Source organism: Leucobacter sp. Psy1, assembly GCF_020096995.1.
Taxonomy (GTDB): Bacteria; Actinomycetota; Actinomycetes; order Actinomycetales; family Microbacteriaceae; genus Leucobacter.
Genome location: NZ_CP083692.1, coordinates 1,256,176 through 1,370,855, shown reverse-complemented (window position 1 = coordinate 1,370,855; position 114,680 = coordinate 1,256,176). Strand labels below are relative to the sequence as shown.

Here is a 114,680-nt window from a genome sequence, read left to right as displayed (position 1 = left end):
TCCGGGCACGCTGGACGCCGCGGACGCTCCGATCCCGCCGTGGCTCCTGCTCCCGGCGTTCGACGAGCACCTGCTCGGGTACACGGGGCGCGACGCGCAACTCGATCCCGCGCACTTCGCCCGCATCCTGCCTGGCAAGAACGGGATGTTCCTCGCCACGGTGGTCCGCGATGGCCGAGTCGTCGGCACGTGGAAACGCGGCACAGGCGCTTCCTCACCGATCGAGGCCGTCCCCCTGCCCGGAAAACGCTTGAGTCAACGCGGACTGGCGGCGCCGACGGCTGCGTGGCAGGCATTCGCCGCACCGGGCGGAGGTGCCTAGACTTTGAGCATGGAGATCGGGCTCGTCGCTGTCGTCGGAATTGTCCTGGTCGTCGCGATCGCGATCGTGTCGAGCAGGATCGGCGTCGCCGCACCCCTCCTCCTGGTCGTCGCCGGCATCGGCATCGGCTACCTCCCCTTCGTGCCGCTCGTGGAGATCGATCCCGAGATCATCCTGCTCGGAGTGCTGCCCCCGCTGCTCTACGCGGCAGCGGTCAACGTGCCGTTCGTCGACTTCCGCCGCAACTTCAAACCCGTCATCGGACTGTCGGTCGTCCTCGTCATCATCTCCGCCGTCGTCGTCGGCGTCCTCCTGCACCTCCTCATTCCCGCGATCCCCCTTCCTGTCGGCATCGCTCTCGGCGCCGTCGTGAGCCCGACCGACGCCGTCGCGGCCACTTCGATCGGCAAGAAGCTCGGCATGCCGACGCGGCTGGTCTCGATTCTGGAGGGCGAGAGCCTCGTGAACGACGCGACCTCGCTCGTGCTCCTCAAGACCGCCGTCGCGGCTGGGAGCTTCGTCTTCTGGGACGCGGTCGGCAACTTCTCGTTCGCGGTAGCGGCCGCGGTGCTGATCGGGTTCCTCATGGGCATCATCACCGTCTGGCTCCGCTCTCACCTGCGCAACCCGGTCTACGACACCGTCATCTCGTTCACGGTGCCGTTCGTCGCGTTCATTCCCGCCGAGTACGTGGGCGCGTCAGGCGTGCTCGCCGTCGTAGTCACCGGCCTCTACACCGGCCACCACTCCGCCAAGCGTTTCAGCGCGACCGCCAGGGTGAACGAGCGGCTCAACTGGCGCACCCTGCAGTTCGTCGTCGAGAACGGTGTCTTCCTCGTCATGGGCTTGCAACTGCACTCCCTGGTCGAGCAGGTGAGCGACAGCCCGTGGAAGTTCCAGCACCTCAGCCTGATCGGGCTCGGGGTCGTGCTGGTGCTCATCATCTGCCGCGCGCTCTTCCTCGTCCCGATGCTGTGGAGCATGCGGGGCGACGCGGATCGACTCGAACAGCGCAGTCGCACGATCGGTCTCTTCGCCGCTCGAGCACGGAAGAGCGATCGCGTCGACGAGTCGCGAATGAAGCGGGTCGAGCGCATGCGCCAGCGTTCCGAGGCCGATCTCGCCCACGAGCAGGAGCAAGCACTCGGGTGGCGCGACGGTGCCGTCCTGTCGTGGAGCGGGATGCGCGGCGTCGTGACGCTCGCTGCAGCGCAGACGATCCCCACCGAGGTCCCCTACCGCGCGCAGGTGGTCCTCATCGCCTTCATCGTCGCGATCGTGACCCTGCTGCTCCACGGGCTCACGCTCCCTCCGCTCATCCGCAAACTCTGGCCCGATCAGCACGCCAAGTCGGACACGGCTCGGGAGCTCTCGGCGCTCAAGAAGGACCTTCTGGAGGCCGGCGACACGGCGCTCGAGGACGAACTCTCGGGCGACGACGCCGAGGATCCGGACGGCGAGATCGACCCCGCCATCATCGACCGGGTGCGGCAGACCAGCAAGGCCGCCCTCGCGCCCCTCGCGATGTCGGCCTCGATCGCCTCCACAGCCGACGGTACAGAGTCGGAGACCCCCGCTCAGACCTACCTGCGCCTCGCCCGCACCGTGCTTCAGGCGCAGCGCGAGACCCTCATCGAGGAACAGGCCATCGGTCGCTACAGCTCGCACACGCTGCGAGCAGCCGAAGTCGCGCTCGACGCGCAGGAGACGCGTCTCATGCCCCCGCAGGAGCACTGAGCGTACCCTGCCCGGGACTGCGCGAACGCCCCTCGGCGGTTCCTAGGCCAGGTCGACGCCGGCCGCGGCGAGCTCCTTCAGTGCCGCCACGGTCGTCTCGGGGGCCACCCCTGCGACGAGGTCCGTGCGCAGCCGCACGGCGAGCCCCGCGGCGACGGCGTCGAGCGCCGAAGCACGCACGCAGTAGTCGGTCGCCAGACCGACCACGTCGACGGCATCGATCCCTGCCCCCGCCAGCACGTCGCGGAGCGCTGCATCGTCGGTGCTCACCCCTTCGAAGGCGGAGTAAGCCGGCTCTCCCGTGCCCTTTCTGATGTGCACGTCGACGCGATCGATGTCGAGGTCCGGGTGGTAGTCGGCACCCGTGGTGCCCCGCACGCAGTGCACCGGCCAGGTCGTGGAGAAATCGGGATCGTCCCCCAGGGCGGCGAAGTGCCCGCCGTTGTCGCCATCCTCCTCGTGCCAGTCGCGGGATGCCACGACCAGCCGGTACTCCTCGGGTCCGCGCAGCAGCTCGGTGATCCTCCGCGCCACCGACCCACCCCCGTCTACCCCGAGTGCCCCGCCCTCGGTGAAATCGTTCTGCACATCCACGATCAGCAATGCCCGCGCCATGTCGTCGAGTCTAAAGCGGACGCACCGGGTTCTGATAGTGGTGGAAGACGATGCTCGTACGGGTCGAGGACACGGCGGGGTGAGCCGACAGGTGCTCGACGACGAAGTCGCGCACGTGATCCGCATCGCGCGCGGCGAGATGGACGATGAAGTCCTCGACGCCGCCGAGGAAGTAGAGCTCCATGACCTCCGGGAGCGCGCGCAGCTCATCCGACAGCGCCATGATGCCCTGCCGCGCGCCCGAGCGGACCGTCACGCTGATGAGCACCTGCAGCCCGATCCCCAGAGCGCGCGGGTCGACCGTCGCGGTGAACCCTGTGATGATCTTTCGGCTCACCAGGCTGCGGACGCGGGCGATGCACGTGGACGCCGCGACACCGACGCGTTCGGCGAGTTCCGCGTTCGTCACCCGCCCGTTCGCCTGCAGCTCGGCGATAATGTTGCGGTCGATTTCGTCGAGATCGACCTGTCCCTGCAGATTCTTCGAGTTCTCCACCGAATTCCCCCTCCGTGCGATGCGATGAGCCCCAGTCTACGGTCTCAGACCGCACAGAATTCACAGTTCGTGCATGCTGGCCGAATATGCTGCACAATCGGAAGGTACGAAATCGCGTCGACTATGTTTCAAAGGAGCACGCATGCGCGTCGGAATCCCCACCGAGATCAAGAACAACGAGAACCGCGTCGCGATCACGCAGGCGGGGGTCTTCGAACTCGCCCGACGCGGTCACGAGGTCCTCATCCAGGCCGGTGCCGGCCTGGGATCCGCTATCACCGACGAGGAGTACGTCGCGGCCGGCGCCGAGATCGTCGACGGTGCCGATGAGGTGTGGTCGCAGGCGGAGATGATCCTGAAGGTCAAGGAGCCGATCGCCGCCGAGTACGACCAGATGCGCAAGGATCAGGTGCTCTTCACCTACCTGCACCTGGCTGCCTCGCGCGACTGCACCGACGCCGTGCTGAAGTCGGGAACCACCGCCATCGCCTACGAGACGGTACAGCTGCCCAACCGCGGCCTGCCGCTCCTCGCACCGATGTCGGAGGTCGCCGGCCGTCTCTCCGCACAGGTCGGCGCTCACAGCCTCATGAAGGCCAACGGCGGGCGCGGCGTGCTGCTCGGCGGCGTCACCGCGACCCGTCGCGGCAAGGTCGTCGTCATCGGCGGCGGCGCTGCCGGTGAGCAGGCCGCCCGCATCGCCTTCGGCATGGGAGCCGAGGTCACGGTGATCGACATCTCCATCCCGCGCCTCAAGCAGCTGGAGGACGCCTTCTCGGGCCGCATCCAGACCCGCACCTCGAACGCCCACAACATCACCCAGGCGCTCAAGGAGGCCGACCTGGTCATCGGCTCGGTGCTGATCCCCGGCGAAAAGGCGCCCAAGCTCGTCACCGACGAGATGGTCGCGCAGATGAAGCCCGGCTCGGTGCTGGTCGACATCGCGATCGACCAGGGAGGCTGCTTCGAGCACTCGCGCCCGACCACTCACGATGACCCCACCTTCCCGGTGCACAACTCGATCTACTACTGCGTCGCCAACATGCCCGGCGCCGTGCCGGAGACCTCGACCGCTGCACTCACGAACGCGACGCTCCCCTACGTCGTCGCGGTCGCCGAGAAGGGCTGGGTCAAGGCGCTGCAGGACGACGCATCGCTCGCGAAGGGCCTCAACGCCCACGACGGCGTACTTACGTTCCGCGGTGTCGCCGACGCCTTCCCCGAGCTCGCCTACGCACCCGTCGACGAGGTACTCGCCGCGAACGCGTAACCCGCACCGTCTCGCACTCACACGAGCCCGTCCCGCCGATCGTCTTCGGCAGGGCGGGCTCGTGCCGTCTCTCGACGGGCGTAGGCTGGATGCCATGGATCTGAAGTTCACCTTCAACGGCGGCCCGAACGACGGGGACGCGCACGACCACGGACGCGAGTCGGCTGCAGCGCCAGCCCAGGGCATCCCGCTCCCGTTCACGACCGCCCCGTCATCCACGAGCAGCGTGCTGGAGATCCAAGTCAGACGCGAAGCCGACGACATCATCGCCGAAGCGGTGTCGGGTGACGGCGTCACGTATGCGCGCGCCCAGGTTCCCGAGGCGGGAACCGCGCTGGCAGCCCCCGTACGGTCGGCCATATCGCGGGCCGTCGCCGAGCTCGAAGGACCGCTGAGCGAAGCGGTGACCGGCATCACGATCACCGTCGGCGCGGAGGGGCCCGACGTGATCGCGACCCTCTTCCCGACCGCGCGGGAGGCGGAGAACGGCGCCGTCGCGTTCGTCACGGATGACGCCTTCCAGCGGCGCACCGGCATCTCGGCCGGCACGCCGGTCAGCCTCGGCTGAACAGCCCGAGTTCTGCCCGGTCGGTTCCGGTCACCCTGATCAACCGCGCTGGAAGCGGATGATCCGCTCCAGGGCTTCGACGACGGCCGCCTCGCCCGCAGCGTACGACAGTCGCACGGCGCGATCTCCCGCCACCGGGTCAAAGTCGAGTCCGGGGACGACGGCGACATCGGCGCGCTCGAGCAGCGCCGCCGCATACGCCGTCGCCGTGCCGAAGCGCTCCAACTGCGGCCCCAGATCGGAGTAGTAGTAGTAGAAGGCTCCGTCCGCCGGAGCGGCGATGCCCCAGGCGAGGTCGGGCTCGGCTTCGAGGATGAGCTGCCTGGCACGTCCAAAACCCGCGACGATCGCATCCCGCTCGGCATACGTCTCGGGAGTGAACGCCGTCAGCGCCATCTCCTGAGCGGGAGCCGGCGGCGAGAGCGCGAAGTTCGAGGCGAGCGCCTCCATCGGAGCGATGAGATCTTCGGGGAGGATCGCCCAGCCGAGCCGCCATCCGGTCATGCCCCAGTACTTCGAGAACGAGTTGATGACGATTGCGCCTGGGTCGAGCGAGCGAGCGCTCACACCCCGGAAGTCGGGGTCCGTCGGGTCTCCGAAGGTGATGCCGTGGTAGATCTCGTCGCTGATGAGTCTGACGCCCCGCGCCCGGCACCAGGAGACGAGTTCCGCCAGCTCGGCACGCCCGAGCATGGTGCCGGTCGGGTTGGCGGGCGACGCAATCACGAGACCCGCCAGTGCCCCGAACTCGGCCTCGGCCGCGTCGAGCAGTGCGGGGGTGGGCTGATATCGGGTGTCCGGCCCGGTCGGCAACTCGATGACGTGCACGCCGAGCGCCGTCAAGATGTTGCGATAGGCCGGGTACCCCGGACTCGCGAGGGCGACGCGGTCGCCGGGGTTGAACGCCGCGAGGAACACCAACTGGAACGCGCCGGAGGAACCGGTGGTGACCGCGACCGACGCGGGATCCACCTCGACGTCGTACCAGTCTCGGGAGTGCCCAGCGATCGCTTCACGCAGCGGTGCCGTACCGAGGGGCCCCGTGTACCCGGCGGGCTTCAGCGAACCGGGTACGGGGCGCGCGCTCGGCTCCCCCGCGCAGAGCGAGACGACGTCGTGCCCGGCAGCGCGTCGACGTGCGATGGCGTCGGTGATCCGCATGACCTGGAACGGTGGAATGCGCGACCGTTCCGAGGGCACGGGCGCGGGTCCTGAGGCTGGGGCATGGTGCGGCGTCGGCATCGAATCCATGGCACCACGCTACCGGCTCACCCGGCTTCCGTCAGGCGGAGGAATCCGGAGAGCGCCGCGACGCCCTCTGCGGTCGACGGGAGGCCGTCGCCGAGGTGCGCTGACCCGACGAGATGGGTCGCCCACTGGGCCCGGCTGATGGCGACGTTGAGCCGGTTGCGCATGAGCAGGAAGTCGAGTCCGCGCGGAGCGTCCTGCGCACTCGACGCTGCGAGACTCACGATCGCGATGACCGCCTCCTGCCCTTGGAACCGGTCGACCGTGCCAACAGGGATCTCGGGAAGCCCAGCCTCGGAGAGCGCCTCGACCAGGCACTCGACCTGTGCGTTGTACGCCGCGACCACGATGAGGTCGCCTGGCGCGACGGTGCGGCTCGAGAGGACGTCCCTGGCGATGCGCACGACCTCAGCGGCTTCCTCGACGGAGAATGTCGCGTTGCCCCAGTGTGACACGGGGTGCCAGGTGAGGCCCGCCGGGCCGATGCCGACGAACTCGCGGCGCGCGGCTGCGGGGTGCGCGAACAGTCGCCCCTCATAGGCGAGATCGGAGACCACCTGCGCCAGCTCGGGCCGCATGCGACGCGTTTCGGCGAGGAAGTAGCCGAGGTGCTGCGGCATGGTGTCGTGCTCATCGAGCAGCCAGCCGAGCGCCGACGTGTCGACCGGCTCGGGGTGACTCCCCTGGGAGACCTGCGGCAACTGCTGCGGGTCACCGAGCAGCAGCAGCCGCTCCGCCGATACTGCGGCCGCGATCGTCGGCGCGAGGGAGAACTGGCCAGCCTCGTCGATGACGAGCAGATCGAGACTCTGCCGCGCGAACCGGGTTTCGTTACTGAAGTCCCACGCCGTCCCCCCGACGACGCACCCGCGACCGGCGTTTCCGTGCGCCGCGGTGAACGAGGCATGGCCGGCGCGCCGGATTGCGGTGAACGGCAGTTCGTCGGGATCCTCCGGCGTGGTCTGCGGCACCTTGCCGATCTGTCCCTTCGGGAGTCCAGCAGCGGCGACCGCCCCCAGCACATGCTCGACGACCTTGTGCGACTGTGCGACGACGCCGACGCGCCACCCGTACTCGGAGACGAGTCTCGTGATCACGTGCGCCGCGAGGTAGGTCTTGCCCGTGCCCGGTGGCCCCTGGACGGCGAGCGCGGAGCGGTCGAGCCGACGGACGCTCTCCGTCACCGCTGCGACTGTGCGGGCCTCCTCATCGCCCCCGGCGAGACGGAGCGCCTCCTCAGAGTGAGGATCGACGAGCGGGAGGCCGTCCGTGAGGCGCGGCGGCGTGCGACGGAGCAGATCGACGACCGGATCCCGCGATGCCCCTCCGGCCGCGTCGAGGTCGAGCGCGGCGGAGTAGGCGCTCCCCCACTCCTCGATCGCGCCCTTCTGGGCTCCGGCTGGCGGCGGGGTGCCCGGAGTGAGGGCGACGGGGAGCCGCGAGTAGGGATCGGTGTCGGGCGGCAGCGTCTCCATGACGGTCACGCCGTCTTCGTGACGCTCGAGAATGGTCACCTCCCGTGCAACCCGAGCTCCGGGTGCGGCGCCCCGTTGCCGATAGGGCCCCGGATGCTCGTAGACCAGGAAGCCCCGTCCGCCTGCCTTCACCGTGCTACCCGGGCCGAACTCTCCACCGAGGCGCAGGTGCCGTCGCTCGCTCCGCGCGCGCGGCGGAACGTGCCACTCCTCGACGACACGGCTCCGATCCGGGTCGACGACGAGGACGTCGCGTGTCTCGGCCCAGTCATCGATCGGATCCACGAGGCGTGCGAAGTGTGACCACCAGAACGACTTCTGCTCGCGCTGGTGGTAGTCGATCGCGCTCGCGGCGAGCGCAGCCGCCTGCCGATCTCGCGGGTCACTCACCGTCTCGGACTGCGCGGTGAGCCTGGCACCCACGCGGCTGAGCACGAGTTCGGGTCCCTCGTCCTGGGACTCCTCCGCCGGGTACGGTGCGACGCCGTGCTCGGCGGCGATGCCGCGGAGCCAGTCGCGGAGCCGCAGTGTGGAGACGCAGTCGTATCGGTTGTAGTCGGCGATGCCGTTGAGCCGGCGGTGGCCCTCCTCCTGCTCCTCCGCGCTCGGCGACGCGAGGAGGGCGGTGGCGTCGGCGTACTCGCTCACCGACTGCGCGCCGCTGGTCACGCCCGTTTCGTCGCGGAGTTCGTCGCCCATGTACAGGGGTTCGAGCTTCTTGATCGAGTAGGAGCGCGATCCGACGCACAGCGCTCGTCGCACGATCGGATAGAGGTCGACGAGCACGTGGTCGCGGAGGAGCTGGTCGACGGCCGCCTCCCCGACGCCGTGCCGCGCCGCGATGCTCAGGAGGTGTGTCCGCTCGTAGGCGGCGTAGTGGTAGATATGCATGCCGGGGTGCAGGCGGCGGCGTTCGGCGACGAGCGCCAGGAACCGCTCGAGGGCGAGACGTTCCTCGGCGAGGTCGTGCGCCCAGAGCGGTGTGAAGCGTTCGGCGGTGTCAATCATGCCGAACAGGTAGTCGATGCCCCATGTGCCGTTCGAAGCCCGGTAGAGCGGGTCCCCCTCGAAGTCGAAGAATAGGTCGCCCGGGTCGGGAGTGGGGATCGCAGCCAGCGCTGCCGGGTCGTGGGGTTCGAAGACGAGTACTCCTGCATCATCGCTCCGCGCCTGGGCCGCAGCCTGCGCGGCGAGTCGCGCGACTGCACCCTGCGGCATGCCGTCGACCGGAGCACCGTTCCAGGACGCAACGTCGTCGATCGTGGCGTACCCGGCGGCGACGAGGCGATCGCGCTGTGCGGCGCGAATGCCCGCGATGAGGAGCGGGTCTCGCGTGCGCTCGATCTCCGGCTCGCACACCTCGCAGCGCCCGCACCGCACCACTCCCGGGTCGTCCCAGGAGACGGGCTCGTTCGCCGCCACGCGCGCGAGCAGAAGCTCGTGCAGTCGTGCTCGGCGAGCTCGGAACACGGGGGCGATGTCGGCGATGCGGTGTTCGGAGCGCGAACCGTCGCCGAGGATCAGTGTGGCGCGGGGCGACACCGGAACCCCGACACGCTCGAGCTGCTCGGCGTACGCGGCGAGCTGCATGAGGGCCGTGACTTTTGCACGGCGGGCGAGCTTGGCGTCCTGCACCTCGAATGCACCGGTACCGGTGCGGAGCAGGAAGTCGGCGAAACCCACGAAGGCGATATCTGGCTCTTCGGGGTGGCGAGCCTGGCGCTGCGCCGGATCGAAGAACGTCGCCTGGAAGACCACTCCGGCTCCGGAGCGCAGCGCGTCGACTGTCTGAGCGGCGACGTCGTGCAGGTCGGTTGCACTCATCGACGCGGGGCGTGGAATCTCGACCACGTCGCCAGGGTGCGACGCTCGATACTCGGCGAGCACCCGGTTCTCGTGCGCATCACCGAGGCGCGCCGCCCTGGCGAGCATCGGATCATCGTCAGGAGGCACTGCGACGTCGCGGCCGAGTTTCGCATCCACGCGACGAAGGAAGGCGAACTCGCACGCGCTGGCTGACGTGAGGTCGCTGGCGCTCGTGACGAGTCGTTCCTGCTGTATGAACAATCGAGGGTCCTCTCTCGGGGCGTCACCCCGACGCTACCCGGCACCTCCGACACCGACGCTGGGTGTGTCGGCAGCGCAGCGATCAGAGTCGCGCGAGCGTCTCGATGTCTTCCAGGAACGCCCGCTGCTCGCTCTCCGACACCGTGGCGCGCGTGTGGCCGAGAGCCGACAGGTAATCCTCCGTCGCGAGTCCCGTGGCGTCGTCCCTCCCTGTGGCACCCGATTCCAGGGCGCGGGCGAGCGCCTCCTGCGAAGCGCGTCTCGCGGCGTACTCGATATCAGCTGGCGTCAACCCATCGCTCGCGCCGACGAGCACGTCGAAGTCGATCGCGCCCGCGAGATCGTGCGGAACGTAGCGTCCCCAGATCGCGCGTCGCGCTTCGGCATCCGGCAGGCCGATGGGTAGGACGTAGTCGAAGCGGCCGTGCCGGAGGAACGCGGCGTCCAGCGCCCGGACGAAGTTCGTCGCGCAGACGAGCAGCAGCCCCTCCCGGTCGCGGAACTCGGCCACCAGTTTGAGGAGCTCGTTCGTGACCCCCTGCGTCGGCGAGGGCGGATCCCCGCGCCGCTGCGACGCGATCTCCTCGACCTCGTCGATGAAGACGACGGCGTTCTCGAGCTGACTGATCCGCGCGAAGATGCTTCTGAGCGCTGCGGCCATGCCGGCCGGACCATCACCGAGCCGCGAGGGGAAGACTTCAACGAACGGCCAGTCGAGTCGTGAGGCGACGGCCTTCGCGAACGTCGTCTTCCCGGTGCCCGGAGGCCCGAACAGCATCACGGCTCGCGGGGGCACCACGCCGTACCGGTCGGCGAGTTCGCGCTGTGCGAGCGGGGCGACGAGTCGTTCTTCGAGGAGCCGCTTCTCGCGTTGCATCCCGGCAACGGTGCCCCAGAGGTGGCGGGGCAGGATCCTGCCGCCGACGTCGCCGAGCAGGTCGAGCTCGCGCCGCTGAACCGGCATCTGCCGTTCCAGATAGCGGAGCCGGTGCCTGAGCTGGAAACCGTTGGTCGTGAGCGCGTCGAGGTTGCGGCCGTCCTCGTGCAGCAGGACCGAGAGCGTGCTGAGCCCGAGTGGCGCCATCTTCCGCTCGAGGGCATCGAGCAGTCCTGGCGCCGCTCCGTCGCCGCGCCCGTCTCCGACCACACCGAAGAACACGATCCACCCCTGTGCGTGCGCGGCCCGCCCGACGGCCGCACCGACGATCTCCTCGCCGAGCACCGCGACGACCGCGTGGTCCTCGCGGCATGAAGCCGTCACCTCGGCGAGGGAGTACACCGGCTGATCACCGGTTTCTCCTGCTTCGAGCCACAGCCGCACGACGGCGTCGAGGTCGTCGTCGTGGAACTCGCGTATGTGTATGCGCCCCATGGAGCGATCATGCCAGAATTCCCGCGAAATGACCCCTACATCTCCGGATCGAGCGAAGTCCCGTCCACATAGACCCACTGTCCGCCCGATCGCGCGAATCGGCTCCGCTCGCGCTGCACGAACCGCGATCCGTCGACACGCGCGATGGCGGTGAAGGTTACGGTGCCCTCCCCGTCGAACGGACCCCCGGCCTCGCAGCGCTCCACGAGGAGCCGCTTCCACTCGGTCCCCTCGTCGAGTTCGAGCGATGCGGGACGAGTCGCTGGATGCCAGGAACGCCGCAGATACTCGGCGTCACCGACGGCGAACGCGGTGTACCTCGAACGCATCAGCCGTTCGGCGGTGGCCGCCACGGACTCGCCGGCGAGCAGCGGCTCGCAGCACGTCGCATACGGTTCGCCCCGACCGCAGGGGCACCGGGTTTCACTCATCTTCGGAGCCTATCGCGCCCCGACCTGTAGGATGGAGCACGGCGGCCCCCAGCGTCCGCCATCGCGTCGCGAATCTCCGGCAGCCGCAACCCGCGTGCGCCACCAGGTTTTCTGCGGCGAATTGGTGCGCAGCACAGCGCGCCCGCCGAACCACTGCGACGGCCCCGCACCGCTCTTGAGCGTGTGCCGCGCCCGTTCGCGCCCGATCCGAAAGCATCACACGTGACTGACACCACCCCCACCTTCGCCGATCTCGGCGTCCCCGCACCCCTCGCCGACGCGCTGGCCAAGAACGGCAAGACCGAGGCATTCCCCATCCAGCGCGACACGTTGCCCGACACCCTGCAGGGACGCGACGTGCTCGGCCGCGGCCGCACCGGTTCGGGCAAGACGATCGCCTTCGCGATCCCGCTCGTGGCAAATCTGACCGAGGACGCCGACGCGAAGCGCCGGCCGAACCGCCCGCGCGCCATCGTGCTCGCCCCGACCCGCGAGCTCGTCACCCAGATCGCCGAGACCGTGAAGCTCCTCGCCGATCCCGTGAAGATCCGCGTCACCACCATCTTCGGCGGCGTCTCCCAGCGTCGCCAGGAGGAAGTCCTCGAGCGCGGGGTCGACATCGTCGTCGCCGCGCCCGGCCGCCTCGATGACCTCATGAAGCAGGGCCTCGTCGACCTCGGCGGCGTCGAGATCACGGTACTCGACGAAGCCGATCACATGGCCGACATGGGCTTCCTGCCCGTCGTGACGCGCATCCTGAACAAGACCCCGAAGGTCGGCCAGCGCCTGCTCTTCAGCGCGACCCTCGACAACGGGGTCGACAACATCGTCAAGAAGTACCTGCACGATCCGATCCTGCACTCAGTCGATTCCGCCGAGTCGCCCGTGCCGCAGCTCACCCACCACGTCTTCGAGGTCTCCGACAAGGACGACAAGGACGCCCTCATCGAGGCCCTCGCCTCGGGAACCGGTCGCCGCATCATGTTCACCCGCATGAAGCACCAGGCGAAGCGTCTCGCGAAGAAACTCACCGCCGCAGGTATCCCCGCAGTCGAGCTGCAGGGCAACCTCTCGCAGAATGCGCGCGACCGGAACCTCGCCGAGTTCGTGAACGGCGACGCGCGCGTGCTCGTCGCAACCGACGTCGCCGCCCGCGGCGTGCACGTCGACGGCGTCGAACTCGTCGTGCACATCGATCCGCCGGTAGAGCACAAGGCGTACCTGCACCGTTCCGGCCGTACCGCACGCGCCGGGGCCGAGGGCGACGTCGTCACTCTCGTGCTCCCCGAGCAGCGTGGCGAGATGAAGCAGCTCATGCGCGCCGCGAAGATCCGGGTGACCCCCCGCAAGGTCAACCCGAACGCGCGCGAGGTCGACACCGAGGTGCTCGAGCTCATCGGAGAGGTCGCGCCCCGCGTCGACCCCCGCGTGACGGAGCATCGCCGCGCTGAGGCGCAGACCGCGCAGCAGCGAGCCGCAGGCGGTAACGCCAGCGCGCCTGGCCAGGGCAAGTCCCAGGGTGCCAATGCGAAGCGCAAGCGCTCCCGCGGCGGTCGCGGACGCGGGCAGGGCGGCGAAGGCCAGAGCGAGGGCGGTGGCCAGCAGCGCCAGGGTCGCAGCCAGGGCGGCCGGGGCCGCGGTGGCAACGGCGAGTCACGCGGCCAGGGTCAGAGCGGCCAGGGTCAGAGCGGCCAGGGTCAAGGCGGCCAGCGCCAGGGTCAGGGCCGCAGCCAGGGCCAGGGTCAGGGCCAGTCGAGCCGCGGTGGCCAGGGTGGACAGGGCGGCCAGCGTCGCTCGGGCCGCCGCGCGCAGAGCTCGGGTGGCACCGTCTACTCGACGAGCTCGTCCGGCGCGTAACCCGCACGCCTCGTCGAGATTGCAGTTCCTCCGGTTTCAGGACACGTGAACCCCGACAAACTGCAATCTCGAGGGGCGAGGGCGGGCTCGAAGCGCGCCGAAGGCGAGGCGAGGGCGGGCGCACGAGGGGCGCGGGCGCGGGCGAGCCCTGACCCGAGGCCTCAGCACGGCCCCTAGGATGAACCCATGGCTCTTCCCCTTCCTGGAACCCTGACCGGCAGGCTCGTCACGCTCGAGCCGCTCAGCCACGAGCATCACGACGGTCTCGTCGCAGCGGCCCGTGACGGCGAACTGTGGAACCTCTGGTACACCCACGTGCCTACTCCGGAGGGGATGGACGCCGAGATCGATCGGCGCCTCGGTCTACAGGAGGCGGGATCGATGATCCCATTCACGACCCTCCGGAACGACACCGGCGAGATCATCGGCATGACGACGTTCATGAACATCGACGCTCGCGTGCCGCGCGTCGAGATCGGGTCGACCTGGAACGCCGTGAGCGCGCAGGGGTCTGGCACGAACCCGGATGCGAAGCTGCTCATGCTCGGCCATGCGTTCGAAACGTGGGGGTGCCCCGCTGTGGAGTTCCGCACCGACTTCCACAACCAGCAGTCCCGGGCCGCCATCGCGCGGCTCGGGGCCAGACAGGACGGGATCCTGCGGGCGCACATGCGTATGCCGGGTTACCTGCGCGACACCGTGGTGTTCTCGATCACCGAGTCGGAGTGGGCCGGGGTGCGGGTCGGCCTCGAACGGCGCATCTTGCGACACCTCGAGCGCCGGTTGGCGCAGACCACCCCGGAGACGGCAGAATAGACTGAGCACACATGGGTCGCCCCGCGCGACCCCGAACCACCCGCGAGGAGAACCCGACGTGAAGACCCGCACCCGCATCGCCACCGCAGTGACGACCGCTCTGCTCTCGCTGTTCGTCGCAGCGCCGGCGTTCGCGGCCGAGGGCGGACACGGCGGCAGCGACCTCGACAGCATGTTCTCGCGCGCGAACGATTCGTTCCAGTACGGCGCCATCTTCGCGGTGATCATCATCCTCGCTGTGATCGTGCTCGCCACCTCGATCCTCGTCGGGCGTCTCTTCGACAAGAAGGACTAGTCCCCTCGATACGCAGCAGAGCGCGGCGACCCGAACAGTGGGTCGCCGCGCTCTGCTGTATGCGGCGGTACGCGCGGTCCGCGCTCAGGCGCGCGAGACGATGGCTGGTTCGTGCGTCGCGAGCAGGTCGGCGTAGGTCTCTCGCCGAGCGATGAGCCGGGACGCACCGTCGCCGACGAAGACGATCGCGGGCTTCAGCGCACCGTTGTAGTTGTTCGCGAGGGTGTACCCGTACGCGCCGGTGGTCGCGAGGACGACGAGGTCCCCGACCTCCGCCGGCGGCATCGGTGCGCCGTCGACGAGCAGGTCGCCCGACTCGCACTGACGCCCGACGAGTTGCACACTCTCGCTCCAGGGGGCGTCGAGCCGGTTGGCGAGCACCGCTTCGAAACGCTGACCGGTGAGTGCCGCATCCATCTGGTCGGCGAGACCGCCGTCGACGGCGACGAAGGTCCGCCCCGTGCGCTTGACCGACGTAACGCGGTACAGCGTGACACCCGCGCGCGCGACGATCGACCGACCCGGCTCGATGAGCAGGCGCGCATCGGCCGGCAGGTGCTCGCGCGCCGCCGCGACGACGGCGTCGAGGTAGGCGTCGACGGCCGGCGCGTCGTCGGCGTAGGTGTACTTCACCCCGAGGCCGCCACCCACGTCGTAGGTGCGGAACGGAGTGCCGCCGGAGATGTCCGAGGTGACGCCCGAGAGCTTCGAGACCGCCTCGGCGAACTGCTCCACGTCGAGGATCTGCGATCCGATGTGCAGGTGCACGCCGGCGAAGTCCATGAGGGGGTGCGCGCGCATCCGCTCGATCGCAGCGGCCGCCTGACCGAGGGGCAGCCCGAACTTCGACTCGTCTCCGCCGGTCGCCTGCGAGGCGTGCGTCTTCGCGGCGACGCCGGGAATCACGCGCAGGAGGAGCTGCTGCGGCGTCGCGGCGCGATCGCCGGAGCGCGCAGGCAGCAGCCGCTCCAGCCGGTCCAGCTCGTCCGCGTTGTCGACGATGATGGTGTCGATGCCCGCGTCGAGCGCCATCGCGAGTTCCGCGTCGGTCTTCGCATTGCCGTGCATGTGGATGCGGGCGGGATCGACTCCGGCGGCCAAGGCCATCTGGAGTTCCCCACCCCCGGCGACGTCGATCGAGAGGCCTTCTTCCTGCGCGAGCCGGTACATGCCGACGGCGGGGAACGACTTCGATGCGAACAGCACCTCAGAGTTCGGCCATCGCTCTCGAAGACCCTCGGTGAACCGGCGGATCTGGCGCCGCAGTCCGGTCTCGTCGTACACGTACAGGGGCGTTCCGTACCGCTCGGCGAGCTCCGTGACCGGGACGCCGCCGATGCTGAGCACCTCAGGCGTCGCGGCGTCGGCCGACGCTTCTTCCGGGAGGATCGACCACAGCTCGTCGAGCGATGGGACGGGTACCTGATTCACATGACCTCCGAAGTGGCGTGGGTGGGGATGGTGGGTGCTGCGCTCTACTCGGTGCGCATGGTCACTGCGCGCCGGCTCGTGCCGCGTAGGCCTCTGCGGCTCGCCTCGGCACGAGGACCACGGGCACTGGCGAGTGCCGCACGATCTTCATGGCGTGCGAGCCGAGCGAGATGCGCGCGAGCGGACCGAGACTGCTCGAGCCGACGAGCAGCACCTCTGCCGAACGCCATCCGATGGCGCTGATCGCATCGGCCCAGGTGTCGCCCGCACCGACCACGATGTCCACGGACCTCGGGCGCTCGGAGAACTCGGCGATGTCTGCGAGGATCTCCTCGGTGTGCGCGCGGATCACTTCTGCCCACTCGTCGATGACGTCGTCCTCGACGGTGAAGCCGATCGCAGCCTCGGTGACGGCCTGTGGCCGGGTCGCGAACGACGCGACGCGGAAGTCGGCGCCCGCGTCCGCTGCGACGGCCGCCGCCCCGAGCACAAGCTCCGCAGACGTCTCCGAGCCGCTATAGGCCGCGGTGACGCGCTCGAGGCGATCCTCGGCTCCGGCCGTGAAGCCGTGGGGCGCGATCGCGACGGGTACGTCAGCGCTCTGGAGCAGGCCGGTCGACACGGATCCCACCGCGATGACGCCCTCGGCCGCGTCGCCAGCCGCTCCGACGACGAGGCGGACCGCGCCGTGCTCGCCGGCGGCCTCGAGAAGTCCACGCCGCGCCGATGACGCCGTGCGCACCTCGAACGCGGCCGTCAGATCACCGGGAACGAGCGCGCGAGCCTCAGCGAGCACCGATTCGGCACCGGCGACGAGCGCCTCTTGGTAGGCCGCTTCTCGACGACCGATGCGTGGCGGCCAGGTCGAGGCGCAGACCGACACCACGACGAGGTCTTGACGATACGAGCGCGCGAGCAGGATCCCGAGCTGCACCGGGGCGCTCGCGCTGTGGCCAGGGGCCACTCCGACGACGATACTCACAGCGTGTCCTCCGTCCGTGCGTCGACGGGGCGGTGAGCCAGCGCCGAGTTCTTGCGTCCCGTGAAGAAGTACCAGACCAGCACAACGGCGGTCCAGAGCACGAAGACGACGATGGTGATCGGGCGCAGGTCCTTGATGATCCAGAGGCATCCGATGATGGAGAGGATCGGGATCACGGGGTACAGCGGTACGCGGAACGAGCGCTCGAGGTTCGGCTCTCGGCGGCGCAGAACGATGACGGCGATCGATACAACGAGGAACGCGGCGAGGGTGCCGATGCTCGTCATCTCGGCGAGGAAGTTGATCGGCAGCACGCCGGCGAGCACCGAGACCACGGCTGCGACGATGATGGTGTTGGCGATGGGGGTCTTCGTGCGCGGGTTCACCCGCTGGAAGATCTTCGGCATCATGCCGTCGCGCGACATGGCGAAGAGGATGCGGGTTTGCCCGTAGAGCACGACCAGGGTGACGCTGAAGATGGAGATGACCGCGCCGGCGGCGACGACCGTTCCCGGCCAGCTGGCACCGACGATGTTCTCGAGGATCGCCGAAAGACCGGCCGACTGGCCGTCGAACTTCTCCGTCTCCTGCGCGCCGAGACCGGCGAGCGCGACCAGCACGTAGACGGTGGTGACGATGACGAGCGCGGAGATCAGCGCGATCGGGAGGTTGCGACGCGGATTCTTGGCCTCGTCGCCCGCTGTCGCGACAGCGTCGAGCCCGACGAACGAGAAGAAGATCAGTCCCGCACCGGTCATCACGCCGGCGAACCCGAACGGTGCGAAGTCGGCGAAGTGGTCGGTGTTCCACCCGGTCATGCCGACGGCGATGAAGAAGATGAGGACGGCGATCTTGATCACGACCATGATCGTGTTGGTGATCGCGGAGTGCGAGGTGCCCCGGATCAGGATGAAGGCGCACATCGCAATGAGCAGGATGGCCGGCAGATTCACGATGCCGCCCTCCTCAGGGGCGTACGAGAGCGCGTGCGGCAACTGCACGCCGAAGAGGTTGTTCAGCAGCTGGTTGACGTACTGCGACCAGCCCACGGCGACCGCCGCCGTGGAGACGCCGTACTCGAGCAGCAGACAGGCCGCGACACCCATGGCCGGCAGCTCTCCGAGGGTCGTGTAGGCGTACGAGTACGAGGATCCGGACACCGGCACGGCGCCGGCGAGCTCCGCGTAGCAGAGCACCGAGAGGCCGGCCACCACGCCCGCGATCACGAACGACCAGATGACCGCTGGGCCGGCGATCGGTACCGCCTCGGACAAGATGAAGAAGATACCGGTGCCGATGGTGCCGCCGACGCCGATCATCGTGAGCTGGAACAGCCCGATGGTGCGCTTCAGCTCGCTGCCGTCAGCTCCGGCCTTCGGAACGGGTTTCACCCGGAACAGCTGCTGGCGCAGCGGCACACTGGGGCTCGATGTACTCATGTGGGCGACTTCCTTGTCTGGTGGGGCCGGAAAACGGCAGGAGTCGTTGTCGTCGCCGGATGGCGACGACAACATCGTAGTGCGTCAGGCGCGGTCGTTCTTCACGACGCGGAAGCGCGAAACGGTGCCGTCCGCGGCACCGCGGACGTAGCCGGTGGGCGAGGCTGCGACAGCCTGGAGGAACGCAACGGTTTCCGCCGTGATCTCCTCACCGGGGATCACGTTGGGAATACCTGGCGGGTAGGCCGCGAGCGTGTCCGAGGAGACCCGTCCGACGGCTTCGGCAGCGGGAACGAGCTCGGTCTCCCCCAGGAACCCCTCGCTCGGGAGCATGCGCAGCTCCCCCGGAGCAGGCAGCGCAGGAAAGGCATCGTCTTCGGCGTTCGCTGCGCGCTCGAAGACCGCGGCCTCAGACTCGACGGCCTCGACCAACGCACGGTAGACCCGGTCGTAGTCGGGCACCTTGCCCGCGCCAATGACGGCGACGACCGAGGTTGCGGTGGCCATCTCGAAGTAGATGTCGTGCTCGGCGACCATCTGACGGCGCATCCAGTGCCCCGTAACGCCGCTCGCCGAGACGTCGATCGGCACCCGCAGCAGATCGGTGTCGACGATGTCGTCGAACTGACCGAAGACGTCACTCACCACACCGAAGCGCGGATCCTCGCGCAAACGCTGACGGAACTCCCTGGCTGCATCGATCGAGCGACCGATCTCCTCCTCACCCGTGGCGAGGGCGTGCCGCGCAATGTCGAGGGAGCCGCTGAGGAGCGCGCTCGTCGACGTCGACGCCGTCATGGTGAAAGCCCGCTCGATGAGCGGCTCGAGACGATCGGCGAACGGCCCGTCGCCGAGGTGGAGCATGGCCGACTGCGTCAACGAGCCGCCGAGCTTGTGCGTGCTCGAGATGACGAGGTCGGCACCCAGCCGGGCCGGCGACTCGGGAAGATCGGGGTGGAAGCCGAAATGCGGGCCCCAGGCGCCGTCGACCACCAGGGGCGCGCCGTGCGCATGGGCGATGTCGGCGAGCCCGCGGACATCCGAGACCGACCCGAAGTAGCTCGGCGAGATCACGTAGACGGCGGCTGCCGGACGCCCCTGCTCCTCCGCCTCGCGCAGCGCCGTCTCGAGGCTCTCGGGCGAGACGCCGTGCGCCATGCCGTGGACATGGTCGACCGAGGGCTGCACGAACGACGGGATCAGCCCGGAGACGAGCACGCCGTCGCTGAAGCTCGAGTGGGCACTCCGCTGCGAGAGCACGTTCCGGCCGAGCCCGCGGATCGCGAGGGCCGCCGTGCGATTCGCCTGCGACGCCCCGTTGGTGAGGAACCAGGTGCGCCTGGCACCCCAGGCTTCGGCTGCGAGCTGCAGGGAGCGTGTCAGCGGCGGATCCTCACCGAGGTCGATGCCCTCGATGAGCATCGGGACGTCGAGCTGCAGCGTCCGCTCGCCCATGAAGTCGGCGAGCTTGCGGCTGAGCCCGTCGGCATCGCCGCCGTGCCCCGGCACCATCAGGTGGACCGGCCGCTGATCGACGAACGCCTGCAGGGCGTCGGCGTATGGCGTTTCCTCCTGAGACAACGCAGGAGTATCGGCCGTCACTCGTGCTTCGCGCGTATCGGCGAGCGTGTGGGCAGCATCGGGGACGTCGGCTTCGAGCATGGGTCAATGTTCCCGCAGGCGCGGACCGCACGGAACCCCGAGCTTTCTCCCGGCCACCATATACTCTCTGTAGCTGCCGGAAACATCGTGGTCCGGGCAACAGAGACAGGAGGATGCCGTGATCGATCTGCGTCAGCTCGAGGCGCTCCGCGCCGTGGACGCCGCCGGCTCCGTGGCCGGCGCTGCACGCGCACTCTCCTGGAGCCAGCCGACTGTGGACTACCACCTCGCGAATCTCGAGCGGCTCGTTGGCGCACCGCTGCTGTCACGAACGTCACGAGGGAGCACGCTCACGCCGCTCGGCGGATTCGTCCTCGAGCGCGTGCTCGAGATCCTCGCCCTCTCGGAGCGCGCGCTCGAGGACGCGCGCAGCTACGCCGTCTCGGGGCACGCGAGACTCCGGTTCGGCACCTTCCCCACCGCAGCGGCGCGCCTCCTCCCCGACGTCGTGCACGCGCTCGGGGATCGCGGGCTCTCGCTCGACGTCACGCTGGCCGAGGTGGCACCGCTCGTCGCACACCTCAACCAGAGCGAGCTCGATGCCGCCCTGCTCTATTCGGTGCCCGGCTACGAACTCCCCCTCAGACAGGGGGTGGAGACGATCGAGCTCTGGCAGGATCCCCTCTACCTCGCGCTTCCCGACCAGCACCGGCTCGCCGGCCGCGACGCGATCGATCGAACCGAGCTCGTGAGCCTCGCCGATGAGCGCTGGCTGCTCGGCGCAACCCGGCAGGATCCCATGGACACCGTGATCGTCGACGCGTTCGCCGAGGCCGGACGCACCATCGACGTCTCGATGCGCACCGACGACTTCTCGGTCATGCTCGGTATGATCGCCGCCGGCATGGTCATCGGTCTCGTCTCCAGGCTCGCGCGAGAATCCGAGGCGCCTGGCGTCTCGCTCGTGCCGATCGACGATCCCGTCTTCACGCGCACCCTGCTCCTCGCGACGCCGCGCGAGGCGAACCCCCGGCTCCCCCCGACGGCCATGCGGCACGTGACCGACGCGGTGCAGGAAGCGCTCGGGCGCCTCGCCGCATCGGAGCGCTGAACTCCGGTGCGACGAGGCACGACGCACGGTCAGGCGATGCGGCGGGGTTCCTCGCGAATGAACACCGCGAGCGCGATCGACGCCGTCGCAGCGATCCCGCCGACCATGAACGCGGCGCGCGTTCCCGCCGCCAGGTCATGCGGATTGACAGCTTCAGGAGACCCGGCCGCCGCCGTGGAGACGAGCGTCATGATCGTTACGAACAGGGCCGTTCCAGCGGCACCGCCCACCTGCTGCACCGTCGAGATCGTGGCGCTGCCATATGACGCGAGGTGCGGGGGCAGCGAACCGAGGGCGACCGAGAACAGCGGCGTGAAGGTTCCGGCCAGCCCGACGCTCAGCAGGAGGTGGGTCGCGAGCACCTGCCAGATCGACGTCTCGTCACCCAGCAGCGTCATCGCCCAGAGCGCGAGCGCCGTGAGCACGGTGCCTGGCAGCAGCATCGAGCGAGCACCGCGGGCGTCCACGGCACGGCCGACCACCGGGCCGAGCAGACCCATGAGCAATCCGCCGGGGAGCAGCATGAGCCCGGTCTCGAGCGTTGCATACCCGAGCACGTTCTGCATGTAGATCGGAAGCAGGATCAGCGTGCCGAACAGGGCGATCGAGCAGAACGCGAAGAGGATCGTCGACAGGGCGAAGGGGCGCGTGCGGAACGTGCGGAGGTCGAGCAGCGCCCGATCCTCGCGCTGCAGACGCAGCTGACGCCAGATGAACAGCGCGAGGGCGACCGCTCCCGCGACCACCGGAACCCACGGCGGCACGAGCTCATCGGCGCTGGCGGCCTCGCCGACGAGGCTGAGCCCGTACACCAGGCCACCGAAGGCGACCACCGAGAGCACGACCGACAGCGCATCGATGCGAGCGCGACGCTGCGTACCCACGTTGGGCATCCGCACCATGCCGGCGACGAGCGCGAACACGGCGATCGGCAGCACGAGGATGAACATCCAGCGCCACGTCAGCCACTGCAGGATGAGTCCCGAAATGGTCGGTCCGAGCGCAGGGGCGACTGAGATGACGATCGCGATCCGCCCCATGAGCTGTCCGCGCTGACGCTCGGGCACGAGCGTCACCACCGTGGTCATCAGCAACGGCATCATGATCGCCGTTCCACTCGCCTGCACCGCTCGGGCCACGACGAGCACGCCGAAGCCCGGCGCGACCGCGGCAACGAGCGTGCCGAGCGTGAACAGCGACATCGCAGCGATGAAGAGGGTGCGGGTCCGGTAGCGCTGGATGAGCATGCCCGTGATGGGGATCACCACGCTCATCGTCAGCAGGAACACCGTCGTCAGCCACTGCGCCGCGGCCGCCGTGATGTCGAGGTCCGTCATGAGATGCGGCAGCGCCACGCCCATGATCGTCTCGTTCAGGATCACGACGAACGCGGATCCGAGCAGCAGCCAGATCGCCAACTTCTCGGCAGCGCCGAACTGCGGCGCGTCCGTCGACTCGGGGAGGTCGACGGGACCGGTGGAGGGCTGCGCGTTGGCGGGGGCAGACATGGTGGGGTCCTCTCGAGCAAAGATTTCAGTCTATCCCGGCTTCCGCTCCATCGCTAGGCTGACGGCATGAGCGAAGACATCGAGTTCATGCACGAGCCGGATCGGCACCGCTTCACGGCAGTGCGTGCGAGCGACGGGGAACGCGTCGGCGAAGCGCACTACCGGCTGCTCGGCGACGACGGGATCGATTTCGATCATACCCTGGTGCCGACCGCGTTGCGCGGACAGGGCATAGCATCGCGTCTCGTCCACGCGGCGGTGACGAGCGACCTCGCGCGCGAGCGCAGGATCGCGGCGTCGTGCCCATTCGTCGCCACCTACCTCAGGGAGCACCCCGACCTGGCGTGACGCTCCCGCTCACTCTGACTCGCGCTTCTTACCCCACTTGCGCGGCGACTTGCCGTTCTTCGGACTCTGCTGCTGCACAAGGGCGGTGAGGTCTCGCTCGATGAGCTGCTGGATCCGGTCATCTCGTGCGGCCTGGTACTCCGGGCTCGCTCCGCCGGCGTAATAGGGGTGCGAGGCGCGCTCTTTCAGCGAGTCACTGATCTCCGACCAGGCCGCCTCGCTCGCTCGCTCCACGATCTGCGCCACATAGGCGTCGTCTGCCGCCCGCTCCCGCAGCGCACTCGCGATCGTCTCGTAGACCTCGCGCCGGTGGCGGAGGGTCCGGTTGTCGTCGTTGCCGTACTCGGAGTCGCTCGACGCGCTCGAGCCGGTGTCGCGGATCTCACCGAGCATGCGGCCGATATGCTGCGCATCCTGATCCCGCTCGTCCGCGAGATCGGTGAGCGTGGTGCGGACCATGCCCGCGATCTGCTGCTCGTCGTAGTCGACGCCGCGCTTCAGCGCATTCATGATGACGGCGTTCTTGACGTTCATGCGAACGGCAACGTCATCGACCAGCAGTCCCTGCTCCACGATCTCCTCGACCGGAGCGAGTACTCGACGAGGCAAGCGACGTGGCGCACGACGTTTGCGGTCGCGCTTGAAGAACCTGCTGAACACTGCGCTCCCTCCGTCGTGACCTCTCCTCAGTCGATTATCCCCTACCGGACGCCGGCAGCGCACGTCCAGGTGTGAGAGACTGTCAGCAGTCCCGCGAAGGCGGGGCGCGGACGAGGGAGCAGTACCCGCCCAGCGACAAGACTGCCACGGGAGGTGGATCGTGTCGCTCGCATGGGTGATTCTCATCGCCAGCGGAATGCTCGAGGCCGTTTGGGCCACCGCGCTCGGCGCGTCGCAGGGCTTCCGGCGGCTCTGGCCGAGTGTGGTCTTCGTCATCTCGCTCGCGCTCAGCATGGCCGGACTCGCGGTGGCGATGCTCGAGATTCCCGTCGGAACGGCGTACGCCGTCTGGGTCGGTATCGGGGCGGTCCTCACTGCGGCGTGGGCGCTCGTCACGCGGAGGGAGCGCGCGACCGTCGTCAAGGTGTGCCTGCTCGTCGGCCTCATAGCCTGCGTCGTCGGCCTGAAGGCGGTGAGTTGAGCGTGGCGGGCACCCGGCACTGGATAGTCCTGCTCGCCAGCGCGTTCCTCGAGGCGACCTGGGCGATCGCGCTCGACGAGTCCCGCGGGTTCACGGTGCTCGGCCCGGCGATCGTCTTCGGGATCGCCCTGCCGCTCAGCATGCTCGGTCTGGGATACGCCATGCGCGCGATTCCGGTCAGCGTTGCCTACGCCATTTGGACCGGCCTCGGTGCTGCGCTCACCGTCGCCGTCTCGATGGCGCTCGGCACCGAACCCGTCTCGGCGCTCAAGATCCTGTTCCTCGCCGGCATCGTCGGGTGCGTGCTCGGGCTCAAGTTCGCGGGCGATGCGCCTCGGAAGTCGACGGATTCCGTGGCTGAAATCGCCTAGCTACACCGTGTCCCGCTCAGCGATGGGTGCGACCCAGATCGCTGCTGCCGCCGACGCCCCGAGGGTGACGGGCTCGGACCCTGCAGAGGGTCCGGCTCCCTGGCCGCTCGCATCCGCAACGGTGACCTCGACCGTCTCGGAGTACGGTGCGCTCTCGCCGATGTCCAATACCGCATCGACGACGAGCCCGCGGGTGGCGAAGTACTGGAGCATCTCGTTGTCGGCGTCGGAGATCCGCTCGATCCGCACCCGGCGGGGCGCAGGGACCTCGCCCAGCGGCACGGCGTCGGGTCGTCGCACCTCTCCGTCTCGCGTCGGGATGGGGTCGCCGTGCGGGTCGCGCGTGGGGTATCCGAGCGCGTGGTCGATGCGGTCCACCAGCTCGTCGGAGACGGCGTGCTCGAGCCGGTCGGCCTCGTCGTGCACTTCGTCCCACTGGTATCCGAGGTGGCGCACGAGGTAGGTCTCGAGCAGCCGGTGCCTGCGGGTCATGGAGATCGCGTACTCGCGCCCCTCGGCGGTGAGCGACACGTCGCCGTAGCGGGCGTGCCCGACCAGCCCCTGTTCCGCGAGCTTGCGCAGCGCGTCGGAGACGGTCGACAGCCGGACGCCGGCGCTCTCCGCGATCGCGGAGTTCGAGACGGGGGCGTCGTTCCACTCCTGCAGTCCCCAGATCACCTTGAGGTAGTTCTGCATGCTCGGGGTCAGGGTGTCAACGCTCACGAGTCCAGGCTACGGGACTCGGCGACGAGCATGGCCCGAAGCTCGGCGATCGACGCCCGGAACTCCCCCTCGTCAGGTCCGCCGGTCCCGAGCACGAGCCCCGCGCCCGCCGCGCCCCGGTGGTGCTGCCAGTAGTCACCGAGCGCCGCCACCCCGAGACCGGTCGGGAACTGCGACGTCGGTGCGGACGCGCGCGCGACGATCCTCCGCTCGGCATCGGCATCCGGGGCGCCGGTGAACTCGAGCACCGCGTTCAGTCCACCGCTCATCGGCCGCACACGGACGCCGGCGATCCCCGCGAGCGTGTCCGAGAGCTCGTCGCGTCGCGCACTCGTGCGGCGTCGCACGCGAGTGATGTTGCGGCGCAGCTCACCCGCCGCGAGGTACTCGGCGAGGGCGACCTGCACGACGCTCGAGACCGGAGCACCGAGATCCGCGCGGATCGGCTCGAGCAGCCCGCGCAGATTCGCAGGCGCGAGGAGGAACCCAGCCGACAGCGCGGGGCTCACGGTGCTCGAGAACGTGCCGAGTGTGACCACGGAGCCCGAGAGCGGATCGTCGAGCGCCGCGAGGGCGGGCAGCGGGCTCCCCGAGTACCTGAGTTCCGAGTCGTAATCGTCCTCGACGACCACGACGCCGGTGCGGCCGGCCCACTCGAGCAGCTCACGCCGGCGCTGGAGCGGCAGCGACCCGCCCGCCGGATACTGGTGACTCGGCGTGACGATCACCGCATCGAGCAGACCGGATGGCAGGTCCGCCGTGCGCAATCCGTCGCGGTCGACGGCGAGCGGCACGATCCGGGCCCCGTGCCGAGCGGCTACGCCGCGGAGCGACGGGTACCCGGGGTTTTCCACCCCGACGACGAGCCCGTGCCCCCTGGTCGTGCCGAGCGCGGTGAGCAGCAGCCCCAACCCCTCGCGGGCTCCCGCGGTGATGAGCACGTCATCCGCCGATCGCGCCGTTCCGCGCATGAGCCTCAGGTGCTCCGCGATCTCGTATCTGAGTCTCGGGTCGCCTGCGGGCGGCGATCCGGCCAGCGGGCGGCGCGCGGCTTCGCGCCAGGCAGCGCGCCAGGCAGGCCGGGTCGTCGCGTCGGAGAGCGGTGCGCCTGGCGCCAGGGGTGGTCGACGGCGAGTCGGTTCCGGATCCCGGAGCTCGCTCCCCCCGGCGACGCGTCGCGGGCCCGCCGAGCGCCCGAGATCCGGGTTCACGATGGTGCCGCGCCCGTGGCCGGCGCGGAGGTAACCCTCTGCGATGAGCTGCTCGTACGCGGCGACGACGACGCCGCGGGCGACCCCCGCGCGACGGGCGAGTTCCCGCGTCGGCGGCACGCTCTCGCCACCGCGAAGCGTGTCGCGGTCGATGGCGTCGCGGAGGCCGGCCGCGAGTTGCACGGGGAGCGTCGCCTCGGCCGTCCGATCGAGGTGGAGCGGAATCTCGCTCGGCCCGCTCGGCCCGGTTCTGCGCACAGGAGCATTCTGCCATGCGTCTCGCTTTTGGTCCACCTCACTCTGCAGTTCTTGGATCTTGATATGGACCAATGCGCTCCGCCAGGCTGATCCATATGACCTCAGCAACCGCTCACCACACCTCCGCAACCGGCTCCCCTCTCGTCAAGCGCGGTCTCGCCGACATGCTCAAGGGAGGCGTCATCATGGACGTCGTCACCCCCGAGCAAGCACGGATCGCCGAAGACGCGGGCGCCGTCGCCGTCATGGCGCTCGAGCGCGTCCCCGCAGACATCCGGGCGCAGGGCGGCGTGGCCCGCATGAGCGACCCCGACCTCATCGACGGCATCAAGGCCGCCGTCTCGATCCCCGTCATGGCGAAGGCCCGCATCGGGCACTTCGTCGAGGCGCAGGTGCTGGAAGCCCTCGAGGTGGACTACATCGACGAGTCCGAGGTCCTCTCCCCCGCTGACTACGTGAACCACATCGACAAGCAGGGTTTCACCGTCCCATTCGTGTGCGGGGCGACGAACCTCGGCGAAGCGCTCAGGCGCATCACGGAGGGCGCGGCGATGATCCGCTCCAAGGGCGAAGCCGGCACCGGAGACGTGTCGGAGGCGACGAAGCACATCCGCACCATCCGCGGTGAGATCAACCGTCTGCGCACGCTCACGGCAGACGAGCTCTACGTCGCCGCGAAGGAGCTGCAGGCCCCCGTCGATCTCGTGCGCGAGGTCGCCGAGACCGGCACCCTGCCCGTCGTGCTCTTCACCGCCGGCGGCGTGGCCACCCCGGCCGACGCCGCGATGATGATGCAGCTCGGCGCCGACGGCGTCTTCGTCGGCTCGGGCATCTTCAAGTCCGGCGCGCCGGAGAAGCGGGCCGCGGCGATCGTCGCCGCGACGGCGCAGTACGACGACCCCCGGGCGATCGCCGACGCTTCGCGCGGTCTCGGCGAGGCCATGGTCGGAATCAACGTGGCCGACCTCCCGGCACCGCACCGCCTCGCCGAGCGCGGCTGGTGAGGCTCGCCGGCGCCCCGACCGTCGGCGTACTCGCCCTCCAAGGTGGTGTCTCCGAGCACGCGAGCGTGCTCGAGGGGCTCGGCGCCAGGGTCGTGCTCGTACGCCGACCCGAGCACGCGGCGGGGCCCGACGGACCGCGCGTCGACGCGCTCGTGCTCCCTGGAGGCGAGTCCGGCGTGATCGACCGACTCTCACGCAGGCTCGGGATCGCCGACTCGCTGCGCGACCTCATCCTGGCCGGGATCCCGACCCTCGGCACCTGCGCCGGACTCATCCTCCTCGCCGAACGGGTCGCGGACCCCGCCCCCGGCCAGCAGTCCCTCCGGGTGCTCGACGTCACGGTGCGACGCAACGCCTTCGGCGCCCAGGTCGCGTCGCGGGAGGCAGAGTTTGTGCTCGCGCCCGGGACCGCCGACGCGGGATCCCAAACCGGAACCGAGCCCGGTACGACGGTGAGGGGAGCCCTCATCCGCGCCCCCGAGATCACGGCCGTGGGCGGGGCCGCCCGACCGATCGCGTACGTCGACGGCAGAGTCGTCGGCGCCGCCTCGACGACACTGCCCGTCACCGGTGTCGCCTTCCACCCCGAGGTGAGCCGCGACCCCGTGCTGCACCGCATGCTCCTCGATCAGATCGACGGCAGCGCCGCGGTCACGGCACGAATCGCACCCCGCGTCCATCGAACCGCTGACGCATGACCTCGACCGCTTCGGCGTTGTCGTCGACGAGCACCGAACGCCGCCCGAGATCGAGCGCCGCCGCACCGGCGGTCCCGCTGCCCGCGAAGGGATCGATCACGGCATCGCCGGGACGCGACGAGGCCTGGATCATTCGCCGCACAATGCCGACCGGTTTCTGCGTCGGGTAGCCCGTCCGCTCGGCCCCCGTCGGCGACACGATCGTGTGCCACCACGTGTCGGTCGGCAGCTTACCGCGCGCCGCCTTCTCTGGCGTTACGAGACCCGGCGCCATGTACGGCTCGCGATCGACCGCGTCGGCATCGAAGTAGTACCGCTCGGGGTCTTTGACGTAGACCAGGATGTTCTCGTGCTTCGTGGGCCAGCGATTCCGCGCGCGAGCGCCGTAGTCGTACGCCCAGATGATCTCGTTCAAGAAGCACTCCGGCCCGAAGAGTGCGTCCAGCAGCACCTTGGCGTAGTGGACCTCTCGATAGTCGAGGTGCAGGTAGAGCGTGCCGTCTGGCGCGAGCAGGCGCCATGTTTCGGCGAGCCTGGGCTCCAGGAAGTCCCAGTACGCGCCGAAGCGGTCGTCGTACGCGAGGGTCATCTGGCGCGTCACACGGTACCCGAGGCCGCGGAACCCGAGCCGGTTGCCGCCCTCGCTGAGCGGCACTCCGCGCACCCGCTCGGCCTGACGCAGGCGACCCGTGTTGAACGGCGGGTCCAGGTACGCGACCGTGAACGCGGCGCTCGGCATCGACCGCAGAATCGGCAAGTTATCGCCGAGGTAGACGGTCGCGGCCGCGTCGGGATCCCAGGGCGCTGTCACCCCTCGATCGTAGCGGCGTCTACGTGCGCGTCGCCCCGACGACCTCGACGTCGGACGGGGTGAGATCCTCGATCCGCGTCGGCTGCCAGCGCGGGCGGCGATCCTTGTCGATGACCTGAGCCCTGACGCCCTCGGCGAAGTTCGGGTGCGTCGCCAGCGCGGAGAGGACGCGAAGATCCTCGTCGAGCACGCGCCGCAGCACCGTACGCGACGGGTCGTCGCCGGTGCCCGTCTCGGCGTCGAGCGACCGCGTCTCGGCGATCCTCGCGATCGCGACCGCCACCGAGACCGGGCACATCGCCCGCACCGTCGCCGCGGTCTCGCCGGCTCGCGCATCATCCGACGACTCCAGTGCTTCGATGAGCGCTCCCGCGGCGGCGGCCGACTCGGCGGCCGCATCACCACCGGCGAGGGCGGCGTCCGCAATCGGGTCGAACCACTCGCGAGCCTCGAGCAGACCCGACTCCGGCGGCGCTTCTGCGAAGCGTCGCACCGTCTCTTGAACGGCATCGCGGGCATCGCCCTCTGCGGGAAGACTCTCGAGCGCCTCATACAGTTCGGGCAGGCGCTCCGATCGCACGAAGTGATCGGCGAACCCGAGTGCGAGCGCGTCGCCTGCGTCCATGGTGCCCGCCGTAATCGCGAGCAGTTCGCCGATGCGACCAGGTGCGCGCGCGAAAAGCACGTTGCCCCCGACATCCGGCACGATGCCGATGCGCACCTCGGGCATCGCCAGCACGCTCCGCTCCGTCACGATGCGCACGGCGGCGTGCGCAGTGAGCCCGAGGCCGCCGCCCATCGTGACGCCGTCCATGATGCCGACGACCGGAACGGGCGACGTGGCGATGCGGTGATCGACGTCGTACTCGGTCGACAGGATCTCGTGCGCGTCGCGAGCACCATCCGCCGACATCGCCTTGATGTCCCCGCCCCCGCAGAACCCGCGCTCGCCGGCCCCGTCGAGCAGAATGAGCCGCGACCCACCATCCACAGCCTCGGTCAGCGCCTGGTCGAGGAGCTGGAACATCTCCAGCGTGAGCGCGTTGATCGCGCGCGGCCGGTTGAGCGTCACGTGCAGGGCGGCTCCCGACCGGCGCGAGAGCACGGTCGGCTCGGGTGCGGCTGATGCGGCGGCGGTCTCGGTCACAGGGGCTCCTTCGGCTCGGTGAGAACGGCCCCGACCCCGGTTCCGTCGCGCTCGGCGCTCACGGGACCGGCGCGGCCGCGTCGTACTGCTGGAACCCACGGTACACGCGGAACATCACCGTCATGAGCGCGACGATGAGGAGGCCGCCGATGAGCGCGGGCGCCCAGAGCGCCAGCGCCGCGGCGAGCGCGCCGGCGAAGAGGTCTCCGACGCGCGGGCCTCCGGCGACGACGACGTAGAAGAGTCCTTGCATGCGACCCCGGACGTCGTCGGGAGCCGCGGCTTGGAGAATGGTGGTGCGGAAGACGGCGCTGACGTTGTCGCTCGCCCCGGCGCCCGCGAGGGTCGCGCAGGCGAGGATCAGCGCGGGCCAGACGACATCGCGCGGGTCGTCAGGGGTGGCGGTGCCGGTCTGAACGGCTCCCGTAATGAGGAGCACGAGGCCGAACGCGGCGATGCAGAGGCCGTAGGCGAGGATCGCGCCGGTGACGGCGCGTCCCTGTCGTCGCACGCGTCCGAGCGGTCCTGAGACGAGTCCGCTGAGCAGTGCACCGGCCGCGAAGGAGGCGGTGAGAGCCCCGACCGTGACGGCGTCGCCGCCGAGGATCAGCGCGCCTGCTGCGGGGAAGACGACTCGGGGCTGCCCGAACGTCATGGCGATGAGGTCGAAGATGAACGTGGCTCGCACGTTTGGGGCGTGCTTCAGAAAGCGCAGGCTCGCGGTCACCGCCGAGAATCCGAGCCCGCGCGACGTGTGGGCGCCGCGATCCGGGGCGACGGGCGGCAGACTCAGAATCCCGACGAACGCGGCCGTGAACAGCACGGCGTCGACGAGGTAGGTCCACGCGAAACCGAACGAGGCGACGAAGACGCCGGCGAGGGCTGGCCCGACCGTGACGGCGGTCCCCATCATGATGCCGTTGAGCGCGGCGGCTGCGGGGAGAAGCTGGGTGGGGACGATGCGCGGCACGATCGCGCCGCGGGCGGTGCCCATCATGGTGGCCGAGGCGGCGTTCACGGCCGCGAGCGCGTAGTACGGCCAGGTGGCGGTGACGTCGAGGAATGCGATGGTGGTCATGGCGCCGATCGCGATCCACGCCACGACCGAGGTGCCGAGGGCGACGAGCCGACGGTCGAAGGTGTCGGCGAGCGAACCGCCGAGGAAGCCGGCGAGAATCATGGGGCCGAGCGCCCACAGCGCGACGAGTGCGACGGCGAGGGTCGAGTGGGTGAGCTCGTACACGTGGAGCGCGACGGCGACCACCGTGAGCTGCGCGCCGATCTGCGCCACGGAGGTGCCGATCCAGAGTCGCGCGAAGGCGGGGCTCTGCCGGAGGGGGCTGATGTCGACGAGGAGGCCGCGGAGGCGTCCGGGGGTCCGGGATCCGCGCTGCGCGTCCGGCGGGTCCTCTGTGGTCACCCGAGCACCGTACCACCGCGCTCGCGGTAGGCTCGTCTCCATGCACGATCCCCGCTACGACCGCGATGTGCTGGCCGACATGAAACCGCAGCGCGGGCCGCAGCAGCGCACCCCGGTGACGCTGAAGCGCGGCCTGATCGTGGAGCACTCCGAGACGGAGTGGTGCGGCGCCGTGGTCGGGGTCAGGCAGGGGCTCGTGGAGCTCGAGAACGGGCGGGGCAAGGTGCGCGCCTTCTCCCTGCGCGACGGTTTCATGATCGAGGGGAAGCCGGTCACGCTCCAGATGCCTCAGGCGGCGCCGAAGGGCCCTCGGCGCACCGCGTCGGGGTCGGTCGCGGTCGCGGATCAGCGGGCGAAGGTCGCGATGCCGAGCCGCATCTTCGTGGAGGGCAAGCACGACGCCGAACTCGTCGAGCAGATCTGGGGCGACGACCTCCGCGTCGAGGGCGTCGTCGTAGAGCTCCTGGAGGGTGCGGACAACCTCGAAGCCGTACTCGCCGAGTTCGGTCCTGGTCCGGACCGCAGGGCCGGTGTGCTGCTCGACCACCTCGTGCGGGGCAGCAAGGAGAGCCGCATAGCGGCGGCGATCGAGCAAGGTCCATGGAGGGACAATGTGCTCATCGTCGGGCACCCCTTCGTCGATATCTGGCAGGCCGTGAAACCGGCTCGCGTCGGCCTCGAGCGGTGGCCGGAGATTCCGCGCAGCATCGAGTGGAAGACCGGCATCTGCCGGGCGCTCGGCTGGCCGGGCGACGAACCGGCCGATATCGCTGAGGCGTGGTCGCGGATCCGCGGCCGGGTGCGCAATGTGCGCGATCTGGAACCGGCGCTCATCGGCCGCGTGGAGCACCTCATCGACTTCGTCACCGTCCCGTAGTCACAGCTGAAAACCGCGAGCGGCGAGCGTACGATGTGGGTATGTCGAAGCCGGTCTACCTCTGGATGCCCCAGTGGCAGGGTTCGCCCTCGTCGCGGGCGATGCAGCTCATCGACGGCGCGCACGCGCTCAGCGAGGATCTTCCGAGCCGGGCGCGCCACGACATCGCGGTGCCCGACAAGGCGGGTGACGCGCTCGGCACGCCCGTCGCGAGACTGAGCAGTGTTCTCGCGGCGCGCGACGCGGCACTGGAGGTGCTCGGCTCCGTGGCGGAGCCGGCGATCACCCTCGGCGGCGACACCGCAACCAGCCTCGCCGGCCTCGACGCCGCGGTCCGCGCTCACGGGGACGGGCTCGCGGTGCTCTGGTGCGATGCCGACGCTGGACTGGAGCACCCGAGCACCTCTGCGACAGGCGCCGCCGCCTGCATGACCCTGCGGCACGCGCTCGGCGACGGTGTCGCCGATCTGACGTTCTCCCACCCGATCTCCCCCGCGGCCGTGACCCTCGTCGGGGCCCGCGATCTCGACATCGACGAGCTTGCCGAGATCGAGCGGCGCGGTCTGACGACCATCGACGTCGGCCCGGACGGCGTCGACGGTCCGGACGCGCTCGCGGAACGCATCCGCACGCGATTGGCGGAGACCGGCGCCACTCACCTCTACGTGCACGTCGGTCTGGGGATCCTCGATCCCGCCGAATTCTCGTCGGTGCACTCGCAGCTGCCGTTCGGGGTGACGGTGGCCGAACTGACGGCCGCGATTCGCGCCGCCGTCGGCGCACTGCCGCTCTCCGGGGCCGACATCACGGAGTTCGCGCCGTCGAGCGAGTCCGCTGCTGCTGAAGACCTGCCGACGGTCCTCCGGATCCTCGCTGCGCTGACGTCCGCGGCCGCCTGAGCGGCGCATAACAAGACCGCAACAAACACGCGATCCGCGCCCGCGCACCCTGCCACGGGGCGTAATGTCGGCTACCGACGATCGTGCACCGGCGCGCGTGAACCATCACTCGAATCATTTTCGCGCGCCCGAACGAGCTCGCGCACGTACCCCGGACAGGAGCCCCCACCGTGTCGGAGTCACCCACCGCCGCCGCAGCGGAGCCGTCGCCCGCGTCGCGCCGCCGGCCGGGACGTCGAGCGACGCTCGCCATCGCCGCGGCGCTCGCGCTCGCACTCGTCGCGTCGGCGGTGTGGGCGTTCGTGGTGAGAACCGCCGGCGACCGCATCGCGATCGGCCTCATCGCAGAACCGCAGAATCTCGATATCCGCAGCACTCCCGGTGCGCCGCTCGATCAGATCCTCATCGACAACGTGTACCAGGGGCTCATCGGCCTCGAGGTGGGATCCATCGATGCCTACCGGCCCGTGCTCGCCACAGCGCTCCCCGAGATCAGCGACGACGGACGCAAGTACGAGTTCGAGCTGCGCGATGACGTCCGCTTCGCCTCGGGGTCCGCGCTGACCGCGGACGACGTCGTCGAATCCCTCGAAACCACCCTGAACAGCGGTACGCTCGGCGACGACAACTGGGCCGAGGTCACCGCTTCGGGTCGCACCGTGACGATCACCCTCGACGAGCCGAACAACAACCTCCTCTGGTACCTCGCCGGCCGAGAAGGACTCATCTTCGAGAGCGGCGACCACACCGACCTCACCAGGGACACGAACGGCACGGGACCCTTCCGCTTCGACGACTGGGAACGCGGCGAGCAGCTCACCCTGACCCGCGTCGACGACTACTGGGGAACCGAACCGGAGATCGATCGCGCCACCTTCCGGTTCCTGGTCGACGGTCGCGACGCCGTGAACGCGCTCCACGACGGTGACGTCGACGTGCACACGGCGCTGCTGCCCTCGCTGCGCCCGGAATTCGAGGAGGACACCTCCTTCCGCATGGTGCGCGCCGAAGGCAGCGACGTCTTCACCCTCGCCTTCAACAGCGACCGGCCCCCGCTCGACGACCCGCGCGTGCGCGAGGCGCTGAGCCGCGCCATCGACCCCGACGCCATCATCGACTCGCAGAACGGCGACGGCAAGCCGCTGGGCGGCCCGATCCCCGAACCGGAGCCCGGTTACGAGGACCTCACCTCGATCAACGCGTACGACCCCACGGCGGCGCGCTCGTTGCTCGCGGAGGCTGGCCAGACGAACCTCAGTCTCACCCTCACCGCCCCCGAGTTCTACGACGCCGCACCGCTCGACCTCATCACGACGCAGCTCGCCGAGGTCGGCGTCAGCGTGCGCGTGAAGCGCGTTCCGTTCTCGGCCTGGATCGACGAGGTCTACACGAACCGGGACTTCCAGCTGAGCTACGTCGACCACGCCGACGCGCGCGACATCAAGCGCTACGCCGACCCCCGGTCCTACCTCGGGTACGACAGCGAGCGGGTGCAGGGGCTCTACGCCGACGCCATCGCGTCTGACGACATCCCGGAGACCGAGCGACTGCTCGCCGATGCCGCCAGACAGGTCGCCGAGGACGCGCCGGCGAAGTGGCTCTACAACTACACGCCGACGAACGTCATCGCCGAGGGCGTTTCAGGGTTCCCCGAGTGCAACACCAACTCCCGGATCCCCCTCGAGGGGATCAGCGTCGCCCGTTAGGCGCGGTGCAGGTCGCGCAGACCGATCCGGATCGCCTCCCGCAGCGACTGCGGGGCCGACTCGGCACAGGCCCGCTTCACCGCCTCGGTCAGCCGATGACACACCTGCTCCTCCGAGCGGCAGTCATCGCACTCCTCGAGATGCCGCATCAGGGCCTCGCGCTGCCCGGCGCACTGCTCGCCCCGGATGAGCTCCTCGATGTTCGCACGCGCCTGCGCGCACTCGTTCTCGGTCATTCCGCTCCTCCTTCGCTGTCGGCGCTGTCGCTTTCGCTGTCGGCGCTGTCGCTGCCCGTTCTCTGTCGCACGGCTTTCGTGCCGGCTCGGCCCCGCTGATCGACGGCGACGCCCTGCTCCAACGCGTACTCGCGGAGCGCCGTGCGCAGACGTCCGCGACCGCGGTGCAGGCGGCTCATCACGGTGCCAATCGGCACTCCGACGATGTCCGCGATCTCCTGATAGCTGAACCCCTCGACGTCGGCGAGGTAGACCGCCATCCTGAAATCCTCCGGCAGGGCGTTGAGCGCCCGCGTCACCACCGAGTCGGGGGCGCGATCGATCGCCTCGGCCTCGGCCGAGCGCGACGACATCGCCGTCGTCGACTCCGCTCCGCCCATCTGCCAGTCCTCGAGATCGTCCACGGCGCCCAGGAACGGTTCGCGCTGCCTCTTCCGGTACCCGTTGATGTACGAGTTCGTCATGATCCGGTACAGCCACGCCTTGAGGTTCGTGCCCTCCGCGAAACTGTCGAACGCGGCGTACGCCTTCAGATACGTCTCCTGAACCAGATCCTGCGCGTCCTGCGGATTCCGCGTCATCTTCATCGCCGCACCGTACAGCTGGTCCAGCAGAGGCAGCGCGTCTCGCTCGAAGCGCGCGCTCGACGCCATCGGGGTCTCATCGGGTCCGCTCACACTCCCCGATCCTAGGCGCTCCACGAGATCCAGTGCTGGCACGGCCACCTCCGCGATCTGTGCCGGTCCGCCCGCCGGACCCGCTCCCCGAGTGCAACTCGTCGGGTGACCGCACTATTCCCCCGCTACACTCGAACACGATGCTGGTTGGAAAGATGAACCCCGGAAAAGACGGCGACGAAGTGCGCGGCGGTGAGACCGCAGACGACGCCCCGCCGCCCTGGGAGGCGCCCGTCGCGCCGGCCAGACTCGACGCCCGCGTGGCCCTGCCCGGATCGAAATCCCTCACCGGACGCGAGCTCGTGCTCTCCGCCCTCGCCGACGGCGTCGGCCGCCTGAGGGCGCCGCTCCACTCCCGCGACACCGCGCTCATGATCGATGCGCTGCGGAACCTGGGAACGGACATTACCGAGATCGCCGGCGACCAGCCGTTCGGCGCAGACCTCAGCATCCGGCCGGCGGACGAGCTGACCGGATCGACGAGCATCGCCTGCGGGCTCGCCGGCACGGTCATGCGCTTCGTCCCCGCCGTCGCTGCTCTTGCGCTCGGGCCCACGGCGTTCGACGGTGACCCCTACGCCCGCAAGCGCCCCATGCGCACCATTCTCGAGGCGCTGCGCGAGCTCGGTGCCGATATCTCCGACGAGGGGCGCGGCGCGCTGCCGTTCACGGTGCACGGTGCCGGGCGCCTGCGCGGCGGCCGCGTCGAGATCGACGCCTCTCTCTCGAGCCAGTTCGTCTCGGGTCTCCTCCTTTCGGCGCCCAGATTCGACGAGGGCGTGCATATCGTCCACACCGGTGAGCGGGTGCCGAGCCTCCCCCACATTGAGATGACGCTCGAGGCGCTGCGGGAGCGAGGCGTCGATGCCGACTCGCCCGCACCGAACGAGTGGCGCGTCGCCCCCGGCCCGATTGGCGCCCGCGACCTCGGCATCGAGCCCGACCTGTCGAACGCCGCTCCCTTCCTCGCGGCTGCCCTCGCCGTCGGCGGCCGCGTCAGCGTGCCCCACTGGCCGTCGAGCACGACTCAGGTGGGCGACCAACTCCGCACGCTGCTTCCCGAGTTCGGTGCGGAGGCCTCGCTTGATGGCGACGTCCTCACCGTGACCGGCACCGGCACCGTCCGCGGCGTCCGGTTGCACGTGCCGGAGGCCGGAGAACTCGCGCCGACACTCGTCGGACTCGCCGCACTCGCCGACGGCCCCAGCGAGATCACCGGTATCGGCCACATCCGTCACCACGAGACGGATCGCATCGCTGCGCTCGTCGCGGAGATCAATCGCCTCGGTGGCCGGGCCCGAGAGCTCGACGACGGCATCGCCATCGAGCCGGCGGAGCTCCACGGCGACCTCTGGCGCAGTTACGCCGACCACCGTATGGCCACCACCGGCGCCCTCATCGGACTCCGCGTCGCGAACGTCACCGTCGAAGACATCGAGAGCACGAGCAAGACCCTGCCGCAGTTCTCGGAGCTGTGGCACCGCATGCTCGGCGTCGACGACCCCGGGCGCAGCGAAGAGGAGTCCTCGACCGCCGATCCTTTCGGGTCCCCGTTCTCATCGCTCGGGCTCTGACGGCGCCGGATCGACATGAGCTGGCTGAACTTCGACGACGATGACGCCGACGAGCCCTACGGTGAGTACGCGGACCACACCGTCCGCGCACGGCCCAACCCGAAGGCCAACCGCCCGCGCACGAAGCGCCGCCCGGAGCACGCCGACGCCGTCGGCGGCATGGTCACCGGCGTCGACCGCGGCAGGTACGCGGTGCTCGTCGCGGCGGGCGCCGATCCTGAAGACGCCCGCGAGCGCACCGTCGTCGCCAGCCGCGCACGCGAATTGCGTCGCGAGGCCATCGTCACCGGCGACCGCGTGCAGCTCGTCGGCGATGTCAGCGGCGAGGAGGGCTCCCTCGCCCGGATCGTGAGCGTCGGCGACCGGCGTACGCTGCTCCGGCGCAGCGCCGACGACAGCGATCGCGTCGAGCGGGTGATCGTCGCCAATGCCGATCAGATGTTCATCGTGATCGCCGCAGCGAACCCCGAGCCGCGGGTGCGCCTCGTCGACCGATACCTGGCCGCAGCATACGACGCAGGGATCACCCCCCTGCTCTGCATCACGAAGACCGACCTCGCCGACCCCGAACCCTTTCTCGAGACCTTCGCCTCACTCGAGATCCCGGTGTTCCGCTCGCAGGTGGGCGCCGAACCCCTCGCAGAGATCCACGAAGCGCTCGCCGGCCGCACCACCGTCTTCGTCGGCCACTCGGGTGTCGGCAAGTCCACGCTCATCAACGCACTCGTGCCCGACGCGGACCGGGCCACCGGGCACGTCAACGAGGTCACCGGCCGCGGCCGTCACACCTCATCGTCGTCGATCGCGCTGCGCACCGACCCGTCCCTCGTGGGCCTCGACGCGGTTCCCGGCTGGGTTGTCGACACCCCGGGCGTGCGCTCGTTCGGTCTCGGCCACGTGGATGCCGAGTCGATCCTCCGCAGCTTCCACGACCTCGCGCCGCTCATCGACCAGTGCCCCAGGGGGTGCACCCACCTCGCCGACGCTCCCGATTGCGAGCTCGACGCCGCGATCGCCGACGGCAGACTCGACGCCGTCGGTGCCGAACGCGTGGAATCGCTCAGGCGACTCCTGCACGACCGGTCAGCCGACAGGTCCGCCGAACGCTGAAGCCCTCGTGCGCTCCCCGGCAACGCCCCGCTGTCGGTAGGCTGGTGGCATGACTGATCGTGTGATCCTCGAACCCGGCGCCCCCGCACCCGACTTCGCCCTCAGCGACCAGGACGGCAACACCGTATCGCTCGACGACTTCCGCGGTCAGCGAGTCGTCGTGTTCTTCTACCCGCAGGCAATGACCCCCGGCTGCACGACCGAGGCTTGCGACTTCAGGGACGCCGTCGAGCCTCTGCTCGCGGCGGGAATCCAGGTGCTCGGCATCTCCCACGACGATCCCGTGAAGCAGAAGCGGTTCGCCGAGCGCGACGAGCTCCCCTACCCACTGCTGAGCGACACCGATTACGCCGTTCACCACGCCTACGGCGCGTACGGCGAGAAGAAGCTCTACGGGAAGGTCGTGAACGGCGTCATCCGCTCGACGTTCGTCATCGATGCGGACGGCAAAATCGAGCACGCACTGTACAACGTGAAGGCGACCGGGCACGTCGCACGCGTCCGGAAGCTCCTCGGCGCGTAGGCGGCCACCGCTGAGCGGGGCTAGCGAACCTCGGGCACCGCGGATCCTGCCGCGCCATCCACCACGGTCGGGCGAGCGAGCAGCGCGGAGAAGAACCCCAGGAACGCCAGGATCACGAGCAGCCAGCCGAGCAGCGGCGTTCCGAGAATCCCCTGCAGCACTCCGGTGCCCGCGGCGAACATGAGCACGTGAATGGTGATCGCCGAACCGCGCGCCCACGGCGCGCGCTTCACGACCGCACCGGCCAGAGTCACGCACACCCACGCCCAGGCGAGCACGACGGCCAGAAGCACGCTCACGCGCGCACCGAGCGTATCGTGCGTCGGCGCGAACACCGCTTGCACGACCGGCCACATCAGGGCGACGCCTCCGATAGCCTCCACGATCAGCACCGCGACGAGCACCCGCCACGCCGCACGTGATCGCGCCTCGACCCCGTCGTGACTCCCCTGCCCCTGCTGCATGTACGTTTCCTCCCCGGGTCACCCGCGCGGCGCACCCACAGCATGGTCTCACATTTCAGAAATTCACTATTGATTTGACTGGAGTTCCGTGAAACCATATATGCAGTCGAGTTTCGCGCACGCCGACGTGAGCATACTCAGCCACGTTGAACAGTTACGGCGCGAGATCAGGCTACCCAGCCACTGGTATCTTCGCGTGCGTGCGATGCACATGAGGAGGACACAGTATGGATTGGCGCGAGCAGGCAGCTTGCCTCACGGTTGACCCGGAGCTCTTTTTCCCGGTCGGCAACACCGGACCCGCGGTGGATCAGATCGAGCGCGCGAAGTCGGTGTGCGCACGCTGCACCGTCACCGAGATGTGCTTGCAGTACGCCATGGACACGGGCCAGGATTCCGGCGTGTGGGGCGGGCTCAGCGAGGATGAGCGTCGGGCGCTGAAGCGTCGCGCCGCTCGCGCGCGTCGCGCTTCCTGAGTCGCACGTCGCACTCAGCACGCGAAAGGCCCCGGGGAATCCCCGGGGCCTTTCGCGTGCCTACGGTCCGTTGCGGCGCTAGTCGGTGCCGGTGTCGAACGCGGCGGAAAGGCCGAGCGCGTCGCCCTCTTCGTCGATGCCCGAGACGGCCTCGGCGATCTGCTCGGCGCCGCCCGCTTCGAGTTCGCCGACGAGTTCAGCGGTCGCGCCGCCGACCAGGCCGAGCTGCGCGTACTGCTCGAGTCGCTGACGCGAGTCCGCGATGTCGAGGTTGCGCATCGTCAGCTGTCCGATCCGGTCCTCGGGGCCGAACGCCGCACCCACCGTGCGCTCCATGGACAGCTTCTCGGGGTGGTAGCTGAGGTTCGATCCCGTCGTGTTCAGGATCGTGTAGTCGTCGCCGCGGCGCAGGCGGAGGGTGACCTCGCCGGTGATCGCCGAACCGACCCAGCGCTGCAGCGCCTCGCGGAGCATGAGTGACTCGGGGTCGAGCCATCGCCCCTCGTACATGAGGCGACCCAGTTTGCGTCCGTCGGTGTGGTACGACGCAAGCGTGTTCTCGTTGTGGATCGCGTTGACGAGCCGCTCGTAGGCGATGTGCAGCAGCGCCATGCCCGGCGCCTCGTAGATGCCGCGCGACTTCGCCTCGATGATGCGATTCTCGATCTGGTCGGAAACGCCGAGACCGTGACGGCCGCCGATGGCGTTCGCTTCGAATACGAGGGCGACCGGGTCGCTGTACTCGACGCCGTTGATCGCGACGGGCCTGCCGGCCTCGAATCGCACCGACACCTCCTCGGTCTCGACCGCGACGTCCTCGCGCCAGGCGGCCACACCCATGATCGGCTCGACGATGTCGAGACCGGCATCGAGGAATTCGAGCTTCTTCGCCTCGTGGGTCGCTCCCCAGATGTTCGCGTCGGTCGAGTACGCCTTCTCCGTCGCGTCGCGGTAGGGGAAGCCGTGGGCGACGAGCCACTCGCTCATCTCGTGACGGCCGCCGAGCTCGCTGACGAAGTCGGCGTCGAGCCACGGCTTGTAGATGCGGAGCGCGGGGTTCGCCATGAGCCCGTAGCGGTAGAAGCGCTCGATGTCGTTGCCCTTGTAGGTGGAGCCGTCGCCCCAGATGTCGACGCCGTCCTCCTTCATGGCGCGGACGAGCAGCGTCCCCGTAACCGCGCGCCCGAGGGGCGTCGTGTTGAAGTAGGTCTTGCCGCCGGAGCGGACGTTGAACGCGCCGCACTGGAGGGCGACGAAGCCCTCTTCGACGAGGGGGCGCTTGGCATCGACGTGGCGCGCGATCTCGGCGCCGTACTCCTTGGCACGATCCGCGACACCGTCGATGTCGGGCTCATCGTACTGACCGATATCTGCGGTGTACGTGCAGGGCACCGCGCCCTTCTCGCGCATCCACGCGACCGCGCACGAGGTGTCGAGACCGCCGGAGAAGGCGATGCCGACGCGCTCGCCCACGGGAAGAGATGAAAGAACCTTGGACATGCTCTCTATCCTAGGGGTGACGCGGGGGCGCGGATGTCCACCCGCCCCTGCCTCAGTCGATCAGACCGAGCTCCCGGACGGCGTCGCGTTCCGAGACCAGCTCGGCCACCGACGCGTCGATCCGCTCGCGCGAGAACGCGTCGACGTCGAGCCCCTCCACGACCTCCCACGCGCCGCCCACTGAACGGACGGGGAACGACGAGATGAGTCCCTCGGGCACCCCGTACTCGCCCCGCGAGACCACCGCGGCGCTCATGCGGCGCTCCCCCGTGCCGTGCACCCAGTCGCGCACGTGCTCGATGGCGGCGTTCGCCGCCGAACCGACCGACGAACCGCCGCGAACCTCGATGATCTCCGCTCCGCGCTTCGCCACGCGGTCGATGTATGCACCGCGCGCCCAGTCGGGGTCGACGACCTCGAGCGCGGGTCGCCCTCCGACCGTCGCACTGCTGAGATCGGGGTACTGCGTCGCCGAGTGATTGCCCCAGATCGTCACGCCATCGATGTCCGCGACGGGGGCGCCAGCCTCAGCCGCGAGCAGGCCGACCGCGCGATTGTGGTCGAGTCGGGTGAGCGCCGTGAATCGCTCAGCGGGAACTCCCTCGGCGTGCTGCTGGGCGATGAGCGCGTTGGTGTTCGCCGGATTACCCACGACGATGACGCGGACATCGTCTGCCGCCCGCTCCCCGATCGCGCGCCCCTGCGGTCCGAAGATCGCACCGTTGGCCTCGAGCAGGTCACCGCGCTCCATGCCGGCGGTGCGGGGACGCGAACCGATGAGCATGGCGATGTTCGCGCCATCGAATCCGACGGCGGGGTCGTCGCTGAGCTCCACTCCCGCGAGCAGCGGGAAGGCGCAGTCCGCGAGTTCCATCGCTGTCCCTTCAGCCGAGCGCATGCCCTGCGGAATCTCGAGCAGACGCAGCCTGACCGGCTGGTCGGGTCCGAGCATGTCGCCCGCGGCGATCCGGAACAGTGCCGCGTAACCGATCTGCCCTCCGGCTCCCGTGAGGGTGATCGTGACGGGGGTGCGCGTCGTCTCAGTCATCGGGGATCCTCTCAGCGCAGGTCGAACGTGCGCGGGTCCGCGCCGAAGCCGCGACCCGTCTCGTAGGCGTCGATGGCCGCCATCTCGGCGTCGGTCAGCGCGAAATCGAAAACGTCGGCGTTCTCGATCATGCGCTCGCGCTTCGACGTCTTCGGGAAGACGATGGTCCCGTGCTGCACGTGCCAGCGGATGACCACCTGGGCCGGCGTCTTTCCGTGCGCGGCGGCGGTCTCGACGATGGCGTCGCGCTCGAGCAGGTCCGACTTGCCCTGCGAGAGCGGGCCCCACGCCTCCACTGCGATGTCGTGGTCACGGCAGAACTGCACGAGCTCGCGCCGCTGGTGCATCGGGTGCAGCTCGATCTGGTTGACCGCTGGAACGACCCCCGTCTCCTCCAGCAGCTGCTGCAGGTGCTCGATCTCGAAGTTCGAGACCCCGATCGAGCTCGCCCGACCGGAACCGACGATCTCGATGAGCGATCGCCACGCGCCGAGAGCTTCGCCGTACATCGGCTGCGGCCAGTGGATGAGGTAGAGATCCACCGAGTCGAGCCCTAGGCGCTCGAGACTCTCGTCGAAGGCCTCGTGCGCTCGCGTCTGATCGGTGTTCCAGAGCTTCGTCGTCACGGTGATCTCGTCGCGCGGGATCCCCGACGCGGCGATCGCCCGGCCGACCTCTGCCTCGTTCCCGTAGAAGGAGGCGGTGTCGATGTGCCGGTATCCGACCTCGAGCGCGTCGCTCGTGACCCGCTCGGCCTCGCCGGCCTCGACCTTGAAGACGCCCAGGCCCAGCTGGGGGATGCTCTGGCCGTCGTTCAGCTGGATGCGGGGTGCTGGTATCGCTGTCATGGTCTTCGCTGATCCCTCCGATTCGGTGGCGGTCGGCGGCCGCGGCGATCGCGGGCACGCTGGGGCCAGTGTACGCGGAGCACCACCCGAAACCGCGCATTGGGGTGCAGCGGGCGGACGTTGGATAATGGGTGATCATGAGCATCGAGTTCCCGGAGGAGCTGCCCGTCAGCCAGATGCGGGAGGAGATCGCGGCTGCGATCTCGGAGCACCAGGTCGTGATCGTCGCCGGCGAGACCGGGTCGGGCAAGACCACCCAGTTGCCGAAGATCGCACTGGATCTCGGGCGCGAGCGCATCGCGCACACCCAGCCCCGCCGCATCGCCGCCCGCACGATCGCCGAGCGCGTCGCAGAGGAGCTGGGATCCGAGCTCGGCGGTCTCGTCGGCTACCAGGTGCGCTTCACCGACCGTGTCTCAGAAGAGACGCGGATCAGGCTCATGACGGACGGGATCCTGCTGAATGCGATCCATCGGGATCGGGACCTCTCCGCCTACGACACCATCATCATCGACGAGGCGCACGAGCGCAGCCTCAACATCGACTTCCTCCTCGGCTATCTCAGAACGCTGCTGCCGCGCCGCCCCGACCTCAAGGTGATCATCACGTCAGCGACGATCGACCCCGAGTCGTTCGCCCGCCACTTCGCCGACCCGACGACCGGTGAACCGGCACCTGTCATCGAGGTCTCCGGGCGCACCTACCCGGTGGAGATCCGGTACCGGCCGCTCACCCGCGAGCGCGAGGTGCAGCGGAAGAACGGCACCGCCGAGACGATCACGGAGGAGCGCGACCTGTTCGAGGGCATCGGCGACGCCGTCGCCGAACTGACGCGTGAGGAGCCGGGCGACATCCTCGTCTTCCTCTCGGGCGAGGCGGAGATCCGCGACGCCGCCGACGCGCTCGGCGGGCGCCTCCGCGGCACCCGCACCGAGATCCTCCCCCTCTACGGTCGCCTCTCGGCAGCCGAGCAGCACCGGGTCTTCGAGCCGGGGAAGCCCGGTCATCGCAGGGTCGTACTCGCCACGAACGTCGCGGAGACATCGCTGACGGTGCCGGGGATCCGGTACGTCGTCGACGCCGGCACCGCACGCATTTCCCGCTACAGCTCGCGATCCAAAGTGCAGCGCCTCCCGATCGAGGCGATCTCCCAGGCGAGCGCGAATCAGCGCTCCGGCCGGTCGGGTCGCACGAGTCCGGGCATCGCGATCCGGCTCTACGGAGAAGACGACTACCTGACCAGGCCGGAGTTCACCGACCCCGAGATCACCCGCACCGGCCTCGCCTCGGTGATCCTGCAGATGCTCTCCCTCGATCTCGGAGAGGTCGCGGACTTCCCGTTCCTCACCCCACCCGACCCGCGCGGCGTCGCCGACGGCCTCGGCCTCCTCACCGAGCTCGGCGCAGTTGCACCGGCCGGCACGGGCGACGGCGGTCGCGATGGCGGTCGCGGGAAGGCTCGGCGCCGCGGATCCGGCACGAAACCCGCGCGCCACCGCATCACGAAGATCGGGCGCGAGCTCTCGCGTCTCCCCATCGAGCCGAGGTTCGCGCGCATGGTCGTCGAGGCGCGCCGGCACGGCGTCGTCCCCGAAGTCCTCGCGATCGTCGCGGGTCTGACAGTGCAGGACGTGCGCGAGCGCCCCGCCGAGGTGCGGGGCCGCGCCGATGAACTGCACGCCCGCTTCGCCGACCCCCAAGGCGACCTGATGACGCTGCTGAACCTGTGGAACTACCTCCAGGAGCAGCAGCGCGAACGCTCATCGAGCAGCTTCCGGCGCATGTGCAAGGCTGAGTACCTGAACTTCCTGCGCGTGCGCGAGTGGATGGATCTCGTCAGGCAGATCGAGCGGATCGCACGGGGGCCGCGCGGGGCACGGGTCGAGGGCGGGGCCGGAACCGAAGGCGGGGAAGGGTCCGGCGGGATCGGCGACGCCGTGCACCGCTCAGTGCTCGCCGGCCTCCTCTCCCAGCTCGGGGTGCGCGACGACCGGCAGGATCGCGGCGCCCCGCGCGCCTCAGGTGGACGCGGCGCCCCGAAGCGCCGCCCCGCGCAGGAGTATCTGGGGTCGCGCGGCACGCGTTTTGTGCTCTACCCGGGCTCGGTGCTGGCGAAGAAGCCGCCGGAGGTGGTGATGAGCGTCGAGCTCGTCGAGACGAGCCGGCTCTTCGCCCGCAGCAACGCCGTCGTGAACCCGGAGTGGGCCGAGGAGCTCGCCGGTCCGCTCGCGAAGCGCCAGATCAGCGAACCTCGGTGGGAGAAGTCGCAGGGGGCCGCCGTCGCGTACGAACGGGTCACGCTGTACGGGGTCCCGATCGTTTCGCAGCGCCGGGTGCAGCTGTCCCGTTTCGATGAGGCGCACGCGCGCGAACTGTTCATCCGTCACGCGCTCGTCGACGGGGACTGGGATTCGCAGCAGGCGTTCGATCGCGCGAACCGACAGCTGCGGAGGGAGCTCGAGCAGTTGGAGGAGCGCACGAGACGGCGCGACCTCGTCACCGACGACGACGCGATCTATGCGTTCTATGACGCGCGGATCCCCGCGCATGTCACGAGCACGCGCTCGTTCGAGGGCTGGTGGAAGGAGGCGCAGCGGAAGACCCCGAACCTCCTGAAGCTGCGCCGGGAGGACCTGCTCGAGGACGCCGAGGCGGAGGTCGACGAACGCGAGTTCCCGCGCGAGTGGCGCTCGGGCGATCAGAAGCTGCGTCTGAAGTACCGCTTCGATCCGACCGCCGACGACGACGGTGTGACGGTCACCGTCCCGCTGCCACTGCTCCCCCGCCTCGACGGGGCCGAGTTCGAACAGCTCGTTCCCGGACTGCGCCAGGAGCTCGTCACGGCGCTGCTCAAGACACTGCCGAAGGCGATCCGGAAGCACGTGGTCCCCGCTGCGGACTGGGCGCGGACACTGCTCGAAGCGGTCGGACCGCGCTTGGATGCCGCTGGTCCGGGAGGCGGTGCGGGTCAGGATCCGGCCACGGGTCTCACCGCGCTCCTCGCGGCCGAGATCCAGCGCCGCACGAGCGTCCGCGTGTCGCCTGACGACTTCGATCCACAGCGACTCCCTGCCCACCTGACGCCGACCTTCCGCGTGATCGACGGGAGGGGTCGTACCGTTGGCACCGGCAAGGACCTCCGCGAGCTGCAGCGCGCGCACCAGTCGCAGGCCACGGCCGGCGTGGCTCGGGTCGCTGCCGCTGCCATGCCGAAGAGCGATCTTGAGCAGACGGGCGCGACCTCGTGGGTGTTCGGCGATATTCCGCAGCACGTGGACTCCACCTACGCGAAGGGCAAACGCGGAACCGGGAGCGGCGTGGTGCGCGCGTATCCGGCGCTCGTCGACCGGCGCAAGCACGTCGATCTCGCCCTTGTCGCCGATGCGGAGGAGCAGGCGCGGCTCAGCAGGCGCGGGCTTCGGCGCCTGGTCGCGCTGAGTTCACCCTCTCCGGCCAGCTACGTGCGCGACCACCTCTCGAACCAGGAGAAGCTGTTGCTCGGCGCCGGCCCCTACCGCAGCCTCGACGAGACGATCGCCGACGTCTCGCTGGCGGTGGCGGATGCCGTGATCCGCAGGCACGCGCCCGACGGACTCGTGTGGTCCGAACGCGCCTTCCAGGCGCTCGCCGACGATTACGCGAGATCGTTGATCGACGAGATCTACCGCGCCATCGCTCTGACCGCGCGCGTGCTCGACGGTGCCCGTCTCGCGAGAAAAGCCGTCGAGGGCGCGAAGTCGCTCCAGGTGCTCGGGCAGGTCGCTGGTGCCGCGCAGCAGATCGACGGACTCGTGTACCCCGGGTTCGTGTCGCGGACCGGCCTCGCTCAGCTGGAACGCCTGCCCGTCTACCTGGAGGCCGTGCGGCTGCGCATGGAGGCGCTGACCGGTGACGCGGGCAGGGACCGCGTCAGGCAGAACGACGTCGATCGCGCGCTCGCGGCGTTCGCCGATGCCGGCGGAAAGATCCCCCTGCCGCCCGACGCTCCGGAACGGCTCACGCGGGCGCGCTGGTTGATCGAGGAGCTGCGCGTGAGCCTCTTCGCGCAGCAGTTGCGCACCGCCGAACCGGTCTCGCTCGCGCGCGTCCAGCGCGCGCTCGCGTGACATGCCGCCAACTCGATATGCTGACGCCATGGAACAGCACACGGGAGAGTCGACGGAGCTCGCGATCGGCATCGACGTCGGCGGCACCGGCATCAAAGGGGCGGCGGTCGACATCGCCACGGGCGAGAAGCTGACGAAGCGTCACAAGTCGCTCACTCCCGAGGGCGGCATGCCCGACGCGGTCGCCGCGAGCGTTGCCGAGATGGTCTCAGCGATCCGCGACGAACTCGATGAGAACGGCATCCTGGACAGGTCAGTCACCCCGAAGATCGGCGTGACTCTCCCCGGCGTCGTGCAGCACGGCATCATGCGCACCGCCGCCAACATCGATCAGAGCTGGATCGATCTCGACGCCGTCGCGCTCATGTCGGATGCGATCGGCTCGCCCGCGTACGTGGTGAACGACGCCGACGCCGCCGGCATCGCAGAGAGCGCGTTCGGTGCCGTCGCCGGATGCTCCGGCGTGACCCTCGTGTTCACGTTCGGCACGGGAATCGGCGCGGCGCTCATCCACGACGGCGTCCTGGTGCCCAACTTCGAGCTCGGACACCTCGACCTCGGCGAGCACCGCAACTACGAACGGTACGCGTCGCCGAAGAACATCGAGCGCGAGGGCATCTCGCTCAGCGAGTGGGCGGAGCGCGTGCGCGCGTACATCGTGCACATCGAGCAGCTCTTCTGGCCCGATCGCATCGTCATCGGCGGCAGCATCAGCAAGTCGAGCGACGAGTACCTCCCCTTCGCCAGCGTGCGGGCCGAGGTCATTCCGGCGCACTTCCGCAACAACGCGGGCATCGTGGGTGCCGCTCGGCTCGCTGCGCGCTGATCCCCCACCATTCTCGCGGTTTCACGTCGAATTCCGTCGTGTTCCCCTAGAGAATACGATCATTTCGCCCGTATACTGCTGTGATGGGCATTTATCGTGATCTCGGTCGCAGCCCTGGGGTCTTCGGCATCCTCTTCGCGCAGCTCACGGCGCGCTTCCCCTTCGGGATGCTCTCGATCATCCTGCTGCTGCACATCGAGCAGGCGTACGGACTGTACACGTACGCCGGTATCGTGCTGGCCTGTCAGAGCTTCGGGCAGGCGATCGCCGGCCCACTGATGGGGCGCCTTATGGGAGCGTTCGGCATGCGGCCGGTGCTCTCCATCACGACGCTCGCGTGCTCGGCGTTGCTCATCGCGATCGCCTGGGTGCATCTGCCCCTCGCAGTGGTGGCGGGCATGGCGTTCGCGATGGGCATCGCGACTCCGCCGGTCACCCCCGCCGTCCGCACGATCTACCCGAAGATGGTGCCAGGACACCAGCTATCCGGCCTCTTCTCGCTCGACGCCTCCGCGCAGGAGATCATCTGGGTCTTCGGTCCCGTCGTCGCGGTGTTCGTGTCGTCCCAGTTCGGCACGGAGTGGGGCCTCATGGTCGCGGCGGCATTCATGCTCTTCGGCGGCCTCTGGTTCATCGCAACGAAGGCGGTCGGCCGGGTCAGGATCCCGCAGGCCCGCCGTCGCTTCGGCGCCGTGCTCCGCCACCCCACCGTCGTGATCGCGACCATCGCCGGCTTCCTGTTCGTCGCTTCCTTCGCCGCGCTCGAGGCAGGGATCGTCGCGGTATTCGGCCACGGCGCGCTTGAGGCCGGCGTCGTGCTCGCCGTCTTCGCCGGCGGCTCGCTACTCGGCGGCCTGCTCGTCGGGCACCGCCAGATGCGACCATGGTCGATGCTGCTCCGCTCACTCGTCGTCCTGATCGGCACCGCGCTCTGCCTCTTCAGCTTCGAGGCCTGGTGGCTCTCCGTCGTCCTCTTCCTCGGCGGCCTCGGCACGGCACCGATGTTCGCGGCCCTCTCCACCACCGTCAGTGCGACGGTGAAGTTCTCGGAGACCGCCGAGTCGTACGGCTGGGTCGGCACGGGGCAGCTCGTCGGCGTCGCACTCGGCTCGGCGATCGCCGGCGTCGCCATCGACCAGTACGGACCCGTGGGCGCGATCATCGTGTCGATCCTGTTCCTCCTGGCGACCGTGATCCTCTCCGCAGCGTGCATGCGGATCATCCCCGATCTGAAGGGCCGCAACGCCACTCCGATCCCCGATACCGAACCCGTGCAGCTCCCTGACGCCGCCGGGTCGCATGTGTCAGACTGACACGTGATCACCACCGATGCAGTTCCAGGAGGAAATCTCATCATGACGAGTTACGCAGTCACCAACCCGGCAACGGGCGAGGTCGTCGCCGAGTACCCGACCGCCACCGATGCACAGGTCGAAGAGGCCATCGCCTCCGCCCAGAAGGCCTACCAGGAGTGGTCGCGCACGACCACTCTGGCAGAGCGGTGCGCCCTCGCCAAGAAGGCTGGCGAGCTGTTCATCGAGCGCAAGGAAGAGCTCGGCAAGATCATCCAGCGCGAGATGGGCAAGCCGCTCGCCGACTCGATCGGCGAGGCCGAGTTCGCCGGTGAGATCACCGCGAAGTTCGGTGAGATGGCTCCCGAGTGGCTCGCCGACGAAGAGCTGAAGGTCGACGACGGTCTCCGCACCTTCATCCGCAAGCAGGGCATCGGCGTGATCCTCGGCATCATGCCGTGGAACTTCCCCTACTACCAGGTGGCCCGCTTCGCATCGCCGAACCTGGTCCTCGGCAACACCATCGTGCTGAAGCACGCCGAGCAGTGCCCCGAATCGGCTCTCGCTATCGAGCAGATCTTCCGCGACGCCGGCTTCCCCGAGGGCGCCTACGTCAACGTCTTCGCCTCGCACGACCAGATCTCCACGATCATCGCCGATGACCGCGTGCAGGGCGTCTCTCTCACCGGGTCGGAGCGCGCCGGCGCGATCGTCGCCGAGCAGGCGGGCAAGCACCTCAAGAAGTGCGTGCTCGAGCTCGGCGGGTCCGACCCCTTCCTCGTGCTCGACACGAGCGACATCGATTCGGCCGTGCAGCACGCCGTCACCGGCCGCATGGAGAACTCGGGCCAGGCCTGCAACGGTTCGAAGCGCATCATCGTCATGGACCAGTACTTCGACGAGTTCGTCGAGAAGTTCAAGCAGGCGGTGAGCGGCCTCTCCGCCGACAACGACGACTTCGGCCCGCTCTCCTCCTCGAAGGCCACCGAGACGCTCACGCAGCAGGTCGCCGGAGCAGTCGAGCAGGGCGCCGAGATCCTCGTCGGCAACAACGAGCCTGAGGGCAACTTCTACACCCCCTCGGTCATCTCGGGCGTGACGCCGTCGATGGACGTCTACACCGAAGAGCTCTTCGGCCCCGTCGCGCAGCTCTACCGCGTTTCCAGCGACGAGGAGGCCGTGAAGCTCGCCAATGCGACGCCCTACGGTCTCGGCTCAATCGTGATCTGCGAGGATCTCGAGCGCGCCGAGCAGATCGGCAACCAGCTCGACGTCGGCATGGTCTTCATCAACGGTGCGGGCCTCGAGGGCGCAGATGTGCCCTTCGGCGGCGTCAAGCGCTCCGGCTACGGGCGCGAGCTCGGCCGCGGCGGTATGGAAGAGTTCGCGAACAAGAAGCTGTTCCGCTTCGCGAGCTGATCGTCCCCCGCGTATCACGCGCCAAGCGGCTGGGCCGGAATCCTTCGGGGTTCCGGCCCAGCCGCTTGCGAGGGGCAACTCTTCCCGTAGCGCGAAGTAGCGTCGCGAGCGAGCCAGCCCGCTACTCCCCCTAGTCGCTGTGCTGGAATCTCGCCTTCAGACGATCGATGCGTTCCTGGCGATGCTCCCTGCGCTCGGCATGCTTCTCGGCACGGACCTGCTCGTGAGCAGCCTGCGCGGCGGCATCCGCGGCAATCTCGGCGGCGGCGAGCTCATCGAGCACATCCTCCTCCCCGCGTCGGAGCAACGTGGCTCCGGAAGACTTCGCGAACTCATCGAGTTCGGCCGGCGAGTCTTCTCTGAGCTCAGCGATTACACCCGCGTGGCCCGGAGGGAGCGCCTGACTCATCTGAGCAATCACGCCCTCGGAGGCAGAGTCACGGGTCAGGTCGAATGCCGAACCGATGAGTCCGCCGCTCGCGAAGCCCAACAGCACCCCCAGCGGACCTCCAAGGACTCCGATGAGCGCTCCCAGACTGCCACCCCCGAGTGTCGCAAGCCCGATGACATTGTCCTGGCCGTCCGTCACGCGGAGTTCACCACTCGCTGTCCGTTCCACCACCGCGGCACCCGACACGGTGATGCCAAGATAATCAGCATTCCTGAACTTGCTGAATGCCTCGTAGGCCTTGCTCGGTTCGTCCCAACTCAACAGCACGACGTTCGATGTACTCATGTGGTTCCCCTGTCTCGTGATCCCCCAGGGTCGGGGTTTCCACCCTATGTACTCGAGCGCGTTGAAACCAGCATCCGCGACCTTGCCGGGTATGGACAGGAGCCGGCTCGGACATCAGGCCAAGCGTGATCCATTCGGCACCGGAGATTCCACGGAAGCCAGCACGATGCGTCCCTCGTCGTCCGGTGCCCCCGTGACCAGTACCTCCGACTTCACCCCCGCCACCCGCTTCGGCGGGAAGTTCGTGACGCAGATCACCTGTCTCCCGACGAGCTCGTCAGGCGAGTACAGGTCAGTGATCTGGGCGCTCGATCGCTTCACACCGAGATCGCCGAGATCGACGTCGAGCACGATGGCCGGAACTCGGGCTTTCGCGTTCGGCTCAGCCGCGACAACGGTGCCGACGCGGATCTCCACTTGCTGGAAGGTCTCCCACGAGATGAGTGCGGTCATGACTCCACGCTACCCTTGTTCACGAGTGCGCCGTGGGTACAGTGGGGTCGTGTTCGATAGCGGCACCGTCTCCATGGGCGTCTTCTGGTTCAGCCTCGCCCTGATCACCGCAGGACTCGCCCAGCAGAAGAATCGGAATCGGCTGATCTGGTTCGTGGCGGGCCTGTTCCTCGGCCCGCTCGCGACCGCTCTCGTCGTCGTATGGGACCCACCAGAGTCGGAGCGCAGCGGCGTCGGCGACAGCATCCGACGATACCGGGCAGCGCGCGCAGCCCAGCGATCCCGTGAAGCGTGAGGTTGAGCCTCTGGTGCACCGGCATGGCGGCCGCTTCACCGGGGCGGTGGGGAAGTTTCGGGCGCTGCTGCATCGTTTGAGTCCGTCGACGATCGGGAGCCTCAACTACGTCCACGTGATGTACGAAGTCGGTCTCGAAACCCTCGATGAACCTGCCATCGGAGTCTTCTCATCCGAGACGAACGCTCTCGCATACATCGATGACCATCGCGACGTCCCGCATATGGAGCTGCGCTGGCAGTCGGTGCCCCTCCACGGCGATGATGTCTTCGCCCCGAAAGCTGGGGAAATCGTCTATCTCGTGAGTGATGGCGGGCCCTCGGACGGTATCGAAGCGACGTACGTGTCTTCGGTGGGCGTCGCAGCGTTCAGGTCGCGCGAGGATGCCCTCGGATTCGCGGCGGACCACCGAGAGACACGCTACGTCTCTGACCCTCGCGTGCTCAGCATGGTGCTCGACGCTCTCACGGATGAGCGTACGAAGACTGTTTGAGGCTGGACCACTGTAGGCATCGAGCCGAGGCTCACGAGAGATCGACAGACGGGTGTGACCGCACCGAGAGCGCCTATCCGCTCGCGCACGCGCGGGCGGCATAAGATTTGTCATGTTCCCCCACTTTTCCCCCGACGGCCTCGTGGAAGGCAAGTGATGACCCTGAGCACCCCGGCGAAGCGTGAGCATCCGCGCGATTCCGCGAAATCTGCGCGCCGCGTCGCGTACGCGGCCCTCGCCGGGACCGCGATGGAGTGGTATGACTACTACTTGTTCGGCCTTGCCGCGGCCCTCGTGTTCAACCGGCTCTATTTCACGACGCTCGACCCGCGGGCGGCGTCACTCGCCGCTTTCGCGACGTTCGGTGTGGGGTTCGTGGCGCGGCCGCTGGGCGCGATCCTCTTCGGATCGATCGGTGACCGTATCGGCCGCCGTCCGGCGCTGCTGCTCAGCGTGACCCTGATCGGCGCTGCGACGGTGTGCATGGGGCTGCTCCCCGATTTCGCGGCGATCGGCGTCGCGGCTCCGGTGTTCCTCGTGCTGCTGCGGCTCGTGCAGGGCGTCGCCGTGGGCGGCGAGTGGAGCGGCGCGATGACCATCGCGGTCGAGCACGCGCCCGCTGAACAGCGCAGCAAGCTCGCGGCACTCGTGCAACTCTCCTCCCCCATCGCCACGCTGCTCTCGAGCGGAGCGTTCACCCTCGTGCTCCTCCTCCCCGAGGAATCCTTCGACGCCTGGGGCTGGCGACTCCCCTTCATCGCGGCGCTCCCGATGCTCGTCATCGCGCTCATCATGCGGGCGAAAATCGAGGAATCACCCGAGTTCTCCCGCATCGCCGCTGCGGGCACGAGGCCGCGGGTTCCCCTTATCGAACTCTTCAGGCGCGCGCCTGGCCGGCTCGGGATCGCGATCCTGGTCTCCATGCTGGGCGTCGGCGGCTTCTATTTCATGAACACGTTCCTCGTGAACTTCGGCGCCAACGAGCGCGGCATCGACCGTCAGATCATGGTGAACGCCATGCTCATCGCGGCGGTCGTACAGGCGTTCGTCACGATCTGGTCTGGCCGCCTCGCCACCCGCTTCGGGCCGGGGCGCGTGACGCTGTGGGGTGGGCTCGCCACCACCGCCGTCGCATTCCCGGTCTTCTGGCTCGTCGACACGCAGCACCCGCTCGCCGCGGTGGCGGCGCTGAGCCTGGGGCTCTCGGCGGTGATCCTCGCCTACGGCGTGGCAGGATCGGCCCTCGCCGGCCTCTTCCCCACCGAACTCCGCTACTCGGGAGTGAGTCTCGGCTACAACCTGGCTGCCGTCGTCGGCGGGTTCCTCCCGCTTGCAGCGCAGGCATCGCTCGGGTGGTCGGGCGGCGGGTCGTGGGGGCCCGCGCTCCTGTTCGCGACGTTCGGGCTCGCCACCGCGGTCGGGGGCGCGCTCGCGCACCGCGTGCTGCCGCGCGAGTAGTCCAACATCGGCCGATCAGGCCAGCACGCGGTTCAGTCGAGGGTTCGGTGGAGGGTTACGCATGGAATTCTCACCGAATAGCATGCGAAACCCTCCACTCAACGGGGTGACCAGGGCCAGGGCCAGGGCCCGTGCCAGGGCCAGAGCCGCGCGGACCTAGTGCTCGCAGGCGCAGGCCTCGCCACCGCCGCAGCACGCGTCTCCCGCAGCCCCGTGCGGCTTCGAGCGCGGCGCGTCGAGCGACGGGTTCCGGTCGAAGAACCCGAACGGCTTCAGCGTGAACGCCACCTTGTCGACGGGCATGATCGGCCAGTCCTCGGTGCGGGTGATGTGGTGGATGCCGAACACGTACCAGAGGACCACGTCGGTGTCGACGAGATTCTCGTCGTCAGCGATCCACGCGCTCATCCCGTTGCCGAGATCATCGGCTGACTGCGTCGGGTAGTCGCCCGCCGGCCAGAGCTCGCCGTCGTGGTGCTTCGTCACCCAGAGCGTCTTCCCGATGACCGGGTTTCGCTGCAGGATCGGGGAGGACTCGTCGAGCATCGCCGGGAACGACGCCGAGGGCACCAGCTTGTACGCCGTCGGCGCGCCCCATGCGTTCAGGCGGTTCGGGTTCTGCACCTTCCAGGATCGCTGCCGCTCCCAGTCGAACACGCGACCGGCCTCCGACTCTGAGGCGATGACGGTGCCGCGCGTGTGGAGGTCGAGGCCAAAGGGGTTCGCATCGCTGATCGGCGCGGCCATCGAATCGGACTCGACGACAGTGTTGTCATCGCCGTCGACGTCGAGATCGAGGCGGGCGACCAGGAAGTGCTGGTGGAACGGCGCATACGTGCGCTGGTCGACGACGGTGCCGGTCGGGTGGGTCGCCGATGCGTCCTCCATCGGCGTTGAGACCATGATGCCCGTCGCGCGGATCTCGCACTCAATGTTTCCGTCGGGGTAGAAGCGCCAGTAGACGAGATACTCGTAGTTCGCTACGGTCGCGTGCACCGAGACGACGAAGCGCCGCATGCGCCGCACCTCGGTGCCGGCGTCGGGATCGACGTGCTTCCAGAGCACGGCGTCGTCCTCCTCGTGCAGGCAGATGGCGTTCTTCGTGACGCGCGGCTGACCCGACGTGTCCGGGAGCACCCCGTCGAGGTACGTGATCTCGCCGAGGCAGTCGCAGCCGAGTTCGAGCGAGGTGCACATGTAACCGAGTCCCCACTCGCCGATGTCGAATGCGGTGCGGCGGTAGTGATCGAAGCTCGAGTCGCGGTACGGGACGATCATCTCGGCGAGTGACATCCGGTACGCGATGTCGCGGTACTCGTCGCCGTCCTTGAATCGCACCTGGTGGAGCACGGGGCCCTCGCGGTAGTTGAAGCCGATGCGGAACTCCCAGTCCTGCCAGCGCAGCAGCGACCCGTCGAGGGAGAACGAGACGCCCTCCGGCTGGGTGATCTCGAGGGGCTTCAGGTCGGTCCGCGGCGTCTCATTCCGCAGTTCCGGTGTGTACTCGGCGTCGACGGCGGGGAACCCTCGGTCGTGGCCCTCGTCAATCTCGAGCACCTCCATGGTGTTCACGTCGACGATGATCTTCATCCCGCTGAGCGGGTGCGCGTAAGGGTTCCCGTTCGGGGTCGCTCGCACCCAGATGTCCACCCAGCCGAGACGGCGGTCCCGCCACTGGGGCGGCATCACGGCATTGCCATAGGTCCAGAGGTCGAACAGCACGAGGTCGACGTTCACTCCGCGTTGCTCGAGCGCGGCACGAACCGCGGGTTCCGCTCGCAGTACCTCGTCGCACTCGTGGTACTCGTCGACGGTGAAGTTCGGGGTGACCCCCGGCTTCCCCGTCCACGATTCCACGGTGCCCTCGGTGAGGTTCACGACGGCTTCGAAGACCTCGTTCGTCCGCTTCTCCCAGAGCACCGATAGGGATCGGCGGACGACCGGGTCGCCCGCTCGCCAGGCGCGCATCTCCGCTTTCGGCGGCTCGCGCAGAATGATCGAGGCGTAGCGCCAACCCCCGTCGATCCCGTGCTCGCGCGCGAGCAGGGACGAGGTGGCCGACAGTTCGTCGGCGGTCAGCGAATCCAGCGGGTGCAGCGCCATGGCGACTCCTTCACATCGCCCGGCACGCCGTCGTGCCGGTTCTCACGATGGAGAACAGTCTGCCACTCCCGGTGCCGTTCGCCGAACCGGCGCCGCGGGGACTACCAGCGCGGCTTGCGCTTACCGTCGGACTGACCGCGGTCGTCGCGACCGCGACGGTCGTCACGACCGCCCCGGCCGTCACGATCGTCGCGGGAGTACCCGCCTCGACCCGAGCCGCGGTCATCGCGATCCCACGAGCGTCCGCCACGATCGGAGCCACCGCCACGGCGGTCCCCTCCGAAGTCGCGTCCGCGTCGATCCTGACGGTTGCCGCCGCGGTCTCCGCGGTCGTCGCGGTCGAAGCGTCCACGACCGCCGCCGTCGCGATCCCGGCCGCCGTCGCGGTCGCGGCTGTAGCCTCGCGAACCGCCACGGTCGTCATCGCGCCCGCGGCGCGGTCCGTTGTCGCGCTTGATCTGGATCGCCTGGCCGCTCACGCGGGTGTCGGCGAGACGGGCGAGCAGGTCGTCGGAGAGGTCCGCGGGCAGCTCGACCAGCGAGAAGTCGGGTCGGATCGTGATCTTGCCGAAGTCGTCGCGGTTGAGGCCGCCCTCGTTCGCGAGCGCGCCGACGATCTGGCGGGGATCAACCTGGTGGCGCTTGCCGACCTCGATGCGGTAGGTGCTCAGCGACCCGCTCGGGCGGCTCCGACGCTCACCGCGCTCGCGATCGTCGCGACGGTCTCGCTTGCCGTCGCCCTCTTCCAGGAAGCGCGCGGCCTGGGCACGGTCCCGAGCGAACTTCTTGTCGTCGTTCTCGTCGAGCAGTAGCGGCGTGTCGCCCTGCGACACGACCGCGAGCGCAGCGGCGACGTCGGCTTCGGGCACATCGTGGTTCCGCACGTAGTGCGCGATGATGTCGCGGAAGCGCTCCACGCGCTCCGTCTCGGCGAGGGCCGCGGTGATGGCGTCGTCGAAGCGCGAGAGGCGGGTCGCATTGACCTCTTCGATGCCGGGGAGCGGCATCTGCGTCAGCGGCTGGCGCGTCGCCTTCTCGATCGACTTCAGCATGCGACGTTCACGCGGGGTGACGAAGCTGATCGCGTCACCGGACCGGCCTGCGCGGCCCGTGCGGCCGATGCGGTGCACGTAGGACTCGGTGTCGATCGGCAGGTCGTAGTTGATGACGTGGGTGATGCGCTCCACGTCGAGTCCGCGGGCAGCCACATCGGTTGCGACGAGAATGTCGAGCTTGCCCGACTTCAGCTGATTGACGGTGCGCTCGCGCTGCGCCTGCGCAACGTCGCCGTTGATGGCGGCGGCCGAGTAGCCGCGAGCACGCAGCTTCTCCGCGACCTGCTCGGTATCGTTGCGCGTCCGGGTGAAGACGATCAGACCGTCGAAGTTCTCGATCTCGAGGATGCGGGTGAGCGCGTCGAGCTTCTGCGTGTACGAGACCACCACGTAACGCTGCGTGGTGTTCGCGCTCGTCTGCGTCTTTCCCGCGATCTTGATCTCTTCGGGGTTGTTGAGGTGCTGCTGCGAGATCCGGCGGATCTGCGCGGGCATGGTGGCCGAGAAGAGCGCGACCTGCTTGTCGTCGGGCGTATCGGCGAGGATCGTCTCGACGTCTTCAGCGAAGCCCATCTTCAGCATCTCGTCGGCCTCATCAAGCACGAGGTACTTCAGCTCGGAGAGGTCGAGCGTGCCCTTGTCGAGGTGGTCCATGATGCGGCCGGGCGTGCCGACGACGATGTGCACGCCACGGCGCAGGGCCGACAGCTGCACTCCGTAGCCCTGCCCGCCGTAGACGGGAAGCACGTGCACGTTCTTCATGCGGGCGGCGTAGCTCTCGAAGGCCTCGCAGACCTGCAGCGCGAGCTCACGAGTCGGTGCGAGCACGAGCGCCTGCGGTGGCGTCTTCTGGGAGACGTCCAGGCGCGACAGGATGGGCAGCGCGAACGCGGCCGTCTTGCCGGTGCCGGTCTGCGCGAGGCCGACGACGTCGCGCCCCTCGAGCAGAACGGGGATCGTCGCTGCCTGGATCGCGGAGGGCGTCTCGTACCCGACGTCCTTGAGCCCCTTGAGCACGTCGGCGCTCAGGGCGAGGTCGGAGAAGGTGAGCTCGCCCTCGGCCTGCGATGCGGCCTGCTCGCCCGTCTCAGCCGCCTGCGCGGGCTCGTTCGGCGTCGTGTGTTCAGTGTCGCCAGCCGGAGTGTGCGGTGCGTGCTCAGAAGAGGTCATCATACAAGCTTACGCCCCTCGTCGCGGTACCGCGATTCCCGGCATGGCGACACGCCGCGTCAGCGGGCGAGCAGCACTCGCTCGAGGAGCTCGCCGAGGGCTTCGGGGGCATCGAGCGGCAGGACCGCCGCCACGTACTGATCGGGCCGCACCACGACCACCGCGCCGTCGCGGCCGATACCCCGTTCGGCGAAGATGTCGTTCCCGTCTTCGGTCGCGTAGACCTTCTCGTAGTCGATGAGGTCGAAGGGCCCGGTTCTCGGCAGGAAGATCTGCGGTACTCGCGTGACGTCGATCTCGGAGTAGTCCTGCGGGTAGACGGCCTTCACGTCGACAATCGCGTCGAGATTGGCACCCTGAGGAGTGCAGCGCCGCACCGGCGAAGCGGGATCCTCGTGCATCCACTTCGCCCACCGCTCCAGTGCCGCTCCGCCGGCATCGGCGAACGCGTAAACGCGGTACCGGCCGTCCGCCCGGTGGTGGTGACCGAGGTGGATCCGCACGGCATCGGCGACGCGCACCGTCGGCGCGGACTTGAACCGCTTCCCGACCGGGAACCCGGATGCGAGCTCCTGATGCGCGGTATCACCCGTGATCATCGACGGCGCGTACTCCGTCATGAAGCCAGCGGGGAACTCGGCGGTTGCGACATAGAAGTCCTCGAGCTCCGAGGGAGAGCTGAACTCCTCGGGCCGCTTCGCCATCATCGTCGACCACTCCCGGTCGAAGTCGATGAGGTTCTTCGCCACGACCTGACGCTCGTCGGAGTACGTGCGCAGCAACGTCTCGTCGCTGCGCCCCTCGAGCACGTACCCGAGCTTCCATGCGAGGTTCCAGCCGTCCTGCATCGATACGTTCATCCCCTGCCCGGCTTTGGCACTGTGGGTGTGGCACGCGTCGCCGAGGAGGAATACGCGCGGCTTGCCGTCGGGTGAGGTCTCGGCGTCGTCGAACCGGTCGGTGAGGCGGTGGGCGACCTCGTACACGCTGTGCCAGGCGACGTGCTTCACGTCCAGGGTGTAGGGGTGCAGGATCGCCTGGGCCCGCTCGATGATCGCCTCGAGAGGCGTCTCGCGCACCCGACCCCCATCGGTCTCGTCGACCTCGCCGAGGTCGACGTACATCCGGAAGAGGTGGTTGCCCTCCCGCGGGATGTGGAGAATGTTGCCGCCGTCGTGAGACTGGATCGCGCACTTCTTCCGGATGTCGGGGAAGTCGGTGACCGCGAGCGTGTCCATCACGCCCCAGGCGTGGAAGGCCTGGTCGCCGGCGAGCGTACCGCCGATGGCGCGACGCACGCCCGAGCGGGCTCCGTCCGCTCCGACCACGTACTTCGCCCGCACCGTCACCTCGGATCCCGAGTCCGGCCCGGAGGTGCGCCGCAGGGTGACGACGACGGGGCGGTCGCCCGAGTCCTCGACGACGAGTCCGACGAACTCGTAGCCGTAGTCCACCGCTCCGCGCGCAGGCGAATGCTGCGCGTACTCGGCGAAGTAGTCGATCACCCTGGCCTGGTTCACGATGAGGTGCGGAAACTCGCTGATCCCCGCAGGGTCGTCTGGGGCGACCGCGGTGCGGGTGATGTCGCGCGGCGTTTCCGCACTCGGCTTCCAGAACGCCATCTCGGTGATCTGGTACGCCTCCTGGATGATCTGCTGGGCGAATCCGAACGCCTGGAACGTCTCGACGCTGCGCGCCTGGATCCCGTCCGCCTGACCGATCGCGAGACGCTCGGGGCGGCGCTCGACGATGCGGGTCACGACATCGGGAAATTGGGCGAGCTGTGCTGCAGCGACGATTCCCGCCGGGCCGGAACCCACGATGAGCACATCGACTTCACCCGGCAGGTCGTCCGGCCGATCGAGCCCGACCCCGCGAGCCGGTTCGACGCGCGGATCGGTGGACACGTACCCGTGGTGGTGAAACTGCACTGCATCTCCTTTGTTGCATGTTCACTATTTGAACTCTATATTCGAATAGCGCGCACTCAGACTATGCGGTGCGTCACGATCTCACAAGTACGAACGAACGAGTCACAGCGACGCGTCACTAACCCGGGAAAGACGGCGAGCATGATGGCGACCACCTCCGAGTCCGGCACGACTGGCGACGCGGGCGGGGCTGGGGCCCAGACCCTCTCCCGCGGGCTGCGTGCCATCGAGATCCTCGCCGAGGCGCCGAGGCCGCTCTCCATCGCCGCGCTGGCCCGGGCGCTCGATGTGCACCGGTCGAGTGCCTACCGGGTGCTCCGCTCCCTCGAGGCGCACCGCTTCGTCGTGCGCGATGACGCGGGCCTCATCAGGCTCGGCCCGAAACTCACCGCCCTCGCCCGCGGAGTGGCGCCGTCGCTCACCTCCGCAGCTCAGCATCCGCTCGCTGAGCTGGCCGAGACCGTCGGCATGACCGCGTTCATCACCGTGCTCGACGCCGACGAAGTCATCACGCTGGCCTCTGCAGAACCGGCGAGCGTGCCCGCGACCATCTCGCGCAGCCCCGGCGTACGGCACCCGATCGACCGCGGCGCCCCCGGGCACGCCATCGAGTCGGGGTTGACGCCCGACGCGCATGAGCGACTGTTCGGAGACCCCGACCCCACCCCCGCCGCTGCCGCAGCGCAGCGCTCGGGGTACTCCCTCACCGAAGGGGAGGTCATCGACGGGGTCGTGGCGATCGCCGTGCCCCTGACCATTGCTGGCGAGCCCCCGGCTGCCGTCGCCGTCGTGCACTTCAGCACCCCAGACGACGTGGCGTCGGTGGTCGCCGACCTTCACCGCACCGCCGACAGGATCGCCCGGAACTACCGCTAATCGCGCGACTCTGCCGCCCGAGCGATTCCCGAGACGAGCGCGGCGAAGGCTGCCGCCGCCCGGTCAGGGTCCAGGGCACCGGACGCGACGCCGATCGCTGCCTCGCGCAGCGCTCCGACAAGTAGCGCAGCGACCACGTGGGCATCGGTATCCGCGGGCACCGCCCCCGCTTCTCGGGCGGCCTCCAGCGTTTCGCAGATCATTCCGGCGCTCGCCCCCGACCCGATCCCCCGCTCAGGGCCTCCGTGCACGATCGCGGGGCCCGAGACATTGTAGAAGTGCCCGAGATGCGTGTCTGCGGCGAGCGCGAAGAGCGGTGCGGCGTGGGCGGCGATGCGCTCGGTCCAGCTCCCTGCGTCATCGACGGCGGCGCGGGTGCGCTCGACGACCCGAGCTCCGAGTTCGGCGTAGGCGGCGCGGAGCAGTTCGTCGCGGCCTCCGGGGAAGTGCGCGTAGACGGTGCCGCGGGCGACGCCGGAGGCCGCGACGACACGGTCGATGGTGGCGGCGGAGTCGCCGCCCACTGCGATGACGTCGAGGACGGCGACGGCGATCTCCTGGCGGGTTCGGTCGCGTCGACGCTGCCGGAGCGTCGGGGGTGCGGCGTCGTCGGTTCGCGGGGTCACGGGCCCAGTCTACGACCCGGGCGAGGCTCACTCGGATGGTGAATGCAGGTTCTAGACTACGAGTCTAGTTTTACTGCTATTCGCGTGTTAGCGTGTGCATCGATATCCCTCCGCGCACCGACGCACGACCTCGAGAGGAACGCCATGGTCACCGCCGATCCGAGCGCTGGCGCCGCGCTCGCACGCCAGGCGCTGCCGCGCTTCGGCTTCACCGAGGAGGTCGAACTGCGACTCCTCAAGCAGCGCGAGAACGCGGTCTACGCGTTCACGGCGCGCGGCGACGACTATGTCGTGCGTGTGCACCGGCGCGGGTACCACTCCGACGCGGAGCTCGACTGCGAGCTCGCGTTCGTTCGTGCGCTGCGGGCGGAGGGCGTGGCTGTTCCCGACTTCCTGCTGGCCGACGACGGCCGCGGGTTCGCCGTGGTGGGTGCTCAGCACCCCGAGGGTGCGCACCAGGTCGACGTGCAGCGGCACCTCGCCAATACGGGAAACTTCGGCGACGAGCGCACCGGTGTGGATGGGTCGGCGATGATCGACCCGGAGGACTTCGCCGAGCTCGGCCGACTCGCGGCCCAGGTGCATGAGGCCACGGCCCGCTCGGGGTACCGCATGGCGGTGCCGCGGGACGACTGGGACCTCGACGGCCTCGTGGGGGCCGAGCCGGCGTGGGGCGATCCCTTGCGGCTCGATGAGCTCGCCGGAGACGATCGGGCCGCCGTGGTCGACGCGATCCCGCGCATCCGGTCGCTGCTCGGCGACTACGGAACACCGGAGCACCGGTTCGGCCCGATCCACTCCGACCTGACGCCGGAGAACGTGCTCCGCACCGAGGCGGGACTCGTGCTCATCGACTTCGACGACTTCGCCGCGGGCTGGCACCTCTTCGACCTCGCGACTGCACTGCACTTCTACGTGCCGCATCCGCGCTTCACCGAGTACCGGGACGCGCTCTTCGCCGGGTACGCGTCGGTGCGCTCGCTGGACGACGCCGACCACGCGGTGTTCCCGGCGATCCTGCTCGCTCGCGGTCTCACCTACCTCGGGTGGGCGGCGGACCGCCGCGGGGAGCCGACCGCGGAGTGGCTCGCCACTGATGTTCTCCCCCATATCGTCCGGTTGGCACACGAACTCAACGCTGCGCCGTCCGTTACCCCCTCTGCAGGAGCCCGCTCATGACCTCGAACGCCGATCTCATCGCCCGCCGCAACGCCACTATCGGGCCCTACTCCCCCCTGTTCTACACCGAGCCGCTGCAGTTCGTCTCAGCGCACGGCGTCTGGCTGACCGAGGCGAACGGCGAGCGGTATCTCGACGGCTACAACAATGTGCCGCACGTCGGCCACGCCAATGAGCGGGTGGTCGGTGCGCTGTGCTCCCAGGCCGCCACCCTGAACATCCACACCCGCTACCTCAACGAGCGGGTGGTCGACTACTCCGAGCGGCTGCTCGCAACGTTCGCGCCCGAGCTCGACCGGGTGCTCTACGGCAATTCCGGTTCCGAAGCGAATGAGCTCGCGCTCCGCATCTCACGGCAGCTCACGGGCGCGACCGGCGTCATCGTCTCCGACTACAGCTACCACGGCACGACGATCACGCTCGCGGAACTCACGACGGGCCTCAAGACGCGCGAACCGCTCGGCGCCCACGTGCGCACGCTCAGGATCCCCGATCTCGATCGCGACGACCGACCCGAGGCCGAAGTACTTGCCGCGACCCTCGCCGAGCTCGATGCCGCCATCGACTCGCTCCAGGAGCACGGTTTCGGGGTCTCCGCCTGTCTGTTCGATCCGCTCTTCTCGACCGAGGGAATGCCTCGGCTCCCCGAGGGGCTCATCGCGGGCATCGTCGACCGAGTGCGCGGCGCGGGCGGTCTCGTCATCGCGGATGAGGTGCAGAGCGGGTTCGGCCGCACCGGCACCCACATGTGGGGCCACGAGTACGCCGGCATGAGCCCGGACCTCGTCACGATGGGCAAGCCCATGGGCAACGGCCACCCCATGTCCGGCGTCGTGACCAGTGAAGCCGTGCTCGACGCGTTCGGGTCGCGCAACGAGTTCTTCAACACGTTCGCGGGCAACCCCGTCTCGGCGGCGGTCGGCGAAGCCGTCCTCCTCGAGATGGAGGAGAAGCAGCTCATGACCCGCGCTCGCGGGCTCGGTGAGACTGCCGGCTCCCGCTTCCGCGAGTTCGCCGAGCAGTACGATTTCGTGCGCTCCGCGAAGGGGGCCGGCCTCTTCCTCGGACTCGACTTCGCCATCGACGGGGCCCCGGCACCCGAACTCGCCAAGCAGGTCGTTGAATCGATGAAGCGCCGCAACGTATTGATCTCGCGCATCGGCCGCGACGAGAGCGTGCTGAAGGTCAGGCCCCCGCTCGCGTTCAGCTCGGATGAGCTGCCGATCCTGCTCGACGCACTGGATGAGTCACTCGCCGAGGTGTAAATTTCGCGCCCGAGTCTGCCGAAGGAGTACCCTCGGAGCAGGTGATGCTTCGAAGGCGGAGCATCATGAGAAAGGTACAGGGCATGACAACTGCACAGGAGCAGAACGTGTCTCGGGCGGACTCGCGTCCGACCCAGGTCGACAGCATCGGGGCGTTCCGTCGGATCGTATCGAGTTCATTCGTGCCGCTGGAGATCAGCGGCGAGGAGCGCGGCCCGTTCATGGCTCGGCTCTGCTCGGCGGATGCCGATGACGTGGTCTTCACCGAGGTGGCCGCCCGCCCCCATCTCGTCGAGCGCACGCGAGACACGATCGCGAGCGGAGGGAGCGGCTACTACAAGGTGAGCCTGCTGCTCTCAGGCAGCAGCATCCTGGTACAGGACGGTAAAGAACTTGTGATGCGCCCCGGCGACCTTTCGGTCTACGACACGTCGCGACCCTACTCACTGCTCTTCGGCGAGGACTTTCGGAACCTCATCATGATGTTCCCCAAGGACCGTCTCGAGATCCCCTCGTCCTTCACCGACCAGTTGACGGCCGTGTCGCTCAGCCAGGAGCACCGGGGCGTCTCCCCCGTCCTCACGGCATTCCTCTCGCAATTCCCCGGGCAACTCACTCATCTGAGCCAGCCCGTGCGCGCGAAACTCGCTCACACGAGCATCGATCTCATGGGAACGCTGTTCTCGAGCATCCTTGACGCTGCTCCCGGTCAGCGCGACCCCCACCAGGTGCTCCTGCAGAAGATCTACGCCTACATCGAACAACACCTCTCATCGGGTGACCTCTCGCCCGGCTCCATCGCAGCAGCCCACTATGTTTCGACTCGTCATCTGCACTCGCTGTTCCGGCAGGCCGACACCACGGTCTCCACGTGGATCCGCGAGCGACGACTCGAGCGCTGCCGGACGGATCTGCTTGATCCCGTGCTCGCCGAACGCACGGTCTCCGCGATAGCGGCACGCTGGGGCTTTACCGACGCGGCGCATTTCAGCCGTGTCTTCAAATCGGCGTACGGCCTCTCACCGAGCGACCTGCGCCGCGGCTGAGCCGCCACTCCGCGTAGCTGCGATCCTCCCCGCATCGTCGGGGAGCACCCCGGCGCGCGTACCTGCAGGCCTCTGCACGCCTCGAATCGGAACCGAGTTGAGACACGCGTTGACCGTTAGCGCACGACTGTTGTCGGAGGCGGTGATCGGATGCCTCGGTGGCCGTTTCGGTGCCTACAGTGAGATCACTTCCGGACGGTGGTGTTCCCAGATCATCGCCCGGCTTCTTCGAAGGAGATGAAGCAGCATGATCCACGCGCGCATCGGAGCACTGGACACTCAACGCAAGGGCGTCGACGACTGGGCCACCTACGACGAGTTCGCAGCGGGCATCGACACCTATCGGCTGCCGAACGTATCACTGCGAGGCCGCACCCTCGCCTTGACGCTCGCGGACGGCAATGTGCTCTCCTTCTCGTTCGCCACGGACACCGTGACGTGGAGCACGAACGGTTCCATCGCGGAACCTGGCGCAAATGACCCGTACGACGCCGTGCAGGTGCGCAGCGACGTCTTCTTCCTGAACCTGCCCCTCACCTCGCGCGATCGCGAGGCAGTCACGGTCGTCTGGTCCGAACGCACCGGCCGCGCGATCGTGACGCATTCCCGCATCGATGCCGAGCACACGGATGGTGAGCCCCAGGTGAAGCAGGACTTCATCGCCGCAACGCTCGACGGGAGTGCCGCAACCGGGAAGGCACCCGCCGAATCCCGGGACCTCATCGGCAAGCGCAACCTCTACCGATACAGTCCCGAGCACCTGTACGAGCACGTTTACATGTCCACCGAGCGCTATGCCTGGCAGAACCTGCAGGGCGTGCAGCGCGGCCACGGCGATATGGATCTCTCCACCGTCTGGAAGCTCGACGACGCGCTCTACCTCTTCTGCTTCCGTGAGTTCCGCATTCCGGTGGCGAGCGTGTGGCTGCACGATCTCGGCTACGACCTCATGACCACCGGCATCTTCCTCGGCATCACTGGCAGCGGAACCTCCGAGCACTCCCGAGCAGGAGGCCACGTGTACCCGCTCGGCACCGTCGCCTACCCCGACGTGCAACCCGTCTGATCCCGACTCACTGATTCACTCCCCCATTCCGTTCGAGAGGAACACCATGAAATCACGCATCCTGGGCATCGCCGCCCTGACTGCGGCCGCCGCGCTGGCGCTGACCGGTTGTGCCGGAGGCTCCGGCGGCGACGGCGACGCACCGATCAAGCTGGGCTCCGTCAATACCATCAGCGGTCCCGCCACCTTCCCCGAGGCGTCCGAGGCCGCTGCGGCCGTGTTCGACCAGGTGAACGCCGACGGCGGCATCAACGGTCGACAGATCGAATACAAGGCCATGGACGACAAGGCCGATCCCGCCACGGCGACCGCCGCAGCACGCGAGCTCATCGGCAGCGACGAGGTTGTCGGCCTGGTCGGCGGCGCCTCGTTGCTCGACTGCGAGATCAACGCGAAGTACTACGAGCAGGAAGACGTCCGATCGATCCAGGGCATCGGCGTCGACCCCGGGTGCTTCGACTCGCCGAACATTGCGCCCGCAAACATCGGCCCGTTCAACGACACGACCCTGACCATGCTCTACGGGTCTGAGGAGCTCGGGCTCGAGAACCTCTGCGTCTTCACGAGCGTCATCGGTTCGACCGGTCCAGCCTACGCGGCCGCCGTTGAGCAGTGGAGCGAGATCACGGGGAAAGAGACCACCATGATCGACGACACCGTCCCCTACGGCGGTGCCGACTACACGCCCTATATCGTGAAGGCCAAAGAGGCCGGCTGCGACGGCATCGTCAGCAACGCTGTCGAGCCCGACGCGATCGGGCAGATCAAGGCGGCGAATCAGCAGGGCTGGGATGACGTCTCGTTCCTGTTCCTCACCTCGACGTACAGCGAGAGCTTCGCGGCAGCGGTGGACAACAGTGCGGCAGGCGTCTACGTTCCCGCAGAGTTCTACCCCTTCACCGAAGACAACGAGATCAACGCCGACTGGAAGTCGCTGATGGAGGAGAACGAGATCACGCTCACCTCGTTCAGCCAGGGCGGCTACCTCGCCGCGACGTTCATGGTGGAGGTACTCGAGAGCATCGACGGAGACATCACCCGTGAGAGCGTCAACGACGCGCTGGCGAACATGGAGCCGATTGACAACGACATGCTCGCGTATCCCTATCAATTCGACCAGATCGCCGCCCAGGACTACGAGCCGGGCGGTTGGCCCGTCGTCCTGAAGTCGGGCACCAACGCCTGGGAGCAGGCGGCCGATGACTGGCTGATGATCCCGGCGAGCTGACGCTCACCGCTCTGCCGGGGTTGGCGGGCGCGCTGCCCGCCAACCCCGGCTCCCCCACCTCCGGCACGAAAGGCCGCTGATGTTCCACCCTCTCTTCACCCCGCAGCCGCTCGGTGCCCCGTCATGAACGGCAGTGCACTGCTCCAGGGCGCCCTCTCCGGTCTCGCGGCCGGCGGCGTGTACGCCGTGTTCGCGGTAACCCTCACCCTCATGTCCCGCCTGGTGCGCGTAGTGAACTTCGCCCAGGCCGCGACCGGCATGTTCGCCGCATTCATCGCCGTGTGGTTCGCGAGCAGACTCGACATGCCGATCTGGCTGGCGACCATCGCCGGCATCCTGGTCGGCGCCCTCTTGAGCGCCGCAATCGGCTGGATCGCAGCCACGTGGTTGTCCGAGGCCGACCTGTCGACGCGCTCAGCGATGACCGTCGCGCCGTTCCTGCTCCTGATGTCACTCTCATACATCATGTTCGGCAACAAGCCTCAGCCGTTCTCCCCGATCTTCAACGGCGCGGCCTTCAGCGTCGCCGGAGTAGTGGTGAGCTGGGTGACGGTCATCACTGTGACCCTGGCAGTGCTCGTCGCCGCATCCGCCGCGGTCCTGCTGCGGAAGACGACGATCGGCACCCAGCTCCGCGCCCTCTCCGACCGTCCGACGACGGCCGAGCTCATCGGCATCGCATCGAAGCCGCTCTCCGTCGGTGTGTGGGCCGTGACCGGCGCGGTCGGCGCAGTGACGATCCTCATCATCGCCCCGACGCAGTCGAACGACGCGGTGAGCCTCTCCATGCTCATCATTCCCGCCGCCGCCGCTGCGCTGCTCGGCGGATTCAAGCGCCTCGACCTCGCGGTTGTCGGTGGCCTCGTCCTGGGAGTGGTGAACGGCGTGGTCGCGCAGATCAACGAACTCGCACTCGTGCGCAACTTCGTGCCGCTCCTGTTCATCGTGATACTGCTGCTCTGGTCGCAGCGGAAGGAGGTGTGGGATGCTGCTCGCTAATCGTCGCGTGCGCGCGTTCCTACCCGTCGGCATCGCCGTCGCCGCCCTCGCGGTGGGCTGGGCGCTGAGCGCCGGTCTCTCCGGCTACACGGTCTACCTCGCCATCAGCATGGTGACCGCCTCGATCGCGGTGCTCGGGCTCGGCGTCGTCACCGGCTCCGCCGGAATCATCGCACTGTGCCAGCTCACGTTCGCCGCCATCGGCGCCTGGGTGGTGTCCTGGCTTAACGTCGCGCAGACTCCCGGCGGCTTCGTCGTGTGGCTCATCGCGGGCGCGATCGTCGCAAGTATCGCCGGAGTACTCATCGGGCTCCCGGCGCTCCGGCTGCGCGGGGTCAATCTGGCCGTCGTGACGCTCGGTCTCGCGGCTGCCTTCGACGTGCTGCTCGTGCAGACGCAGTTCCCCGGCCAAAAAGACGGGCTCTCAGTGGAGCGTCCGTCTTTCTTCTCGAGTGACCGCGAGTACTTCTTCTTCGCGGTGATCGTGCTCGTCGTCTGCGGACTCGGTGTTGCGCTGCTGCAGCGAAGTCGCGTGGGGAGCAGCTGGAAGGCCGTCGCCTTCTCCGAGCGCGGGACCGCCGCCGTCGGGCAGAGCGTGCGCCTGGCCAAGCTGTCGGCGTTCGCGGTGAGCGCGGCACTCGGCGGAGTGTCGGGTGGGCTTCTCGCCGGCCAGGTCGGCATCCCGTACGCCGCGAGCTTCACCCCCATCCAGTCGCTTGCGCTCTACATCCTCGCGGTCATGAGCGGCGCCTACCTCATCGACATGGCGATCTTCGCCGGGGTGCTCTGGGTCCTCGTCCCCGAGCTGTTGAAGGGTTGGGGCATTCCCCAGGATTGGGCGTTCGTCGTCTTCGGTCTCCTCGGCATCCAGGCGCTCACCAGCGGATCCAACCTCGGCGAGGCGATCCGCGGCGGATTCGCGAAGCGCGCGAAACGGCGGAGCGAAGCGGCGGCGGCCGCTTCTGCCGCCGATCCGCCCGACGTGGGTACGAGCGTGCTCGATGTGTTCGCGGTACCGGAGGCGGCGGAACCGATCCCCGACGACGCCGCACCCGTGCTCGAAGTGCGCGACCTCGGAGTGCAGTTCGGCGAGCTCAAGGCCCTCGAAGCGGTCTCCCTGCGGGTCCGTCCGCGAAGCATCATGGGCTTGATCGGGCCGAACGGCGCGGGCAAATCGACCTTCGTTGACGCGGTCAGCGGTTTTCTTCCCCAGCACACGGGCGATGTCACGCTCGACGGGAACAGCATCAGCCGACTTTCGCCAGCGGCCAGGGCGAGACGCGGCCTCCGCCGGACATTCCAGCAGGATCGCGTTCCGCCTCAGTTGTCCGTCGAGGCATACGTCCGATTCGTCGCACGCGAGCGGCTCGATCACGATGAGCTTGCCGACGCGCTCGCGTTCCTCGGGTGCCCGCCGCCGAGTGAGAGGCTCGCTCACGTCGATGTCGGTACGCGCAGGCTCATCGAGGTGGCTGCTGCGGTCCTGTCAGGGCCGCGCGTGCTGATCCTCGATGAGCCGGCCGCTGGGCTCTCGCACGAGGAGCATCTCGCGTTCGGACACCGGCTGACGCGGATCCCCTCGCGCTTCGACACGGCGATCGTGATCATCGAGCATGATCTCGACCTCGTGCGCTCCGTGTGCACGGAGCTCACTGTCCTCGACTTCGGCAGGGTCCTCGCGCAGGGGGCGAGCGCCGAGGTTCTCGACGATCCTGCCGTGATCGCGGCCTACATGGGAGATGCGGAGATGACGCAATGAGCGAACTGCAACTGAGTGGGGTCACGGTCAGCCGCGGGGCAGGACCGGTGATCTCAGGCGTCGACCTGACCCTGCGCGCCGGCGAGATCGTCGCCCTCGTCGGCCCGAACGGGGCGGGGAAGACGAGCCTCCTGGAATCCATCTCCGGCGTAATCGGGCACTCGAGCGGAGACATCGCCGTCGACGGCGAGTCGATTACGAAGTGGAAGCGAGTGCAGCGGTCGCGTGCCGGAATCGCGCACATCGAGCAGGGCCGCGCGATCTTCCCATCGCTCACTGTGCGGGAGAATATCCTGCTCACGGCGAAGACCACAGCTGCCCTGGAGGACGTACTGCACTCGTTCCCCGAGCTCGAGAAGCGGATCGACTCGCAGGCCGTGCTCCTCTCCGGGGGTGAGCAGCAGATGGTCGTGCTCGCGCGGGCGTTCGCTGCGCGGCCACGCTTCCTTCTCATCGACGAGATGTCGCTAGGGCTCGCACCCGTCGTGTTCATGCGGCTGCTCCCGCTCGTGGAGCAGATCGCCGAATCCGGCGTCGGTGTGCTCCTCGTCGAACAATTCACCCACCTCGCTCTCGGCATCGCCGATGATGCAATGGTGCTGGCGAGCGGGCGGGTCACCCAGCCGCAGGGCCCTGCCCGCCGACTCCAGGAGGACGACGGACTGCTCCGCTCGGCCTACCTCGGTGGATAGACCCGAGACGGCAGTCCGGGCTCGACCAGCGCGGCCGAGCCCGGACGACCTACATTCCCGCCTGTTCGAACGCGAGCGTCGGCAGGTCCACGATGTGCGCGCCCCCGTCCGCGACGAGCACAGCCCCGGTCATGTACGAGGACTGGCGAGATCCGAGGAAGCGTGCGATCGCGGCAATCTCCTCAGGTTCGCCCGGGCGTCCCAGCGGAACATCGGAGGTGACCGCCGCGTAACCGGCCGCCCGGTCCCCGATCTCGGGGGCGTGGCTCGCGAACTCGTCCATCTCGGCATCGGCCATCGGGGTGCGGACCCAACCGGGGCAGATCGCGTTCACCCGCACCCCGCGACGACTGTAGTCGCGCGCGAGGCTCTTGGTGAGGCCGATGAGCGCGTGCTTGCCGACCGTGTACCCGGCAACCGATGGTCCGGCGAAGAGCCCAGCGAGCGACGAGATCACGACGATCTCACCACCGCCGTCTGCCTCGAGCGCGGGCAACGCCTCGCGCGCCATCACGAACGCCGTCGAGAGATTCACGGTGATGGCGGCCTGCCAGTCCTCATCGCTCGTTTCGCCGACGGCGGAGAAACCGTGTCCACCGGCATTCGCGACCAGGACGTCGAGGCGGCCGAATCTCGAGACCACCTCCTGCACCGCGGCCCGGGCTGACGCGGCCTCGGACGCATCCGCGGTGATGGCGATGCCCCCGATACGCGCGGCGACCTCTTCGATCGGGCCCCTCCGACGACCGAGCACGACCACGGTCGCCCCGTCATCGGCGAACCGTTGGGCGATCGCCGCACCGATGCCGGTGCCTCCCCCGGTGACGACGACGACGCGCCCCTGAACTCCTTCGTCCCTCGCGACCATGCGAATCCGCCTTCCGTTGTGCATGTGGTGCGCCATCGGCACCCGTACCGCCATTCTCCCGGCCCGCCCCCACCACTATCGGATCCCGACGCTGACGTCATAGCCACCTGCCCCCACGGTCAAGCCATCTGTGTGCATAATCACTCCATCCCCTGCATTTCCGGTCGGCGAAGGAGCCTGCCATGTCTGAATCTCACGTCAACACCGCTCTGAGGAAGAATGCGCTCGGTGTCGCCGGCATCGTGTTCCTCGTGCTCGCGGCGGTCGCCCCGCTCACCGGGACCATCGTGGTCGCCGGCCTCGCGATCGCTCTCGGCAACGGCGGCGGAACACCCATGTCCTTCCTCATCGTCGCGGTCGTCCTGCTGCTCTTCGCCGTCGGCTACGCCCAGATGTCGAAGCAACTCGTCAACGCCGGCGGCTTCTACGCCTTCGTCGTCAAGGGCCTCGGGCGCCCGGGCGGGCTCGTCGCGGGTCTGATCGCCACGCTCGGTTACAACTTCTTCGTCGTCGGCACGATCGGCACGAGCGGCTTCTTCATGCAGATTGTCATCGCCGATCTGACGGGATTCAATCTGCACTGGTACGTGTGGGGCCTCGCGTCCATCGTGGTCTCCTTTCTCATGGGGAGACGGGGGATCGATTTCAGCTCGAAGATCCTCGGCGTGGCGCTCGTCCTCGAGGTCCTGATGCTGGTGGTGTTCAACGTATCGGTGCTCGTGCAGACCGGGTACGACGTCGCTGCGTTCTCACCATCGGCTGTTTTCGCTGGCTCGCTGCCCATCGGTCTGCTGCTCGCCGCCACCGGCTTCCTCGGATTCGAAGCGACCGCCCTCTTCGGCGAGGAGGCACGCGATCCGCAGAAGACGATCCCGCGCGCGACGTACGCCGCGATCATCCTGATCGGGGTGATCCTGGCCTGGACCACCTGGTCCGTCGTCAGCGCCACCGGCGTGGCGCAGGCGCAGGACGAGGCCCTCGCGCACCTCGAGGGCGGTGACCTGATCTTCGCGCTCGCTCAGCAGTACCTCGGGGGGCCGGCTGTGGTGCTCATGCAGGTGCTCCTACTCGTGAGCCTCTTCGCCGCGATGCTCGCATTCCATAACGCGGCGACCCGGTACCTGTTCGCGCTCGGTCGGGCGCGAATCCTCCCTTCTGCCCTGGCACGGACCCGCGACAACGGCGCACCGCAGTTCGCCGGGATCGTCCAAGCCGGCTTCGCAGCAGTCGTCGCACTCTGCTTCGCGCTCGCGGGAGTCGACCCGATCACATCCCTGGTCCCCGCCATGCTGGGCTTCGGTACGCTCAGCCTGATCGTGCTGCAGGGTTTGGCCGCGCTCTCCGTGATCGTGGCCTTCCGCAGACAGCGCGATCCGCGCTTCATCGCAACGTTCATCGCCCCGGGGATCGGCTTCACCGGTCTCCTCTGCATCGCGGTACTCGCCTTCCTGAACTTCGATATCGTCGCCGGTTCGGATGCACTCGCCGTCAATCTGCTGCCGCTGCTGCTGCTCCTCGCCCTCGTCGGCGGACTTGCGTACGCAGCGTACCTGCGCTCGCGAAAACCCCAGGTATACGCGAGCCTCTCGAACGACTTGGAACGGTTCGACGTGGAGCGGGTTTCGACGACCACGGATACGACGCCCCGCAGCGCCCCCGGCCAGGAACGCTGAACACACACGAATGGAGTCGACGATGCCGCACCCCGATCTCATCCTCGTCAACGGAACCATCTACACGGTGGACCCTGCGCAACCGCTCGCCGCGGCCATCGCCGTCACCGACGGACGCATCTCGGCGGTGGGCAGTAGCGCCGAGATCGAGCATCTCGCGGGGCCGTCCACCGAGGTCCGGGATCTCGCGGGCGCATTCCTGATGCCTGGCCTGATCGACGCGCACAATCACCACGCCATCGCCGGTGAGGAGGAGCTCTTCCAGCTGCGTCTGCCGATCGGCGCGCACCTGGACGGCATCGTCTCCGCGGTTCGCGATCACGCGGCGAGATCGTCCGAGGAAGCGTGGATCGTCGGCGGCCCGTGGGCGAGCGATCGCCTGGGCGAGATCAGCAGTGCCGATGCTCTCGCACGACTCGACGAGGCGGCCGGGGGCCGCCCCGTGATGCTCTCCGATGACTCGCACCACAACCGCTGGGTCAATTCCCGCGCGCTGGAACTCGCGGGCGTCTCGGCGGAACACGACGGCGTCGTCGTTGACGCCGATGGCCGGCCCACCGGCGTGCTGTTCGAAGCTGCTGGCATCCCCGTCGCTCGGGCGCATCGCGCTGCCGGAGGCCTGACGCCCGAGCAGAGCCGGCTGGCCTCGCAGCGCGGCGTCGAGATCTTGAATTCGTTCGGCGTCACCGCATTCCAGGACGCCGCGGTCTCCGCTCCGACCCTCGAGGCGCTCCGTTCGCTGGACGCGAGCGGCGACCTCGACGCGTGGGTGGTGTCGTCGATGCTCATCAACGACGAGATCTTCGGATACACCCCGATCGGCGAGGATCTCGTCTTCGACGGTGAGCAGTACCGCACCGAGCACCACCGGCCCGACTTCGTGAAGATCTTTCTCGACGGGGTGCCTCCCACCCGCACGGGCGCGTTCATCGAGCCCTACCTCCCCGATGACGTGCACGGCGCGCACCACCACGGCGAGACGCTGCTTCCACCCGAGGAACTCACCGATTGGCTGCGTCGCGTCGCTCAGCGAGGCCTCTCGGCGAAGATCCACTGCACGGGCGACGCCTCAGCGCACGCGGTACTGAACGCGGTGGAAGAACTCCGAGAGGAGGGCTTCGCGGACACCCGCTACCACGTCGCCCATGGGCAGTTCATCCACCCGGACGACATCACGCGCTTCGCCGAACTCGGGGTCGTTGCGGAGATCTCACCGTTCATCTGGGTGCCTGGACCGATCGTCGAAGCGATCCGCGAGGTGCTCCCGCGGGAGCGGGCAGACCGGATGCAGCCGAACCGCGACCTCCTCGACGCGGGTGCCGTCGTCGCGGGCGGCTCGGACTGGCCGGTCTCGGTCTCCCCGAACGCGTGGGAGGGCATTCACGGACTCGTCACGCGAGAGGATCCAAGCGGCCAGTATCCCGGCGCGCTGTGGCCCGAGCAGGCGATCACCCTCGAAGAGGCGATCGCCGCGTTCACCATCGGCGCGGCATCCGCGCTGGGGCTCGCCGAGGAAACGGGATCGCTCGAGGTCGGCAAGTCGGCCGACTTCATCCTGCTGGATCGCGACCCGTTCGCACACCCGGCGGGTGAACTCGTGCAGACCACCGTCGCCGAGACCTGGTTCTCGGGGCGCCGCGTCTACCGGCGCGACTGAACCACGATCGGAGATGCCCGTGCACCAGCTCATCGTGCTCTACCCGGAACCCGTCGACCGCGACGCCTTCCGGGACTACTACCTGCACACGCACCTGCCGTTGTGCGCGAAACTCCCAGGCGTACAGCGGATCACTTATGCGTTGGACATCGACGAACCGGGCGACGGACCGTATTTCGCGGTCTTCGAGGCGACGTTCGCCGACGAGGCGGCGCTCACCGCCGCGCTCACCTCGCCCGAAGGCCGGGCGGTCGAGGCCGACGTACCGAACTACGCGACGGGCGGCGCGACCGTGCTGCCCGTCGCAGTCCAGACGCTCCCGATCGGGTGAGGCGAACGGGGACGGACACGGGATCTGCCTGACCGTCCCCGGGTCCTCTACCGTTCTCCGGCGAGCACGAACTTCGCTCCCTGCTCCCCGATGAGCACGGCTGGCGCGTTCGTATTGCCCGTCGTGATGCGCGGCATGATCGAGGCGTCGATCACCCGAAGTCCGTCGACCCCGTGCACTGCGAGACGCGGCGAGACCACGGCCATCTCATCGACGCCCATCTTGCAGGTGCCGACCTGGTGGTGGTACGTGGCCAAGGTATTGCGCACGTAGTCAACCAGGTCCTCGCCGTCGCCCACGTCTGGACCGGGGTAGATCTCCGTCGATCCCCAGCCGCCCTCGTCCGGAGCCGCGGCGAGCGCGGCCTGGCTGCCGATACGGCGGCACTGCTGCACCGAAGCGACGAGCGACTGCACGTCGTGATCCGCAGTGAGCACGCAGGGGTCGATCAGCAGCGGATCCTCGGGTGACGGGCCCGAAAGGGAGATCGAGCCGCGGGACTCCGGCGTGACGAGGCCAGCCATGAGCGAGAATCCGTTGTCACCCAAGGGCTCCAGGAAGTCGCCGTACATCGGCACCGAGAAGTGAATGGGCTGCGTGTCCGGTCGGTCGAGCTCTGCGCGGCTCTTCCAGAACAGGTGGGACTGCGTCACCGAGACTCCCTCGCGCGGCGGGTCGATCGGCCGCTCGGTGTCGAAGATCACCGGCGCGAGGAAGTGGTCGTGCAGGTTCTTGCCCACGCCGGGCAGGTCGACGCGCGGCTCGATCCCGATCTCACGCAGCTCGTCGGCGGGGCCGATGCCGCTGCGCAGCAATACGCGGGGAGAGTCGATCGCGCCGGCGGCGAGAATCACCTCATCGGCGTGCAGCTCGCGCACCTCCCCGCCCTGCGCGAAGCGCACGCCCACGACGCGCGGCCGCGCAGACGGTTCTGAGCCAGCACCGTCGTGGGCGTCATCTCCGGCGAAGATCAGCTCGTGCACGTGGCAGCCGGTCTCGACCGTGATCCGGTCTCGCGCAGGCTTCACATAGGCCATGTAGGTGTTGAAGCGCTTGCCGTCTCGAACGGTGATCTGCTGCTGCGAGACCCCCTCGATCGAGGCACCGTTGTAGTCGGGGTTGCGCGCGAGGCCTTCCTCGACTGCCGCGTCGATGATGGACTGCTGTATGGGGGACAGTTCGTAGTCATCGGTGACGTCGAGGAGGCCTTCGGCGCCGTGGAGGGCGGGTTCTCCCCCGCCACGGTAGTTCTCGATAGCGCGGTAGACGGGCAAAACCTCCTCCCAGCTCCATCCCTCATTACCTAGAGAGGCCCAGTGATCGAAGTCCTCCGGTACGCAGCGCACCCAGATCATGGCGTTGAGCGAGTGCGAACCGCCAAGGACCTTCCCCCGCGGCAGATGCAAGCGGTGCCCGTTCGCGCCCGGCTGCGGAACCGTGAAGTAGTCCCAGTCGTCCGGCGAGTGCCAGATCTCCCCCATCCGGCTGAGATCGTGGATGGCGGGGTTCGTGTCCTCACCGCCCGCCTCGAGGAGGGTCACCTCGACACCAGCGTCGGCGAGCCTGCGCGACACCACCGAACCGGCCGACCCAGCGCCGACCACAATCGCCGTCCTCGGCGCGCGTACCGAATCCGCATGCTCCGACATAAGAACTCCTTCCACGCACGGCACCGTTGCCGCATCGACGGCACCAGCCTGGCAGCACTCGCCGCTCGGGTCGAGTGCCGCCGCGGGGGTGGTCGCCCTGAGTCAAATGGACTGCGGGGCGAGTCAACCGCAGCTTTGCGGGATACCCGGCCGCCGGAACTGCGAAGAGTCCGGCGACCTCCCCACTGAAGCCGGAACTCGCCGAGAATGCACATAGTTGGGATTCACCGCGAGTGTGACCCGACTTACTGCGGTCTCAGTGAGGCACAGGTGCGACACCAGGCACAGGTGCGACGTTGGCGACGCTCAGATCCCCCGGCCGGGCGTCAGGATTCCCTCGGGGTCCAGTGCGCGCTTGATCGCCCGCTGCACGTCGATCGCGGTCTCATCGAGCTGCCACCCGAGTTCGTGCCGCTTCACCGAGCCGATGCCGTGCTCGCCGGTGACGGTGCCGTTGAGGGTGAGCGCGAGTCGGGTGATGTCGTCGATCACCGCTTCAGCGGCCGCGTACTCGTCGGCGGACTCGCCTGCTTCGACGGTGCAGTGCAGGTTGCCGTCGCCGGCGTGCGCGACCGTCGAGACGCGGCGGCCGTGCTCGCGCGCGACCGACTCCACTCCGAGGAACATCTCGGCGAGCGCAGCGATGGGCACGCCCACGTCGCAGGACACGCGCAGGCCACGTGCGTTGAGCGCCGGGTTCGAGAGCCGGCGTGCTTCGAGGAGCGTGTCGGTCTCCGATATCTCCGAGGCCACGCTGCCGTGCGCCGCGCAGACCGCGAGGATCGCCGCGGCATCGTCGGCGGCTCGCGGGCCCACCGTTTGACCGACGAGGATCGCCGCATCACCGAGGGGCAGGCCACTCGGGTGGAACGACTCGATGATCTCCACGCTCAGCGCATCGAGAAGCTCGAGCACCTCGGGCCTCGCCGGACCGGAGACGATGGCTGCAACGGCGGCACCGGCGTCCTCGATCCTCGCGAAGCTCGCGCGGAATGTGCGCGGCTCCCCCTCGGGCACCGGCTTCAGTCGGACGGTGGCGCGCGTGATGACGCCGAGCGTGCCTTCGGATCCCGTGAAGAGGCTCGTGAGATCGAGCCCGGTGACGTCCTTGATGGTGCGGCCCCCAGTGCGCATGACGCGCCCGTCAGCCAGGACCACCTCGAGTCCGGCGACCGAGTCGGTGGTGACCCCGTGCGCGACGCACCGCAGTCCCCCCGCGTTCGTCGCGATGTTGCCTCCGACCGTCGAGATGCGGGCGCTGGCGGGGTCCGGCGGGAAGAAGAGCCCGTGCTCGTGCGCTGCACGGTCGAGCTCGGCCGTGATCACTCCCGGTTCGACATCGGCGAGACGGTTCGCTGGGTCGATCGCGATGATCCGGTTCATCCGCTCGAGCGAGACGACGAGCCCGTCCCGGTATCCGACCGCTCCTCCGGCGAGCCCGGTACCCGCACCGCGCACGGAAACGGGGACCCGGTGGGCGGTGGCCCACGCCAGCGCGGCCGACACCTGGTCCGTAGTCTCAGCGAGCACGACGGCGACGGGCGAGCCCTCGGGCGCGGCCCTGGACGTGTCGCGCGCATACGGCGCCATCGCCTCCGCATCGGTGAGCACGGCGGCTCCCAGCCGCTCGCGCAGGTCGTCGAGCGCGGTCGGACCCATGGCACCCCTTTCGTTGCGTCGAGTATAGGGGTCCACACTGTCCTCGCGAGATGGCGGGGGCTCCATACGGAGGCGCCCCTCAGCCCCGAGCGCGATGCTGCCATCACCCCTAGCGCAATGCCAGCAGATCATATACGATCTCAGATACGTATTCATTGAGGAGACGGAGGCCCTGTGCTCACCGAGACGCAGATCGAGACCATCGCCGACGAACTCGTCCGGGCCGATCGCGAGCGGGCTGTCCTGCCCCGCCTGACGCAGCGGTACCCCGACATGACGATCGACGACTCCTACGCGATCCAGAAGCTCTGGTCCGACCGGCGCATCGCGCAGGGGGCTCGCCTGGTGGGACACAAGATCGGTCTCACCTCGAAGGTCATGCAGGTCGCGACCGGGATCACCGAACCCGACTACGGAGTGATCCACGACGATATGGTCGTCGAATCCGGGACCGCCCTCGAGTTCGACCGCTTCTCGAATGTGCGCATCGAGGTCGAGCTCGCGTTCGTCCTCGCGAAGCCGCTCTCCGGGCCCGGCACGACGATCTTCGACGTCCTCAACGCCACCGACTACGTCGTTCCCGCCCTCGAGGTGCTGAACTCGCACCTCGAAATGGAAGGGCGGACGATCGTCGATACGATCAGCGACAACGCCGCAATGGGCGCCATGGTCCTCGGGGGCCGGCCCGTGCGCCCGGACGGGCTCGACCTGCGGTGGGCCTCTGCACTCCTCTCCCGCAACGAGACGATCGAAGAATCCGGTGTCGCTGGCGCCGTGCTCGGCCACCCGGCGATGGGCGTCGCCTGGCTCGCCAACAAGCTCGCCCAGCACGGACAGTCACTCGATGCGGGCGAGATCATCCTCGCCGGCTCCTTCACGCGGCCGATGTGGGTCGAGCGCGGAGACACCGTTCACGCCGACTACGGCACGCTGGGGGCGGTGACATGCCGGTTCATCTGACCCTGCCCGAGACGTTCGTCTCCCGTATCCGCTCCGCTGACCGTCCGCTTGCGGGCCTGTGGGTCTGCTCGGGCAGCGCGGTCGCCGCCGAGATCGTCGCCGGCAGCGGCATCGACTGGGTGCTGCTCGATGCCGAGCACTCCCCCAACGGTCTCGAATCGATACTGGCGCAGTTGCACGCCATGTCTGCGTACCCCGTCGCTCCCGTCGTGCGGCCGCCGTTCGGGGACCCGGTCACGATCAAGCAGGTGCTCGACCTCGGCGCCCAGAACCTCCTTATCCCGATGGTCGACTCCGCTGAGCAGGCCGCCGAGGTCGTGCGAGCGGTGCGCTATCCGGGCGGGCCGCACGGCGGTGTGCGCGGGGTCGGGTCGGCGCTCGCACGATCCGCACGCTGGAACCGGGTCGATGGCTACCTCGGGCGCGCGAGCGAGACCATCAGCCTCACGGTGCAGATCGAATCGGCCGCCGCGATCGCCGATGTCGAGCGCATTCTCGCGGTCGACGGTATCGACGCCGTGTTCGTGGGCCCGTCGGATCTCGCCGCCTCCATGGGGTTCCTCGGCCAGCAGGGGCACCCCGACGTCGTCGAGGCCGTACTCACCGCGATCCGCGCCGCGAACGCCGCCGGCGTGCCCGTCGGCGTGAACGCCTTCGTACCGGAGGACGCCGAACGCTACCTCGCCGCGGGCGCCGACTTCGTCGCCGTCGGCGCGGACGTGGCGATCCTCGCGAGACAGACCGAAACCCTCGCCGACCGCTTCACCGCGCCACGCACTGACGAAGCGGACGCAGCCGACCAGGATCGGACGAGCGCACCGCGCCCGTCCTACTGACCACGACCCGGAGGAACCACAGACATGAGCATCGGCATCGACACGCCAGGCAAGATCATCGCCGTGCACCTGAACTACCCGTCGCGCATCGCGCAGCGGGGCAGGTCCCCCGAGTTCCCCTCATATTTCTTCAAGCCCGCGTCCTCGCTCGCGCCGACCGGAGGCGTCGTCGAGCGTCCGGCCGGCACCGAGCTCCTCGCGTTCGAGGGCGAGATCGCGCTGGTGATCGGCAAGCCGGCCCGCTGGGTCGCCCCCGACCAGGGGTGGGCGCACGTCGCGCAGGTCACCGCAGCCAACGACCTCGGACTCTACGACCTCCGCGCCGCGGACAAGGGATCGAACGTGCGCAACAAGGGTGGAGACGGCTACACGCCGATCGGCCCGGTCGCGATCCCGACGGACGGCATCGGCGAGGGCGACTGGCGGGTGCGCACCTGGGTCAACGGCGTACTGGTCCAGGAGGACACGTCCGACACCCTCGAGTTCCCCTTCGGACAGCTCGTCGCCGACCTGTCGCAGCACATGACGCTCGAAACCGGCGACGTGATCCTCACCGGCACCCCGGCCGGGTCCTCGGTCGTCCTCCCCGGCGACGTCGTCGAGGTCGAGGTCGACGCCCCTCACGCCGCAGGCGCACCGACGAGCGGTCGCCTCGTCACCACCGTCACGCAGGGCGAGCACGCCTTCGGCGACTTCGGCAACCGGCCGAAGGTCGACGACCTGCAGCGCATCGAGGCTTGGGGCAGCGCCGAGGAGCACGCCGCAGCGGTCGCCGCGGGTCGGGCGACCGCCCTCGACGCCGAAACGGCGGGAGCCGATGACCCCGCCGGTTCGCCGCTCACTGATGAGATCCGCGACCTGCTCGCCGACGTGGCGGTCGCCACCGTCTCTGCGGCGCTGCGAAAGCGCGGCTACGTGGACATCTTCATCGACGGCGTCCACCCGAACCACGAGGGCGACCGGATCCTCGGCCCCGCGAAGACCCTCCGCTTCATCCCCTTCCGCCCCGATCTGTTCACGGCCCACGGCGGCGGTTTCAACGCCCAGAAGCGCGCGTTCGACACCGTGAACCCCGGCGAGGTGCTCGTCATCGAAGCCCGCGGCGTGCGCGACACCGGCACCGTCGGCGACGTGCTCGCGTTGCGGGCACAGGTGCGCGGCGCCGCGGGCATCGTGACCGACGGCGGGGTCCGCGATTTCGCCGCGGTGCAGGAGTTCGACATTCCCGTCTTCTCGCAGGGCGCGCACCCCAGTGTGCTCGGTCGACGGCACGTGCCCTGGGAGACCGACGTGACGATCGGGTGCGGCGGCGCGGCCGTGCAACCGGGAGACATCATCTTCGGTGACCGCGACGGCGTCATCGTGATCCCGCCGGCCCTCCTCGCCGAAGTCGCTACAGAAGCCGCCGCGCAGGAGCGCGCGGACGCGTGGATCGCCGAGCAGGTCGCGGGCGGCGCGCCCGTCGACGGACTCTTTCCGATGAATGCCGAGTGGCGGGCCCAGTACGAGGCCGAGACCGCGGATGGCGGGCACACGGGCGCGAAGCCATGAGCACCGAGTCGAAGTCGCAGCGCGCCTACCGGGTCCTCCGCGAGCGGATCGACGACGGCACGTACGTGCCAGGCTTCCGGCTCGTGCTGGCCTCGATCGCCTCCGAACTCGACATGTCGGTCGTACCGGTGCGCGAGGCGATCCGACGGCTCGAGGCCGAGGGCCTCGTCACGTTCGAGCGCAACGTGGGTGCTCAGGTGGCCCTCATTCAGGAGACCGAGTACCTGTACACCATGCAGACCCTCGCCCTGGTCGAGGGCTCGGCGACGGCGCTCGCGGCTCCGGCCATCAGCGCCGAGCAGATCGCCCGGGCTCGGGCGATCAACGAGACGATGCGGCAGACCCTCGCCGACTTCGAGCCGCACCGATTCACCGAGCTGAACCTCGAGTTCCACAGCGTGCTCTTCGAGTCGTGCCCGAACCCCCATATCCTCGACCTCGTCCATCGCGGCTGGAACCGGATGCGCGTGCTGCGCGACTCCTCCTTCAGCTTCGTCCCCGGCCGCGCGCACGAGTCGGTCGCCGAGCACGAGCAGATCCTCGCCCTCATCGAGGCGGGAGCCCCGGCGATCGAGGTCGAGCTCTGCGCACGCGCGCACCGCACCGCCACGCTCGACGCCGTGCTCGCGCGGCAGTCGCCCCGGCACGACTCACCCGACAGACACCACCAGACCCGCGGCACCGACGCCGCCTGACCGCACCAGCATCCGCACACACCAGGGAGCAACACCATGACCCAGCAGACGCCCGCAGGGCTGCCCGAGAAGATCCAGCACTTCATCGACGGTGCGCTCGTCGACTCCATCGGCGGTGAGACGTTCGACGTCTTGAACCCCGTCACGAACGAGACGTACATCCAGGCCGCCGCCGGCCAGCAGGCCGACATCGACGCCGCCGTCGCCGCAGCGAAGCGCGCTTTCGACGACGGACCGTGGCCGAAGATGCTGCCGCGCGAGCGCTCGCGCGTGCTGCACAAGATCGCCGACATCGTCGAGTCGCGCGATGCGCAGCTCGCCGAGCTCGAGAGCTTCGATTCGGGCCTCCCGATCACGCAGGCCAAGGGGCAGGCCAGACGAGCCGCCGAGAACTTCCGGTTCTTCGCCGACCTCATCGTCGCGCAGCACGATGACGCCTTCAAGGTGCCGGGCCGCCAGATGAACTACGTGAACCGCAAGCCGATCGGCGTCGCCGGACTGATCACGCCGTGGAACACCCCGTTCATGCTCGAGTCGTGGAAGCTCGGCCCGGCGCTCGCGACCGGCAACACTGTCGTGCTGAAGCCGGCCGAGTTCACCCCTCTGTCGGCGTCCCTCTGGGCCGAGATCTTCCGCGAGGCGGGCGTGCCCGACGGCGTGTTCAACCTCGTGAACGGTCTCGGTGAGGCAGCCGGCGACGCGCTCGTGAAGCACCCTGACGTTCCCCTCATCTCGTTCACCGGAGAGAGCAGCACCGGGCAGCTGATCTTCGCCAACGCGGCGCCGTACCTGAAGGGCCTCTCGATGGAGCTGGGTGGCAAGAGCCCCGCCGTCGTCTTCGCCGATGCCGACCTCGACTCGGCGATCGACGCCACAGTGTTCGGCGTCTTCAGTCTGAACGGCGAGCGCTGCACCGCCGGCAGCCGGATCCTCGTGCAGCGCGACATCTACGACGAGTTCGTGGAACGGTACGCTGAGCGCGCCAAGAACGTCGTCGTCGGCGAACCGTCCGACCCTGCCACCGAGGTCGGTGCGCTCGTACACCCCGAGCACTACGACAAGGTCATGAGCTACGTCGAGATCGGCAAGCAGGAGGGCCGGCTGGTCGCGGGCGGCGGTCGCCCGGAGGGCTTCGAGCGCGGCAATTACGTCTCCCCGACCGTCTTCGCAGACGTCGCGCCGGACGCCCGCATCTTCCAGGAGGAGATCTTCGGCCCCGTCGTCGCGATCACCCCGTTCGACACCGACGAAGAGGCCTTGGCGCTCGCCAACAACACCAAGTACGGCCTCGCCGCGTACATCTGGACATCCGATCTCAAGCGCGCTCACAACTTCTCGCAGTCGGTCGAGGCGGGCATGGTGTGGCTGAATTCGAACAACGTGCGCGACCTGCGGACCCCGTTCGGCGGCGTGAAGGCGTCAGGCCTCGGCCACGAGGGCGGCTACCGCTCGATCGACTTCTACACCGACCAGCAGGCGGTGCACATCACACTGAACGAGGCGCATTCGCCGAAGTTCGGCGCAGGCAAGTAAAGGGAACGACGATGGCCAAGCTCAACGATGCCGACAAGCAGTCCGCCGGATTCTGGGTGACGAAGGAAGCCCCGATCGAGTCGGCGAACCCGATCCCGAAGGCGACCTCGCCCGCCCCCGACATCCTTCGCTGCGCGTACATGGAGCTCATCGTCACGGATCTCGCCGCGTCGCGCGAGTTCTACGTGGACGTACTCGGGCTGTACGTGACGACCGAGAACGACGAGGCGATCTACCTCCGTTCGACGGAGGAGTTCATCCACCACAACCTGATCCTCCGCAAGGGCCCGGTCGCGGCCGTCGCGGCATTCTCGTACCGGGTGCGGAGCCCCGAGGATCTCGATCTCGCGGTCGCGTTCTACGAGGAGCTCGGCTGCGAGGTGCGCCGCAACCCTGACGGCTTCGTCGAGGGCATCGGCGACTCGGTGCGGGTGGTGGATCCACTCGGGTTCCCCTACGAGTTCTTCTATCAGACCGAGCACACGGAGCGGATGTCGTGGCGCTACGACCTCCACATTCCGGGCGAGCTCGTCCGCCTCGACCACTTCAACCAGATCACGCCAGACGTGCCGCGAGCGGTCGGGTTCATGCAGAATCTCGGATTCCGGGTGACCGAGGACATTCAGGATCACGAGGGCACCGTCTACGCGGCCTGGATGCGGCGCAAGCCGACCGTGCACGACACGGCCATGACCGGTGGTGACGGCCCGCGCATGCACCACGTGTGCTTCGCGACGCACGAGAAGCACAACATCCTCGCCATCTGCGACAAGCTCGGATCGCTGCGCAGGTCGGACAGCATCGAGCGCGGCCCTGGCAGGCACGGCGTCTCGAACGCGTTCTACCTGTACCTCCGCGATCCGGACGGGCACCGCGTCGAGGTGTACACGCAGGACTACTACACCGGCGATCCCGACAACCCGGTCGTCACCTGGGATGTGCACGACAATCAGCGCCGCGACTGGTGGGGCAACCCTGTGGTGCCGTCCTGGTACACGGACGGATCGCTCGTGCTCGATCTCGACGGCAACCCCCAGCCCGTCGTCGCCCGCACCGACGACTCCGAGATGGAGGTGACGATCGGCGCGGACGGCTTCTCGTACACGCGGTCGGACGGCGAGGAGCAGGGCTTCAAGCTCGGCAACACGCTGTAGCGCGGATCGCCGGTCGGCGGTCGGTGCGAGGGATAGGCTGACGCCATGAGTACCTCCACCGACCCCGAGGGCGGGATCGTCGCCATCGGGCTCGCGCGGTCCTTCGGCAAGACTCCCGTCGTCGTCGACGCCTCGCTCACGGTGCCGCACGGCAGCATCACAGCCCTCGTCGGACCGAACGGCAGCGGCAAAACGACGCTCATGCTGATGCTCGCGTCGCTGCTCGCTCCCGACCACGGCTCCATCAGGATCGCTGGCAACGATCCAGTCACCCAGCTTCCCGCCGTGCGCGCCGCGCTCGGATGGATGCCTGACACCCTTGGCGTGTGGCCGAACCTCACGGTCAGGGAGGTCCTCACGGCGATGGCCAGGATGTACGGCATCCGCGGGCCGCTCTGCACCACCAGGGTCGAGGAGCTGCTCGACCAGACCGGCCTCGCTCCCCTCGCGGACCAGCGCACCGCCACCCTGTCGCGGGGCCAGCAGCAACGGCTCAGCCTCGGCCGCTCGCTCGTGCACCGCCCGCGCGTCCTCCTGCTCGACGAGCCCGCCTCCGGACTCGACCCCGCCGCCCGCTCGCATCTGCGGGGCACGCTCAGACGTCTCGCCGCCGACGGGGTCGCGATCCTCATCACGAGCCATTTGCTCGAAGACCTGGAACAGGTCGCCGACCGAGCCGTCTACCTGCGCGACGGCCGAACGGTGGACGCCGAGACCCTCGCGGCGGCGAGTACCGGCGAGCGCTACCGCGTGCGCGCCCTCGATCACACCGCGCTCGTCTCGACACTCGCGGGTTACGGTGCCGTGCGCGAGGAACGGGCGACCGCGGCCGGACCCGCCGTCATCGTGGACCTCGCCACGGAGCAGGAAGCCGTGGCCCTGCTCCAACGGCTGGTGGGATCGGGGGTGCCGGTCGTGGACTTCGCTCCCGTCACCGGGCGGATCGCGCGCACGTTCATGCACCTGGGCTCAGACGGCGGACCGGCGCACGAGGGAGAGGAATCCCCATGAACCCGGCGACTCCAGGGCTTCTCCGCGGTATCGGAATCGTGGCGGGGCTCGAACTGCGTCAGCGGATGCGCTCACGCGTCCTGCTGATCCTCGCCATCGTCTGGTTCGTCGTGATCGGCGCAGTGACGGTGGTGACCTGGTTCATCCTCGACGCGGGCGCCTCCGCCTACGACACCTCGGTGCAGGGGTTCCCGATGTTCTCGGTGATCGTGTACTTCGTGCTCCTGTTCGGCACGCTCGTCGCCCCGGCTGTCTCCGCGGGTTCGATCGGCGCCGATCGCGCTGCCGCAACGCTCGCGACGACGCAGGTCACGCTGCTGGGACCGTGGGCGATCCTCCTCGGCAAGGCGCTCGCTGCCTGGATCACAGGTATCGCGTTCCTCGTGGTGGCGTCACCGTTCGTCGTCGCGAGCCTGGCGTTCGGGCAGTTCAACGCGTCGAGGCTCCTGCTCGCTTTACTCGCACTCGTTCTCCAGATCGGCCTGTTCACCATCATCGGGGTCGGCCTGTCTGCGCTCATCTCGTCGCAGGTCTTCGCGATCGTCACCGCGTATCTCGTCGTGGCGCTCCTCTCAGTGGGCACGTTGATCGCGTTCGCGCTCGCTACGGGGCTCAGCACCCAGTACGTCGAGGTCGAGAGCCAGACGCTCACCGACGAATACTGGGAGGCGGTGGACGCGTGCGCTCCCGACGACTCCTCATGCTTCGACGCGGTACCTGAAACATGCGAGCCGACCGTCGACACGTGGCCCGTCACCGACACCACCGGGACCTGGTGGGTGCTCGCGCTCAATCCCTACGTGGTCGTCGCCGACACCGTCACGACGGGGCAGGGCGGTCCATCGCGCGACAGGTGGGCCGACGACGACCTCTTCAGCACGATCGCGGGGGCCGTCCGTTCGATGCAGGTCGCCGAAACGGCCGAGCCCGGCTACAACGAGTGCGCCCCGTCGGCACTCGAGACGCCCGTCGAGGACGACCTCGACGACACTGTTCCGGTGTGGTGGCTCGGGATGACGCTGCAAACCGTACTCGCGCTGCTCGCGCTCGGCGGAGGGTACCGGCGGCTCCGCACGCCGGCCAGACACGTGCCCCGCGGCTCCCGCATCGCGTAGCGCGGAGTGAGCGCCTCGAGTGCCTAGAGCACCTCGAAGACGTCGACCTGTACCCGGTCGGGGAAACGTTGGCCGGCTCCGATGAAGACGCGATCTTCAAGCCAGGACCAGGAGCCGCTCGCAGTGAGTCGGGGGACACAGCGGAAGTAGACCCGTTCCGGATCAACCGGCTTGCCCGCGGCGATTCGCTCGACGTCGGCGGGACTTGCGGTGCGGACCCCGGCGTTCTCGACGATGATGACCTCGTCGTCGTCGGTGCGGATCGCGTACTTCGCGAGGAGATCGGTCGTCGTGTCGGAGCGGATGACCTGGAAGTCGGCGCCTGCCGGCAGGACCTCGCCGCGGATCGCCGGTCCCTCCACGGCGCCACCCGTGATGTGGATGATCCGATGCCGAGCGGACCCGATGGTGCCGGTCTCGACCGGCGTCGCCACACGGATGGTGAATCGCGCGAAGAACCTCAGGTCTGGCGGCTCGGGGCTGGGTCGCTCGTTCGGCATCGATGCTCCTTCGCACGTCATGACTCATTCACCCGGTCGTCGTCACCCTACTATGAAGTTGTGGATCTGAACCTTCTTCGCACGTTCGCGGCGATCTATGAATCCCGGAGCCTGACCGCCGCCGCCGAGAACCTGTACGTGTCGCCGTCAGCGGTCAGTCAGACGCTCGCCAAACTCCGTCAGAACTTCGATGATCGCCTGTTCATCCGTGTTGGTCGTGAAATGTCATCCACGGCATTCGCCGACGAACTGTATGGCACCGTGCGCGAGGCTCTCGACGCGCTCGACCGTGCGGTCGCCACGCGCGGCTTCGCACCGAGGGAATCTCGGCGCCGCTTCAAGATTGCGCTGACCGAGATGGGCGAACTGCACTGGGCCGCACCGATCTCGCGAGCACTACGACGTCACGGGCCTCATATCAGCCTCGACGTGCAATCGCTCAACCTGTCGACGATCGAGGAGGACCTCACGCGAGGAACCGTCGATCTCGCAATTCACTCCGCGAACCTCAGTGCGCGCCTCGATTCCCGGCCCATCAAGTCCGAGGACTACGCCGTGCTGCTCGCGGCCAAACACCCGCTCGCGGCCGATGATCGCATTTCGTTCGAGGACTACTGCGCCGCGGATCACGTCTTCGTGAGCGGGGACTCGGGGGCACCGTGGGTGCGCTCCGCGCTCGCACGACTCGACCAGCACGTCGAACCGCGGCTGCACGTGAACCACTTCTCAGCGCTCCCCCGCATTCTCCAGGGAGCCGCCCTCATCGCCACTGTTCCCGGCAGTCTCGCAGAGGTCTGGTCGCAGTCACCCGAGTTCGCTGCCCGTCCACTGCCGTTCGGGCTCGAGTCCATCCAGGTGCGTCTGTACTCCAGGCGCGCGTACCAGGATGCGCCGGCGCTGCACTGGTTCCGGGAAACCGTGACACGGGCGATCACCGAGACCGAATCGCGCAGCGTCACGTTCCCCGTCCCCTTCGTCATCGACGAGGTCAGTAAGTCACGCTAACACCGCCCGTTAGCAACGGGCGGTCCGGAAGGGTCCCGCTGCCCGCCTCTCCCTGGCTAGCCTCGAATTGCATCACTCGTGGATATTCAATGGAGAGTACACAATGACGTTACACAGTCGATCACGCCGCCGTACCTACGCCGCCACCGCCGGAGTCGCGGTGGCCGGTCTCATGCTCGCCGGCTGCGCCGACGGCGGCGGCACGGCCGGAGGCGACGAAGACTATGTGCTGACCTTCGCCTCGTGGGCGACCCCGGGCAGCTCGAACGAGGCCATCCAAGAAGAGTGGATTCGGATGATCGAGGAGGCCACCGACGGCCGCATCACGTTCGATGTCTCCGGTGCCGGCGCGCTCTGCGCTGCCGACGAGATCCCGGAGTGCGTACGCGACGGGCGTGCAGATGTCGGACAGACGATCTCCGACTACGCACCCCAGCTTTTCCCGCAGACCACCGTCGTGAGCATCCCCTTCATCACCCAGAACGCTGACGCCACGCATGAGACCCTCTACGCGCTGAGCACCGAGCACGAGGGTGCAGCCCAGCTCTGGGAACAGAACAACCTGAAAATGCTCGGCCACTGGCCCGCGGGGCGGCTGCTACTCGGCAGCGACGAGCCCGTCACCTCGATCGACGACGTCGCGGACCTGCGCTGGCGCATGGCGGGACCGTACATGCAGGCGGCGGTCGACACCATCGGAGCGGGCAATGTCGCCCTCACGGCGCCCGAGACCTACGAAGCCGTCGAGCGCGGTGTAGTCGACGCAGTCGCATTTCCGATGGACGGCCTCGTGAGCTACCAGCTCAAGGACATCCTCCCGCAGTGGACTGACCCGGGCATCGGTCAATACACGACCGTCGGTCAGTGGATGAATCTGGACGTCTTTAACGGTCTCCCCGACGACCTCCAGCAGGCCGTGCAGTCGGTCAACGACGAGTTCAATTCAGGCCCCGCCATGGACGTCTTCCGCGAAGTGACGACGGAGCAGTGCGACACGATCCTCGAGACGATCGACGGCATCGACGAGTGGGACCCCGCCGCGACCGACGAGTGGGAGGCCGCCGTCGGCGATGATCTGCAGAAGAAGTGGATCGATGACGCCACCGCGAATGGACTCGAGGATGCAGCGGGCTACCTCGAGATGTACCAGGATGAACTGGCAGCGTTCGACGAGTCCGTCGTGGAAGATCCCTCGCTCACCTGCGCCGGCCGTTCATGACGGTCTCGGATCCGAGCACAGTCTCGGCACCTGCACCCGATCCAGTGCGCCGCTTGGCACGCGCGATCGCTGGCCCGCTGGGCGCGCTCGCATCGCTCTCGACCATCGTGATGATGGTCGCCATCGTGATCGATGTGGTGTCGCGCAACATCGGCCAGAGTTCGGTTCCCGGGCTGGTTGAGATGAGCGAGTCCGCACTCGTCGCCACGGTGTTCCTGGGCCTCGCCTATGCCGGAGCGACGAACGCGCATGTGGCTGTCGATCTCTTCACCGACGCCATGCCCGCGGGACTCGCGAGGCTCGCCACCCTGACGATGTGGATCCTCGGGGTGGGTATCACGGCGTGGTTCGTGGTCGGCAGCATGCAGCGCGCGCTCGCCAGCACACGGTCGAACGAACTGCGTGCTGGCCTCGTCGATTGGCCGCTCTGGCCCTCGCGGTGGCTCATCACGATCGGCCTGATCGCCTTCCTCATCGTCGCCGTCATCAATGTAATTCTCCTCCTGCGTAAACAACCGTTGCTCGGACAGGAGATCGTTCCCGATCCTGCAGCAGGCACGCTGGCGTCGCCAAACGGCACAGCCGGTGATGCGGCTGCTCTCGGCAACACGCGCACCCGCGCAGACGACACCCCTGATAATGCCCGAGACGGAGGTGACCGATGACTACCGGAGCCGTGATCCTCGTTGTCGTTCTGCTGCTTCTCGTGTTGCTCGCCTGCCGAATGCCGGTGTGGCTCGCACTCGCCGGGTCGGGAGCAGCCGGTCTCTTCCTCCTGCGCGGCGAAAAGTTCGTGACGAGTTCCCTCGGGGCGGTCCCATTCGACCAGACCTCGACATTCTCGCTGACGATCATCCCGATGTTCATTTTGATGGGAACGTTCGCCGTGAAAGCGAACATCGCCGAGCAGGTGTTCGCCGTCGCCCAGCGCGGCTTCCGCAAGCTGCCTGGAGGTCTCGGCATCTCGACGGTCGCAGCGTGCGCAGGTTTCGCTGCCGTGTCCGGCTCAACGATCGGTACCGCCGCGACGATGGCGAATCTCTCGGTCAACCAGATGCGGAAAGCCGGATACCCCACCAGTCTCGCGGGCGCGCTCGTCGCCGTGGCCGGCACACTCGGCGCGATGATCCCTCCGAGCGTCTTCCTCGTGCTCTACGCGATCCTCGCGGGAGAATCCATCGCGCAGATGCTCGCCGCAGGCATCATTCCCGGTGTCCTCTCAGCGATCGCGTACATGGTGTACATCGGTCTGAGGACACGGAAGATGCAGTTGGTCGATCCTGCTGCCGCGGAGACGGACTCAGCGCTCGGTGAAGCGCTTGAACAGGCCAGAAGCGGGGCAGCCGCTCAAAAGCTGCGCCTCCCCTTCCGGGGCGTCGTGCGCCTGGCCATCCTGTTCATCATCATCATGGGCGGGATCTACAGCGGTATCTTCACTCCGACCGAGTCCGCCGCGGTCGGGGCGCTCGCAGCAGCGGTCATGCTGGTCCTGGAGTTCCGCCGCGCTGGTGCACGAGAACTCTGGATTCGCGTGATCGATGCCCTGCAGGAGACAGCACGAACGACGTCGATGGTGTTCGCCATCATCGTCGGGTCGGCGATCCTGTCGCTCTTCTTTGTGGTCGCTCGCGTCCCGCAGACGGTCACGGACGCGGTGACATCGCTCGACGTTCCCGGCTGGCTCATCCTGGCGCTGCTGCTCGCCTTCCTCATCCCGCTCGGTATGGCACTCGAGTCCATCTCGATCCTGGTGATCACGGTTCCGCTCCTCTACCCGGTGGCGATGGAACTGGGCTTCGACGGCATCTGGCTCGGAATCCTCATCGTGAAGCTCATCGAGATCGGCATGGTCACTCCACCGGTCGGCATCAACTGCTTCGTCGTGGCTGGCACGGCTGGGATCAAGTCGAGCGAGGTCTTTCGCGGCGTTTGGCCGTTCGTGGTCATGGAGATCGGGCTCGTGGCCCTCTTCTTCGCGACACCATCGCTCGTGCTCTGGTTGCCATCATTGGTAGTGCAGTGATGTCAGCTGCTCACATGGGGGTCTCCCCCGACGAAAGGAACCATATGTCGCCCACGACTGTACGCGAGTCGGTGTTCGCGCTGGCACGGAATCACGGCATCTCGAAGGTCTTCGGGAATCCGGGGTCGAATGAGATCCCGTTCCTCGCGGGTCTTCCCGAAGACATGGAGTTCGTGCTCGGCCTGCACGAGCAGGTCGTCGTCGGGATGGCCGAAGGGTATTCACGAGCCACGGGAGAGCCGGCACTCGTCAACTTGCACGCGGCCTCAGGCAGCGGGAATGCCATGGGCGCGCTCACCAACGCGCGTTCCGGGAACGTGCCACTGGTGGTGATCGCCGGACAGCAGGTTCGGAGGACAGTCGGACAGGAGACGATGCTCTCGAATACTGATGCGGCGACGCTCCCGGCGCCGCTCGTGAAGTACGCACATGAGCCGCTCGCCGCCGCGGACGTGCCCCGGGCACTCTCGGAAGCCATCTTCGAGGCGACGACGCACCCCCGCGGCCCTGTCTACCTGTCAGTACCGCTCGACGACTGGGAGCAGCCCGCTCTCGAGAGCGATGCACTGCTGCTTCGCCGATCGGTGCTGCGCGACCGGTCAGAAGACGGACTGGTGGTCAGAGAGCTCACCCGGACGCTCAACGCTGGGACCCGTGTCGCCCTCGTGGTCGGCGGGGAGCTCGATGCCGCTGCGGTAGATCAGCCCGCGGTGTTCGCTGCAGTGCAGGAGCTCGCCGAGAAGCTCGATGCTTCGGTGTTCATCGCACCGTCGCCGTACCGCTGCGCGTTCCCGACCACTCACCCATCGTTCGAGGGGGTCTTGGTGCCCGGCATCGCATCGGTGCAGGAACGATTGGCACCATTCGATACGGTTCTCGTGATCGGGGCACCCGTGTTCCGTTATCACCGGTGGGAGCCCGCCGACTACGTTTCTCCTGACGCGCATGTGTGCCAGCTCACCGAGGATCCGCACGCCGCAGCGCGAGCACCGTTCGGTCGGTCCTACCTCGCAGAGATCGGGTCAGCGCTCCTGGGGCTCGCTCGCGACGTCACCGACCGCGGCGTACGCCGCGAAGCAACGGAGCGCAGCCACCCCGAGCCGGATGCGGCTGCGTCCCCGTTGACTGGTCACGACCTGCTTCAAGCGATGAACACGCTCGTCGACGACACCGTGGTCTATGTCAACGAGACAACGACGCTGGATCTCGACTATCTGGAGCGCGTGGACATCGACCGGCCGGGCATGTACCATTTCCCCGCTTCAGGGGGCCTTGGCTTCGGACTCCCTGCTGCTGTCGGGTTCGCTATCGGGGATCCACAAGCGACGGTCGTCGCGACGATCGGTGATGGATCGGCGAACTTCGGCATTACCGCTCTCTACACCGCGGCTCAACGCCAGACGCGCACCATCTTCATCATCATCAACAACTCAGGGTACGGTGCGCTCGCCGGGTTCTCACAGCGGATGGGCGCGGACCACGTTCCCGGCCTCGAACTCGGTGGCATTGATTTCGTCGCGATCTCCCAGGGATATGGCGTGTCGGCGAGCCGAGTCACGTCCCTCGAAGAGTTCGTCGAGGCATACCGCTTTGCCCTCACCACCACCGGACCGATCCTCATCGAAGCGATCGTCCAATGACCCCATCAGAACCCACTCTCGTCACACAAGGAGGAACAATGTCAGATCAGAGCACAGGCCTGGATCCGCAACGCTGGGAGGGCCGGCTGTTCACCGGCGAGTGGACCACCGGATCCGCTGGGACTACCGACGTCCGTGAACCTGCCACAGGTCAGACGCTGGGCCGAGTTGCACTCGCCAGCGGCTCGGATGTGCGGGAGGCCGCTCAGCGCAGCGCGGTTGCACAACGAGAGTGGGCGGCGCTCAAGCCCGAGGTTCGGGCCGCCGTTCTCCGCAGAGCCGGTGCGTTCTTCGAAGACCACGAGGCCGAATTGGCGGAGTGGATCCAGCGTGAGACCGGCGCCATCGCGGCGAAAGCCGGTCTCGAGCTCCACGTCGCAGCAAACGAGTGCTTCGATGCCGCCGCACTGCCGCATCATCGGAACGGCGACGTACTCGCATCCGACGGTGACCACTGGTCGTTTGCAAGACGGCAACCTGCCGGCGTCGTTGGAGTGATCTCCCCGTTCAACTTCCCCCTCATCCTGTCCATCCGCTCGGTCGCGCCTGCACTGGCGCTCGGAAACAGCGTGATCTTGAAGCCCGACCCGCGCACTCCCGTTTCCGGTGGATACATGATTGCCCGTGCGTTCGAAGCAGCGGGTCTTCCGGCCGGAGCACTGCAGGTCCTTCCCGGTGGCGCCGAGGCGGGTGCGGCACTCACCGAGGCACCGGAGATCACCGTCGTGTCCTTCACGGGATCCACCGCGGCGGGGCGCAAAGTCGGCGAAGCCTGCGGGCGCACGCTCAAGCGCGTGCACCTCGAACTCGGCGGCAACAACGCGCTCGTCGTGCTTCCGGGCGCAGACGTAGCGGCAGCAGCATCAGCCGGCGCATTCGGGTCGTTCCTGCACCAGGGTCAGATCTGCATGACGGCCGGCCGTCACCTGGTGCACGAGTCGATTCGCGACGAGTACATCGCAGCGCTGCGCGAGAAAGCTGCGCAGCTGCCGGTCGGCGATCCCTGGGCCGATGGCGCGCCGCTCGGACCCATCATCGACGAGGGTCAACGCGACAACGTGGACCGTATCGTGCATGAGGCCGAACGAGCCGGAGCGACGATCGAGACCGGAGGCACCTCCGAGGGCCTCTTCTACCGCCCCACCGTGCTGTCCAACGTTTCCGCCGACAATCCCGCTTGGACCGCAGAGATCTTCGGGCCGGTGGCGCCCGTCATGTCGTTCTCCACGATCGAAGAAGCCGCCGACATCGTGAATGCGAGCGACTACGGTCTGTCGGTGGGCATTCTCGGCGACGTGGGCACCGCCATGAAACTCGCCGATCTCGTGCGTTCCGGCAAGGTCCACATCAACGAGCAGACGGTTGCAGACGAATCGAACGCCCCGTTCGGCGGCGTCGGCGACTCGGGCAACGGTTCGCGCTTCGGCGGGTACGACGCGAACATCGAGGCGTTCACAGAGACGCAGTGGCTGACCATGCGGTCCGATATCGCCCCCTATCCCTTCTGACATGGCGATGAAGATAGTCGTCGTCGGCGCCGGCGCCATGGGCAGGCTCTTCGGGAACCTGCTCATCGCCGGCGGCGAAGACGTCACCATGGTGGACGTCGATCCCGAGGCGATCGCCGACCTGAACCTCAGAGGAATTACGGTGGCCCTCGAAGGGACAGAACACCACGTCGCCGCTCGTGCCGCGCGCGCGGAAGATCTGACGGACCCCGTCGACCTCATCATGGTGTTCACGAAGTCGATGCACACTCGGGCGGCGCTCGACTCCGTCCGGCATCTCGTCCATCCTGCGACACTGGGCTTCACGGTGCAGAACGGCCTGGGGAACCACGATCCTCTGATCGAGCTGCTGGGTCGCACTCGCACCCTCGTGGGTATGACGGACTATCCAGCCGACCTCGGCCCTGATCGCGTGGTGCACGCACGGTCGAGCGGGAGCGTGGTGATCGGGACTCTCGACCCATCGGCCGATCCAGCTTGCGCGCGCGTCGCCCAGACCCTCAGCGATTCAGGAGTCCGGACGACCGTGCACCCGGCGGTCCTCATTCCGATCTGGGAGAAATTGGCGTTCAACGCAACGCTCAACACGCTCACTGCGGCCGCCGGTCTCACCGTGGGCGAGGTCGGCGCGAGTCGAGACGCGAAGCGCATCGCGCTGACGGTGTTGGCAGAAACGCTTGCGGTAGCCGGCGCGATCGACATGCCGGTCGACCCCGCCCGGGTGCGCGAGCACGTCGAATGGGCACTCGAGCACCACGCTGATCATCGTCCGTCGATGCTCGTCGATCTCGAGTCGGGCCGACTCACCGAGGTCGATAGCATCGGCGGTGTCGTGTGCCGTCTGGGCGCGACGCACGGAGTCGCTGTTCCGGTGCTCGAGACGCTATGCGCAATCGTGCGGCTCAGGTCCGCCGCTCCGAAGTGATGAACGCGGTGGCACGCGACGCGTAGCCGCGTGCCACCGCCCCATCAGGCTCCGGGCAGCCTCCAGTCCACTGGCGCCGCCCCGAGATCCCGGAGCGCATCGTTCGCACGACTGAACGGGCGCGATCCGAAGAACCCTCGGGACGCGGAGAGCGGCGACGGATGGGCACTCTCGATGACGGGCGTGCTGCCGAGCAGAGGTTTCAGCGAACGGGCGTCGTTGCCCCAGAGGATCGCGACCAGCGGTCCCCCTCGTTCGACGAGGGTGCGGATGGCGTGCGCCGTGAACGCTTCCCACCCCTTGCCCCGGTGCGACGCCGGAGTGCCTGCCCGCACCGTGAGCACGCGGTTCAGCAGCATCACACCGCTGTCCGACCATCCGGTGAGATCGCCGTGCGCAGCGGGAGCGATCCCGAGATCCGATTCCAGCTCCCGGTACATGTTCTGCAGACTGCGCGGGATCGGACGGACGTCTGGTGCGGTCGCGAATGAGAGGCCGATCGGATGTCCAGGAGTCGGGTACGGATCCTGACCGACGATCAGTACGCGCACATCTGCGAGCGGTCGCTGGAAGGCGGCGAGGATCCGCTCCCCCGCGGGCAGGACCTGGTGCCCCGCGTCCCGTTCTGCGCGCAGAAAGCGCCCGAGCTCGGCGAGATCCTCGCCGACGGGCACGAGCGCCTCGGCCCAGTCCGCGGCGATATACCCCTCACGGGCGAGTTCGAGAGGGCCGAGACCCGCCCTGGCCCCTGATGTCCGTCCGTCATCCACCCTCATGCTCCTCTGGTTCGCTCCGGTCGGTTGAAACTCGTTCGCGCGTGTGATCGACCCGATCCGAGTGTACTCAAGGCTGCGCTTTCACCCTCGGCGCGAGAGAATGGACCGGGTGCCAAGCGCACCGTTCACCGCGCAGAAGGGGATGTATGCTCAACGGTCACGTGTCGCACTGGTGGGAGCAGGTCGGAACGCCGGAACAGCGCCCCGAGCTCCCCGGCAGCCTCTCCGCAGACGTCGCGATCGTCGGCGCCGGCTACACGGGCCTGTGGACCGCTTACGCCCTGAAACAGCAGCGCCCAGACCTCAGCATCGTGATCATCGAGCAGCGGCACGCCGGTTACGGGGCGTCCGGACGCAACGGCGGGTGGCTCACGAACGCCATCACCGGCGGCCGCGACCAATACGTGGAGCGTCACGGCCGCGATGCCGCCGAGCGCTTCCAGCGCGCGATGAACGAGACCGTCGACGAGGTCATCAGGGTCGCCGGTGCTGAACAGATCGACGCGGACATTCAGCAGGGCGGTGAGTTCACCGTCGCTTACACCCCTGCTCAGGAGCAGCGGCTGCGCAGATTCGCCGCCTCCGAACAGCGCTGGAGGTCGACCGACCTCGAGCTGCTCGAGTCCGATGCCGCGCGGGCAAAGATCAACGTTTCCGCCACCCGAGCCGCAACCTGGCACCCGCACGCCGCCAGAATTCAGCCGGCGAAGCTCGCATCGGGCCTCGCACGCGTCGTCGAGGGCCTCGGCGTCCAGATCTACGAGCGCACCCGCGCCGTCGAGATCGCTCCACACCGCGTGCGCACTACGCACGGAACCGTGTCCGCGGAGTACGTGGTTCGGGCGACCGAGGGATTCACCGCGAATCTCACAGGTCTCAAGCGGCTCTGGCTTCCGATGAACTCCTCGATCATCGCCACCGAGCCGCTCCCGCAGTCGGTCTGGGATGAGCTGCACTGGAAGCATGGCGAAGTGCTCGGCGACATGGCCCACGTCTACATGTACGCGCAGCGCACGGCAGACGACCGGATCGCCATCGGCGGCCGGGGGGTGCCGTACCGGTACGGGTCGCGCACCGACACCGACGGCCGCACCCCCGAGGTCACGGTGGAGACGCTCCGCGGCATCCTGCAGCGCTTCTTCCCCGTGACGCGCGGAACGCTGATCGACCACGTCTGGTCGGGCGTCCTCGGCGTCCCCCGCGACTGGTCGGCGACGGTCGGCCTCGATCGCGAGACCGGCATCGCCTGGGGCGGCGGATACGTCGGCACCGGGGTCACCTCCACCAACCTCGCTGGCCGTACCATCGCAGATCTCATCCTGGGCAACGAGAGCGACCTCGTGACGCTCCCCTGGGTGAACCACCGCGTCAGAAAGTGGGAACCGGAGCCGCTCAGGTGGCTTGCCACGCGGGGGCTGTACGCCGCCTACGGGGTCGCCGACCGCTCGGAATCCCACGGCCGCGGCTCCACATCCCCGATCGCCTCCGTCGCCGATGTCATCACCGGCCGGCACTGAAGGATCCAGGCGTCTCAGGTTACGTTGAGAGTCTGCGACGATTGTCGTTGGGACTGCAGCGCCGTACGCTCAGATCTTGCGGCCCGATGACGCGCCGCCCACACACCATCACCGTCCACGCGAGGGAGCACTCCATGACCGAAAACCAGACCTGGAAGTTCGAGACCCAGCAGATCCATGCGGGTCAGGTTCCGGATCCGGCGACCGGGGCGCGAGCCCTCCCGATCCACCAGACGACGTCGTTCGTGTTCGAGAGCACCGAGCAGGCGGCGAACCGCTTCGCGCTCACCGAGGGCGGCAACATCTACACCCGCATCACGAACCCGACCCAGGCAGTCGCGGAGGAGCGCATCGCCGCACTCGAGGGCGGCACCGCCGCGCTGCTGCTCGCGAGCGGTCAGGCGGCCGCGACCTACGCGATCCTGAACATCGCCGGCACCGGCGACCACATCGTCTCCTCCGCCTCGATCTACGGGGGCACCTACAACCTCTTCAAGTACACCCTCGCGAAGCTCGGCATCGAGGTGACGTTCGTCGCGGACCAGGACGACCTGAGCGAGTGGCAGCGCGCCGTGCGCCCCAACACCAAGGCGTTCTTCGCCGAGAGCATCGCCAACCCGCGCGTCAACATCCTCGACATCACCGGCGTCTCCGAGGTCGCTCACGAGAACGGCGTCCCGCTCATCATCGACAACACCGTCGCGAGCCCCTACCTGATCCGTCCCATCGAGTTCGGCGCGGACATCGTGCTTCACTCGGCGACGAAGTTCCTCGGCGGGCACGGCACCACTCTCGGGGGCGTCATCGTCGACGGAGGGCGCTTCCCCTGGTCCCAGCACGCCGACCGCTTCCCCGGCCTCACGGAGCCCGACCCCTCGTACAACGGCGTCAGCTACACGGGTGTGCTCGGCGACGGGGTCGCATACGTGATGAAGGCGCGTGTGCAGCTGCTCCGCGACATCGGCGCCTCCGTCGCACCGAACAGCGCCTGGCTGCTGCTCCAGGGCATCGAAACGCTCTCCCTCCGGATGGAGCGCCACGTGCAAAACGCACAGGAGGTCGCCGAGTGGCTCGACGCGCACGACGACGTCGCCACCGTCTACTACGCCGGGCTGCCGTCGAGCCCCTGGTACGCTGCGGCGAACCGCTACGCCCCGAAGGGCGTCGGCGCCGTGCTCTCGTTCGAACTGAAGGGCGGCGTCGACGCAGGCAAGGCGCTCGTCGAGGGCGTCGAGCTGTTCAGCCACGTGGCGAACATCGGTGACGTGCGGTCGTTGATCATCCACCCTGCCTCGACCACCCACTCGCAGCTCACGCCTGAACAGCAGCTCGTCTCCGGTGTCACGCCGGGTCTCGTGCGCCTGTCGGTGGGCATCGAGAACATCTCCGACATCACCGCGGATCTCGAGCGCGGTTTCGCGGCGGCCCGCGAGGTCGTCGCCCGCGCACGGGCCGAAGCGTAACCGTTCCACCGATGGCGATGCCGCCCGGGGCGTGATCCCCTCGGGCGGCATCGCTTCGCCGCAGAAGAGAGAGCAATGGACTGGCAGACCCCCGAGGACTCGTTCCCGACGGACTTCATCACCGACGCGCAGCTGAGGGCGATCATCGGACGTCCGCCGGTATCGGGCGGGTGGAGCGAGGGCGACCCCGTCGGGAATCGGCGGTTCGTGTCACTCGGCGACCTCACGACGGAGTCCGGCGGCGAACTCTCCGGAGTGAGAATCGCCTACGAGCAGTTCGGCGAGCTCTCCCCCTCGCGGGACAACGCGATCCTCGTCTTCCACGCGCTCACGGGCGACAGTCACCTCGTCGGGCCCGCAGGACCGGGGCACCCCACCGACGGGTGGTGGTCGGAGATCGTCGGCCCCGGGAAGTACCTCGATACCGACACGTACGCGGTCTTCGCGCCCAACGTGCTCGGCGGATGCCAGGGCTCCACCGGTCCAGGCACGCTCGGTCCAGGCAATCGGGAGTGGGGCAGCCGATTCCCCTACCTCACCATTCGGGATCAGGTCGCCGCCACGGCACGCTTCGCCGACCTCATCGGCGTCGACCGCTTCGCCGCGGTCATCGGCGGATCGATGGGGGGCATGCACGCGCTCGAATGGGCGCTCACCCACCCCGATCGTGTCGACCGACTCGCCGTCATCGCGGCTCCCCCGGTCACCACGGCGGACCAAATCGGTCTCAACCTCGTCCAACTGGAAGCGATCCGCTCGGACCCATACTTCCGCGGCGGAAACTACTACGACGCACCAGGAGGTGTCGGCCCGCACCACGGGCTCGCGACCGCGCGCAGGCTCGCACTCCTCAACTACCGCAGCAACACCGAGCTCGACGACCGCTTCGGCCGCACCTGGCAGTCGGCGGTGAGCCCCCTCGGTTCAGGGGGTCGCTTCGCCGTGGAGTCCTACCTCGACTTCCACGGCAACAAGTTCACCCGCCGCTTCGATGCCGGAAGCTACGTAACGCTCGTGCAGGCGATGAACTCGCACGACGTGGGGCGCGGACGCGGGGGCGTCGCCGAGGCGCTGAGCCAGCTCACCCTGCCCACCCTTGTCCTCGGCATTCCGAGCGACCGGCTCTTCACCGTCGAGGGCCAGGATCTCATCGCCCAGCACGCGCCGGGGAGCCTCGACGGCGACCGCGCCACGCGCATCGACTCGCCATTCGGGCACGATTCCTTCCTCATCGAGTCCGATCTGGTCGGCGCACAGTTGAGTCGGCTGCTCGCGCTCTGACGCGTGCTGCGCACCGGGCACCTCTGGGCCCAGCGGTAGGATCAAGGACATGACGCTCCCCCTCTACGTGCTCAACGGACCGAACCTCAACCTCCTGGGAGTCCGCGAACCCGAGACGTACGGAACGACCACGCTTCCCGACATCGAGGCTCTGTGCCAGGAGCGAGCCCAGGCACTCGGCTATGAGATCGTCTTCCGTCAGAGCAACCACGAGGGCGAGCTCGTCGACTGGATTCAGGAGGCTCGAGACCACGGATCCGGCATTCTGATCAATCCGGCGGGTTACACCACGACTTCGATCGCGATCCTCGACGCGCTCATCGCCTCCGAGCTGCCCGTCATCGAAGTTCACCTGACGAACATCCACCGACGGGAGGAGTTCCGGCACCACTCCTTCGTCTCGAAAGCGGCCAACGCCGTCGTCGCCGGTGCGGGGCCGCAGGGGTACGTCTTCGCGGTCGAGCACCTCGCTTCACTTGCCGGGAAGCCGTAGATCACGGAGATACTCCGGGTCGGCACCCGCGCATCCAGTCCGCGTCCAGCGCGCACCGGATCGACTCCCATGCATTTTTCATCCTGCTCCCACCTTCGACGCATAGGCTCAACCCTGTAACGCGTCGCAGAGCTCCTGCGGCGTCTTCCAGGTTCAGAGACCGGCGACGCGAGGAGGGATTCGGAGTGACGCAGTGGAGGCTGCCCCGCACAAGCCGGCGCAACGCCGTCATCGGGGCCGCCGTGATCTTCCCGCTCGGTTGCACGCTCGGTCTCACCGCGTGCTCATCGCCCTCGCAGGACATCACCGGCACCGAGCTTCGCGCCGCTTCGGGCTCCGACATGGTCGAGATGCCCGCGCAGCAGGTGTACGGCGTCGAGAATGTCGACGTCAGCGCTCCGGGTCTCGACGCCGCTGCTGAGGAGCAGCTCGAAGAGGTCGATTACGACGGCGCGATGACGCTGAGCGACGGGGTCATCACGGACGCCCAGTTCTCGGTCACGCTCGAAAATCATCCGACCGTGACGTTCACGCTCACGGAGCCGCTCGTGCTCCGACGCGAAGGCGGCGACGGTGTCCCGGTGAACGCGGTCGGCACGCTCACCGTCGGCACCTATGAGCGGCACGGCACCTCGGTGACGCTGACGCCGAGCTTCGAGGAGGCCGACCGAGCAGAGTTGGATGTCGAGATCGGGTCGCTGAACACCGTCTTCCTGCCGTCAGAGGCGAACGGGTACAGCACGGAGAACGGTGATGACCCGGCCACGGGCGATTCCGCTGGACTCGACGCCATCACCGCCCGCATCAGTCTGGTTGTCGATTAGGCACGACGCCCGACGATTCGGGGCGGCGCACCTGCCGATCAGGCGAAGCGCTGACGACGGGTGGCGTCATGGACTTCGCCGACGAGCTCCTCGATGACGTCCTCTAAGAACACGACGCCGAGCTCGGCATCTGCCGCGTCGAAGACGCGCGCGAGGTGGATGCCCCGTGCCTGCATGCCGGAGAGGACGTCTTCGATCTCGGTGTCCGCTCGTACGGCGAGCATCTCGCGGATGCGCTTCGGCGGGATCGCCTGGTGCACCCGGTCCTCACCGAGACGGAGCAGATCCTTGATGTGCACGTAGCCGTCGAGCGCCCCGGCTTCGTCTCGGATCGGGTAGCGCGAGAACCCGTGGCGCGCGACCGCGGCCTCGACGTCGGCCGGTGTCGCTCCAGGATCGAGCGTCACGAGATCGACGGTCGGAACCAGCAGGTCGCTCGCACGCTTCGCGGTGAACTCGAACGCGGCGCTCAACGCTCCGCTCCGGTCTTCGAGCACACCCTCACGAGTGGAGTGGTTCACGATGCTCGCGACCTCCTCCAGCGTGAAGGTGCTGTTCGTCTCGGACACCGGTTCCACACGGAAGAGACGCAGCACACCGTTCGCGATGGCATTGAGCGCGGCGATCAGGTGGCGGAAGATCCGCGAGACCATGACCAGCGGAGGCGCGAGCAGCAGCACCGCCTGGTCGGGCAGCGAGAACGCCGCGTTCTTCGGCACCATCTCCCCGAAGACCACGTGCAGGTACGAGACGCCGACCAGGGTGAGGACGAACGCCGTGATGGAGACAGCCTCGGGCGGGAGACCGGTCCATGAGAGCGGCCCCTCGAGGAGGTGGTGGATCGCCGGCTCGGACACGTTCAGGATCAGCAGGGAGCACACGGTGATGCCGAGCTGGCTCGTCGCCAGCATGAGCGTTGCGTGCTCCATCGCGTAGAGCGCGGTACGCGCGCGCTTCGACCCCGCCTCGGCGCGCGGCTCGATCTGGGATCGCCTCGCCGAGATGACCGCGAACTCAGCACCCACGAAGAAGGCGTTGAAGACCAACAGGATCACCAACCACAGGATTCCGGCCCAGTCGCTCATGCCCGATCCTCCTCGTCCAATGCCGCCTCCGGCACGGGAGCCCCCGTGTACCGGAGACGCGCGATCCGTCGTCCTTCCATACGCTCGACGCGCAGCGTGCCCTCATCCGGCGCGGAAACCTCGTCACCTACGACCGGCATGCGGCCGAGCTGGCTGAGCACATAGCCCGCCACGGTGTCGTAGTCGTCGTCCTCGGGAATGTGGATGCCCGTCTGTTCGAGCACCTCATCGGGCCGCAAGTCGCCGGGGAACGTCATGCTCTCGGCGGTGCCGACAACACCTGCACTGGCGCGGTCGTGCTCGTCCGCAACCTCGCCGACGAGTTCCTCCACCAGATCTTCCAGTGTGACGATCCCCTCGGTCCCGCCATACTCGTCGACCACGATCGCAAGTTGGAAGCTTTGCGATCTGAGCTCTTCGAGCAACTGGTCCAGGCGCATGGTCTCGGGGACTCGCACCGCTTCCTCGACGAGTGCCGCGACCGGCACCTCGCTCCGCTTCGCTCGCGGCACCGAGATCGCCTGCTTCACGTGCACTACCCCGATGATGTCATCGCGATCCTCGTCGATCACGGGGAAGCGGGAGTATCCGGTACGCCCGGAGAGCTCGAGGACGGCCTGTGCCGACTCCAGCTTCTGGAGGCTCTCGACCCGGAGGCGAGGAGTCATGACATCGGCGGCGGACCGCTCGGAGAACTTGAGCGTTCGATCGAGCAGGGTTGCCGTGTCGGCCTCGAGGAATCCGGCGCTCGCCGAGTGCCGGACGAGCGAGGAGAGCTCCTCTGCCGTGCGCGCACCCGACAGCTCCTCCTGCGGCTCGATTCCGAGCGCCCGGAGCAGGCCGTTCGCGCTGCCGTTGAGCGTGACGACGGCAGGCTTGAAGGTCGTCGTGAAGGCGGCCTGAGCCGGCATCACGATGCGCGCCGTGCCGAGAGGTTTCGCGAGTGCGAAGTTCTTCGGCACCAGCTCACCGACGATCATCGAGAACACGGTCGCCAGCGCGACCGCGATGGGCGCGCTGATGGTGCGCCGCAAGTCCTCCGGCACGCCGATCGCGCCGAGCGGACCGTCGAGGAAGCCGCTGATCGCGGGCTCCAGCGTGTAGCCGGCAAGCAGGGTGGTGAGGGTGATGCCGAGCTGTGCGCTCGAGAGGTGGGTCGACGTGTGCTTGAGACCGCGGACCACGACCCCGAGGCCGCGAGTGCCCCGTGCCTGCTGGCGCTCCACCTCTTGGCGATCCAGGGCGACGAGAGAGAATTCGGCTGCGACGAAAATACCGGTGCCCGCCGTCAGCAGGATACCGATCAGAAGAAGGAGCCAGTCGCTCACCGGCGCCTCCGCTCAGGAGTCCGCGCTCTCGCGCGGCCGGTACTCGGAGGGTCTGTATCTGCCGTGCGTCGAGAGGCTGGGTCCATGATGAGCGTTACTGTAGCAAAAACTTCTCCGAGACGGGAGCCCGACGGTCACGCACCGCCCCGCAAAACGGCGTAGGCTAGTGAACAGGCGCGTCGAAGCGCGCGGGAATGCGGAAGTCACGGTGAAAGGAAGTCGGTTTGGCTGAGCGGACGAGCACCCCCGTTACGGGGGGCTCCGCAGAAGATTTCGGTGCGAATGTGTGGCTTGTGGAGGAGCTCTACAAGCAGTTCGTACAAGACAAGAACTCAGTCGATCGGTCGTGGTGGCCCGTGCTGGAGCAGTACGGCGGAGAGCAGCAGGCCTCCGCCGGCGACTCGCCGACGAGTTCGTCCGATTCGGCTGCGCAGGGGTCTTCCACCTCCAGCGGTGCCCCGACCCAGGCCTCCCCCACCAGTTCGGGTGCCGCATCGGGGCCGTCGACCGCTCCGGTGTCGACGACCACGCAGCCGGCGCGGACGACGAACGCCGCTCCGCGGCAGGCCCCGATCCCGGCCGACGCCCCTCGCACCACGCCGAACACCGACGTCGTCGAAGCGCAGCAGGACGACGTCAAGGCGCTGAAGGGCATGGCGCGCACGCTCTCCAAGAACATGGATCAGAGCCTGACCGTGCCGACCGCGACGAGCGTCCGCACGATTCCGGCGAAGCTCCTCATCGATAACCGCATCGTCATCAACAACCACCTGCGCCGCTCGCGCGGCGGAAAGGTGTCGTTCACGCACCTCATCGGCTGGGCCCTCATCCAGTCGCTCAAGGACTTCCCCAGCCAGAACGTGGCATACGCCGAAGTGGACGGTAAGCCCTCCATCGTCGTGCCGGCCCACGTGGGTCTCGGCATCGCGATCGACGTGCCCAAGCCCGATGGCACGCGCTCGCTGCTCGTCCCCTCCATCAAGCGTGCCGAAACCCTCGACTTCAACGAGTTCCTGGTCGCCTACGAAGATCTGGTGAAGCGCGCGCGCGACAATAAGCTCGGCGCCGCCGACTTCCAGGGCACCACGATCTCCCTCACCAACCCCGGCGGAATCGGCACAGTGCACTCTGTCCCCCGCCTCATGAACGGCCAGGGGTCGATCATCGGCGCGGGCGCACTCGAGTACCCCGCGGAGTTCCAGGGTGCCTCGCAGGAGGTGCTCACGCGCCTGGCCGTCTCGAAGACGATCACGCTGACGAGCACCTACGATCACCGCGTGATTCAGGGCGCAGGCTCGGGCGAATTCCTGAAACTCGTCCACGAGCGTCTCATCGGCAAGCACGGGTTCTACGAAGAGATCTTTGCAGCGCTCCGCATCCCGTACAAGCCTGTGCAGTGGGCGTCGGACATCCACGTCGACATCTCGGGCGCCGTTGATAAGACCGCCCGCGTGCAGGAGCTCATCAACTCGTATCGGGTCCGCGGCCATCTCATGGCGGACGTCGATCCGCTCGAGTATCAGCAGCGCACCCACCCCGATCTCGAGATCGAATCGCACGGGCTCACCTTCTGGGACCTCGATCGCGAGTTCGTCACGGGAGGTATCGGCGGACAGCGCACCATGAAACTGCGCGACATCCTCGGCGTGCTCCGCGACACGTACTGCCGCAAGATCGGCATCGAGTACATGCACATCCAGGATCCCGACCAGCGCCACTGGCTCAGGGAGAAGCTCGAGGTTCCCTACGCGAAGCCGAGCCACGACCAGCAGATGCGGATTCTCGAGAAGCTCAACGAGGCCGAGGCATTCGAGACCTTCCTGCAGACGAAGTACGTCGGTCAGAAGCGCTTCAGCCTCGAGGGCGGCGAATCCGTGATTCCGCTGCTCGATGCGATGCTCGTCGACGCCGCGGACGACGGGGTCGACAGCGTCGACATCGGCATGGCGCACCGCGGCCGTCTCAACGTGCTGTCCAACATCGCCGGGAAGACCTACGGCCAGATCTTCCGCGAGTTCGAGGGCGCCCAGACCTCTAAGTCGGGCTCGGGCGACGTCAAGTACCACCTCGGCACGTCCGGCACCTTCACGGCACCGAACGGCACCCAGGTGCCGATCCACCTCGCCGCCAACCCCTCGCACCTCGAGACGGTCGACGGCGTGCTCGAGGGCATCGTGCGCGCGAAGCAGGATCTGAAGCCGATCGGGTCGTTCACCACGCTCCCGATCCTGATCCACGGCGACGCCGCGATGGCCGGTCAGGGCGTCGTGTACGAGACGATGCAGATGTCGCAGCTCCGCGGTTACCGCACCGGCGGCACGCTGCACATCGTCATCAACAACCAGGTCGGTTTCACGACGCTCCCGCTCGACTCTCGCTCCTCGATCTACTCGACCGATGTGGGCAAGGTCGTGCAGGCACCGATCTTCCACGTGAACGGCGACGACCCCGAGTCCGTCGTCCGCGTCGCGCAGCTCGCCTACGAGTTCCGTCAGCGGTTCCACAAGGACGTCATCATCGACCTCGTCTGCTACCGCCGCCGCGGTCACAACGAGGGCGACGACGCGTCGATGACGCAGCCGCTCATGTTCGACCTCATCGAGGCGAAGCGCTCGACCCGACGCCTCTACACGAGCGCGCTCGTGGGTCGCGGCGACATCACCGAGGAAGAGTACGAAAAGGCGAAGCAGGACTTCCAGTCCCGCCTCGAGGAGGCCTTCCAGGAGACGCACGCGGCGCAGACCGGTGCGATCCCGGTCATCGACCAGAACGGGATCACGACGCGAGTCGATGCCCAGAGCGCCCCGGTCGAGAAGATCGAGACCGCCGTCGACGTGAGCGTGCTCGAGCGCATCGGTGACGCGCACCAGAACCAGCCGGACGGCTTCACGGTGCACCGGAAGCTGCAGCAGCTGCTCGACAAGCGCGTGCAGATGAGCCGTGAGGGCAACATCGACTGGGGCTTCGGCGAGCTTCTCGCACTCGGATCGCTGCTGATGGAGGGCACTGCCGTGCGCGTCGCCGGTCAGGATGCCAGACGCGGCACCTTCGCGCAGCGCCACGCCGTGTTCCACGACCGGGCGAACGGCCAGGAGTGGCTGCCCCTGCTCAACCTCTCGGACGATCAGGCGCGGTTCTGGATCTACGACTCCCTCCTGTCCGAGTACGCCGCGGTCGCCTTCGAGTACGGGTACTCGCTGCAACGCGAGGACGCCCTCGTGGTGTGGGAGGCGCAGTTCGGCGACTTCGTCAACGGAGCGCAGTCGGTCGTTGACGAGTTCATCTCGTCCGCCGAGCAGAAGTGGGGCCAGCAGTCCTCCGTCGTGATGCTCATGCCGCACGGGTACGAGGGCCAGGGGCCCGACCACTCGTCGGCCCGCATCGAACGCTTCCTGTCGATGTGCGCCGAGGACAACATGATCGTCACGCGTCCCTCGACGCCGGCGAACTACTTCCACCTGCTCCGCCGCCAGGCCTACGCGCGGCCCCGTAAGCCGCTGCTCGTCTTCACCCCGAAGTCGATGCTCCGCCTGCGCGGTGCGACCTCGTCGGTCGAGGACTTCACCGAGGGCACCTTCCGCCCCGTGATCGACGATCCGATGATCGAGGATCGCAGCCAGGTCACTCGCGTGGTCCTGACGTCGGGCAAGGTCTACTACGACATGCGCACGGCGCTCGAGAAGAATCCGGACCCGCGCGTCGCACTGGTCCGGGTCGAGCAGTTCTACCCGATCCCCGGGATCGAGCTCGGCCGCGTACTCGCGCAGTACTCCGGAGCCGAGCTGGTGTGGGTCCAGGATGAGCCCGAGAACCAGGGTGCCTGGCCGTTCATCTCGCTCGAGCTGTCGAAGCAGCTCGCGAACGATCGGATCCGCGTCGTGTCGCGCGCCGCGTCCGCCGCACCGTCGACCGGTTCGGCGAAGGTGCACGCCGTGGAGCAGGAGGCGCTCGTCGCCGCCGCGCTCCGCTTCGAGGACTAGGTCACACTGAGGGGCCCCGGTTCACCCGTTCGGGTGGGCCGGGGCCCCTCAGCGTATGCGGTCGGCGACGCTCAGAGCCCGTCGAAGCGCTGCTCGAGCCCGAGCCGCATGGCGTCCGCGAGTTCACGTCCGAGTCGCGCGGTCCGTGTTTCCAGGCTCTCGATCTCGGCGGTTCCGGCGAGCTCGTCACCCCAGTCCGTGGTGGCGGCGAACACGCCCGTGGGCATGGGGAACGTCCGGAGGTACGTCATGAGGGGACGGAGGGCGTACTCGATCACCAGTGAGTGGCGCGCACTCCCCCCGGTCGCCCCGAGTGCCATCGGAATTCCCTGGAGCGCTTGGGGTTGCACGAGGTCGAAGAACGACTTGAAGAGTCCGGAGACCGAGCCGTTGAACACCGGCGTCACCGCCACGATGCCGTCGGCTGTCTCGAGCCGTTCGAGCGCGTCGGTCAGGGCCGCGTCCGACGCGCCGTCGACGAGACGATGCGCAATCGCCACGGCGAGTTCCCGGAGTTCGATCACGGTGACCTCCGCGCCGCAGCCGTGCGCGGCGAGTGCTCGTTCGACGTGGCCGGTGATGCGATCCGCCAGGCGCCGAGATGTCGAGGGAGTGCCGAGTCCGCCGCTCACGACGACCACGCGCGCACGGGTCGTGTCCGGCGCACCGGTGGCGTCGGTCACGCCGCGTCCCCCTGCCGGCCCTCGGCATCGCGGGTTTCGGCGCAGGTGAGTTTCTGGGTGAGCGAGCGCAACTGCACCAGTTCATCGTCGCTCAGTCTGCTGGTCAACGCCTGTGCGACGTCCTTGGCGTGGGCGGCTCCGATCCTCCGCTGCAGTGCACTCCCCTCAGCAGTCAGGGAGAGGAGTGCCCCGCGCCCGTCCCTCGGGTCGGGGCACCGATCGATGAGATCGTCCGTGACGAGACGGTCGATGACCCGGCTGAGCGAGGGCTGCGACATCATCAGCCGGTTCATGAGATCTCGCTGGCGCACTCCCGACCCCCCGGCAAGAGACATCTGATAGAGCACGTCGTACTCGCGCGGATTCCGGTCCGCCCAGACCGGTGCCTGCTGAAAGCGTCGGAACAGCGTACTCTGGGCACGGAACATCGCTTCCCAGGCGTCCACCGCGAGTCGCTCGTTGGCGCTCATGATGCGACCGCCGCTGAGGCGAGCAACCACGGGGTGTGCGGCGGGATTCCTCCGATTCCCACCTGGATGTGTGACACCATAGCGTTCCTCCCGCAGCGATTCTCTTTATATTCAGATGAATATATTCTACGCCGTCACCGCAGATAGTTCAAACTTCAAGTCCCGCTGCACTCGGAATTGCGCGAACGGGGTACGCTCGGAGGAGCGCGACGCGCCATCCGCGTCACCCACCGAAGGAGAGGGACCCGTGACCACCTGGCAGATGCCCATCGAGGGACACGAGCAGTCACGTCTGTGGCTGGCGTGGCCGACCACCGGATACACGCTCGGCGACACCGAGGCGGAGGCTGAAGAGGCACGCCGCACCTGGTCAGCCGTCGCGAATGCCGCGAGTGAGTTCCAGCCGGTCACGGTCGTCGTGCACCCGGGCGACGAGCCGGTGGCACGCCGGTACCTCTCGAGCTCCATCGAACTCCTGACGGCTCCCCTGAACGACGCGTGGATGCGCGACATCGGACCGAGCTTCGTGATCGGTGACGACGGCCGTCTCGGTGCCGTGAACTTCGTCTTCAACGGCTGGGGCGGCCAGGACTGGGCGCAGTGGGACCACGACCAGCACATCGGCCGCATCGTCGCGGAAGCCGCTGGAGCGGAGCGCATCGACTCCGAGATGGTCAACGAGGGCGGCGGCATCCAGGTCGACGGCACCGGCCGCGTCGTGCTCACGGAGACCGTGCAGCGCGATCCCGGCCGCAATCCCGGTTGGACCCGCGAGCAGGTCGAGGCCGAGTTGCACCGGACCATCGGCACGACGAGCGCGCTGTGGCTCCCCCGCGGGCTGACGCGCGACCACGACACTTTCGGCACGCGCGGCCACTCGGACATTCTCGCCGCATTCCCGACGCCGAACGTGCTCCTCATGCACCGGCAGGATGCCGAGAGCCACCCCGACCACGTCATCGCCAGGACGAACCGCGATGTCGCGGAGCAGTGGGTGGACGCGACGAGCGCCGGCGTCGAGATCCTCGATCTTCCGGCCCCGTCGGTGCTCCGCGACGACGAGGGGTTCGTCGACTACAGCTACATCAACCACGTCGTCATCAACGGCGCGGTGCTCGCCTGTTCGTTCGACGACCCGGCCGACGACCACGCACTCGGCGTGCTGCGCGACGTCTACCCGGGCCGTGAGGTGATCGGCATCGATGCCCGCCCGCTCTTCGCGCGCGGCGGCGGCATCCACTGCATCACGCAGCAGCAGCCGAAGACCGCGAGCTGATCCGACGGCGCCGGTGCCGGGCCCGCTATCGGGGCACCGGCACCAGCGTCACGTCGCGAATCTCGCGACCGTCGACCTCGGCCGTCATGAAGGTGCAGACGGGCTGCCGACGCCGATCCGTAGGCGAGCCCGGATTGAGCAGGCGCATGCCGTTCGGCGCGGTCGAGTCCCACGGGATGTGGCTGTGACCGAACACGAGCACGTCAACATCGGGGAAGGCGGACGCCATCCGCTGCTCGCGCCCCTGTTTCGCACCCGTCTCGTGGATCATCGCCCAGCGCTGTCCCTCGATCTCGAGCGAGGCGACCTCAGATAGTCTGGCGTGAAGTTCAGGCCCATCGTTGTTGCCCGCGACGCCGACGAGACGCCGCGATCGGGCCTCGAACGCGTCGAGCGTCGCCTCGTCCATCCAGTCTCCCGCGTGCAGCACGATGTCAGCCGCCTCGACCGCCTCCCAGAGCGCCTCGGGAAGCACCTTCGCCCGCTTGGGCAGGTGGGTGTCTGCGACAATGACTAGCTGGGTGGGCATCCCTAGCGCTTCGCCTCCGGCGTGCCGATCCGCTCCCCCGATTCGACATCGAAGAGGTGCACACGCGGCGTCAGCGGGAGCACCGTCACCTCGTCCCCGGCGTCGGGATGATCACGTCCGTCGACCCGGACAACGAGCGGCGTCTCCTCGCCGGTGAGGTCCACATCCGCGAAGAGGTAGCCGTCCGCGCCGAGCTCTTCCACGAGGGTCGCCGTGATCGAGATCCCCTCGCCCCCCGGCCCGGAAACAGTGAAGTCCTCTGGACGAACGCCGACCGTCACGCGGTCGCCGCCGATCGCCTCGCGCACTTCAGGTGCGAGCGGCACGCGGGCGTTGCCGAACACGAGGCCGGCGTCATCCACGGTCGCGGTGAACAGGTTCATCGCCGGGCTGCCGATGAACCCCGCGACGAACGTGTTGACGGGATGGTCCAGGAGTTCGCGCGGTGTACCCACCTGCTGCAGGACGCCGAGTTTCATGACCGCGATCCGATCGCCCATCGTGAGCGCTTCGGTCTGGTCGTGGGTCACGTAGACCGTCGTAATGCCGAGCTCGCGCTGCAGTGAGGCGATCCAGGTGCGAGTCTGCACGCGGAGCTTCGCATCGAGGTTCGACAGCGGCTCATCCATAAGGAAGACTCGGGGCTCGCGCACGATCGCTCGGCCCATCGCGACACGCTGCCGCTGCCCGCCGGAGAGCGCCTTCGGCTTCCGGTCGAGGTACTCGGTGAGTCCGAGCTGCTCGCCGACCTCCTCGACGCGCTTCCGTCGATCCTCCTTGCCGACTCCGGCAATCTTGAGCGCGAAGCCCATGTTCTCCGCCACCGTCATGTGCGGGTAGAGCGCGTAGTTCTGAAAGACCATCGCGATGTCGCGATCTTTCGGAGAGACATGGGTCATGTCCTCGTCTCCGATGAGGATCCGCCCGCTCGTGACTTCTTCGAGCCCCGCCAGCATGCGGAGGGCGGTGGACTTGCCGCACCCGGACGGTCCGACGAGGACGAGGAACTCGCCGTCGCCGATCGTGAGGTCGAGGTCGGTCACCGCTGGGCGTTCAGTGCCCGGGTAGTGCAGGGTCGTGCTGTCGTAAATGACGCTCGCCATTGAGGTATTCCCTTCTTTCACCGGCAGGTACGTGCCGGACGATCCTTCGTGAAAGTGAAGTGCCAGACTGATCTGACGCGATCAGTCTGGCACATTCTTCACCGGATCGCGAGGGATCCGTTTCCGCTGCGATTCACCAGAGCACGGCGAGCGCGACATTCACCGCAGAGAGACCGGCGATCGCACCGAGCACCCCGCCCGAGATCTTTTCCTTCTTGCGGTTCACGATCACCAACGCGATGATCGCGATCAGCACGATCAGTTTCACCCCGATCTTCGCGTTGTTCGGCGTGCCACCAAGTGCGTAGACCATGCCGACGAGCGCGAGTCCGGTGACGAGGAGCAGGAGGCTCCCGTGCAGAATCCCCTTGCTCACCTTCGCCGTGCCGAGCTTCACGTTCGGCAGTTGCGCCAGGGCACCGCCCATGACCACGCCGAACCCGATGATGTGCAGGACGACCAGAACACCCTTCAAAATCTCCATGGTGCCAGCGTAGCGATACATCGGTAACGAAACGCTGGTCTCGCCGCTCCTCCCCGAGCTGACGCTCAGTCGACGGCGAGCGCTGCCACCG

103 protein-coding genes and 1 riboswitch (2 of these 104 only partly in view) are annotated in these 114,680 nt (G+C 68.2%); of the genes, 61 read left to right on the top strand and 42 right to left on the bottom strand.

Annotated features, from left to right (window positions below):
• A protein-coding gene (locus tag K8P10_RS06450) for a winged helix DNA-binding domain-containing protein (protein WP_224780978.1) crosses the window boundary here: on the top strand, window positions 1-322 show its 3' end. The gene continues 824 nt to the left of window position 1, outside the view; only the last 322 of its 1,146 coding nucleotides appear in the window; its start codon lies off the left edge, out of view; it ends in the stop codon at window positions 320-322.
• 9 nt (window positions 323-331) lie between these two features.
• Complete coding sequence (locus K8P10_RS06445) at window positions 332-2,059, top strand: sodium:proton antiporter (protein ID WP_224780977.1); 1,728 nt, start codon at window positions 332-334, stop codon at window positions 2,057-2,059.
• 42 nt (window positions 2,060-2,101) lie between these two features.
• Here the strand turns inward: K8P10_RS06445 and K8P10_RS06440 are convergent, their stop codons facing one another.
• A complete protein-coding gene (locus K8P10_RS06440) occupies window positions 2,102-2,674 on the bottom strand; it encodes an isochorismatase family protein (protein ID WP_224780976.1) in 573 nt (190 codons plus the stop codon).
• Between the two features lie 10 nt (window positions 2,675-2,684).
• Entirely contained in the window at window positions 2,685-3,170 is a 486-nt protein-coding gene (locus tag K8P10_RS06435; RefSeq protein WP_224780975.1) for an Lrp/AsnC family transcriptional regulator, read from the bottom strand.
• Between the two features lie 142 nt (window positions 3,171-3,312).
• Here K8P10_RS06435 and ald point away from each other — a divergent pair, with 142 nt between their 5' ends.
• Together ald and K8P10_RS06425 are read left to right on the top strand one after the other, a co-directional pair.
• On the top strand, window positions 3,313-4,440 hold the full coding sequence (ald, locus tag K8P10_RS06430) for an alanine dehydrogenase (RefSeq protein WP_224780974.1): 1,128 nt from the start codon (window positions 3,313-3,315) through the stop codon (window positions 4,438-4,440).
• 94 nt (window positions 4,441-4,534) lie between these two features.
• A complete protein-coding gene (locus K8P10_RS06425) occupies window positions 4,535-5,008 on the top strand; it encodes a hypothetical protein (RefSeq protein WP_224780973.1) in 474 nt (157 codons plus the stop codon).
• Window positions 5,009-5,047: 39 nt separating this feature from the next.
• On the opposite strand, the gene K8P10_RS06420 is transcribed toward K8P10_RS06425, so the two are convergent.
• The 4 genes from K8P10_RS06420 to K8P10_RS06405 all read right to left on the bottom strand — a co-directional run bounded on the left by K8P10_RS06420 (window position 5,048) and on the right by K8P10_RS06405 (window position 11,601).
• Window positions 5,048-6,259 carry a pyridoxal phosphate-dependent aminotransferase gene (locus K8P10_RS06420; RefSeq protein ID WP_370631985.1) on the bottom strand — a complete coding sequence of 404 codons (1,212 nt, stop codon included), beginning with the start codon at window positions 6,257-6,259 and terminating at the stop codon, window positions 5,048-5,050.
• A 17-nt stretch (window positions 6,260-6,276) separates the two neighbouring features.
• A complete protein-coding gene (locus K8P10_RS06415; protein WP_224780972.1) occupies window positions 6,277-9,798 on the bottom strand; it encodes a bifunctional RecB family nuclease/DEAD/DEAH box helicase in 3,522 nt (1,173 codons plus the stop codon).
• 82 nt (window positions 9,799-9,880) lie between these two features.
• Window positions 9,881-11,170 (bottom strand): ATP-binding protein, encoded by a 1,290-nt coding sequence (locus tag K8P10_RS06410; protein ID WP_224780971.1) that lies wholly within the window; start codon window positions 11,168-11,170, stop codon window positions 9,881-9,883.
• Window positions 11,171-11,205: 35 nt separating this feature from the next.
• Window positions 11,206-11,601: a YchJ family protein gene (locus tag K8P10_RS06405; protein ID WP_224780970.1), complete on the bottom strand. Its 396-nt coding sequence runs from the start codon at window positions 11,599-11,601 to the stop codon at window positions 11,206-11,208.
• A 222-nt stretch (window positions 11,602-11,823) separates the two neighbouring features.
• Here K8P10_RS06405 and K8P10_RS06400 point away from each other — a divergent pair, with 222 nt between their 5' ends.
• The 3 genes from K8P10_RS06400 to K8P10_RS06390 all read left to right on the top strand — a co-directional run bounded on the left by K8P10_RS06400 (window position 11,824) and on the right by K8P10_RS06390 (window position 14,569).
• Window positions 11,824-13,458 (top strand): DEAD/DEAH box helicase, encoded by a 1,635-nt coding sequence (locus tag K8P10_RS06400; RefSeq protein WP_224780969.1) that lies wholly within the window; start codon window positions 11,824-11,826, stop codon window positions 13,456-13,458.
• Between the two features lie 186 nt (window positions 13,459-13,644).
• Complete coding sequence (locus tag K8P10_RS06395; protein ID WP_224780968.1) at window positions 13,645-14,274, top strand: GNAT family N-acetyltransferase; 630 nt, start codon at window positions 13,645-13,647, stop codon at window positions 14,272-14,274.
• Window positions 14,275-14,332: 58 nt separating this feature from the next.
• A complete protein-coding gene (locus K8P10_RS06390; protein ID WP_224780967.1) occupies window positions 14,333-14,569 on the top strand; it encodes a TrbC/VirB2 family protein in 237 nt (78 codons plus the stop codon).
• A gap of 84 nt (window positions 14,570-14,653) precedes the next feature.
• Here K8P10_RS06390 and lysA read toward each other — a convergent pair whose 3' ends face one another.
• The 4 genes from lysA to K8P10_RS06370 form a co-directional block, all read right to left on the bottom strand.
• Complete coding sequence (lysA, locus tag K8P10_RS06385; protein WP_224780966.1) at window positions 14,654-16,000, bottom strand: diaminopimelate decarboxylase; 1,347 nt, start codon at window positions 15,998-16,000, stop codon at window positions 14,654-14,656.
• 61 nt (window positions 16,001-16,061) lie between these two features.
• On the bottom strand, window positions 16,062-16,982 hold the full coding sequence (locus K8P10_RS06380) for a universal stress protein (RefSeq protein WP_224780965.1): 921 nt from the start codon (window positions 16,980-16,982) through the stop codon (window positions 16,062-16,064).
• Window positions 16,979-18,421 carry an amino acid permease gene (locus K8P10_RS06375; protein WP_224780964.1) on the bottom strand — a complete coding sequence of 481 codons (1,443 nt, stop codon included), beginning with the start codon at window positions 18,419-18,421 and terminating at the stop codon, window positions 16,979-16,981. Before K8P10_RS06375 ends, K8P10_RS06380 begins: the two co-directional genes overlap by 4 nt.
• A gap of 84 nt (window positions 18,422-18,505) precedes the next feature.
• On the bottom strand, window positions 18,506-20,083 hold the full coding sequence (locus tag K8P10_RS06370; protein ID WP_224780963.1) for an aminotransferase class I/II-fold pyridoxal phosphate-dependent enzyme: 1,578 nt from the start codon (window positions 20,081-20,083) through the stop codon (window positions 18,506-18,508).
• Window positions 20,084-20,201: 118 nt separating this feature from the next.
• On the opposite strand from K8P10_RS06370, the gene K8P10_RS06365 reads away from it, so the two are divergent.
• Entirely contained in the window at window positions 20,202-21,134 is a 933-nt protein-coding gene (locus K8P10_RS06365) for a LysR family transcriptional regulator (RefSeq protein WP_224780962.1), read from the top strand.
• A gap of 29 nt (window positions 21,135-21,163) precedes the next feature.
• Here K8P10_RS06365 and K8P10_RS06360 read toward each other — a convergent pair whose 3' ends face one another.
• Window positions 21,164-22,642, bottom strand: coding sequence for an MDR family MFS transporter (locus K8P10_RS06360; protein WP_224780961.1), 1,479 nt, complete (start codon window positions 22,640-22,642; stop codon window positions 21,164-21,166).
• A gap of 66 nt (window positions 22,643-22,708) precedes the next feature.
• On the opposite strand from K8P10_RS06360, the gene K8P10_RS06355 reads away from it, so the two are divergent.
• A complete protein-coding gene (locus K8P10_RS06355) occupies window positions 22,709-22,990 on the top strand; it encodes a GNAT family N-acetyltransferase (protein ID WP_224780960.1) in 282 nt (93 codons plus the stop codon).
• A 9-nt stretch (window positions 22,991-22,999) separates the two neighbouring features.
• On the opposite strand, the gene K8P10_RS06350 is transcribed toward K8P10_RS06355, so the two are convergent.
• Window positions 23,000-23,650, bottom strand: a complete 651-nt coding sequence (locus K8P10_RS06350) for an asparagine synthase (protein WP_224780959.1) — start codon at window positions 23,648-23,650, stop codon at window positions 23,000-23,002.
• A gap of 85 nt (window positions 23,651-23,735) precedes the next feature.
• Window positions 23,736-23,799, top strand: a riboswitch (guanidine-III (ykkC-III) riboswitch).
• A gap of 11 nt (window positions 23,800-23,810) precedes the next feature.
• On the opposite strand from K8P10_RS06350, the gene K8P10_RS06345 reads away from it, so the two are divergent.
• Entirely contained in the window at window positions 23,811-24,131 is a 321-nt protein-coding gene (locus tag K8P10_RS06345) for a multidrug efflux SMR transporter (RefSeq protein ID WP_224780958.1), read from the top strand.
• A 2-nt stretch (window positions 24,132-24,133) separates the two neighbouring features.
• Window positions 24,134-24,502 carry a multidrug efflux SMR transporter gene (locus K8P10_RS06340; protein WP_224780957.1) on the top strand — a complete coding sequence of 123 codons (369 nt, stop codon included), beginning with the start codon at window positions 24,134-24,136 and terminating at the stop codon, window positions 24,500-24,502.
• Here the strand turns inward: K8P10_RS06340 and K8P10_RS06335 are convergent, their stop codons facing one another.
• Window positions 24,503-25,225, bottom strand: coding sequence for a metal-dependent transcriptional regulator (locus K8P10_RS06335; RefSeq protein WP_224780956.1), 723 nt, complete (start codon window positions 25,223-25,225; stop codon window positions 24,503-24,505).
• The gene (locus tag K8P10_RS06330) at window positions 25,222-26,694 is read right to left on the bottom strand and encodes a PLP-dependent aminotransferase family protein (RefSeq protein ID WP_224780955.1); all 1,473 of its coding nucleotides are present in this window, start codon (window positions 26,692-26,694) and stop codon (window positions 25,222-25,224) included. Before K8P10_RS06330 ends, K8P10_RS06335 begins: the two co-directional genes overlap by 4 nt.
• 95 nt (window positions 26,695-26,789) lie before the next feature.
• Here K8P10_RS06330 and pdxS point away from each other — a divergent pair, with 95 nt between their 5' ends.
• Window positions 26,790-27,698 carry a pyridoxal 5'-phosphate synthase lyase subunit PdxS gene (gene pdxS, locus K8P10_RS06325; protein ID WP_224780954.1) on the top strand — a complete coding sequence of 303 codons (909 nt, stop codon included), beginning with the start codon at window positions 26,790-26,792 and terminating at the stop codon, window positions 27,696-27,698.
• Window positions 27,695-28,396 carry a pyridoxal 5'-phosphate synthase glutaminase subunit PdxT gene (pdxT, locus tag K8P10_RS06320; RefSeq protein WP_224780953.1) on the top strand — a complete coding sequence of 234 codons (702 nt, stop codon included), beginning with the start codon at window positions 27,695-27,697 and terminating at the stop codon, window positions 28,394-28,396. The genes pdxS and pdxT overlap by 4 nt, the downstream gene beginning before the upstream one ends.
• Here the strand turns inward: pdxT and K8P10_RS06315 are convergent.
• The 3 genes from K8P10_RS06315 to K8P10_RS06305 form a co-directional block, all read right to left on the bottom strand.
• Window positions 28,350-29,135: a site-specific DNA-methyltransferase gene (locus K8P10_RS06315; protein ID WP_224781226.1), complete on the bottom strand. Its 786-nt coding sequence runs from the start codon at window positions 29,133-29,135 to the stop codon at window positions 28,350-28,352. The two genes, pdxT and K8P10_RS06315, sit on opposite strands and share 47 nt — an antisense overlap.
• Before the next feature lie 91 nt (window positions 29,136-29,226).
• Entirely contained in the window at window positions 29,227-30,354 is a 1,128-nt protein-coding gene (locus K8P10_RS06310) for an enoyl-CoA hydratase/isomerase family protein (RefSeq protein WP_224780952.1), read from the bottom strand.
• A 58-nt stretch (window positions 30,355-30,412) separates the two neighbouring features.
• Window positions 30,413-31,774: an MFS transporter gene (locus K8P10_RS06305; protein WP_224780951.1), complete on the bottom strand. Its 1,362-nt coding sequence runs from the start codon at window positions 31,772-31,774 to the stop codon at window positions 30,413-30,415.
• Window positions 31,775-31,814: 40 nt separating this feature from the next.
• On the opposite strand from K8P10_RS06305, the gene K8P10_RS06300 reads away from it, so the two are divergent.
• The 3 genes from K8P10_RS06300 to K8P10_RS06290 all read left to right on the top strand — a co-directional run bounded on the left by K8P10_RS06300 (window position 31,815) and on the right by K8P10_RS06290 (window position 35,256).
• Window positions 31,815-32,651 carry a DUF3097 domain-containing protein gene (locus tag K8P10_RS06300; RefSeq protein WP_224780950.1) on the top strand — a complete coding sequence of 279 codons (837 nt, stop codon included), beginning with the start codon at window positions 31,815-31,817 and terminating at the stop codon, window positions 32,649-32,651.
• 41 nt (window positions 32,652-32,692) lie between these two features.
• Window positions 32,693-33,550: an arginase family protein gene (locus K8P10_RS06295; protein ID WP_224780949.1), complete on the top strand. Its 858-nt coding sequence runs from the start codon at window positions 32,693-32,695 to the stop codon at window positions 33,548-33,550.
• Between the two features lie 170 nt (window positions 33,551-33,720).
• Window positions 33,721-35,256, top strand: coding sequence for an ABC transporter substrate-binding protein (locus K8P10_RS06290; RefSeq protein WP_224780948.1), 1,536 nt, complete (start codon window positions 33,721-33,723; stop codon window positions 35,254-35,256).
• On the opposite strand, the gene K8P10_RS06285 is transcribed toward K8P10_RS06290, so the two are convergent.
• Both K8P10_RS06285 and K8P10_RS06280 read right to left on the bottom strand, forming a co-directional pair.
• Window positions 35,253-35,492 carry an alpha-ketoglutarate decarboxylase gene (locus tag K8P10_RS06285; RefSeq protein ID WP_224780947.1) on the bottom strand — a complete coding sequence of 80 codons (240 nt, stop codon included), beginning with the start codon at window positions 35,490-35,492 and terminating at the stop codon, window positions 35,253-35,255. The two genes, K8P10_RS06290 and K8P10_RS06285, sit on opposite strands and share 4 nt — an antisense overlap.
• Window positions 35,489-36,145 (bottom strand): sigma-70 family RNA polymerase sigma factor, encoded by a 657-nt coding sequence (locus K8P10_RS06280; RefSeq protein ID WP_224781225.1) that lies wholly within the window; start codon window positions 36,143-36,145, stop codon window positions 35,489-35,491. Before K8P10_RS06280 ends, K8P10_RS06285 begins: the two co-directional genes overlap by 4 nt.
• A gap of 164 nt (window positions 36,146-36,309) precedes the next feature.
• Here K8P10_RS06280 and aroA point away from each other — a divergent pair, with 164 nt between their 5' ends.
• The 3 genes from aroA to bcp are packed head-to-tail and all read left to right on the top strand — an operon-like array spanning window position 36,310 to window position 39,376.
• A complete protein-coding gene (gene aroA, locus K8P10_RS06275; RefSeq protein ID WP_224780946.1) occupies window positions 36,310-37,743 on the top strand; it encodes a 3-phosphoshikimate 1-carboxyvinyltransferase in 1,434 nt (477 codons plus the stop codon).
• Between the two features lie 15 nt (window positions 37,744-37,758).
• Entirely contained in the window at window positions 37,759-38,853 is a 1,095-nt protein-coding gene (gene rsgA / locus K8P10_RS06270; protein WP_224780945.1) for a ribosome small subunit-dependent GTPase A, read from the top strand.
• Between the two features lie 49 nt (window positions 38,854-38,902).
• Window positions 38,903-39,376, top strand: coding sequence for a thioredoxin-dependent thiol peroxidase (gene bcp, locus K8P10_RS06265; RefSeq protein ID WP_224780944.1), 474 nt, complete (start codon window positions 38,903-38,905; stop codon window positions 39,374-39,376).
• 20 nt (window positions 39,377-39,396) lie between these two features.
• Here the strand turns inward: bcp and K8P10_RS06260 are convergent, their stop codons facing one another.
• Entirely contained in the window at window positions 39,397-39,840 is a 444-nt protein-coding gene (locus K8P10_RS06260; RefSeq protein ID WP_224780943.1) for a hypothetical protein, read from the bottom strand.
• A gap of 227 nt (window positions 39,841-40,067) precedes the next feature.
• Here K8P10_RS06260 and K8P10_RS06255 point away from each other — a divergent pair, with 227 nt between their 5' ends.
• Entirely contained in the window at window positions 40,068-40,316 is a 249-nt protein-coding gene (locus tag K8P10_RS06255) for a WhiB family transcriptional regulator (RefSeq protein WP_208239240.1), read from the top strand.
• Between the two features lie 78 nt (window positions 40,317-40,394).
• Here the strand turns inward: K8P10_RS06255 and argG are convergent, their stop codons facing one another.
• The 3 genes from argG to K8P10_RS06240 are packed head-to-tail and all read right to left on the bottom strand — an operon-like array spanning window position 40,395 to window position 43,712.
• A complete protein-coding gene (argG, locus tag K8P10_RS06250) occupies window positions 40,395-41,816 on the bottom strand; it encodes an argininosuccinate synthase (RefSeq protein WP_224780942.1) in 1,422 nt (473 codons plus the stop codon).
• Between the two features lie 52 nt (window positions 41,817-41,868).
• A complete protein-coding gene (locus tag K8P10_RS06245) occupies window positions 41,869-42,864 on the bottom strand; it encodes a malate dehydrogenase (protein ID WP_224780941.1) in 996 nt (331 codons plus the stop codon).
• Between the two features lie 11 nt (window positions 42,865-42,875).
• A complete protein-coding gene (locus K8P10_RS06240) occupies window positions 42,876-43,712 on the bottom strand; it encodes an aldo/keto reductase (protein WP_224780940.1) in 837 nt (278 codons plus the stop codon).
• Between the two features lie 137 nt (window positions 43,713-43,849).
• Between K8P10_RS06240 and hrpA the strand changes: the two genes are divergently transcribed.
• From hrpA to K8P10_RS06220, 4 genes are all read left to right on the top strand, one after another.
• Window positions 43,850-47,818 (top strand): ATP-dependent RNA helicase HrpA, encoded by a 3,969-nt coding sequence (gene hrpA / locus K8P10_RS06235; RefSeq protein ID WP_224780939.1) that lies wholly within the window; start codon window positions 43,850-43,852, stop codon window positions 47,816-47,818.
• Window positions 47,819-47,846: 28 nt separating this feature from the next.
• Window positions 47,847-48,644: a polyphosphate--glucose phosphotransferase gene (gene ppgK, locus K8P10_RS06230; protein WP_224780938.1), complete on the top strand. Its 798-nt coding sequence runs from the start codon at window positions 47,847-47,849 to the stop codon at window positions 48,642-48,644.
• A gap of 83 nt (window positions 48,645-48,727) precedes the next feature.
• Window positions 48,728-49,957: an MFS transporter gene (locus tag K8P10_RS06225; RefSeq protein ID WP_224780937.1), complete on the top strand. Its 1,230-nt coding sequence runs from the start codon at window positions 48,728-48,730 to the stop codon at window positions 49,955-49,957.
• A gap of 42 nt (window positions 49,958-49,999) precedes the next feature.
• Window positions 50,000-51,355, top strand: a complete 1,356-nt coding sequence (locus K8P10_RS06220) for an NAD-dependent succinate-semialdehyde dehydrogenase (RefSeq protein WP_224780936.1) — start codon at window positions 50,000-50,002, stop codon at window positions 51,353-51,355.
• A 130-nt stretch (window positions 51,356-51,485) separates the two neighbouring features.
• Here K8P10_RS06220 and K8P10_RS06215 read toward each other — a convergent pair whose 3' ends face one another.
• Entirely contained in the window at window positions 51,486-52,091 is a 606-nt protein-coding gene (locus K8P10_RS06215; protein WP_224780935.1) for a DUF1269 domain-containing protein, read from the bottom strand.
• A gap of 114 nt (window positions 52,092-52,205) precedes the next feature.
• Window positions 52,206-52,544, bottom strand: a complete 339-nt coding sequence (locus K8P10_RS06210; protein WP_224780934.1) for a tRNA-binding protein — start codon at window positions 52,542-52,544, stop codon at window positions 52,206-52,208.
• Window positions 52,545-52,593: 49 nt separating this feature from the next.
• On the opposite strand from K8P10_RS06210, the gene K8P10_RS06205 reads away from it, so the two are divergent.
• The 3 genes from K8P10_RS06205 (at window position 52,594) to K8P10_RS06195 (ending at window position 54,790) form a co-directional block, all read left to right on the top strand.
• Window positions 52,594-52,839 (top strand): hypothetical protein, encoded by a 246-nt coding sequence (locus K8P10_RS06205; RefSeq protein WP_224780933.1) that lies wholly within the window; start codon window positions 52,594-52,596, stop codon window positions 52,837-52,839.
• Window positions 52,840-52,885: 46 nt separating this feature from the next.
• A complete protein-coding gene (locus K8P10_RS06200) occupies window positions 52,886-53,332 on the top strand; it encodes a hypothetical protein (RefSeq protein ID WP_224780932.1) in 447 nt (148 codons plus the stop codon).
• A 156-nt stretch (window positions 53,333-53,488) separates the two neighbouring features.
• Window positions 53,489-54,790, top strand: a complete 1,302-nt coding sequence (locus K8P10_RS06195) for an MFS transporter (RefSeq protein ID WP_224780931.1) — start codon at window positions 53,489-53,491, stop codon at window positions 54,788-54,790.
• Between the two features lie 156 nt (window positions 54,791-54,946).
• On the opposite strand, the gene K8P10_RS06190 is transcribed toward K8P10_RS06195, so the two are convergent.
• From K8P10_RS06190 to K8P10_RS06180, 3 genes are all read right to left on the bottom strand, one after another.
• Window positions 54,947-56,893 (bottom strand): primary-amine oxidase, encoded by a 1,947-nt coding sequence (locus K8P10_RS06190; protein ID WP_224780930.1) that lies wholly within the window; start codon window positions 56,891-56,893, stop codon window positions 54,947-54,949.
• A gap of 101 nt (window positions 56,894-56,994) precedes the next feature.
• Entirely contained in the window at window positions 56,995-59,118 is a 2,124-nt protein-coding gene (locus tag K8P10_RS06185; protein WP_224780929.1) for a DEAD/DEAH box helicase, read from the bottom strand.
• 59 nt (window positions 59,119-59,177) lie between these two features.
• Window positions 59,178-61,049: an FAD-binding monooxygenase gene (locus K8P10_RS06180; RefSeq protein ID WP_224780928.1), complete on the bottom strand. Its 1,872-nt coding sequence runs from the start codon at window positions 61,047-61,049 to the stop codon at window positions 59,178-59,180.
• A gap of 141 nt (window positions 61,050-61,190) precedes the next feature.
• Here K8P10_RS06180 and K8P10_RS06175 point away from each other — a divergent pair, with 141 nt between their 5' ends.
• Window positions 61,191-61,925, top strand: coding sequence for an IclR family transcriptional regulator (locus K8P10_RS06175; protein ID WP_224780927.1), 735 nt, complete (start codon window positions 61,191-61,193; stop codon window positions 61,923-61,925).
• Here K8P10_RS06175 and K8P10_RS06170 read toward each other — a convergent pair.
• Window positions 61,922-62,551, bottom strand: coding sequence for a TetR/AcrR family transcriptional regulator (locus K8P10_RS06170; protein ID WP_224780926.1), 630 nt, complete (start codon window positions 62,549-62,551; stop codon window positions 61,922-61,924). The genes K8P10_RS06175 and K8P10_RS06170 overlap by 4 nt on opposite strands.
• A 144-nt stretch (window positions 62,552-62,695) precedes the next feature.
• Here K8P10_RS06170 and K8P10_RS06165 point away from each other — a divergent pair, with 144 nt between their 5' ends.
• The 8 genes from K8P10_RS06165 to K8P10_RS06130 all read left to right on the top strand — a co-directional run bounded on the left by K8P10_RS06165 (window position 62,696) and on the right by K8P10_RS06130 (window position 71,785).
• The gene (locus tag K8P10_RS06165; RefSeq protein WP_224780925.1) at window positions 62,696-63,730 is read left to right on the top strand and encodes a phosphotransferase enzyme family protein; all 1,035 of its coding nucleotides are present in this window, start codon (window positions 62,696-62,698) and stop codon (window positions 63,728-63,730) included.
• Window positions 63,727-64,995, top strand: a complete 1,269-nt coding sequence (locus K8P10_RS06160; protein WP_224780924.1) for an aspartate aminotransferase family protein — start codon at window positions 63,727-63,729, stop codon at window positions 64,993-64,995. The genes K8P10_RS06165 and K8P10_RS06160 overlap by 4 nt, the downstream gene beginning before the upstream one ends.
• An 83-nt stretch (window positions 64,996-65,078) precedes the next feature.
• Window positions 65,079-66,041: a helix-turn-helix domain-containing protein gene (locus K8P10_RS06155; protein WP_224780923.1), complete on the top strand. Its 963-nt coding sequence runs from the start codon at window positions 65,079-65,081 to the stop codon at window positions 66,039-66,041.
• Between the two features lie 247 nt (window positions 66,042-66,288).
• Window positions 66,289-67,107 carry a MoaF C-terminal domain-containing protein gene (locus tag K8P10_RS06150; RefSeq protein WP_224780922.1) on the top strand — a complete coding sequence of 273 codons (819 nt, stop codon included), beginning with the start codon at window positions 66,289-66,291 and terminating at the stop codon, window positions 67,105-67,107.
• A 46-nt stretch (window positions 67,108-67,153) separates the two neighbouring features.
• Entirely contained in the window at window positions 67,154-68,335 is a 1,182-nt protein-coding gene (locus tag K8P10_RS06145) for an ABC transporter substrate-binding protein (RefSeq protein WP_224780921.1), read from the top strand.
• 123 nt (window positions 68,336-68,458) lie between these two features.
• Window positions 68,459-69,334 carry a branched-chain amino acid ABC transporter permease gene (locus tag K8P10_RS06140; RefSeq protein ID WP_224780920.1) on the top strand — a complete coding sequence of 292 codons (876 nt, stop codon included), beginning with the start codon at window positions 68,459-68,461 and terminating at the stop codon, window positions 69,332-69,334.
• Entirely contained in the window at window positions 69,321-71,093 is a 1,773-nt protein-coding gene (locus K8P10_RS06135; RefSeq protein ID WP_224780919.1) for an ATP-binding cassette domain-containing protein, read from the top strand. The genes K8P10_RS06140 and K8P10_RS06135 overlap by 14 nt, the downstream gene beginning before the upstream one ends.
• Window positions 71,090-71,785, top strand: a complete 696-nt coding sequence (locus K8P10_RS06130) for an ABC transporter ATP-binding protein (RefSeq protein ID WP_224780918.1) — start codon at window positions 71,090-71,092, stop codon at window positions 71,783-71,785. Before K8P10_RS06135 ends, K8P10_RS06130 begins: the two co-directional genes overlap by 4 nt.
• 49 nt (window positions 71,786-71,834) lie before the next feature.
• Here K8P10_RS06130 and K8P10_RS06125 read toward each other — a convergent pair whose 3' ends face one another.
• On the bottom strand, window positions 71,835-72,653 hold the full coding sequence (locus K8P10_RS06125) for an SDR family NAD(P)-dependent oxidoreductase (protein WP_224780917.1): 819 nt from the start codon (window positions 72,651-72,653) through the stop codon (window positions 71,835-71,837).
• Window positions 72,654-72,835: 182 nt separating this feature from the next.
• Here K8P10_RS06125 and K8P10_RS06120 point away from each other — a divergent pair, with 182 nt between their 5' ends.
• From K8P10_RS06120 to K8P10_RS06110, 3 genes are read left to right on the top strand one after another with little or no spacing between them, the layout of a single operon-like run.
• Window positions 72,836-74,326: an APC family permease gene (locus K8P10_RS06120; RefSeq protein ID WP_224780916.1), complete on the top strand. Its 1,491-nt coding sequence runs from the start codon at window positions 72,836-72,838 to the stop codon at window positions 74,324-74,326.
• 22 nt (window positions 74,327-74,348) lie between these two features.
• Window positions 74,349-75,983 carry an amidohydrolase gene (locus tag K8P10_RS06115; protein WP_224780915.1) on the top strand — a complete coding sequence of 545 codons (1,635 nt, stop codon included), beginning with the start codon at window positions 74,349-74,351 and terminating at the stop codon, window positions 75,981-75,983.
• Between the two features lie 13 nt (window positions 75,984-75,996).
• Window positions 75,997-76,314: an EthD family reductase gene (locus K8P10_RS06110; RefSeq protein WP_224780914.1), complete on the top strand. Its 318-nt coding sequence runs from the start codon at window positions 75,997-75,999 to the stop codon at window positions 76,312-76,314.
• Window positions 76,315-76,361: 47 nt separating this feature from the next.
• Here K8P10_RS06110 and K8P10_RS06105 read toward each other — a convergent pair whose 3' ends face one another.
• Together K8P10_RS06105 and K8P10_RS06100 are read right to left on the bottom strand one after the other, a co-directional pair.
• The gene (locus K8P10_RS06105; protein ID WP_224780913.1) at window positions 76,362-77,963 is read right to left on the bottom strand and encodes a GMC family oxidoreductase; all 1,602 of its coding nucleotides are present in this window, start codon (window positions 77,961-77,963) and stop codon (window positions 76,362-76,364) included.
• Window positions 77,964-78,269: 306 nt separating this feature from the next.
• A complete protein-coding gene (locus tag K8P10_RS06100) occupies window positions 78,270-79,622 on the bottom strand; it encodes an FAD-binding oxidoreductase (RefSeq protein ID WP_224780912.1) in 1,353 nt (450 codons plus the stop codon).
• A gap of 174 nt (window positions 79,623-79,796) precedes the next feature.
• Between K8P10_RS06100 and hpaH the strand changes: the two genes are divergently transcribed.
• From hpaH to K8P10_RS06060, 8 genes are read left to right on the top strand one after another with little or no spacing between them, the layout of a single operon-like run.
• On the top strand, window positions 79,797-80,582 hold the full coding sequence (gene hpaH, locus K8P10_RS06095) for a 2-oxo-hept-4-ene-1,7-dioate hydratase (protein ID WP_224780911.1): 786 nt from the start codon (window positions 79,797-79,799) through the stop codon (window positions 80,580-80,582).
• Window positions 80,567-81,418 (top strand): HpcH/HpaI aldolase/citrate lyase family protein, encoded by an 852-nt coding sequence (locus K8P10_RS06090; RefSeq protein ID WP_224780910.1) that lies wholly within the window; start codon window positions 80,567-80,569, stop codon window positions 81,416-81,418. The genes hpaH and K8P10_RS06090 overlap by 16 nt, the downstream gene beginning before the upstream one ends.
• A gap of 24 nt (window positions 81,419-81,442) precedes the next feature.
• Complete coding sequence (locus tag K8P10_RS06085; RefSeq protein ID WP_224780909.1) at window positions 81,443-82,969, top strand: fumarylacetoacetate hydrolase family protein; 1,527 nt, start codon at window positions 81,443-81,445, stop codon at window positions 82,967-82,969.
• Window positions 82,966-83,664 carry a GntR family transcriptional regulator gene (locus K8P10_RS06080; protein WP_224780908.1) on the top strand — a complete coding sequence of 233 codons (699 nt, stop codon included), beginning with the start codon at window positions 82,966-82,968 and terminating at the stop codon, window positions 83,662-83,664. Before K8P10_RS06085 ends, K8P10_RS06080 begins: the two co-directional genes overlap by 4 nt.
• A gap of 36 nt (window positions 83,665-83,700) precedes the next feature.
• Window positions 83,701-85,197, top strand: a complete 1,497-nt coding sequence (hpaE, locus tag K8P10_RS06075) for a 5-carboxymethyl-2-hydroxymuconate semialdehyde dehydrogenase (RefSeq protein WP_224780907.1) — start codon at window positions 83,701-83,703, stop codon at window positions 85,195-85,197.
• Between the two features lie 11 nt (window positions 85,198-85,208).
• Entirely contained in the window at window positions 85,209-86,351 is a 1,143-nt protein-coding gene (gene hpaD / locus K8P10_RS06070; RefSeq protein WP_224780906.1) for a 3,4-dihydroxyphenylacetate 2,3-dioxygenase, read from the top strand.
• Between the two features lie 45 nt (window positions 86,352-86,396).
• A complete protein-coding gene (locus K8P10_RS06065; RefSeq protein WP_224780905.1) occupies window positions 86,397-87,362 on the top strand; it encodes an ABC transporter ATP-binding protein in 966 nt (321 codons plus the stop codon).
• Window positions 87,359-88,477, top strand: a complete 1,119-nt coding sequence (locus tag K8P10_RS06060; protein WP_224780904.1) for an ABC transporter permease — start codon at window positions 87,359-87,361, stop codon at window positions 88,475-88,477. Before K8P10_RS06065 ends, K8P10_RS06060 begins: the two co-directional genes overlap by 4 nt.
• Window positions 88,478-88,500: 23 nt before the next feature.
• Here the strand turns inward: K8P10_RS06060 and K8P10_RS06055 are convergent, their stop codons facing one another.
• Entirely contained in the window at window positions 88,501-88,977 is a 477-nt protein-coding gene (locus K8P10_RS06055; RefSeq protein WP_224780903.1) for a DUF3237 domain-containing protein, read from the bottom strand.
• Window positions 88,978-89,037: 60 nt separating this feature from the next.
• On the opposite strand from K8P10_RS06055, the gene K8P10_RS06050 reads away from it, so the two are divergent.
• The 7 genes from K8P10_RS06050 to K8P10_RS06020 all read left to right on the top strand — a co-directional run bounded on the left by K8P10_RS06050 (window position 89,038) and on the right by K8P10_RS06020 (window position 97,297).
• Window positions 89,038-89,982: a LysR family transcriptional regulator gene (locus tag K8P10_RS06050; RefSeq protein WP_224780902.1), complete on the top strand. Its 945-nt coding sequence runs from the start codon at window positions 89,038-89,040 to the stop codon at window positions 89,980-89,982.
• A 103-nt stretch (window positions 89,983-90,085) separates the two neighbouring features.
• A complete protein-coding gene (locus K8P10_RS06045) occupies window positions 90,086-91,201 on the top strand; it encodes a TRAP transporter substrate-binding protein (protein ID WP_224780901.1) in 1,116 nt (371 codons plus the stop codon).
• Between the two features lie 53 nt (window positions 91,202-91,254).
• Entirely contained in the window at window positions 91,255-91,866 is a 612-nt protein-coding gene (locus tag K8P10_RS06040) for a TRAP transporter small permease (protein ID WP_224780900.1), read from the top strand.
• Window positions 91,863-93,224: a TRAP transporter large permease gene (locus K8P10_RS06035; protein ID WP_224780899.1), complete on the top strand. Its 1,362-nt coding sequence runs from the start codon at window positions 91,863-91,865 to the stop codon at window positions 93,222-93,224. The genes K8P10_RS06040 and K8P10_RS06035 overlap by 4 nt, the downstream gene beginning before the upstream one ends.
• 44 nt (window positions 93,225-93,268) lie before the next feature.
• Window positions 93,269-94,864 (top strand): benzoylformate decarboxylase, encoded by a 1,596-nt coding sequence (mdlC, locus tag K8P10_RS06030; protein WP_224780898.1) that lies wholly within the window; start codon window positions 93,269-93,271, stop codon window positions 94,862-94,864.
• 38 nt (window positions 94,865-94,902) lie between these two features.
• Window positions 94,903-96,372 (top strand): benzaldehyde dehydrogenase, encoded by a 1,470-nt coding sequence (locus tag K8P10_RS06025; RefSeq protein ID WP_224780897.1) that lies wholly within the window; start codon window positions 94,903-94,905, stop codon window positions 96,370-96,372.
• A 1-nt stretch (window position 96,373) separates the two neighbouring features.
• Window positions 96,374-97,297 carry a ketopantoate reductase family protein gene (locus tag K8P10_RS06020; RefSeq protein ID WP_224780896.1) on the top strand — a complete coding sequence of 308 codons (924 nt, stop codon included), beginning with the start codon at window positions 96,374-96,376 and terminating at the stop codon, window positions 97,295-97,297.
• Window positions 97,298-97,341: 44 nt separating this feature from the next.
• On the opposite strand, the gene K8P10_RS06015 is transcribed toward K8P10_RS06020, so the two are convergent.
• Complete coding sequence (locus tag K8P10_RS06015; RefSeq protein ID WP_370631979.1) at window positions 97,342-98,073, bottom strand: uracil-DNA glycosylase; 732 nt, start codon at window positions 98,071-98,073, stop codon at window positions 97,342-97,344.
• 146 nt (window positions 98,074-98,219) lie between these two features.
• Here K8P10_RS06015 and K8P10_RS06010 point away from each other — a divergent pair, with 146 nt between their 5' ends.
• From K8P10_RS06010 to K8P10_RS05990, 5 genes are all read left to right on the top strand, one after another.
• Window positions 98,220-99,590, top strand: a complete 1,371-nt coding sequence (locus tag K8P10_RS06010; RefSeq protein ID WP_224780895.1) for an FAD-binding oxidoreductase — start codon at window positions 98,220-98,222, stop codon at window positions 99,588-99,590.
• A 134-nt stretch (window positions 99,591-99,724) separates the two neighbouring features.
• Window positions 99,725-101,053 carry a bifunctional o-acetylhomoserine/o-acetylserine sulfhydrylase gene (locus tag K8P10_RS06005; protein ID WP_224780894.1) on the top strand — a complete coding sequence of 443 codons (1,329 nt, stop codon included), beginning with the start codon at window positions 99,725-99,727 and terminating at the stop codon, window positions 101,051-101,053.
• Between the two features lie 75 nt (window positions 101,054-101,128).
• Entirely contained in the window at window positions 101,129-102,334 is a 1,206-nt protein-coding gene (locus K8P10_RS06000; RefSeq protein ID WP_224780893.1) for a homoserine O-acetyltransferase, read from the top strand.
• A 49-nt stretch (window positions 102,335-102,383) separates the two neighbouring features.
• On the top strand, window positions 102,384-102,827 hold the full coding sequence (aroQ, locus tag K8P10_RS05995) for a type II 3-dehydroquinate dehydratase (RefSeq protein WP_224780892.1): 444 nt from the start codon (window positions 102,384-102,386) through the stop codon (window positions 102,825-102,827).
• 185 nt (window positions 102,828-103,012) lie between these two features.
• A complete protein-coding gene (locus K8P10_RS05990; protein ID WP_224780891.1) occupies window positions 103,013-103,651 on the top strand; it encodes a hypothetical protein in 639 nt (212 codons plus the stop codon).
• A gap of 38 nt (window positions 103,652-103,689) precedes the next feature.
• Here the strand turns inward: K8P10_RS05990 and K8P10_RS05985 are convergent, their stop codons facing one another.
• Together K8P10_RS05985 and K8P10_RS05980 are read right to left on the bottom strand one after the other, a co-directional pair.
• Window positions 103,690-104,736, bottom strand: coding sequence for a hemolysin family protein (locus K8P10_RS05985; RefSeq protein WP_224780890.1), 1,047 nt, complete (start codon window positions 104,734-104,736; stop codon window positions 103,690-103,692).
• The gene (locus K8P10_RS05980; protein ID WP_224780889.1) at window positions 104,733-106,064 is read right to left on the bottom strand and encodes a hemolysin family protein; all 1,332 of its coding nucleotides are present in this window, start codon (window positions 106,062-106,064) and stop codon (window positions 104,733-104,735) included. Before K8P10_RS05980 ends, K8P10_RS05985 begins: the two co-directional genes overlap by 4 nt.
• Window positions 106,065-106,288: 224 nt before the next feature.
• On the opposite strand from K8P10_RS05980, the gene K8P10_RS05975 reads away from it, so the two are divergent.
• A complete protein-coding gene (locus K8P10_RS05975; protein ID WP_224780888.1) occupies window positions 106,289-110,044 on the top strand; it encodes a multifunctional oxoglutarate decarboxylase/oxoglutarate dehydrogenase thiamine pyrophosphate-binding subunit/dihydrolipoyllysine-residue succinyltransferase subunit in 3,756 nt (1,251 codons plus the stop codon).
• Window positions 110,045-110,115: 71 nt separating this feature from the next.
• On the opposite strand, the gene K8P10_RS05970 is transcribed toward K8P10_RS05975, so the two are convergent.
• A complete protein-coding gene (locus tag K8P10_RS05970; protein ID WP_224780887.1) occupies window positions 110,116-110,727 on the bottom strand; it encodes a CE1759 family FMN reductase in 612 nt (203 codons plus the stop codon).
• Complete coding sequence (locus K8P10_RS05965; RefSeq protein WP_224780886.1) at window positions 110,724-111,197, bottom strand: MarR family winged helix-turn-helix transcriptional regulator; 474 nt, start codon at window positions 111,195-111,197, stop codon at window positions 110,724-110,726. The genes K8P10_RS05970 and K8P10_RS05965 overlap by 4 nt, the downstream gene beginning before the upstream one ends.
• A 247-nt stretch (window positions 111,198-111,444) precedes the next feature.
• On the opposite strand from K8P10_RS05965, the gene K8P10_RS05960 reads away from it, so the two are divergent.
• Window positions 111,445-112,473 carry an agmatine/peptidylarginine deiminase gene (locus K8P10_RS05960; protein WP_224780885.1) on the top strand — a complete coding sequence of 343 codons (1,029 nt, stop codon included), beginning with the start codon at window positions 111,445-111,447 and terminating at the stop codon, window positions 112,471-112,473.
• A 25-nt stretch (window positions 112,474-112,498) separates the two neighbouring features.
• Here K8P10_RS05960 and K8P10_RS05955 read toward each other — a convergent pair whose 3' ends face one another.
• The 4 genes from K8P10_RS05955 to K8P10_RS05940 all read right to left on the bottom strand — a co-directional run.
• Complete coding sequence (locus K8P10_RS05955; RefSeq protein WP_224780884.1) at window positions 112,499-113,002, bottom strand: metallophosphoesterase; 504 nt, start codon at window positions 113,000-113,002, stop codon at window positions 112,499-112,501.
• 2 nt (window positions 113,003-113,004) lie between these two features.
• On the bottom strand, window positions 113,005-114,105 hold the full coding sequence (locus tag K8P10_RS05950) for an ABC transporter ATP-binding protein (RefSeq protein WP_224780883.1): 1,101 nt from the start codon (window positions 114,103-114,105) through the stop codon (window positions 113,005-113,007).
• 133 nt (window positions 114,106-114,238) lie between these two features.
• Window positions 114,239-114,589 (bottom strand): hypothetical protein, encoded by a 351-nt coding sequence (locus K8P10_RS05945; protein ID WP_224780882.1) that lies wholly within the window; start codon window positions 114,587-114,589, stop codon window positions 114,239-114,241.
• Window positions 114,590-114,654: 65 nt separating this feature from the next.
• Window positions 114,655-114,680 carry the end of an ABC transporter permease gene (locus K8P10_RS05940; RefSeq protein WP_224780881.1) on the bottom strand. It continues 1,402 nt past the right edge of the window, so 26 of the gene's 1,428 nt are visible here — the last part of the coding sequence; its start codon lies beyond the right edge, outside the window; it ends in the stop codon at window positions 114,655-114,657.

Excerpts from the sequence above, each read along its gene's own strand:
- K8P10_RS06445 (WP_224780977.1), top strand. The coding sequence starts at position 332 with ATGGAGATCGGGCTCGTCGCTGTCGTCGGAATTGTCCTGGTCGTCGCG.
- K8P10_RS06440 (WP_224780976.1), bottom strand. The coding sequence starts at position 2,674 with ATGGCGCGGGCATTGCTGATCGTGGATGTGCAGAACGATTTCACCGAG.
- ald (WP_224780974.1), top strand. The coding sequence starts at position 3,313 with ATGCGCGTCGGAATCCCCACCGAGATCAAGAACAACGAGAACCGCGTC.
- K8P10_RS06425 (WP_224780973.1), top strand. The coding sequence starts at position 4,535 with ATGGATCTGAAGTTCACCTTCAACGGCGGCCCGAACGACGGGGACGCG.
- K8P10_RS06420 (WP_370631985.1), bottom strand. The coding sequence starts at position 6,259 with ATGGATTCGATGCCGACGCCGCACCATGCCCCAGCCTCAGGACCCGCG.
- K8P10_RS06410 (WP_224780971.1), bottom strand. The coding sequence starts at position 11,170 with ATGGGGCGCATACACATACGCGAGTTCCACGACGACGACCTCGACGCC.
- K8P10_RS06405 (WP_224780970.1), bottom strand. The coding sequence starts at position 11,601 with ATGAGTGAAACCCGGTGCCCCTGCGGTCGGGGCGAACCGTATGCGACG.
- K8P10_RS06395 (WP_224780968.1), top strand. The coding sequence starts at position 13,645 with ATGGCTCTTCCCCTTCCTGGAACCCTGACCGGCAGGCTCGTCACGCTC.
- K8P10_RS06375 (WP_224780964.1), bottom strand. The coding sequence starts at position 18,421 with ATGAGTACATCGAGCCCCAGTGTGCCGCTGCGCCAGCAGCTGTTCCGG.
- K8P10_RS06370 (WP_224780963.1), bottom strand. The coding sequence starts at position 20,083 with ATGCTCGAAGCCGACGTCCCCGATGCTGCCCACACGCTCGCCGATACG.
- K8P10_RS06360 (WP_224780961.1), bottom strand. The coding sequence starts at position 22,642 with ATGTCTGCCCCCGCCAACGCGCAGCCCTCCACCGGTCCCGTCGACCTC.
- K8P10_RS06355 (WP_224780960.1), top strand. The coding sequence starts at position 22,709 with ATGAGCGAAGACATCGAGTTCATGCACGAGCCGGATCGGCACCGCTTC.
- pdxS (WP_224780954.1), top strand. The coding sequence starts at position 26,790 with ATGACCTCAGCAACCGCTCACCACACCTCCGCAACCGGCTCCCCTCTC.
- K8P10_RS06315 (WP_224781226.1), bottom strand. The coding sequence starts at position 29,135 with ATGCCGAGCGCCGCGTTCACGGTCGCGTACCTGGACCCGCCGTTCAAC.
- K8P10_RS06300 (WP_224780950.1), top strand. The coding sequence starts at position 31,815 with ATGCACGATCCCCGCTACGACCGCGATGTGCTGGCCGACATGAAACCG.
- K8P10_RS06295 (WP_224780949.1), top strand. The coding sequence starts at position 32,693 with ATGTCGAAGCCGGTCTACCTCTGGATGCCCCAGTGGCAGGGTTCGCCC.
- K8P10_RS06285 (WP_224780947.1), bottom strand. The coding sequence starts at position 35,492 with ATGACCGAGAACGAGTGCGCGCAGGCGCGTGCGAACATCGAGGAGCTC.
- K8P10_RS06280 (WP_224781225.1), bottom strand. The coding sequence starts at position 36,145 with ATGGCGTCGAGCGCGCGCTTCGAGCGAGACGCGCTGCCTCTGCTGGAC.
- aroA (WP_224780946.1), top strand. The coding sequence starts at position 36,310 with ATGCTGGTTGGAAAGATGAACCCCGGAAAAGACGGCGACGAAGTGCGC.
- rsgA (WP_224780945.1), top strand. The coding sequence starts at position 37,759 with ATGAGCTGGCTGAACTTCGACGACGATGACGCCGACGAGCCCTACGGT.
- bcp (WP_224780944.1), top strand. The coding sequence starts at position 38,903 with ATGACTGATCGTGTGATCCTCGAACCCGGCGCCCCCGCACCCGACTTC.
- K8P10_RS06260 (WP_224780943.1), bottom strand. The coding sequence starts at position 39,840 with ATGCAGCAGGGGCAGGGGAGTCACGACGGGGTCGAGGCGCGATCACGT.
- K8P10_RS06255 (WP_208239240.1), top strand. The coding sequence starts at position 40,068 with ATGGATTGGCGCGAGCAGGCAGCTTGCCTCACGGTTGACCCGGAGCTC.
- argG (WP_224780942.1), bottom strand. The coding sequence starts at position 41,816 with ATGTCCAAGGTTCTTTCATCTCTTCCCGTGGGCGAGCGCGTCGGCATC.
- K8P10_RS06245 (WP_224780941.1), bottom strand. The coding sequence starts at position 42,864 with ATGACTGAGACGACGCGCACCCCCGTCACGATCACCCTCACGGGAGCC.
- K8P10_RS06240 (WP_224780940.1), bottom strand. The coding sequence starts at position 43,712 with ATGACAGCGATACCAGCACCCCGCATCCAGCTGAACGACGGCCAGAGC.
- hrpA (WP_224780939.1), top strand. The coding sequence starts at position 43,850 with ATGAGCATCGAGTTCCCGGAGGAGCTGCCCGTCAGCCAGATGCGGGAG.
- ppgK (WP_224780938.1), top strand. The coding sequence starts at position 47,847 with ATGGAACAGCACACGGGAGAGTCGACGGAGCTCGCGATCGGCATCGAC.
- K8P10_RS06225 (WP_224780937.1), top strand. The coding sequence starts at position 48,728 with ATGGGCATTTATCGTGATCTCGGTCGCAGCCCTGGGGTCTTCGGCATC.
- K8P10_RS06220 (WP_224780936.1), top strand. The coding sequence starts at position 50,000 with ATGACGAGTTACGCAGTCACCAACCCGGCAACGGGCGAGGTCGTCGCC.
- K8P10_RS06215 (WP_224780935.1), bottom strand. The coding sequence starts at position 52,091 with ATGAGTACATCGAACGTCGTGCTGTTGAGTTGGGACGAACCGAGCAAG.
- K8P10_RS06210 (WP_224780934.1), bottom strand. The coding sequence starts at position 52,544 with ATGACCGCACTCATCTCGTGGGAGACCTTCCAGCAAGTGGAGATCCGC.
- K8P10_RS06195 (WP_224780931.1), top strand. The coding sequence starts at position 53,489 with ATGACCCTGAGCACCCCGGCGAAGCGTGAGCATCCGCGCGATTCCGCG.
- K8P10_RS06190 (WP_224780930.1), bottom strand. The coding sequence starts at position 56,893 with ATGGCGCTGCACCCGCTGGATTCGCTGACCGCCGACGAACTGTCGGCC.
- K8P10_RS06185 (WP_224780929.1), bottom strand. The coding sequence starts at position 59,118 with ATGACCTCTTCTGAGCACGCACCGCACACTCCGGCTGGCGACACTGAA.
- K8P10_RS06175 (WP_224780927.1), top strand. The coding sequence starts at position 61,191 with ATGATGGCGACCACCTCCGAGTCCGGCACGACTGGCGACGCGGGCGGG.
- K8P10_RS06165 (WP_224780925.1), top strand. The coding sequence starts at position 62,696 with ATGGTCACCGCCGATCCGAGCGCTGGCGCCGCGCTCGCACGCCAGGCG.
- K8P10_RS06160 (WP_224780924.1), top strand. The coding sequence starts at position 63,727 with ATGACCTCGAACGCCGATCTCATCGCCCGCCGCAACGCCACTATCGGG.
- K8P10_RS06155 (WP_224780923.1), top strand. The coding sequence starts at position 65,079 with ATGACAACTGCACAGGAGCAGAACGTGTCTCGGGCGGACTCGCGTCCG.
- K8P10_RS06150 (WP_224780922.1), top strand. The coding sequence starts at position 66,289 with ATGATCCACGCGCGCATCGGAGCACTGGACACTCAACGCAAGGGCGTC.
- K8P10_RS06145 (WP_224780921.1), top strand. The coding sequence starts at position 67,154 with ATGAAATCACGCATCCTGGGCATCGCCGCCCTGACTGCGGCCGCCGCG.
- K8P10_RS06140 (WP_224780920.1), top strand. The coding sequence starts at position 68,459 with ATGAACGGCAGTGCACTGCTCCAGGGCGCCCTCTCCGGTCTCGCGGCC.
- K8P10_RS06135 (WP_224780919.1), top strand. The coding sequence starts at position 69,321 with ATGCTGCTCGCTAATCGTCGCGTGCGCGCGTTCCTACCCGTCGGCATC.
- K8P10_RS06130 (WP_224780918.1), top strand. The coding sequence starts at position 71,090 with ATGAGCGAACTGCAACTGAGTGGGGTCACGGTCAGCCGCGGGGCAGGA.
- K8P10_RS06125 (WP_224780917.1), bottom strand. The coding sequence starts at position 72,653 with ATGGTCGCGAGGGACGAAGGAGTTCAGGGGCGCGTCGTCGTCGTCACC.
- K8P10_RS06120 (WP_224780916.1), top strand. The coding sequence starts at position 72,836 with ATGTCTGAATCTCACGTCAACACCGCTCTGAGGAAGAATGCGCTCGGT.
- K8P10_RS06115 (WP_224780915.1), top strand. The coding sequence starts at position 74,349 with ATGCCGCACCCCGATCTCATCCTCGTCAACGGAACCATCTACACGGTG.
- K8P10_RS06110 (WP_224780914.1), top strand. The coding sequence starts at position 75,997 with ATGCCCGTGCACCAGCTCATCGTGCTCTACCCGGAACCCGTCGACCGC.
- K8P10_RS06105 (WP_224780913.1), bottom strand. The coding sequence starts at position 77,963 with ATGTCGGAGCATGCGGATTCGGTACGCGCGCCGAGGACGGCGATTGTG.
- K8P10_RS06100 (WP_224780912.1), bottom strand. The coding sequence starts at position 79,622 with ATGGGTCCGACCGCGCTCGACGACCTGCGCGAGCGGCTGGGAGCCGCC.
- K8P10_RS06090 (WP_224780910.1), top strand. The coding sequence starts at position 80,567 with ATGCCGGTTCATCTGACCCTGCCCGAGACGTTCGTCTCCCGTATCCGC.
- K8P10_RS06085 (WP_224780909.1), top strand. The coding sequence starts at position 81,443 with ATGAGCATCGGCATCGACACGCCAGGCAAGATCATCGCCGTGCACCTG.
- K8P10_RS06080 (WP_224780908.1), top strand. The coding sequence starts at position 82,966 with ATGAGCACCGAGTCGAAGTCGCAGCGCGCCTACCGGGTCCTCCGCGAG.
- hpaE (WP_224780907.1), top strand. The coding sequence starts at position 83,701 with ATGACCCAGCAGACGCCCGCAGGGCTGCCCGAGAAGATCCAGCACTTC.
- hpaD (WP_224780906.1), top strand. The coding sequence starts at position 85,209 with ATGGCCAAGCTCAACGATGCCGACAAGCAGTCCGCCGGATTCTGGGTG.
- K8P10_RS06065 (WP_224780905.1), top strand. The coding sequence starts at position 86,397 with ATGAGTACCTCCACCGACCCCGAGGGCGGGATCGTCGCCATCGGGCTC.
- K8P10_RS06060 (WP_224780904.1), top strand. The coding sequence starts at position 87,359 with ATGAACCCGGCGACTCCAGGGCTTCTCCGCGGTATCGGAATCGTGGCG.
- K8P10_RS06055 (WP_224780903.1), bottom strand. The coding sequence starts at position 88,977 with ATGCCGAACGAGCGACCCAGCCCCGAGCCGCCAGACCTGAGGTTCTTC.
- K8P10_RS06045 (WP_224780901.1), top strand. The coding sequence starts at position 90,086 with ATGACGTTACACAGTCGATCACGCCGCCGTACCTACGCCGCCACCGCC.
- K8P10_RS06035 (WP_224780899.1), top strand. The coding sequence starts at position 91,863 with ATGACTACCGGAGCCGTGATCCTCGTTGTCGTTCTGCTGCTTCTCGTG.
- mdlC (WP_224780898.1), top strand. The coding sequence starts at position 93,269 with ATGTCGCCCACGACTGTACGCGAGTCGGTGTTCGCGCTGGCACGGAAT.
- K8P10_RS06025 (WP_224780897.1), top strand. The coding sequence starts at position 94,903 with ATGTCAGATCAGAGCACAGGCCTGGATCCGCAACGCTGGGAGGGCCGG.
- K8P10_RS06020 (WP_224780896.1), top strand. The coding sequence starts at position 96,374 with ATGGCGATGAAGATAGTCGTCGTCGGCGCCGGCGCCATGGGCAGGCTC.
- K8P10_RS06015 (WP_370631979.1), bottom strand. The coding sequence starts at position 98,073 with ATGAGGGTGGATGACGGACGGACATCAGGGGCCAGGGCGGGTCTCGGC.
- K8P10_RS06010 (WP_224780895.1), top strand. The coding sequence starts at position 98,220 with ATGCTCAACGGTCACGTGTCGCACTGGTGGGAGCAGGTCGGAACGCCG.
- K8P10_RS06005 (WP_224780894.1), top strand. The coding sequence starts at position 99,725 with ATGACCGAAAACCAGACCTGGAAGTTCGAGACCCAGCAGATCCATGCG.
- K8P10_RS06000 (WP_224780893.1), top strand. The coding sequence starts at position 101,129 with ATGGACTGGCAGACCCCCGAGGACTCGTTCCCGACGGACTTCATCACC.
- aroQ (WP_224780892.1), top strand. The coding sequence starts at position 102,384 with ATGACGCTCCCCCTCTACGTGCTCAACGGACCGAACCTCAACCTCCTG.
- K8P10_RS05985 (WP_224780890.1), bottom strand. The coding sequence starts at position 104,736 with ATGAGCGACTGGGCCGGAATCCTGTGGTTGGTGATCCTGTTGGTCTTC.
- K8P10_RS05965 (WP_224780886.1), bottom strand. The coding sequence starts at position 111,197 with ATGAGCGCCAACGAGCGACTCGCGGTGGACGCCTGGGAAGCGATGTTC.
- K8P10_RS05955 (WP_224780884.1), bottom strand. The coding sequence starts at position 113,002 with ATGCCCACCCAGCTAGTCATTGTCGCAGACACCCACCTGCCCAAGCGG.
- K8P10_RS05950 (WP_224780883.1), bottom strand. The coding sequence starts at position 114,105 with ATGGCGAGCGTCATTTACGACAGCACGACCCTGCACTACCCGGGCACT.
- K8P10_RS05945 (WP_224780882.1), bottom strand. The coding sequence starts at position 114,589 with ATGGAGATTTTGAAGGGTGTTCTGGTCGTCCTGCACATCATCGGGTTC.